116 protein-coding genes and 1 other RNA gene (1 of these 117 cut by a window edge) are annotated in these 115,343 nt (G+C 41.4%); 35 read left to right on the plus strand and 82 right to left on the minus strand.

From position 1 onward, the window contains the following. Positions 1 to 1,093, minus strand: partial view of an FAD-dependent oxidoreductase gene (locus MHB69_RS09340; protein ID WP_342496217.1) — the 5' portion only. It extends 1,157 nt beyond the left edge of the window; 1,093 of the gene's 2,250 nt are visible here — the first part of the coding sequence; it begins with the start codon at positions 1,091 to 1,093; its stop codon lies beyond the left edge, outside the window. A 168-nt stretch (positions 1,094 to 1,261) separates the two neighbouring features. Between MHB69_RS09340 and MHB69_RS09345 the strand changes: the two genes are divergently transcribed. Further along, positions 1,262 to 2,464: a nitrate/nitrite transporter gene (locus tag MHB69_RS09345; RefSeq protein WP_034280687.1), complete on the plus strand. Its 1,203-nt coding sequence runs from the start codon at positions 1,262 to 1,264 to the stop codon at positions 2,462 to 2,464. A gap of 60 nt (positions 2,465 to 2,524) precedes the next feature. Here the strand turns inward: MHB69_RS09345 and gltD are convergent, their stop codons facing one another. Together gltD and gltB are read right to left on the minus strand one after the other, a co-directional pair. Continuing rightward, complete coding sequence (gene gltD / locus MHB69_RS09350) at positions 2,525 to 4,009, minus strand: glutamate synthase small subunit (protein ID WP_024428371.1); 1,485 nt, start codon at positions 4,007 to 4,009, stop codon at positions 2,525 to 2,527. 16 nt (positions 4,010 to 4,025) lie between these two features. After that, entirely contained in the window at positions 4,026 to 8,597 is a 4,572-nt protein-coding gene (gene gltB / locus MHB69_RS09355; protein WP_120208057.1) for a glutamate synthase large subunit, read from the minus strand. Between the two features lie 153 nt (positions 8,598 to 8,750). On the opposite strand from gltB, the gene MHB69_RS09360 reads away from it, so the two are divergent. The 3 genes from MHB69_RS09360 (at position 8,751) to MHB69_RS09370 (ending at position 13,306) form a co-directional block, all read left to right on the plus strand. Then, on the plus strand, positions 8,751 to 9,653 hold the full coding sequence (locus MHB69_RS09360) for a LysR family transcriptional regulator (protein WP_046311400.1): 903 nt from the start codon (positions 8,751 to 8,753) through the stop codon (positions 9,651 to 9,653). A gap of 94 nt (positions 9,654 to 9,747) precedes the next feature. Then, the gene (locus MHB69_RS09365) at positions 9,748 to 11,484 is read left to right on the plus strand and encodes an ABC transporter ATP-binding protein (RefSeq protein ID WP_342474495.1); all 1,737 of its coding nucleotides are present in this window, start codon (positions 9,748 to 9,750) and stop codon (positions 11,482 to 11,484) included. Next, positions 11,477 to 13,306, plus strand: coding sequence for an ABC transporter ATP-binding protein (locus MHB69_RS09370; protein WP_342496218.1), 1,830 nt, complete (start codon positions 11,477 to 11,479; stop codon positions 13,304 to 13,306). The genes MHB69_RS09365 and MHB69_RS09370 overlap by 8 nt, the downstream gene beginning before the upstream one ends. 51 nt (positions 13,307 to 13,357) lie before the next feature. Here the strand turns inward: MHB69_RS09370 and MHB69_RS09375 are convergent, their stop codons facing one another. Next, positions 13,358 to 14,185: a MerR family transcriptional regulator gene (locus tag MHB69_RS09375; protein ID WP_342496219.1), complete on the minus strand. Its 828-nt coding sequence runs from the start codon at positions 14,183 to 14,185 to the stop codon at positions 13,358 to 13,360. A gap of 87 nt (positions 14,186 to 14,272) precedes the next feature. On the opposite strand from MHB69_RS09375, the gene MHB69_RS09380 reads away from it, so the two are divergent. Further along, on the plus strand, positions 14,273 to 14,845 hold the full coding sequence (locus MHB69_RS09380) for a GNAT family N-acetyltransferase (protein ID WP_342496220.1): 573 nt from the start codon (positions 14,273 to 14,275) through the stop codon (positions 14,843 to 14,845). A gap of 66 nt (positions 14,846 to 14,911) precedes the next feature. Here MHB69_RS09380 and MHB69_RS09385 read toward each other — a convergent pair whose 3' ends face one another. The 3 genes from MHB69_RS09385 to proC are packed head-to-tail and all read right to left on the minus strand — an operon-like array spanning position 14,912 to position 18,190. Next, the gene (locus tag MHB69_RS09385) at positions 14,912 to 16,180 is read right to left on the minus strand and encodes a glutamate-5-semialdehyde dehydrogenase (RefSeq protein WP_070326583.1); all 1,269 of its coding nucleotides are present in this window, start codon (positions 16,178 to 16,180) and stop codon (positions 14,912 to 14,914) included. An 18-nt stretch (positions 16,181 to 16,198) separates the two neighbouring features. Then, the gene (gene proB / locus MHB69_RS09390) at positions 16,199 to 17,317 is read right to left on the minus strand and encodes a glutamate 5-kinase (protein ID WP_342496221.1); all 1,119 of its coding nucleotides are present in this window, start codon (positions 17,315 to 17,317) and stop codon (positions 16,199 to 16,201) included. A gap of 27 nt (positions 17,318 to 17,344) precedes the next feature. Continuing rightward, complete coding sequence (gene proC, locus MHB69_RS09395; RefSeq protein WP_342496231.1) at positions 17,345 to 18,190, minus strand: pyrroline-5-carboxylate reductase; 846 nt, start codon at positions 18,188 to 18,190, stop codon at positions 17,345 to 17,347. A gap of 422 nt (positions 18,191 to 18,612) precedes the next feature. Between proC and MHB69_RS09400 the strand changes: the two genes are divergently transcribed. Beyond that, positions 18,613 to 19,809 carry a cytochrome P450 gene (locus tag MHB69_RS09400; protein ID WP_041117670.1) on the plus strand — a complete coding sequence of 399 codons (1,197 nt, stop codon included), beginning with the start codon at positions 18,613 to 18,615 and terminating at the stop codon, positions 19,807 to 19,809. A gap of 131 nt (positions 19,810 to 19,940) precedes the next feature. Continuing rightward, the gene (locus tag MHB69_RS09405) at positions 19,941 to 21,983 is read left to right on the plus strand and encodes a molybdopterin oxidoreductase family protein (protein WP_342496232.1); all 2,043 of its coding nucleotides are present in this window, start codon (positions 19,941 to 19,943) and stop codon (positions 21,981 to 21,983) included. Between the two features lie 41 nt (positions 21,984 to 22,024). On the opposite strand, the gene MHB69_RS09410 is transcribed toward MHB69_RS09405, so the two are convergent. The 3 genes from MHB69_RS09410 to xylA form a co-directional block, all read right to left on the minus strand. Continuing rightward, complete coding sequence (locus tag MHB69_RS09410; RefSeq protein ID WP_024422656.1) at positions 22,025 to 22,708, minus strand: glycoside hydrolase family 11 protein; 684 nt, start codon at positions 22,706 to 22,708, stop codon at positions 22,025 to 22,027. Positions 22,709 to 22,795: 87 nt separating this feature from the next. Beyond that, positions 22,796 to 24,295 (minus strand): xylulokinase, encoded by a 1,500-nt coding sequence (xylB, locus tag MHB69_RS09415; RefSeq protein WP_046311418.1) that lies wholly within the window; start codon positions 24,293 to 24,295, stop codon positions 22,796 to 22,798. Positions 24,296 to 24,330: 35 nt separating this feature from the next. Continuing rightward, positions 24,331 to 25,668, minus strand: coding sequence for a xylose isomerase (gene xylA, locus MHB69_RS09420; protein ID WP_024428359.1), 1,338 nt, complete (start codon positions 25,666 to 25,668; stop codon positions 24,331 to 24,333). Positions 25,669 to 25,879: 211 nt separating this feature from the next. Between xylA and MHB69_RS09425 the strand changes: the two genes are divergently transcribed. Beyond that, positions 25,880 to 27,040 (plus strand): ROK family transcriptional regulator, encoded by a 1,161-nt coding sequence (locus MHB69_RS09425; protein ID WP_342496222.1) that lies wholly within the window; start codon positions 25,880 to 25,882, stop codon positions 27,038 to 27,040. Positions 27,041 to 27,086: 46 nt separating this feature from the next. Here MHB69_RS09425 and MHB69_RS09430 read toward each other — a convergent pair whose 3' ends face one another. From MHB69_RS09430 to MHB69_RS09440, 3 genes are all read right to left on the minus strand, one after another. Continuing rightward, complete coding sequence (locus MHB69_RS09430; RefSeq protein WP_342495509.1) at positions 27,087 to 28,694, minus strand: glycoside hydrolase family 43 protein; 1,608 nt, start codon at positions 28,692 to 28,694, stop codon at positions 27,087 to 27,089. A 24-nt stretch (positions 28,695 to 28,718) separates the two neighbouring features. After that, positions 28,719 to 30,110, minus strand: coding sequence for an MFS transporter (locus tag MHB69_RS09435; RefSeq protein ID WP_034280643.1), 1,392 nt, complete (start codon positions 30,108 to 30,110; stop codon positions 28,719 to 28,721). A gap of 899 nt (positions 30,111 to 31,009) precedes the next feature. Continuing rightward, the gene (locus MHB69_RS09440) at positions 31,010 to 31,180 is read right to left on the minus strand and encodes a hypothetical protein (RefSeq protein WP_342495510.1); all 171 of its coding nucleotides are present in this window, start codon (positions 31,178 to 31,180) and stop codon (positions 31,010 to 31,012) included. A gap of 109 nt (positions 31,181 to 31,289) precedes the next feature. On the opposite strand from MHB69_RS09440, the gene MHB69_RS09445 reads away from it, so the two are divergent. Then, entirely contained in the window at positions 31,290 to 32,852 is a 1,563-nt protein-coding gene (locus tag MHB69_RS09445) for a hypothetical protein (protein WP_342495511.1), read from the plus strand. Between the two features lie 409 nt (positions 32,853 to 33,261). On the opposite strand, the gene csaA is transcribed toward MHB69_RS09445, so the two are convergent. Beyond that, a complete protein-coding gene (csaA, locus tag MHB69_RS09450; RefSeq protein WP_034280640.1) occupies positions 33,262 to 33,594 on the minus strand; it encodes a chaperone CsaA in 333 nt (110 codons plus the stop codon). A gap of 245 nt (positions 33,595 to 33,839) precedes the next feature. On the opposite strand from csaA, the gene MHB69_RS09455 reads away from it, so the two are divergent. After that, the gene (locus MHB69_RS09455; RefSeq protein WP_041109445.1) at positions 33,840 to 34,319 is read left to right on the plus strand and encodes a site-2 protease family protein; all 480 of its coding nucleotides are present in this window, start codon (positions 33,840 to 33,842) and stop codon (positions 34,317 to 34,319) included. Here the strand turns inward: MHB69_RS09455 and MHB69_RS09460 are convergent. The 7 genes from MHB69_RS09460 to MHB69_RS09490 all read right to left on the minus strand — a co-directional run bounded on the left by MHB69_RS09460 (position 34,316) and on the right by MHB69_RS09490 (position 40,327). Next, entirely contained in the window at positions 34,316 to 35,944 is a 1,629-nt protein-coding gene (locus MHB69_RS09460; RefSeq protein WP_342495512.1) for a YndJ family protein, read from the minus strand. The two genes, MHB69_RS09455 and MHB69_RS09460, sit on opposite strands and share 4 nt — an antisense overlap. Then, a complete protein-coding gene (locus tag MHB69_RS09465; protein ID WP_034280637.1) occupies positions 35,934 to 36,542 on the minus strand; it encodes a DUF4166 domain-containing protein in 609 nt (202 codons plus the stop codon). Before MHB69_RS09465 ends, MHB69_RS09460 begins: the two co-directional genes overlap by 11 nt. Next, positions 36,505 to 37,386, minus strand: coding sequence for a hypothetical protein (locus MHB69_RS09470; RefSeq protein WP_342495513.1), 882 nt, complete (start codon positions 37,384 to 37,386; stop codon positions 36,505 to 36,507). The genes MHB69_RS09465 and MHB69_RS09470 overlap by 38 nt, the downstream gene beginning before the upstream one ends. A gap of 148 nt (positions 37,387 to 37,534) precedes the next feature. Continuing rightward, entirely contained in the window at positions 37,535 to 38,107 is a 573-nt protein-coding gene (locus MHB69_RS09475) for a TetR-like C-terminal domain-containing protein (RefSeq protein ID WP_335370962.1), read from the minus strand. A gap of 3 nt (positions 38,108 to 38,110) precedes the next feature. Further along, the gene (locus tag MHB69_RS09480) at positions 38,111 to 38,830 is read right to left on the minus strand and encodes an MBL fold metallo-hydrolase (RefSeq protein WP_061109243.1); all 720 of its coding nucleotides are present in this window, start codon (positions 38,828 to 38,830) and stop codon (positions 38,111 to 38,113) included. A gap of 36 nt (positions 38,831 to 38,866) precedes the next feature. Then, the gene (locus MHB69_RS09485; protein ID WP_342495514.1) at positions 38,867 to 39,340 is read right to left on the minus strand and encodes a GyrI-like domain-containing protein; all 474 of its coding nucleotides are present in this window, start codon (positions 39,338 to 39,340) and stop codon (positions 38,867 to 38,869) included. 54 nt (positions 39,341 to 39,394) lie between these two features. Continuing rightward, positions 39,395 to 40,327 carry a YafY family protein gene (locus MHB69_RS09490; protein WP_342495515.1) on the minus strand — a complete coding sequence of 311 codons (933 nt, stop codon included), beginning with the start codon at positions 40,325 to 40,327 and terminating at the stop codon, positions 39,395 to 39,397. A 118-nt stretch (positions 40,328 to 40,445) separates the two neighbouring features. On the opposite strand from MHB69_RS09490, the gene MHB69_RS09495 reads away from it, so the two are divergent. Then, positions 40,446 to 40,970 (plus strand): hypothetical protein, encoded by a 525-nt coding sequence (locus MHB69_RS09495; protein WP_034280620.1) that lies wholly within the window; start codon positions 40,446 to 40,448, stop codon positions 40,968 to 40,970. A gap of 31 nt (positions 40,971 to 41,001) precedes the next feature. Here the strand turns inward: MHB69_RS09495 and czrA are convergent, their stop codons facing one another. Continuing rightward, a complete protein-coding gene (gene czrA / locus MHB69_RS09500) occupies positions 41,002 to 41,331 on the minus strand; it encodes a Zn(II)-responsive metalloregulatory transcriptional repressor CzrA (protein WP_024422670.1) in 330 nt (109 codons plus the stop codon). A gap of 186 nt (positions 41,332 to 41,517) precedes the next feature. On the opposite strand from czrA, the gene MHB69_RS09505 reads away from it, so the two are divergent. Together MHB69_RS09505 and MHB69_RS09510 are read left to right on the plus strand one after the other, a co-directional pair. Beyond that, the gene (locus MHB69_RS09505) at positions 41,518 to 42,843 is read left to right on the plus strand and encodes an APC family permease (RefSeq protein ID WP_327827551.1); all 1,326 of its coding nucleotides are present in this window, start codon (positions 41,518 to 41,520) and stop codon (positions 42,841 to 42,843) included. Positions 42,844 to 42,940: 97 nt separating this feature from the next. Beyond that, positions 42,941 to 43,603 (plus strand): lysozyme family protein, encoded by a 663-nt coding sequence (locus tag MHB69_RS09510; protein WP_041117684.1) that lies wholly within the window; start codon positions 42,941 to 42,943, stop codon positions 43,601 to 43,603. A gap of 231 nt (positions 43,604 to 43,834) precedes the next feature. On the opposite strand, the gene prpB is transcribed toward MHB69_RS09510, so the two are convergent. The 4 genes from prpB to MHB69_RS09530 all read right to left on the minus strand — a co-directional run bounded on the left by prpB (position 43,835) and on the right by MHB69_RS09530 (position 48,054). Continuing rightward, on the minus strand, positions 43,835 to 44,752 hold the full coding sequence (gene prpB / locus MHB69_RS09515; protein ID WP_268414005.1) for a methylisocitrate lyase: 918 nt from the start codon (positions 44,750 to 44,752) through the stop codon (positions 43,835 to 43,837). A 12-nt stretch (positions 44,753 to 44,764) separates the two neighbouring features. After that, positions 44,765 to 46,201: a bifunctional 2-methylcitrate dehydratase/aconitate hydratase gene (locus tag MHB69_RS09520; RefSeq protein WP_024422674.1), complete on the minus strand. Its 1,437-nt coding sequence runs from the start codon at positions 46,199 to 46,201 to the stop codon at positions 44,765 to 44,767. A gap of 2 nt (positions 46,202 to 46,203) precedes the next feature. Beyond that, entirely contained in the window at positions 46,204 to 47,346 is a 1,143-nt protein-coding gene (mmgD, locus tag MHB69_RS09525) for a citrate synthase (protein ID WP_342495516.1), read from the minus strand. A 168-nt stretch (positions 47,347 to 47,514) separates the two neighbouring features. Beyond that, complete coding sequence (locus tag MHB69_RS09530) at positions 47,515 to 48,054, minus strand: DUF420 domain-containing protein (RefSeq protein WP_024422676.1); 540 nt, start codon at positions 48,052 to 48,054, stop codon at positions 47,515 to 47,517. Between the two features lie 198 nt (positions 48,055 to 48,252). Between MHB69_RS09530 and MHB69_RS09535 the strand changes: the two genes are divergently transcribed. After that, entirely contained in the window at positions 48,253 to 48,765 is a 513-nt protein-coding gene (locus MHB69_RS09535; RefSeq protein WP_342495517.1) for a hypothetical protein, read from the plus strand. Between the two features lie 153 nt (positions 48,766 to 48,918). Here the strand turns inward: MHB69_RS09535 and MHB69_RS09540 are convergent, their stop codons facing one another. The 8 genes from MHB69_RS09540 to MHB69_RS09575 form a co-directional block, all read right to left on the minus strand. Beyond that, positions 48,919 to 49,740, minus strand: coding sequence for a 3D domain-containing protein (locus MHB69_RS09540; protein WP_024422678.1), 822 nt, complete (start codon positions 49,738 to 49,740; stop codon positions 48,919 to 48,921). Between the two features lie 234 nt (positions 49,741 to 49,974). Then, positions 49,975 to 51,777, minus strand: coding sequence for a DNA helicase RecQ (recQ, locus tag MHB69_RS09545; RefSeq protein ID WP_034280606.1), 1,803 nt, complete (start codon positions 51,775 to 51,777; stop codon positions 49,975 to 49,977). Positions 51,778 to 51,910: 133 nt separating this feature from the next. Then, a non-coding RNA gene (gene ssrS / locus MHB69_RS09550) (6S RNA) lies at positions 51,911 to 52,096 on the minus strand. A gap of 132 nt (positions 52,097 to 52,228) precedes the next feature. Next, complete coding sequence (locus MHB69_RS09555; protein WP_342495518.1) at positions 52,229 to 52,729, minus strand: TraR/DksA family transcriptional regulator; 501 nt, start codon at positions 52,727 to 52,729, stop codon at positions 52,229 to 52,231. A gap of 91 nt (positions 52,730 to 52,820) precedes the next feature. Beyond that, positions 52,821 to 53,468, minus strand: coding sequence for an SDR family oxidoreductase (locus tag MHB69_RS09560; protein WP_041117693.1), 648 nt, complete (start codon positions 53,466 to 53,468; stop codon positions 52,821 to 52,823). 175 nt (positions 53,469 to 53,643) lie between these two features. Then, on the minus strand, positions 53,644 to 53,982 hold the full coding sequence (locus MHB69_RS09565; RefSeq protein WP_024422682.1) for a PH domain-containing protein: 339 nt from the start codon (positions 53,980 to 53,982) through the stop codon (positions 53,644 to 53,646). Positions 53,983 to 54,261: 279 nt separating this feature from the next. Continuing rightward, positions 54,262 to 54,399, minus strand: a complete 138-nt coding sequence (locus tag MHB69_RS09570; RefSeq protein ID WP_080701155.1) for a DUF4025 domain-containing protein — start codon at positions 54,397 to 54,399, stop codon at positions 54,262 to 54,264. 49 nt (positions 54,400 to 54,448) lie between these two features. After that, complete coding sequence (locus tag MHB69_RS09575; RefSeq protein WP_024422683.1) at positions 54,449 to 54,661, minus strand: DUF6501 family protein; 213 nt, start codon at positions 54,659 to 54,661, stop codon at positions 54,449 to 54,451. A 212-nt stretch (positions 54,662 to 54,873) separates the two neighbouring features. Between MHB69_RS09575 and MHB69_RS09580 the strand changes: the two genes are divergently transcribed. From MHB69_RS09580 to MHB69_RS09595, 4 genes are all read left to right on the plus strand, one after another. Beyond that, entirely contained in the window at positions 54,874 to 56,358 is a 1,485-nt protein-coding gene (locus MHB69_RS09580) for an aldehyde dehydrogenase family protein (protein ID WP_034280593.1), read from the plus strand. A gap of 102 nt (positions 56,359 to 56,460) precedes the next feature. Next, positions 56,461 to 58,335, plus strand: a complete 1,875-nt coding sequence (locus MHB69_RS09585; protein WP_144496159.1) for a prenyltransferase/squalene oxidase repeat-containing protein — start codon at positions 56,461 to 56,463, stop codon at positions 58,333 to 58,335. Next, the gene (locus MHB69_RS09590; protein WP_034280588.1) at positions 58,328 to 59,149 is read left to right on the plus strand and encodes a superoxide dismutase; all 822 of its coding nucleotides are present in this window, start codon (positions 58,328 to 58,330) and stop codon (positions 59,147 to 59,149) included. The genes MHB69_RS09585 and MHB69_RS09590 overlap by 8 nt, the downstream gene beginning before the upstream one ends. 149 nt (positions 59,150 to 59,298) lie before the next feature. Next, complete coding sequence (locus tag MHB69_RS09595) at positions 59,299 to 60,249, plus strand: bile acid:sodium symporter family protein (protein WP_034280586.1); 951 nt, start codon at positions 59,299 to 59,301, stop codon at positions 60,247 to 60,249. A 35-nt stretch (positions 60,250 to 60,284) separates the two neighbouring features. Here MHB69_RS09595 and odhB read toward each other — a convergent pair whose 3' ends face one another. From odhB to cdaS, 7 genes are all read right to left on the minus strand, one after another. Beyond that, positions 60,285 to 61,541, minus strand: coding sequence for a 2-oxoglutarate dehydrogenase complex dihydrolipoyllysine-residue succinyltransferase (gene odhB, locus MHB69_RS09600; RefSeq protein ID WP_034280584.1), 1,257 nt, complete (start codon positions 61,539 to 61,541; stop codon positions 60,285 to 60,287). Between the two features lie 14 nt (positions 61,542 to 61,555). After that, a complete protein-coding gene (sucA, locus tag MHB69_RS09605) occupies positions 61,556 to 64,390 on the minus strand; it encodes a 2-oxoglutarate dehydrogenase E1 component (RefSeq protein WP_034280582.1) in 2,835 nt (944 codons plus the stop codon). 224 nt (positions 64,391 to 64,614) lie between these two features. Continuing rightward, positions 64,615 to 66,531 (minus strand): VWA domain-containing protein, encoded by a 1,917-nt coding sequence (locus MHB69_RS09610; RefSeq protein ID WP_041109486.1) that lies wholly within the window; start codon positions 66,529 to 66,531, stop codon positions 64,615 to 64,617. A gap of 11 nt (positions 66,532 to 66,542) precedes the next feature. Next, complete coding sequence (locus MHB69_RS09615; RefSeq protein WP_034280579.1) at positions 66,543 to 67,421, minus strand: MoxR family ATPase; 879 nt, start codon at positions 67,419 to 67,421, stop codon at positions 66,543 to 66,545. 89 nt (positions 67,422 to 67,510) lie between these two features. Further along, positions 67,511 to 68,089: a superoxide dismutase family protein gene (locus MHB69_RS09620; RefSeq protein WP_342495519.1), complete on the minus strand. Its 579-nt coding sequence runs from the start codon at positions 68,087 to 68,089 to the stop codon at positions 67,511 to 67,513. Between the two features lie 78 nt (positions 68,090 to 68,167). Further along, positions 68,168 to 69,487 carry a peptidoglycan endopeptidase gene (locus MHB69_RS09625; RefSeq protein WP_041117706.1) on the minus strand — a complete coding sequence of 440 codons (1,320 nt, stop codon included), beginning with the start codon at positions 69,485 to 69,487 and terminating at the stop codon, positions 68,168 to 68,170. A gap of 402 nt (positions 69,488 to 69,889) precedes the next feature. Beyond that, positions 69,890 to 70,516 carry a sporulation-specific diadenylate cyclase CdaS gene (gene cdaS, locus MHB69_RS09630; RefSeq protein WP_061109251.1) on the minus strand — a complete coding sequence of 209 codons (627 nt, stop codon included), beginning with the start codon at positions 70,514 to 70,516 and terminating at the stop codon, positions 69,890 to 69,892. A gap of 82 nt (positions 70,517 to 70,598) precedes the next feature. Here cdaS and MHB69_RS09635 point away from each other — a divergent pair, with 82 nt between their 5' ends. Next, a complete protein-coding gene (locus MHB69_RS09635) occupies positions 70,599 to 70,724 on the plus strand; it encodes a hypothetical protein (RefSeq protein ID WP_008359993.1) in 126 nt (41 codons plus the stop codon). Between the two features lie 59 nt (positions 70,725 to 70,783). Then, positions 70,784 to 72,145, plus strand: a complete 1,362-nt coding sequence (locus tag MHB69_RS09640; protein WP_024428329.1) for an MATE family efflux transporter — start codon at positions 70,784 to 70,786, stop codon at positions 72,143 to 72,145. 45 nt (positions 72,146 to 72,190) lie between these two features. Here MHB69_RS09640 and bshB2 read toward each other — a convergent pair whose 3' ends face one another. The 4 genes from bshB2 to rarD all read right to left on the minus strand — a co-directional run bounded on the left by bshB2 (position 72,191) and on the right by rarD (position 74,493). Beyond that, positions 72,191 to 72,856, minus strand: a complete 666-nt coding sequence (bshB2, locus tag MHB69_RS09645; RefSeq protein ID WP_024422693.1) for a bacillithiol biosynthesis deacetylase BshB2 — start codon at positions 72,854 to 72,856, stop codon at positions 72,191 to 72,193. 18 nt (positions 72,857 to 72,874) lie between these two features. Continuing rightward, the gene (locus MHB69_RS09650; RefSeq protein WP_024428327.1) at positions 72,875 to 73,225 is read right to left on the minus strand and encodes a YojF family protein; all 351 of its coding nucleotides are present in this window, start codon (positions 73,223 to 73,225) and stop codon (positions 72,875 to 72,877) included. Then, positions 73,222 to 73,503 carry a hypothetical protein gene (locus MHB69_RS09655; RefSeq protein ID WP_024428326.1) on the minus strand — a complete coding sequence of 94 codons (282 nt, stop codon included), beginning with the start codon at positions 73,501 to 73,503 and terminating at the stop codon, positions 73,222 to 73,224. The genes MHB69_RS09650 and MHB69_RS09655 overlap by 4 nt, the downstream gene beginning before the upstream one ends. 78 nt (positions 73,504 to 73,581) lie before the next feature. Beyond that, complete coding sequence (rarD, locus tag MHB69_RS09660) at positions 73,582 to 74,493, minus strand: EamA family transporter RarD (protein ID WP_029705997.1); 912 nt, start codon at positions 74,491 to 74,493, stop codon at positions 73,582 to 73,584. A gap of 86 nt (positions 74,494 to 74,579) precedes the next feature. On the opposite strand from rarD, the gene MHB69_RS09665 reads away from it, so the two are divergent. Further along, entirely contained in the window at positions 74,580 to 75,053 is a 474-nt protein-coding gene (locus tag MHB69_RS09665; RefSeq protein WP_034280567.1) for an Hsp20/alpha crystallin family protein, read from the plus strand. Positions 75,054 to 75,094: 41 nt separating this feature from the next. Here the strand turns inward: MHB69_RS09665 and MHB69_RS09670 are convergent, their stop codons facing one another. Together MHB69_RS09670 and MHB69_RS09675 are read right to left on the minus strand one after the other, a co-directional pair. Beyond that, positions 75,095 to 75,313, minus strand: coding sequence for a hypothetical protein (locus MHB69_RS09670; protein WP_024422697.1), 219 nt, complete (start codon positions 75,311 to 75,313; stop codon positions 75,095 to 75,097). A gap of 75 nt (positions 75,314 to 75,388) precedes the next feature. Then, positions 75,389 to 75,721, minus strand: a complete 333-nt coding sequence (locus MHB69_RS09675; protein ID WP_024428324.1) for a winged helix-turn-helix transcriptional regulator — start codon at positions 75,719 to 75,721, stop codon at positions 75,389 to 75,391. A 138-nt stretch (positions 75,722 to 75,859) separates the two neighbouring features. Between MHB69_RS09675 and MHB69_RS09680 the strand changes: the two genes are divergently transcribed. The 3 genes from MHB69_RS09680 (at position 75,860) to MHB69_RS09690 (ending at position 78,412) form a co-directional block, all read left to right on the plus strand. Continuing rightward, positions 75,860 to 76,477 (plus strand): nitroreductase family protein, encoded by a 618-nt coding sequence (locus MHB69_RS09680; RefSeq protein ID WP_024428323.1) that lies wholly within the window; start codon positions 75,860 to 75,862, stop codon positions 76,475 to 76,477. Between the two features lie 238 nt (positions 76,478 to 76,715). After that, positions 76,716 to 76,919, plus strand: coding sequence for a DUF3311 domain-containing protein (locus MHB69_RS09685; RefSeq protein ID WP_024422700.1), 204 nt, complete (start codon positions 76,716 to 76,718; stop codon positions 76,917 to 76,919). Further along, complete coding sequence (locus MHB69_RS09690) at positions 76,919 to 78,412, plus strand: sodium:solute symporter (RefSeq protein WP_342495520.1); 1,494 nt, start codon at positions 76,919 to 76,921, stop codon at positions 78,410 to 78,412. The genes MHB69_RS09685 and MHB69_RS09690 overlap by 1 nt, the downstream gene beginning before the upstream one ends. Positions 78,413 to 78,451: 39 nt before the next feature. Here the strand turns inward: MHB69_RS09690 and MHB69_RS09695 are convergent, their stop codons facing one another. Further along, positions 78,452 to 79,837 carry a S41 family peptidase gene (locus MHB69_RS09695; protein ID WP_041117716.1) on the minus strand — a complete coding sequence of 462 codons (1,386 nt, stop codon included), beginning with the start codon at positions 79,835 to 79,837 and terminating at the stop codon, positions 78,452 to 78,454. 150 nt (positions 79,838 to 79,987) lie between these two features. Between MHB69_RS09695 and MHB69_RS09700 the strand changes: the two genes are divergently transcribed. Together MHB69_RS09700 and MHB69_RS09705 are read left to right on the plus strand one after the other, a co-directional pair. Further along, positions 79,988 to 80,686, plus strand: a complete 699-nt coding sequence (locus MHB69_RS09700) for a class I SAM-dependent methyltransferase (RefSeq protein WP_041117718.1) — start codon at positions 79,988 to 79,990, stop codon at positions 80,684 to 80,686. Positions 80,687 to 80,778: 92 nt separating this feature from the next. Then, the gene (locus MHB69_RS09705; protein WP_024422704.1) at positions 80,779 to 81,030 is read left to right on the plus strand and encodes a hypothetical protein; all 252 of its coding nucleotides are present in this window, start codon (positions 80,779 to 80,781) and stop codon (positions 81,028 to 81,030) included. A 50-nt stretch (positions 81,031 to 81,080) separates the two neighbouring features. Here MHB69_RS09705 and MHB69_RS09710 read toward each other — a convergent pair whose 3' ends face one another. The 12 genes from MHB69_RS09710 to cgeC form a co-directional block, all read right to left on the minus strand. Beyond that, on the minus strand, positions 81,081 to 81,911 hold the full coding sequence (locus MHB69_RS09710; RefSeq protein WP_046311511.1) for a M15 family metallopeptidase: 831 nt from the start codon (positions 81,909 to 81,911) through the stop codon (positions 81,081 to 81,083). Positions 81,912 to 81,979: 68 nt separating this feature from the next. Further along, a complete protein-coding gene (gene deoD, locus MHB69_RS09715) occupies positions 81,980 to 82,675 on the minus strand; it encodes a purine-nucleoside phosphorylase (RefSeq protein WP_012010274.1) in 696 nt (231 codons plus the stop codon). Positions 82,676 to 82,787: 112 nt separating this feature from the next. Beyond that, entirely contained in the window at positions 82,788 to 83,105 is a 318-nt protein-coding gene (locus MHB69_RS09720) for a hypothetical protein (protein WP_034280548.1), read from the minus strand. Between the two features lie 54 nt (positions 83,106 to 83,159). Beyond that, entirely contained in the window at positions 83,160 to 83,768 is a 609-nt protein-coding gene (locus tag MHB69_RS09725) for a phosphatase PAP2 family protein (protein ID WP_046311514.1), read from the minus strand. Positions 83,769 to 83,818: 50 nt separating this feature from the next. After that, the gene (locus MHB69_RS09730) at positions 83,819 to 83,989 is read right to left on the minus strand and encodes a YozD family protein (RefSeq protein ID WP_065214722.1); all 171 of its coding nucleotides are present in this window, start codon (positions 83,987 to 83,989) and stop codon (positions 83,819 to 83,821) included. 250 nt (positions 83,990 to 84,239) lie between these two features. Continuing rightward, positions 84,240 to 84,920, minus strand: a complete 681-nt coding sequence (locus MHB69_RS09735) for a hypothetical protein (protein WP_024422708.1) — start codon at positions 84,918 to 84,920, stop codon at positions 84,240 to 84,242. Positions 84,921 to 85,062: 142 nt separating this feature from the next. Then, entirely contained in the window at positions 85,063 to 85,287 is a 225-nt protein-coding gene (locus MHB69_RS09740; protein ID WP_024422709.1) for a YozE family protein, read from the minus strand. Positions 85,288 to 85,366: 79 nt separating this feature from the next. Beyond that, entirely contained in the window at positions 85,367 to 85,648 is a 282-nt protein-coding gene (locus MHB69_RS09745) for a YokU family protein (RefSeq protein WP_012010281.1), read from the minus strand. Between the two features lie 2 nt (positions 85,649 to 85,650). Continuing rightward, positions 85,651 to 87,051 (minus strand): lysine 2,3-aminomutase, encoded by a 1,401-nt coding sequence (ablA, locus tag MHB69_RS09750; protein WP_034280543.1) that lies wholly within the window; start codon positions 87,049 to 87,051, stop codon positions 85,651 to 85,653. A 118-nt stretch (positions 87,052 to 87,169) separates the two neighbouring features. Then, positions 87,170 to 88,546, minus strand: a complete 1,377-nt coding sequence (locus MHB69_RS09755; RefSeq protein WP_120208104.1) for a sigma 54-interacting transcriptional regulator — start codon at positions 88,544 to 88,546, stop codon at positions 87,170 to 87,172. Between the two features lie 146 nt (positions 88,547 to 88,692). Beyond that, positions 88,693 to 89,988 carry a glycosyltransferase family A protein gene (locus tag MHB69_RS09760; protein ID WP_120208106.1) on the minus strand — a complete coding sequence of 432 codons (1,296 nt, stop codon included), beginning with the start codon at positions 89,986 to 89,988 and terminating at the stop codon, positions 88,693 to 88,695. 17 nt (positions 89,989 to 90,005) lie between these two features. Further along, the gene (gene cgeC, locus MHB69_RS09765; protein ID WP_120208108.1) at positions 90,006 to 90,326 is read right to left on the minus strand and encodes a spore maturation protein CgeC; all 321 of its coding nucleotides are present in this window, start codon (positions 90,324 to 90,326) and stop codon (positions 90,006 to 90,008) included. Positions 90,327 to 90,532: 206 nt separating this feature from the next. On the opposite strand from cgeC, the gene MHB69_RS09770 reads away from it, so the two are divergent. Both MHB69_RS09770 and MHB69_RS09775 read left to right on the plus strand, forming a co-directional pair. Next, complete coding sequence (locus tag MHB69_RS09770) at positions 90,533 to 90,934, plus strand: hypothetical protein (RefSeq protein ID WP_024422714.1); 402 nt, start codon at positions 90,533 to 90,535, stop codon at positions 90,932 to 90,934. Positions 90,935 to 90,949: 15 nt separating this feature from the next. Continuing rightward, complete coding sequence (locus MHB69_RS09775) at positions 90,950 to 91,912, plus strand: DUF3880 domain-containing protein (protein ID WP_034280534.1); 963 nt, start codon at positions 90,950 to 90,952, stop codon at positions 91,910 to 91,912. 29 nt (positions 91,913 to 91,941) lie between these two features. On the opposite strand, the gene MHB69_RS09780 is transcribed toward MHB69_RS09775, so the two are convergent. Further along, entirely contained in the window at positions 91,942 to 92,664 is a 723-nt protein-coding gene (locus MHB69_RS09780) for an acylneuraminate cytidylyltransferase (RefSeq protein WP_144496167.1), read from the minus strand. 246 nt (positions 92,665 to 92,910) lie between these two features. Here MHB69_RS09780 and MHB69_RS09785 point away from each other — a divergent pair, with 246 nt between their 5' ends. Further along, entirely contained in the window at positions 92,911 to 93,939 is a 1,029-nt protein-coding gene (locus MHB69_RS09785) for an SDR family NAD(P)-dependent oxidoreductase (RefSeq protein ID WP_034280530.1), read from the plus strand. 51 nt (positions 93,940 to 93,990) lie between these two features. Here MHB69_RS09785 and msrB read toward each other — a convergent pair whose 3' ends face one another. Together msrB and msrA are read right to left on the minus strand one after the other, a co-directional pair. Beyond that, the gene (gene msrB, locus MHB69_RS09790; RefSeq protein WP_024422719.1) at positions 93,991 to 94,422 is read right to left on the minus strand and encodes a peptide-methionine (R)-S-oxide reductase MsrB; all 432 of its coding nucleotides are present in this window, start codon (positions 94,420 to 94,422) and stop codon (positions 93,991 to 93,993) included. Continuing rightward, positions 94,422 to 94,955 (minus strand): peptide-methionine (S)-S-oxide reductase MsrA, encoded by a 534-nt coding sequence (gene msrA / locus MHB69_RS09795; protein ID WP_024422720.1) that lies wholly within the window; start codon positions 94,953 to 94,955, stop codon positions 94,422 to 94,424. Before msrA ends, msrB begins: the two co-directional genes overlap by 1 nt. 138 nt (positions 94,956 to 95,093) lie before the next feature. Between msrA and MHB69_RS09800 the strand changes: the two genes are divergently transcribed. From MHB69_RS09800 to MHB69_RS09810, 3 genes are all read left to right on the plus strand, one after another. Further along, positions 95,094 to 95,525 carry a MarR family transcriptional regulator gene (locus MHB69_RS09800; RefSeq protein ID WP_342495521.1) on the plus strand — a complete coding sequence of 144 codons (432 nt, stop codon included), beginning with the start codon at positions 95,094 to 95,096 and terminating at the stop codon, positions 95,523 to 95,525. A gap of 54 nt (positions 95,526 to 95,579) precedes the next feature. Beyond that, positions 95,580 to 95,840, plus strand: a complete 261-nt coding sequence (locus MHB69_RS09805; protein WP_024422721.1) for a hypothetical protein — start codon at positions 95,580 to 95,582, stop codon at positions 95,838 to 95,840. A gap of 69 nt (positions 95,841 to 95,909) precedes the next feature. After that, a complete protein-coding gene (locus MHB69_RS09810; RefSeq protein ID WP_342495522.1) occupies positions 95,910 to 96,626 on the plus strand; it encodes a DUF4397 domain-containing protein in 717 nt (238 codons plus the stop codon). 32 nt (positions 96,627 to 96,658) lie between these two features. Here the strand turns inward: MHB69_RS09810 and ypmT are convergent, their stop codons facing one another. The 7 genes from ypmT to ilvA all read right to left on the minus strand — a co-directional run bounded on the left by ypmT (position 96,659) and on the right by ilvA (position 101,489). Beyond that, entirely contained in the window at positions 96,659 to 96,856 is a 198-nt protein-coding gene (gene ypmT / locus MHB69_RS09815; protein ID WP_024422723.1) for a protein YpmT, read from the minus strand. A gap of 24 nt (positions 96,857 to 96,880) precedes the next feature. Beyond that, a complete protein-coding gene (locus MHB69_RS09820) occupies positions 96,881 to 97,447 on the minus strand; it encodes a YpmS family protein (RefSeq protein WP_024422724.1) in 567 nt (188 codons plus the stop codon). A gap of 10 nt (positions 97,448 to 97,457) precedes the next feature. After that, entirely contained in the window at positions 97,458 to 98,219 is a 762-nt protein-coding gene (locus MHB69_RS09825) for an SGNH/GDSL hydrolase family protein (RefSeq protein ID WP_024428150.1), read from the minus strand. Between the two features lie 69 nt (positions 98,220 to 98,288). Beyond that, entirely contained in the window at positions 98,289 to 98,843 is a 555-nt protein-coding gene (locus MHB69_RS09830) for an SCO family protein (RefSeq protein WP_029706009.1), read from the minus strand. 59 nt (positions 98,844 to 98,902) lie between these two features. Then, entirely contained in the window at positions 98,903 to 99,745 is an 843-nt protein-coding gene (locus tag MHB69_RS09835) for a DegV family protein (RefSeq protein WP_342495523.1), read from the minus strand. A 187-nt stretch (positions 99,746 to 99,932) separates the two neighbouring features. Beyond that, the gene (locus MHB69_RS09840) at positions 99,933 to 100,184 is read right to left on the minus strand and encodes a YpmP family protein (protein WP_024428147.1); all 252 of its coding nucleotides are present in this window, start codon (positions 100,182 to 100,184) and stop codon (positions 99,933 to 99,935) included. Positions 100,185 to 100,220: 36 nt separating this feature from the next. Beyond that, positions 100,221 to 101,489 (minus strand): threonine ammonia-lyase IlvA, encoded by a 1,269-nt coding sequence (ilvA, locus tag MHB69_RS09845; RefSeq protein WP_024428146.1) that lies wholly within the window; start codon positions 101,487 to 101,489, stop codon positions 100,221 to 100,223. A 181-nt stretch (positions 101,490 to 101,670) separates the two neighbouring features. Here ilvA and MHB69_RS09850 point away from each other — a divergent pair, with 181 nt between their 5' ends. Beyond that, complete coding sequence (locus tag MHB69_RS09850; protein ID WP_061109262.1) at positions 101,671 to 102,639, plus strand: sigma 54-interacting transcriptional regulator; 969 nt, start codon at positions 101,671 to 101,673, stop codon at positions 102,637 to 102,639. A 14-nt stretch (positions 102,640 to 102,653) separates the two neighbouring features. Further along, positions 102,654 to 103,292, plus strand: a complete 639-nt coding sequence (locus MHB69_RS09855) for a hemolysin III family protein (protein WP_024428144.1) — start codon at positions 102,654 to 102,656, stop codon at positions 103,290 to 103,292. Positions 103,293 to 103,333: 41 nt separating this feature from the next. Here MHB69_RS09855 and MHB69_RS09860 read toward each other — a convergent pair whose 3' ends face one another. The 12 genes from MHB69_RS09860 to MHB69_RS09915 form a co-directional block, all read right to left on the minus strand. After that, positions 103,334 to 103,957 carry a hypothetical protein gene (locus MHB69_RS09860; RefSeq protein WP_024428143.1) on the minus strand — a complete coding sequence of 208 codons (624 nt, stop codon included), beginning with the start codon at positions 103,955 to 103,957 and terminating at the stop codon, positions 103,334 to 103,336. 19 nt (positions 103,958 to 103,976) lie between these two features. After that, positions 103,977 to 104,462: a type 3 dihydrofolate reductase gene (gene folA / locus MHB69_RS09865; protein WP_342495524.1), complete on the minus strand. Its 486-nt coding sequence runs from the start codon at positions 104,460 to 104,462 to the stop codon at positions 103,977 to 103,979. Beyond that, the gene (locus tag MHB69_RS09870) at positions 104,459 to 105,253 is read right to left on the minus strand and encodes a thymidylate synthase (RefSeq protein WP_024428141.1); all 795 of its coding nucleotides are present in this window, start codon (positions 105,251 to 105,253) and stop codon (positions 104,459 to 104,461) included. Before MHB69_RS09870 ends, folA begins: the two co-directional genes overlap by 4 nt. A gap of 103 nt (positions 105,254 to 105,356) precedes the next feature. Further along, entirely contained in the window at positions 105,357 to 105,884 is a 528-nt protein-coding gene (locus tag MHB69_RS09875) for a phosphatidylglycerophosphatase A (RefSeq protein ID WP_024428140.1), read from the minus strand. Between the two features lie 18 nt (positions 105,885 to 105,902). After that, entirely contained in the window at positions 105,903 to 106,520 is a 618-nt protein-coding gene (locus tag MHB69_RS09880) for a YpjP family protein (RefSeq protein WP_024428139.1), read from the minus strand. 298 nt (positions 106,521 to 106,818) lie between these two features. Continuing rightward, on the minus strand, positions 106,819 to 107,607 hold the full coding sequence (locus MHB69_RS09885) for a class I SAM-dependent methyltransferase (protein WP_065214715.1): 789 nt from the start codon (positions 107,605 to 107,607) through the stop codon (positions 106,819 to 106,821). A 66-nt stretch (positions 107,608 to 107,673) separates the two neighbouring features. Next, positions 107,674 to 108,108, minus strand: a complete 435-nt coding sequence (locus MHB69_RS09890) for a BrxA/BrxB family bacilliredoxin (protein WP_024422738.1) — start codon at positions 108,106 to 108,108, stop codon at positions 107,674 to 107,676. An 81-nt stretch (positions 108,109 to 108,189) separates the two neighbouring features. Continuing rightward, on the minus strand, positions 108,190 to 109,866 hold the full coding sequence (gene ilvD / locus MHB69_RS09895; protein ID WP_024422739.1) for a dihydroxy-acid dehydratase: 1,677 nt from the start codon (positions 109,864 to 109,866) through the stop codon (positions 108,190 to 108,192). Positions 109,867 to 110,173: 307 nt separating this feature from the next. Then, positions 110,174 to 111,310, minus strand: coding sequence for a conserved virulence factor C family protein (locus MHB69_RS09900; RefSeq protein WP_342495525.1), 1,137 nt, complete (start codon positions 111,308 to 111,310; stop codon positions 110,174 to 110,176). A gap of 30 nt (positions 111,311 to 111,340) precedes the next feature. Continuing rightward, positions 111,341 to 111,952, minus strand: coding sequence for an HD domain-containing protein (locus tag MHB69_RS09905; protein ID WP_342495526.1), 612 nt, complete (start codon positions 111,950 to 111,952; stop codon positions 111,341 to 111,343). 13 nt (positions 111,953 to 111,965) lie between these two features. Further along, positions 111,966 to 112,448: a glutathione peroxidase gene (locus tag MHB69_RS09910; protein WP_024428135.1), complete on the minus strand. Its 483-nt coding sequence runs from the start codon at positions 112,446 to 112,448 to the stop codon at positions 111,966 to 111,968. 74 nt (positions 112,449 to 112,522) lie between these two features. Further along, entirely contained in the window at positions 112,523 to 114,205 is a 1,683-nt protein-coding gene (locus MHB69_RS09915) for a formate--tetrahydrofolate ligase (RefSeq protein WP_327826308.1), read from the minus strand. A gap of 139 nt (positions 114,206 to 114,344) precedes the next feature. Between MHB69_RS09915 and metA the strand changes: the two genes are divergently transcribed. Then, entirely contained in the window at positions 114,345 to 115,253 is a 909-nt protein-coding gene (metA, locus tag MHB69_RS09920) for a homoserine O-succinyltransferase (RefSeq protein ID WP_024428133.1), read from the plus strand. Positions 115,254 to 115,343 lie beyond the last annotated feature (90 nt).

Below are 115,343 nucleotides of genomic sequence, written 5' to 3' on the forward strand. Positions count from 1 at the left end.
CTGCCAGCGCCTCACGTTCAAAAACGAATTTTTTATATACCTCTTGCTCTTCATCTAAATAAGTCACAGCTGACATAAACGGAGAATGATGTTCAATACATCCAGCAGAATAAATCGGCAAATCAGGTACTTTTAATTTTGTTGAGTAAATGGGCTTGGGTGTATGTGTGATTTTTTCCCCTAAAAGATGCTTAGCGAGCACGCTTGCTTGTTCATAAATGGGCTGAACAAGACCGTGCACCATCCCTTTGTGCTCTGCACATTCTCCAATCGCATAAATATTTGGGATATTTGTCTCCATCACGTCATTGACAACAATGGCTTTTCTCGTGTGTATGCCATAATTCTCTGCAAGCTGTATATTCGGACGGATACCTGTTGTAAAAACAACAAGATCAGCCTCCACGATGTCGCCATTTTTCAATAGAACGCCTTCTACCCTCTCACCGCCTAAGCATGCAATGGTATGGGCATTTGTTTTCACCTGAATCCCTTTTCGTATAAATTGTCGCTGTAATAATCCGGCGGCTGTTTCATCTAATTGTCGCTGCATGAGCCGCTCCGTATGATGAATGATGGTGGTTTCCAGCCCCGCCATCTGTAGACCAGCTGCCACCTCCACACCAAGCACGCCGCCTCCGATCACTGCTGCTTGTTGATAATGCACCGCATCCGCACAAATGGCCTCATAATCATCAATTGTCCGAAAAGCGTATATCCCTTTTTTGGACACACCCTGAATAGGAAGAAAATTCGGCGATGAACCCGTTGCAATGACGAGCTTGTCATAGGGAATTTCCCGGCGCGCATCTGTCATGACACATTTTCGATTTGTATCGATATGTATAACTGATTCTCCTTTGTACAATGTGATGTCATGCGCTGTGTACCATTCTTTATCCTTTAGTTCAATTTGAGCTAATGATTCGCTTTTTTGTAAAATGGGCGAAAGTTTTATTCGATTGTAGGCAGAGTGCTTCTCTTTTCCAATGACTGTTATGGCGTAATGTTCTGGCTGCTTTTGAATGATCTCTTCGATACATTTCATACTCGCCATGCCGTTTCCGATAAACACAAGTTTGCGTTTTGTCATCTGAAATCAACCTTTCTAAGCCTCTGGCTCGAGCACTTTGTATGGATTGATTATGGCACACACTTGTAAAAAAGTGTTTATTCATGTCAATTTTTCTCACATAATACTTTCATTATATAAGTGAACTCGCTATCTTTAAGTCAGAAAATTCAATAGAGGAGGCGTTTTATGAAACTCTCAGAATTAAAATCAAGTGGTCATCCTAAGACATTGTTTGGTTCCTTTTTATATTTTGATGTGAGCTTTATGATCTGGGTTTTGTTAGGGGCGCTGGGTGCTTTTATTGCGCAAGATTTTGCTTTATCAACCGTAGAGAAAGGCATGATTGTGGCCATTCCAATTCTATCTGGTTCTTTTTTTCGGATTGTGCTCGGTTTATTCACCGATCGAATAGGACCTAAAAAGACTGCAGTGATGGGAATGCTTTTAACGACCATTCCGCTCATTTGGGGGTTTATCGCTGGTACAACCCTTTCAGAGCTCGTACTGATTGGGATTTTGCTTGGAGTAGCAGGAGCAAGTTTTGCTGTTGCTTTGCCAATGGCAAGCCGCTGGTATCCTCCTCACTTACAAGGAGTAGCTATGGGGATTGCAGGCGCGGGGAATAGTGGAACACTGATCTCCACATTATTTGGTCCAAGGCTTGCGGAGATTTACGGGTGGCATGCCGTAATGGGGCTCGCTCTGATTCCGTTAAGTCTTGTCTTTTTGTTCTTTATTTTCACTGCAAAAGATGCACCAAATCAGCCCGCTCCTCAGCCGATTCGGTCGTACTTTTCAGTATTTCAAGTGAAATCGACATGGTTTTTCTGTCTGCTTTATGCGATCACATTCGGAGGGTTTGTCGGGCTTTCTAGTTTCCTCAGTATTTTCTTTGTGGATCAATATGGGGTTTCGAAGATTCATGCTGGTGATTTTGTGACCCTTTGTGTGGCGGCAGGCAGCTTCTTTCGTCCTGTAGGCGGTCTCATTGCCGATAAAATAGGTGGAATGAAAGTACTGCTTGGATTATTCGGAATCATCGGCATCTGCTTAGGGGGAGTGAGCAGTCTTCCAGCTTTACCTGTGGTCATTGCGCTTTTATTTGCCGGGATGATGTGTCTTGGGATGGGGAATGGCGCTGTTTTTCAGCTGGTGCCTCAAGTATTTCATAAAGAAATTGGGATTGTGACCGGAATTGTTGGGGCTGCTGGAGGCATTGGCGGATTCTTTTTACCTAATATTCTTGGCAGTTTAAAAGAATTGACTGGCTCATATACGTTTGGCTTTTTGACCATTTCTCTTTTTGTTCTTATTGTCTTCCTCTGTTTAGTCGTATCGCAGCTTAAACGTAAAAAAGTGTTGATCAACCATACCATTTCTGAATCATAAAAAGCCATGACCACACGTTGGTCATGGCTTTTCTTTATATTGTAACACCCTTTGTTTGACCTATTTTGGCAGAACTGAACTCCCCATTAAATAACGGTCTACCTCGTGCGCCACTTGTCTGCCTTCATTAATTGCCCAGACAATCAAGCTTTGCCCGCGTCTTGCATCTCCCGCTGCAAATACGCCTTCTACATTTGTTGTATATTCCCCATACTTTGCGTCAATGCGATTGTTTTTGCTGTCCACGCCAAAGTGTTTCACAAGCGGCTGTTCAGTTCCCTCAAAACCAATTGCAATAAAGACGAGCTGAGCAGGCCATACCTTCTCTGTTCCTGGAATCTCATGAAATTCAAACTTCCCTTGTTCGTTTTTCACCTTTTCCATTTGAATGGTATGAAGCTCTTTTAATTTCCCATTTTTATCTGCCACAATTTTTGTGGTTTGAATTGAATATTGACGCGGATCTTCTCCGAATTTGGCTTGTGCTTCTTCATAAGCATAATCCAGCGAGAAGACATAAGGCTGTTCTGGCCACATGTTATCCCCTACACGTGTATCCGGAAGCTTTGGATGCTTCCCGAATTGAACAACACTTTTTGCTTTTTGGCGAAGTGCAGTTGCAACGCAGTCTGCACCTGTGTCTCCTCCGCCAATCACAATCACGTCTTTTCCTTTTGCATCAATGAAGTTTTTGTCTTTAAATCCTGAATCAAGCATGCTTTTCGTTGCGAGGGTTAAATAATCCATCGCAAGGTGAATTCCTTTTGCTTCCCGGCCTTCAATCAACAGATCACGCTGCTTTTGTGCACCTGTACAAAGGATAACGGCATCAAACTGCTCTTTCAGTTCATCAGCAGTAATATCCACACCGATTTCTGTGTTCGTCACAAAGTCAATGCCTTCTTGTCTTAGAAGTTTGACTCTTCGCTCGACCACTTCTTTATCGAGCTTCATATTCGGAATCCCGTATGTCAGCAGTCCGCCAAGACGGTCAGAACGCTCGAACACTGTTACAGCGTGCCCTGCTTGGTTTAATTGATCAGCACTTGCAAGTCCTGCTGGTCCTGAGCCGACAATGGCAATTTTCTTCCCTGTACGGCTTGAAGGGATTCTTGGTGTGATCCATCCATTTTCAAAGCCTTTATCAATGATCGTACGTTCGATATTTTTAATCGAAACAGCTGGATCATTGATAGCGACTGTACATGACCCTTCACAAGGTGCCGGACATACTCTCCCAGTAAACTCTGGGAAATTATTTGTTTTTTGAAGTCTTTCGAGAGCTTCTTTCCATCTTCCGCGATAGACAAGATCATTCCACTCTGGAATTAAATTGTAGATCGGGCAGCCAGACACGCCGCCCCTGATCTCCATCCCAATTTGACAAAACGGTGTTCCGCAATCCATACATCTAGCGCCCTGCTTTTTCAATACGTCATCTGTATAAGGAGCTGAATATTCTTTCCAGTCATTTTGACGAGTGAGAGGGTCACGTTCATTTGGCTTTTCTCTTTTATAATCCATAAAACCTGTTGCTTTGCCCATTGTCCTCTCCCCTTTCTTAATGAGCGAGGGCTGCTTTTTGCCCGTTTGCCGTTTCTTGATTTTTCGGTTTTGTGTTTGCTTCAAAGGCAAACATCACCGCTTCTTCATGACTGAGGCCCGCTTGTTTTTGTTCTTCGATGCTTTGAAGCATCATTTTGTAATTTCTCGGAATGACTTTGATGAATTGATCCTTTTCTTGCTCCCAGTTTTCAAGAAGTGCTGCTGCTTTTGAGCTGTTTGTATAATCAAGGTGTTCCTTGATCATTTGTTTCACTTCTTGTTCTTCTTCATGATCTGTGAGCTTTTCAAACATGATCATTTCCATATTGCACATTCTTTTGAACTGTTTTGCATCCGATGTATGGATGTAAGCCACACCGCCAGACATACCTGCACCAAAGTTTTTCCCAACGTCTCCTAAAATAACGACACGTCCGCCAGTCATGTATTCACAGCCGTGATCTCCGATTCCTTCAACAACCACATGTACACCTGAATTACGAACAGCAAATCGTTCACCAGCACGCCCGTTAATATAAGCTTTTCCGCTAGTTGCGCCGTAAAATGCGACGTTTCCTACAATGACGTTTTCATGTCCATTTTGTACAAAATGATCAGACGTTTTAACAGCAATTTTGCCTCCTGAGAGTCCTTTGCCGATATAGTCATTTGAATCACCTGTTAAATAGAGAGACATGCCCTTTGGCACAAATGCGCCGAAGCTTTGTCCAGCTGAACCAGTGAATCTTAGTGTGATGGTATCCTCTGGCAAGCCCTCTTCCCCGTAGCGCTTAGACACTTCACTGCCAGTAATAGTTCCGGCCACACGGTTGATATTGCGAATGTTCAATGATAGATCAACCGGTGTTTGATGATTCAGCGCTTCTTGCACATAAGGAAGGATTTCATTCATATCCAGCGATTCATCAATTTTATGATTTTGTGGTGTTCTGAATGTCCGCGCTCCTTCTGGCTGATAAAGCAATGTTTCAAGGTTTAGCTGCCCTGCTTTCCAGTGAGCTTTTGCTCGTTCACTGACCGCTAGGACGTCCGTGCGTCCGATTAATTCATCCATTGATGTAAAGCCGAGTTCCGCTAAGATTTCTCTTACTTCCTCTGCAATAAACATCATGAAGTTCACAATGTGATCGGGGTTACCCATGAATTTTTTGCGGAGCTCTGGATTTTGTGTGGCTACACCGACTGGGCAAGTATCTAAATGACATGCTCTCATCATCACGCAGCCCAGCACGACAAGTGGAGCTGTCGCAAAGCCATACTCTTCTGCTCCTAAAATCGCAGCCATCACAACGTCGCGGCCAGTCATTAACTTTCCGTCTGTTTCAAGAACGACTCTCTCGCGAAGACCATTTAACACAAGGGTTTGATGCGCTTCTGCCAATCCAAGCTCCCAAGGAAGCCCTGTGTGTTTAATACTCGTTTTCGGTGAAGCTCCAGTACCGCCGTCATAACCACTGATGACAATGACGTCCGCAGTTCCTTTTGCTACACCTGCTGCAATCGTGCCAACGCCGGCTTTAGATACAAGCTTGACACTGATGCGTGCATCACGGTTCGCGTTTTTCAAATCATGAATCAGCTGTGCCAAATCTTCAATGGAATAAATATCATGATGCGGCGGTGGTGAAATCAATCCGACACCTGGCGTAGAACCACGTACATCGGCAACCCAAGGATACACTTTATTTCCTGGCAGCTGTCCGCCTTCTCCAGGTTTTGCTCCTTGCGCCATTTTAATTTGCAGTTCATCTGCATTGACTAAGTAATGACTTTTCACACCAAATCGGCCAGAAGCGATTTGTTTAATTGCACTTCTGCGGTCATCACCATGTTCATCTACTGTAAAGCGGGCAGGATCTTCTCCGCCTTCTCCGCTGTTACTTTTACCGCCAATTCGGTTCATCGCAATCGCAAGTGCCTCATGCGCTTCTTTACTTAAAGATCCAAATGACATGGCACCTGTCTTAAAGCGGCGCACGATGGATTCAGCAGATTCAACCTCTTCCAGACGAACCGGCTTTTGTTTTGGCTGAAATGCAAACAAGTTTCTGAGGAAGCCGATTCTTTCTTCATCCGCTGCTTTTGTATATTGTTTAAATAGATCGTAATCTTCATTACGGCATGCCCACTGGAGCGTATGGATCGTTTTTGGGTTAAAAGCATGATGTTCTCCATTTTTTCTCCACTGGAATTCACTGCCTGATTCAAGTGTCTGGTCAGTTGCTGCTTGATACCCTGCTTCATGGCGGAGTTTTGCCTCATGAGCAATGGTGTCAAGATCAATTCCGCCAAGCTGAGAAGCTGTTCCTGTGAAATACACTTGAATGACGTCTTCACTAATCCCAACTGCTTCAAAGATTTGCGCGCCTCTATAGCTTTGCACAGTGGAAATCCCCACTTTGGACATGACTTTGACGACACCTTCTGTCACGCTTTTACCAAACTTTGTAACAGCTTCATCAAAGCTGATCGAAATCGCTTCGTCTGCAATCAGCTGTTTGTACGTTTCATAGACAAGGTAAGGGTGAATCGCATCTGCGCCGTAGCCAATTAGTGCGGCAAAATGATGGACCTCTCTCACCTCTCCAGATTCAACGATCAGACTGACCTTTGTCCGCAGGCCTTGACGCACAAGATGCTGATGAAGTGCACTTAGCGCAAGAAGTGGTGGAATCGGTACTTTTTGTTCTGTCATTTCACGATCTGAAAGGATTAATAAAGAGACACCTTCTCTGATCGCTTTTTCCGCCTCTTCAAACATCGCATCCAGTCCGCGTTTTAAATCATCGGTGAAAAGTGTATGGATTGTTTTGCTTTTAAAGGCATTATGAACAATCGTTTTCAAGCCGTTAAATTGCCCGCTCGTTAAGACCGGTGTATAAAGTTTAATTCTTCGGCATGAATATTCATTCGGATGTAAAATATCGCCTTCGGCACCTAACCAAGTCATGGTTGATGTCACGAGCTGCTCACGAATGGCATCAATCGGCGGGTTCGTGACTTGTGCAAACAGCTGCTTAAAATAATGAAAAAGAGACTGCGCACGATCTGATAACACAGCAAGCGGTGTGTCACTTCCCATTGAACCGATTGGATCCTTGCCTTCTTCTAGTAAAGGAATTAAATACTTTTGAATGTCTTCATACGTATAATGGAACGCACGCTGACGTGTCAATAAATCATCCATTATACTAGAATTTTCTGAATTTTCTTCCGAGCGATTGACGTGGACCATTTCTTCATCGAGCCATTTTTGATAAGGAAGTTCATTCGCAATGGTCGATTTCACTTCTTCGTCAGAAATAATTCGTCCTTCTTCTAGATCAATGAGCAGCATTTTACCAGGCTCAAGTCGATCTTTATACTTAACATCTTCTTCATTTGTGTCGATTACGCCAACCTCAGAAGAGAAAATGATATGATCATCATTCGTGACATAATATCTTGCCGGTCTTAATCCATTTCGGTCTAAGATGGCCCCGATTTGTTTCCCGTCAGTAAAGGAAATCGCTGTTGGTCCATCCCACGGCTCCATGAGAGAACTATGGTATTCATAAAATGCCCGTTTCTCTTTCGACATGTGCGTGTTTTCCGTCCAAGGCTCAGGAATCAGCATCATTGCTGTATGAGCAGGTGTACGGCCTGCAAGCACAAAGAATTCAAAGGCATTGTCTAAAATGGATGAATCACTTCCGTCTGCATTCAGTACTGGCAAAATCTTGTCTAAATCGTCTCCGAAGGCTTCAGATACGAATTGTTGTTCTCTTGCTCTCATCCAATTGATGTTCCCTCTTAATGTGTTGATTTCTCCGTTGTGAATTAAGTAACGGTTTGGATGGGCTCTTTCCCATGTAGGAAATGTATTTGTACTAAATCTTGAATGAACAAGCGAAAATGCAGAAACAAATGTTTCATCCTGTAGATCAAGATAAAAAGCATCGACTTGATCTGATGTTAAAAGCCCCTTGTATACGATGGTTTGACTAGACAGGCTGACAAAGTAAAATTGTTTTTCTTCTCTTGTTCCCCAGTTCTCAGCCTGTTTACGGATGACATATAATTTTCGTTCAAATGACAAACGATCTGTGATCTTGTCGTTTGCTCCGATAAAGACCTGTCTCACAACCGGACAGCTCTTCGCTGCGACAGTACCAATTTTTCCGGCATCGACAGGAACCGTTCTCCAGCCAATTAATGTTTGGCCTTCTTGTTTAATGAACCCGTTGATTTTCTGTTCGATGGCTTGACGCGTTTTTTCGTCATCATCTTTTGAAAAGAAGACCATTCCTACCCCGTAACGGCCTTTTTCAGGAAGTGCAAATTCTTTGCAGTTCTTTCTAAAGAAAGCGTCTGGCAGCTGTACCATTAAACCGGCACCATCACCTGTATACGGATCACTGCCTTGCCCGCCGCGATGATCAAGCTGGCACAGCATTTGTAATCCCTTTTTGACGATGCTATGTGTCGCCTCCCCTTTTAAATGGGCGTACAGTCCGATTCCACATGCATCATGTTCAAATTCAGGACGGTAGAGACCTTGTGGTTGTGGTAGTTGATTATAAGTCATCGTTTCTCTCCCCCGTTTAAAAGATCCGTTTTTTCACAGTAATAAAATCTCACAAACTCTGTAACTTATTTTAAGTTTTCAAATTGATATAAACAATATATAATTTAGATCAAAACAATCTCTTTTTGAGATAGATGGGTGTGAAGTGCAAAAATGGAGCTTCGTCAGTTACGTTATTTTGTAGAAGTCGCAGACCGTGAACACGTGTCAGAAGCGGCTGAAAACTTACATGTTGCCCAATCTGCCATCAGCCGGCAGATTGCGAATTTAGAAGAAGAACTTGGAGTGGCCTTATTCGAACGAGAAGGACGAAATATCAAATTAACGAAGATCGGCAGACAATTTTTAGAGCATGTCAGAACTGCACTCAAAGCCATTGATTATGCGAAAGAGCAAATTGATGAATACTTAGATCCGCACAAAGGAACGGTGAATATTGGCTTTCCTACAAGTCTAGCAAGCCAAGTACTCCCTTCTGTCATCTCCGCCTTTAAGCAGGAATATCCAGAGGTCGATTTTTTACTTCGTCAAGGATCCTATAAATTTCTTATTGAAGCGGTCAAAAATCGAGATATCGATCTCGCCTTTTTAGGACCCGTACCGACAAACGATTCTCAAATAGAAGGAAATATTTTGTTTTCCGAAAGCATTTATGCCCTTTTACCGGTTAGCCACCCCTTTAGTGGACAAAGAAGTATTCATTTAAGTGATTTAAGAAAGGATCATTTCGTGTTATTTCCTGAAGGGTATGTGTTGAGACAAATTGCGGTTGATGCTTGCAAGCAGGCAGGCTATGAGCCTACCATTTCATCTGAAGGAGAAGATTTGGATGCCATTAAAGGTCTCGTATCTGCAGGTATGGGCGTTACCTTATTACCCGAAAGCGCCTTTTATGAAACAACACCGCGATTTACAGTGAAAATTCCGATCGATTTCCCTCAAGTGAGAAGAACGGTTGGAATTATTGCATCTAAAACGCGCGAAATGTCTCCTTCTGCCCATGATTTTTATGTGTTTGTGAAGGATTTCTTTTCTAAAATTGAACAATATAAATAATTCACTAAAACAAGACATTTCATTTGTAGAAATAATCCCACTTTGTATATGATGGGTTACAGAACAAAAGACTATATGGAAGAAAGGTATTTATATGAAATCAATTTTATCGTTTTTAAAGCCGTATCGGCTGTCCGTTGTGTCCATTGTCATTCTCACCTTTTTAAGCAGTATGCTCCAGCTGTATTTACCGACGTTAACAGCAGATATCGTTGATGTCGGTATCGTCCAGGGAGATATTGCTTACATATGGAAGGTTGGCGGCTGGATGGTGGCTTGTTCTTTACTCGCCATTTTGCTCACCATTTGGAAGTCTTACTTGTCATCAAAAACAGCACTTGGCTTCGGGCGTGATATGAGAAGACAGCTGTTTGAACATGTCGAAAAATTTTCATTAGAAGAATTTCAAAAGATCGGCACGTCTTCCTTTATTACAAGATCAACAAATGATGTGAAACAAGTCCAAGATGTGACGATCATGATTTTACAAATGATGACGCGGGCCCCGCTCATGCTTGTGGGCGGAATTATTTTGGCTGTTTCCAGGGATGCTGTCCTGTCTCTTATCTTTTTAGCGGCCCTCCCCCTTCTTGGCGGATTTATCTATTTGGTGTCAAGAAAAGCCATCCCTCTATTTGGCCAGCTTCAGAAAAAAACAGACCGGCTGAATTTAATTATGCGGGAATCTCTTTCAGGCATCCGGGTCATTCGTGCCTTTAACCGTGTGGATGATGAAAAGGAGCGATTCCAAGAAGCCAACACGTCCTATAAGGACACTGGTCTTAAAGTCAACCGATTAATGGCTTACTTGTTTCCATTTATGCTGATCATCATGAACTTCACGAATATCGGTATTGTCTGGCTTGGTGCAAACCGAATTGATGCCGGAGAAATGGAAGTTGGGAATCTTATTGCCTTCATTCAATATGCGATGATGATTTTAATGGCACTTATTATGCTGTCAATGAGCTTTATTATGGTCCCAAGAGCACAAGCGTCAGCTAAACGCATGAATGAAGTGTTAAACATGGAACCAAAGATTAAAGACAAAGAAGAGCCTATGAATGAGCTTCACGAGCCTGCTCAATCCATTCGATTTGAAGATGTGTCATTTTATTACTCAAATGCTGAGAAACCGGCCGTTCAAGGTATCACGTTTGAAGCCAAAACTGGTGAAACGACAGCCATCATCGGAAGTACGGGTTCTGGGAAAACAACGCTTCTCCAGCTGATGACGCGCTTTTATGAAGTGACAGAAGGCCGGATTACACTAGATGGTGTAGACATTAGAGAGCTGCCTCAGGAGAAACTGAGAAACCAAATGGGCTATGTCTCTCAAAAAGCTGTTTTATTCAGCGGAACCATTGCCGAGAATGTACGCTTTGGCAAGCAGGATGCAAGCGATGAAGACGTCTGGCAGGCGCTGCGAACTGCGCAGGCCGAAGAATTTGTTTTGCAAAAAGATGGCGGAATTGATGCAGAAATTGATCAAGGTGGTTCCAATCTATCTGGCGGCCAAAAGCAGCGGCTTTCCATTGCAAGGGCGCTAGTGAGAAAACCATCATTCTATCTGTTTGACGATAGCTTTTCAGCACTTGATTACAAAACAGATGCGAAGCTGCGGGCATCATTAGAAGCAGAAAAAGCTCATGCAGCCCTCATCATAGTGGCTCAACGAATCAGTACAGTGAAGCATAGTGATAAAATCATTGTACTTGATGAAGGGAAAATTGCAGGTATCGGAACACATGAACAATTATTAAAGGACAATCTTGTATACCAAGAGATTGTCGCATCTCAGGAAGGTCAGGAGGTGAGCGAGGATGAGTAAGAAAATGTCTTCCGGCATGGGCCATAAAGGCGGCCACCCTAAAGGGCCAGTCGCAAAACCGAAGGAATTTAAGAAAACACTGCTTCGTTTGACAGGCTATTTAAAACCAAGGAAATTTCAGCTGATCATCGTCCTTATTGCAGCGATTGGTTCAACTGTCTTTAACGTCATTAGTCCAAAGCTGCTTGGGGATGCCACCTCTTCCTTATTTGACAGCTTTACGAATGGAACAGGCGTTCAATTTGATGTCATTTCACGGATTCTTTTGCTGCTTGTCGTGCTGTACGTCGTTGCTTCCCTCTTTTCATTCGTTCAGCAATATGTCATGGCTGGTGTCTCTCAACAGACCATTGCTGAATTACGGCAGGAAGCAAATGACAAGCTCACACGTCTCCCCCTTCGTTATTTTGATAAAACAACCCACGGCGACACACTAAGCCGTGTGATGAATGATATCGATAATATTAATACATCGCTTCAGCAGGCGCTCACCCAAGTGATCACTTCTGTGATTACAGTCATTGGGATTGTCGTCATGATGCTCTTCATCAGTCCGCTGCTTACGTTGCTTGTTTGTTTGACGCTGCCACTCAGCCTGTTTGCGATTCGCGGCATTACGTCATTTTCTCAAAAGCATTTTAAAGCGCAGCAGAAAGAGCTTGGCACGATCAATGGACATATTAATGAGATGTTCACAGGACATCAGACAGTTCGTGCGTATGGCTACGAAAAGAAAGCAATCGATACATTTGATGAATTAAACGAAAAGCTGTATGAAACCTCAAGGAAAGCGCAGTTCATTTCTGGTTTAATGATGCCAATGATGACCTTTATCGGGAACCTTGGCTATGTGGCAGTCAGTGTAGCCGGCGGGATTCTAGTCATTAACGGGAATATTCGTGTCGGGGATGTGCAGGCGTTTATCCAATACACACAGCAAATGTCTCAGCCTCTTGTGCAAGCATCAAGTGTCGCAAACTTAGTTCAATCGGCGATCGCTTCTGCTGAAAGGGTCTTTGAAATTCTCGATGAGGAAGAAGAAAGTACCGAAGAAGATGCGGCAATTGATCTTGCATCACTCTCAGGCGATGTGAGCTTTGAACAAGTTCAATTCGGATATGAAAAAGATCATCCGATTATTAAAGATTTGAATTTAGATGTGCAAGAAGGACAGACTGTGGCTATTGTCGGACCAACAGGCGCGGGAAAAACGACCATCATTAATCTTTTAATGCGTTTTTACGAATTAGATCGAGGCTCCATACGCATTGGCGGTGTCAAAACAACTGACCTCAGCCGTCAGCAAGTACGAGACTTATTTGCGATGGTTCTTCAAGATACGTGGCTCTTTGAAGGAACGATTTACGACAACATTGCCTATGGCAGGCAGCACGTTTCCAAAGAGGATGTCATCAAAGCCGCCAAACATGCCTATGCAGATGATTTCATCCGCACGCTTCCAGATGGATATGACACACTGTTAACAGAAGATGCAGGCAACCTGTCTCAAGGTCAGCGCCAGCTGTTAACCATCGCCCGTGCCATTTTATCTGATCCAAAGATCTTGATATTAGATGAAGCAACAAGCAGTGTGGATACAAGGACAGAGATGCATATTCAAAAAGCAATGAATGAATTGATGAAAGGCAGAACGAGCTTCGTGATTGCACACAGACTTTCAACGATTAAGGATGCAGACCTTATTTTAGTCATGAAGGATGGAAGCATCATTGAAAAAGGATCGCACAGCGAACTTTTAAAACAAAAAGGCTTCTATGCAGACTTATATATGAGTCAATTTGCCGAAAATCAAGTGGGATAACATCAAAAAAGAGGATAGACACACGCATGTCACATGCTGTCTATCCTCTTTTCAATTGTCATCTGTTCGCTTCTTCACTTTTACACTGAGCTTCGTTATATACTCTGCTTCATCTTTAGACATGAGCGAATGAAGTAAATACTCCTCAAATACATCTCCATCCAGCATCATGCCCTCTTTCTCGATTTCATCTAACAAATGCGAATAAGCAGATTCGATCTCCTCAAATGTTCCTTGATTATACATCACCGCATAGAGCCCGCCAGGTTTTTTAACTGCCCCCGGGTCATCCATTCGGCAGAACAGCTGATCTGACTGATGATAGTGCCGCTTACGGAACTGCTCCTTTTTTAAGACAGAACCATTTGCCGCAGCCCCTTTTATGCCAACTCCCTTTAAAAATTCTCCTACAATACGTGATATTTCTTCTACAGGTGTATTGAAGTCGATCGGGTTTGATGCACTTAGTACAACGGGTTCTTCTGGCAGCTCTTGAAACAGGACCTCCCCTATTTTCACAGTTGCTAATTCATGTGTCGTCTCCATCACCCGCATAAGAAAAGCCTGGATGTCTTGAAGTTTTTCAATCTCTTGTTTGACCTTTTCTATTTGGTCAGCCGCTAGGCTTTGCAGTCTCTCACGGGAAGGCTCTGTGAAGTATTGTTTTAACTCTTTGATCGGAAATTGAACAGCCCGCAACGATTGAATCGCAATAAAATGGTCAAATTGCTCAAGTGTATAGTAACGGTATCCATTTTCGTGAACACCAGCCGGCTTAAATAAATCGATTTTATCATAATACAGAAGCGTATCTTTTTTGACATCAAATAGCTTGGCAAATTCTCCAGTGAAAAACGTTTTTTGCACATCATTGATCATGATGAAGGCTCCTTTCTTGACTATGGAGTAACTCCATCCTTTATCATAACATGCAGAAACACCACTACGCAGGGAAAGGATAAGAAAATGAACAAAATAATTCAACATGAAGTGACATTAGCACATGCAAATAAAGAGGATTTCCCTTCTATGAAAAAAGAGCTTCAGAAAGCTTTTACAGCTGGCGTAATCGATGCATTTGGCGATGTGCATGGTGGACCAATTCCTCCAGATGAAGTGATTGATGAATCCTTTCATTCAAATGAACACATTGTTTATCATATTATGCTAAATGGTGAAAAGGCAGGCGGCGTTGTGATCAAAATCAACCAAGAGACACATCACAACTCGGTTGATTTGCTATACATCTCATCATCCTCTCACGGCCGGGGCATTGGTCAGGCAGCATGGAAAGCCATCGAGGCGCAATATCCAGAAACGATTGTATGGGAGGTTGTGACTCCATACTTTGAAAAACGCAACATTCATTTTTATGTCAATAAATGCGGTTTTCAAATAGTTGAATTTTATCACTTACACCATCCAGATCCAAACGCACCTCATGAAGCACATCACGGCAATGAACCTTTAGCACCTGAGGAATTTGAATTTTTTAAATTTGAGAAGGTCATGAAGAAAAATTGTGCAAACGTAGGATAACGTGTATTTCTTTTAAATAAAGTTAAAAACACTACCTCATAAAAAGGTAGTGTTTCTTGAATCTTTCTAGCTTCTAATCTGACCGTCACCACACAGAAGCAGCTTAGTTGTCGTAAGTGCAGGGAGTCCCATTGGCCCTCTTGCGTGCAGTTTTTGAGTAGAGATGCCGATTTCAGCTCCATAGCCAAGTGCGCCGCCGTCTGTAAAGCGAGTCGATGCGTTATGGTAAACGGCTGCCGCATCGACTTCGTTTAGAAACGTGAGTGCATTTTTTTCATCTTCTGTCACGATGGCTTCTGAATGCTTTGTGCCGTACTGATCGATATGGCTGATTGCTTCCTCAATTGAATCGACTACCTTTACTGCAAGATCCAGACTTAAATACTCATCTGTCCAATCCACTTCCAAAGCAGGAACCGCGTTTGAGAAGTAAGACTCTGCTGCCTGGTCGCCATGTACAGTGACACGGTGCTCCTGCAAAGCTTCATTTAATGAGGCTGCATTCTCTTTCAGCCAATCGCGATGAATAATCAGCGTCTCAAGTGCATTACATACGGCCGGACGATTCGTTTTCGCATTGATTACAATCTCAATGGCTTTTTTCACATTCGCGGTTTGATCAACATAGACATGACAGTTTCCTGTCCCTGTTTCAAGCACTGGGATAGTGGATTCTTCTACCACTGTTTTGATTAAAGATGCTCCGCCTCGCGGAATTAAAACATCAATCCATTCTTTTAGTTGAAACATCGCCTGAACCGATGAACGGTCTGTTTGTTCAATTAATTGCACCGCATCACGAGGAATCTTTGTTTGATCCAATGCTTCATGGATCACACTGACGATGGCTTTGTTGGAAGAAATAGCGGAGGAACCGCCTTTTAAAATCACTGAGTTGCCTGCCTTAAGGGCAAGGCCTGCTGCATCGACAGTGACGTTCGGTCTCGCTTCATAGATCATCCCGATCACGCCGAGCGGTACTCTTCGGCTTTTCACGTGTAAGCCGTTATCAAGAGTCCATTCATCCAATATTTCTCCAACAGGATCTGTTAATCTCGTCACAAGCCGCAAACTTTCAGCAAACTCGTGAATTCTTTCTTCATTTAACATTAATCGATCCATGAGTGCCTCTGAGAAGCCCTTTTCTTTCCCAGCATCTAAGTCCTTTTGATTCTCCTGTAAAATAAAGCGGCTGTTTTGCTCTAATGCTTCTGCCATTTTAAGAAGCGCGTCATTCTTTTCCTCTGTTTGAAGTAAACTTAGTTTTTTTGAAACATGCTTTGCTTTTTTCGCTTTTTCTTTGACCGATGTGACAACTTCAGCTGTCAATGTCATGGAATTCCTCCCTTTTGGTTAACAAACTGGAATCGATAAATCTAAATGACAAACAAATGCTTCAAGATCGACGACATGCACGATTTCATCTTGTAACAAGTCACTATTACGTGCGAGTTCATCTGATGCATAATTCACAACGCCAAGCCCTATTTCTCTTCCATCTTGATCTAAAATACGGACCACATCGCCTTTTTTAAATGAACCTTTCACATTGACAATCCCATCAGAATCAAGGCTTCCCTCTCGGTGCATGAGGAATTCCTGTGTTTTCTCTTGAACCACGATCTCACCCTTTGGTCCAGAATGAAAGGCAATCCACTGCTTCTTATAATTGAGCGGCGCTACATTTTCGTCAGCGGTAAAATAAGTGCCGTCCTCTGTCCCATTGATCGCTTTGTCTAAAATGTGAGGCGTATCTGCTTTTCCTAAAAAGCCGTTGATCCCTGCGGCCATTGATATTTTAAAGGCATCGAGCTTTGATTTCATTCCGCCTGTACCTACGCTGCTTCCTGCGTCTCCAGCAGCTGCTTCGATGTCTTCTGTGATGTCTGTCACTTCAAGAATTCTCTTCGCATTTGGATTTGTATGAGGATTATCTTCATACAAGCCATCAATATCAGATAAAATAGCAAGGAAATCCGCATCAATGAGTCCAGCTACTTTTGCAGACAATGTATCGTTGTCTCCAAACTTCAACCGATTGATCGTCACTGTATCATTCTCATTAATAATTGGGATGATGCCTCGATCCAATAACACGTTCATTGTGTTACGCACATTTTGATAGCGCGTTTCATCAGAAAAATCACTTCTTGTGATTAAGAGCTGTGAAGCAATATAACCATGTGATAAAAATAAAGTAGAATATGATTCCATTAATAGCCCTTGCCCAATTGAGGCAGATGCCTGCTTTTCCGGCAGTGTTTTGGGTCTATCGATAAATCCTAGTTTTCGGTAACCAGCTGCAACCGCACCAGATGAAACCAAAATGACTTCGTGTCCTTCATCTTTAAGTTTCACAATTTGATTGACGAGGTTTTCTAGTTTTTTCAAACTAATCTCACCTTGAAAGCTAGTAAGAGAGCTGCTTCCGATTTTCACAACAATTCGTTTTCTCTCTTTATCTGCGTACACCTAATCACTCCTGTACCTGAGCTCTATTTATATAGATACTTTTTGTTTTTGCTGATTGCTTATCTCTTTTGAACGATTAGCCGCATGTTTGACAGCCTGCTTGATCGCTTCTCCCCCGCCAAAATCATCTAATGCATTCAGTCCTGCAGCAGTTGTTCCATTTGGTGACGTAATTTTCTCTCTTAGGACAGAAGGATTTTCCTCTGTTTCTTGCAGCATTTTTGCCGCACCGAGGAGTGTCTGCGCGCCAATTTGGCGAGACAATTCCTTTGATAAACCTGCCTCTTCTCCTGCTTCTTCGATTCTTTCCATTAAGAAATAAAAGTAGGCGGGCCCGCTTCCAGCAATTCCAGTGAAAATATCCATTTGTTCTTCCTGAATGGTATAGACTTCGCCCATTTCAGATAAAAGAGCCTGACTTATGCTCATATGGTCGTTTTTCACGTAACGTCCAGCAGATAAAGCAGTCGCTGACGCCCCGATCATACTTGATGTATTTGGCATGACCCTCATAACAGGCTGGCCTTCATGCAGCATGTCTTCAATATACGATAGCTTAACACCTGCAAGGACAGACATGATGAGCTGATCTGGCTGAATACGAGGTTTTAATGATTCAAGGGCTGCTTCAGCATCCTTTGGCTTCATGGCCAGGATCAATATATCCATTTCTTCAAAAGGAAATGAATCCATTGCGGCTGTTTGGATGCCGTATCGTTTCGTTAGTTCATTCAATCGAAGTTGATTTTGTCTGTTTGTTGCGTAAATTTGGCCTAGCGGCATCTGTCCTGATCGCACAATCCCTGCGATCATTCCTTCCGCCATAGAACCTGCTCCAATGAAAGCAACTTTCTTTTGATCAATGATATTGATCCTCTCCCTTGTTCGCTTTTTGTTCGTGTTTTTCGCACGTTAGTAATCGTAACATGATGAGAAATCGTGTCAAGAAAGAGCCTGCGCTTTTCAAAAGTCCCGAATGCATGGCCGGCAGCTTGCTGCAAGTATGTTAGCCGTGTTTTTTAAATACAGCATTTTAGATCAAAAGAACTATGATCATTTGAATCATAGGACCCTTTCGTTCGACTGAATTCACCATTTTATTTTTGGTTTCGGTGACTTCAATTCTATTTTTTAGAAAGCGCTCTCATTTTAATGACTTTCTATTTTCCTATATGGTGAATGTGCTTGAATCTTTCGATTAGACTATTGACATATTTTAGAAAACATGTCCGTTGAAATGATATTTTACTGGTGATACCGTGAAAGAGAAATCATGTGAAAAAGGAGCGTTCATAATGAAAGTGAAAGAAAACTATGTCAATGTGATTCCAATGAAAGAAATCCGTTCTACTGATGACCTTCTTTTCCCATTCCCTATTTACAATGAGTTGCGTGCAGAGAGTGATATTAGATATGATGAGACAAGAAAATGCTGGGATCTCTTTCGATATGCGGATATCCAGTCTGTTCTAAAGCAGCCTAAAGTGTTCTCTTCACAGCGAGGAAGAAGCACGTCTAAAACAAGTATTTTAACGATGGATCCTCCAAAACATACAAAGATGAGAGCGCTTGTGAATAAAGCATTCACCCCAAAAGCGATCAAGCAATTAGAAGATAAGATCAAAGACCTGACACATGATCTATTAAATCAAGTAAAGGATCAACGTACGTTTGATATTGTGCAAGATTTAGCAGCTCCCCTGCCAGTGATGATCATCGCTGAGCTTCTCGGTGCAGAGGTGCAGGACAGAGAGCTGATTAAAAAACATTCTGATGCCCTCGTGGCAGGTGCTAAGGATGAATCAAAGGAAGCCATTCAGGCTGTTGTAGATATGCAGAAACGCGCTGAAGAGGAGCTGTCCATTTATTTTGCTCATTTGATCAAAAAAAGAAAAGAAACGCCTGCCGATGACTTGATCTCGCTTCTCATTCAAGCAGAAATTGATGGAGAGCGTTTAACCGAGAATGAACTGCTTGGCTTTTGTATTCTATTACTCGTTGCAGGCAATGAGACAACGACCAATTTAATAACCAATGCCGTACGACTGCTGACAGAGCAGCCGCATATTGCTGAATCAGTTCGGCTGGACCCCTCTCTTATTCCTCAATTGACTGAGGAAACGCTGCGGTATTATCCGCCTGTTCAAGCCATTGGCCGAATCGCCGCAGAGGATGTTGAAATTGCAGGCGCGCACATTCAAAAAGGAGATTACCTCATCAGCTGGGTTGCTTCAGCAAATCGGGATGAACAGAAGTTTGAAGATCCAGATACGTTCCGGCTTGACCGAAAATCAAATCCGCATATGAGCTTTGGATTTGGCATTCATTTTTGTCTCGGTGCACCGCTTGCCCGGCTGGAAAGCAACATTGCGCTTGACGTTTTACTCCATACGTTTCAAGACATCACCTGCGTGGCAGAACAGCTAAAACCTATTCAAAGCACGTTTGTTTTCGGGGTAAAAGAATTTCCTGTACATGTCACCCGTTTTTAAAAGTCCCTTTTTCAGGGGCTTTTTTTCATTTTCTTCAATTCATCACCTCTTTCTTACCTTCCACCTCCGAACATGCTAAAATAAAGTCCATACAAAGTGATAACGGAATGAAGAAAGGAAGCCAAAAACTCATGACCGATTATACAGCGATGAAAGACGGAATATTCAAATCAGTTTGTTCGTTAGATTGCCCGGATCAGTGCGGTCTTTTAATACATAAAGAAAATGGAAAGATCGTGAAAGTGCAGGGAGATCCGGACCACCCTGTCACACAAGGAAACATATGCAACAAAGTGCGTAATGTCACAGCCCGTTTATATGATGAAAAAAGGCTGACCACTCCTTTAAAACGTGTTGGCCAAAAAGGCGAAGGTCAGTTTGAACCGATTACGTGGGAAGAAGCCATTGAAACCATTCGGCAAAAATGGACAAAGCTGATCGAAGAAAAAGGACCAGAAAGCATTCTGCCTTACAGCTTCTATGGAAACATGGGCAATCTCAACGCAGAAGGAATGGACCGCCGCTTTTTTTATCGTCTTGGTTCAAGCCAATTAGACCGGACGATCTGTCAGTCAGCAGGAACGACTGGCTATAAATATACAATGGGCGCAAGCATTGGGACAGATCCTGAAGACACCATTCATACGAAACTATTTATCTTTTGGGGCATCAATGCCGTGTCGACCAATATGCACCAAATCACCTTGGCACAAAAAGCGCGAAAGCAAGGAGCTAAGATTGTCGTGATTGATGTTCACAAGAACCAAACCGGCCGGATGGCAGATTGGTTCATTCCGCTTCGTCCTGGTACTGACAGTGCACTTGCCCTTGGCATCATGCATGTCCTTTTTAAAGAGGAACTTACAGATGAAGCCTTTTTAGAGACTTACACGGTCGGCCATAAAGAGCTGCGCGAGCATGTAAAGCAGTATGATCCAGACACGGTTGAGCGCATCACAGGTGTCCCTAAAGGCGATATCATTACACTTGCAAGAATGTACGCTGAGACATCACCCTCTCTTATTCGCATTGGGAATGGTTTGCAGCACCATGATAATGGCGGGATGAGTATTAGAACCATTTCCTGCCTCCCTGCCCTGACTGGTCAATGGCTGCACAAGGGCGGCGGAGCAATGAAATCAAACTCTTCTTTTCTCAGCTATAATGAACCAGCTCTTCAGCGGCCGGATTTATTAAAAGAACGCACGCCTAGATCATTCAATATGAATCAGCTGGGCAGCGTGCTGACAAGCGCAGAGCCTTCCGTTGATTCTCTCTTTATCTACTCGTGCAACCCAGCGGTTGTGACACCTGAAGCGAATAAAGTCAGAGAAGGTTTGATGAGAGAGGACTTATTTACAGTGGTTCATGATTTATTCCTGACAGAAACAGCGGCGTATGCAGACATTGTCCTGCCGGCGACTTCAGCCTTTGAAAACGAGGATTTCTATACATCATACTGGCATCATTATATTCAAATTCAGGAGCCAGTGATAGAACGCTACGGAGAAAGCAAATCCAATACTGAAGTATTCCGCCTGTTAGCCCATGCGATGGGCTTTGAAGATGAAGCCTTCCGCGAGACAGACGCTGAACTGATGGAACAAGCTCTTCATCATCCAGAAAATCCACATTATGAGGACATTTCATACGAAGCATTAAAAGAAAAGAAATGGATCAAAGCGAAACGTGGACCTTTCCAGGAATTAAAGCTTCAAACCCCAAGCGGGAAAATTGAGCTTTATTCTGAACAAATGAAAAAAGACGGGTATCCAGCACTTCCAACCTATGTGCCCCTTTATCAGGAAAGCGATTATCCGCTTACCTTTATACCGGGACCGAACCATAATTTTCTGAATTCCACCTTCTCACTTCATGAAAAGCATCAAAAGCTTGAGAAATTTCCGAAGCTTCACATGAATGAACAGGATGCAAAGGAAAGAAAAATTGAAGATGGTGACATGGTGCGTGTGCTAAACGACCGAGGAGAGTGTGAGCTTGTCGTGTCAGTCGGTCAAAATGTATTATCTGGTGTTGTGGTCAGTCAAGGATTATGGGCAGATCAAAAAGGCAAAAAGCATTTAGTGAATGGATTAACACCTGATCGATTGGCAGACATGGGCGGCGGCGCGACGTTCTTTTCTGGCAGAGTGGAAGTTGAAAAATTATCATAGAAAAAAGCCAGCCGTTTTTTGCTGGCTTTTTTCATATGCTTTTATCGAATCATCAGCTGATTCGTCATGACATTCGCACTTCCGTTGCTTCGGTAGCCTTCTACAGTTAATGCTGTTTCATACATTTTTCCCATTGGCATGCCTAAGCTTTCCCATTTTTTAAAATGCTCACTGACGGAGACAGTTCCGCTTGTGCGTTTTGTTTGACGTACACTCCAATATTGTTTGAAGGTAGCGTCTCCAATGATAGAAGGCTGATTGACACGGAGCGTTTCATATATGTCATATGTGCCTCCATCGGCATAAAATGATCCTTTATACGTTCCTGTTGGACGATATGTGCCCCATGACTCAACAATGTAGTATTCAGCTAATGGAGATTGTGTCCAGCCATAGACACATAAATAGGAATTCCCGCCCGGGTTAAAGGCTGCGTTGTAGTTGATGGAGATGTTGCCAAGTTGATGATGAGTTTTAGTGGAATCAAACTTCTTTCCTTTTCGAAATAAGGCATTTCCAATATTGTTCCAGCTTGCACTAAATGCCCCGCCGTTATTGAGTGTCATCGAGGTATTTCCGTAATCCTTCCATAATTCAAAATCGTATCCGCTGTGTGTCCCTATCCTATTATCATAAATCGTTTCCGCATGAGCTGGCACAGCCGTCAGTGTCAGCACAAATCCAATACACATCACAAACAACAGCCTCAATCTTTTCAAATTCATTTTCCATCCCTCTCCTTTTTTCATCCGTATTGTTCTGTCATCCCTAAGGTGAAAAACCCATCACCTCCTTTCATGCAGCCCTTTCTGCTAGATGGAACGATACTGCTTTAACCCGGCATGGATGTCTTTTGTTTGTGTATAAATCCTTTGATACAAATGAAATAGATCGGCATATACTTCTGCGTGCGGCTGATTTGGCTCATAAACAGCAGCTTGATGGATCAACTGATGTGCACATACTTCAAGTGACGGATACCATTCGCAGCCAACTGCGGCAAGCATCGCTGCACCTAAAGCGGGCCCTTGTTCATTGTCTAACTGGATGACTTCAGCCTGAAAAATGTCTGCTTGCATTTGAAGCCATGTCCGGCTTCTCGCACCGCCGCCAATAGATACAATAGAATCTATGTTTTTTCCTGCCTGCCGGAATAATGCGATAGATTCATTTAGCGAAAAGGTAATTCCCTCTAAAACAGCTCTGACAACATGTGCCCTTTCATGCCTGCTGTCTAATCCAATCAAGCTGCCGCGAATGATCGAATCCGCATGAGGTGTTCTTTCCCCGACTAAATAGGGTGTAAAGAGCAATCCTTTCGCTCCTGGTGCAACATGAGCCGCACCTTCTAAAAGTGACTGAAACGATTCCTCAGGAGCCAGTAAGTGTTTTGCCCAGTTCAGGCTATATCCTGCTGAAAGGGTGACACCCATTGTGTAAAAAGCGTCTTTTTTTGCATGATGAAACAAATGCAAATTCCCTTGAAGCTCCCTTTCATGATCCTCTTCATAGGAAAGAATGACCCCAGATGTGCCGATACTGCATAACGTGCGGTCAGAGGACAAGATGCCAGCACCAATTGCTCCGCAGGCATTATCTGCCCCGCCGGCAAAAACCTTTGCGCCTTCTTTCATCCCAACTTCACGTGCAATGTGCGGCAAAAGTGTACCAACCTCTGCCTCTGATGTGACAAGCGGCGGGCAAATGTGAGGAGAAATATCAAACGCCTGACAAATCTCCTCACTCCACGTCTGTTCACCGATATTTAACAGCAAGGTGCCAGCCGCATCAGAATAATCCATATGGACTGCGCCTGTTAAACGAAATCTGACATAATCTTTTGGGAGTAAAAACATGTCGATTTGCTGATCAATATGTGGTTCATGTTCCTTTACCCATAATAATTTTGGCAGTGTGAATCCTTCTAACGCCTGGTTTTTTGTGATCTTTTGCAGCCGGTCTCCCAGCTTTTTTGTCATGTGCGTACATTGTGCTGTCGTCCGTGTATCATTCCATAAAATTGCAGGGCGGAGTACTTCGCGAGATTCATTTAATAGAACTAATCCATGCATCTGGCCGGAAAAGCTGATGCCTTCAACTCGTCTTGAATGAACAGGCTGCTTTGCCATCAGTTCTTTCATCGCAGCCATTGTCTGCTTTACCCAATCCTCGGGGTGCTGCTCACAATATCCAGGCTTCTCTTGAATGAGGCGGTACGGCTTAGAGGCTTCGCAGCACACCTTCCCGCTCTCATCCACTAATATCGCCTTGACCCCGCTTGTTCCAAGATCAATTCCCATCACATATTTCATGTTTTCACTCCTTCAAAACAGGTCAGCCCCTTCAATTAATCTTCTAACAAGTATTGATTTAAACGGGCTTTCAGCTGTTCCTCTCTTCCCGATTCGTTTCTGATCAAAGGATGTTTCAGCGCATATTCTTCTAATGTATGAAAGTTTGCCTTTCCTTCTGAAATATCACGTCCAATTCCTTCAGAAAAGCTGCGATACCGGTGCTTTATAACATCTTCAAACACACGGTCTTCTATGAGTCTATGAGCGACCCGCAGTCCTTTTGCGAATGCATCCATCCCGGCAATATGGGCATATAAAATATCTTCAAGTTCAAAGGAAGCTCTTCTCACTTTTGCATCAAAATTAAGACCGCCAGACCCTAGACCGCCATTTTGCAGAATTTCATACATGGCAAGAGTTGTGGCATACAGATCGGTTGGAAATTCATCTGTATCCCACCCAAGAAGCGAATTTCCTTGGTTTGCATCAACAGAACCGAGCAGCCCATGAATTCTTGCGACACGTAATTCATGCTCAAACGTATGGCCGGCCAGTGTCGCATGATTGGCCTCGATATTTAATTTGAAATGGGAATCTAATCCGTATTGTTTTAAAAAGGCGATGGATGTCGCTGCATCTGTGTCGTATTGATGAGTGGTTGGTTCCTTTGGTTTTGGTTCGATTAAAAATTGGCCAGTGTACCCAATTTCTTTTGCATAATCAACAGCCATATGCAAGAATGCCGCCATGTGATCAAGCTCTCTTTTCATATCTGTATTGAGCAGCGTATCGTACCCTTCTCGTCCACCCCAGAAAACATAATTTTCTGCACCGAGTTCTTTGGCGGTTTCAATGCCTTTTTTGACCTGTGCGGCCGCATAGGCAAAGACATCTGCATGACAAGATGTCGCAGCACCGTGTACAAATCTAGGATGCTTGAACATATTGGCCGTGTTCCACAGCAGCTTTACTCCGCTTTGCTTCATGTATTCTTTCATTCTTTCTAAAATGATGTCTAATTGTTGATTGGTCTCTTGAAGCGTCTCCCCCTCTGGCGCGATGTCACGATCATGGAATGAAAAATACGGAACATCCAATAGGTCAAAAAGCTGAAAGGCGACTTCCAATCTAGCTTTTGCTAAATCCATTCCGCTATAAGAGTCCCACGCTCTTTGCATCGTGCCAGTTCCAAACATGTCTGTTCCATCAGCAGTTAATGTATGCCAATAAGCGACTGAAAAACGCAGGTGGTCTTTCATTGTTTTTCCGCCAATCACTTCGCTTGGATTATAGTATTGAAAGGCGAGTGGATTTTTTGATTGTTTTCCTTCATATTGAATTTTGCCGATTCCTTCTAAGCTGTATAACGTTTTCATATTTGATTTGGTCATTCTTCATTCCTCCTGAGTACACTTTGTAAGTTGATTAAACAAACTAATGATCAATCTATGGAAAAAATCACTTTGAATTTTCCATATTTTTTAGTTTTTTAAAAATATTTTCGTTATAATAAAGTTAAAATCATTTATCTTACTAAATACATGCTGAAAAAAGCAGCTCTTCTCAACTTAATCTAAAGACGAAACAAATGGAGTGGATAACGTGGATATCGCTGATCAGAACTTTGTAAAAAAAATAAATCAAAAACTATTATTAAAAGAAATTCTCCAGCATGCGCCCATTTCGAGAGCAAAATTATCTGAACGCACTGGATTAAATAAATCGACTGTTTCCTCTCAAGTAAGTACGTTAATGAAAGAACATCTTGTCTATGAAATCGGTCAAGGTGAGTCTAGCGGCGGGAGAAGACCGGTTTTACTGATGTTTAATAAACGTGCTGGCTGTTCCATCGGAATCGATGTCGGCGTTGATTACGTCAATGGCATATTAACTGACCTTGAAGGGTCTATTCTTTACGAAGAGCAGATCAAGCTCCCACCCAGCTCTCCTGAGGTGACGATACGTAAATTAATTGAATTAATACAGCAGCTCATCACACAAATGCCCTCTTCCCCATACGGGCTCATTGGCATTGGCCTATGCATACATGGTTTAGTGGATGCAGGTGAACAAATCGTGTTTACGCCTCATTCAAAATGGAAAAATGTTGATCTGAAAACCACGCTCCAAGACACATTCCAAGTACCGATCTTCATTGAAAATGAAGCAAATGCCGGTGCATATGGTGAAAAAATCTTTGGTGCCGCTAAACATTATGACCATTTGATCTATGCAAGCATCGGCACTGGCATCGGGATCGGAATCATCATCAATCATCATTTATACAGAGGAGCGTACGGCTTTTCTGGTGAAATGGGACATATGACAATCGATTTTAACGGACCAACATGCAGCTGCGGGAACCGCGGGTGCTGGGAATTGTATGCTTCTGAGAAGGCCTTGTTTCAGTCTCTTCAAACAGATGATCAGCACATCTCCCATCAAGACCTGGATCAGCTTGCCAATTTAAATGATATGAAAACGCTCAATGCCCTGCGCAACTTTGGCTTTTACCTTGGTGTCGGTCTCACAAACGTCCTGCATACCTTTAACCCGCAAGCCATTATTTTAAGAAACAAAGTGATCGAATCACATCAGGCGGTTCTACATGTAATTGAGGAGGAGGTATCCTCGCGAATGGATACGCAATTCAGCTCACATGTAGAGCTGCTCCCTTCATCATTAGGACACAATGCACCAGTATTGGGGATGACATCTCTTGTCATAGAAGCTTTTCTGCAAGATGCCACCCTCACAACATGACCTATTTGTTTTTCAAAAAGAGACAGCTCGTAGCGAGTTGTCTTTCTTATTCGTCTGTTTCCTCATAGCGAAAATAGTGAAAATCAGCAGGAAGACGCTCGCCGCTCGTATCTTGGCACTGCATACCGACAAATGCCCCTGTAAAAAACCCCCCGCCTCGAATAAAATCATCGGATAAATGGATGGATTCAAGCGGTACATCAATTTCCTTCCACTCTTTCTGATCAAATGAATAAGAATATTTATATGTCTCTTTCCGAACGGTCACTTTTAAATAGACATAAGTGACCTCGTCAGGAATGATGATTTTATGTGCCAATGGCTGAGAAAAGGCAAGGTTTTGACAGACAGATAGTTCAAGCGTGCGGCCAAGTTCCTCATCATATGTCACCTGGAGTGCTGTCCAGTTTTCCGTATTATAATAATTCACAAGACCAGCTGATTGCTGAAAGTTTTGTGGGAAGAACGAAACAGCTGTCTCTGCTTCAAAATAAAAGCTTTGCCAGCGTCTCGCAACAAATGCTTGGGTAAACTTAGACGTTAAAGATTCGCGGCCGAATAACCTTAAATGCTGAGGTTTCTCCGTTAACGAACCAATCTGATCGGTAAACGGAATTCTTAATGTTTGGAAGTGTCTATTTAGTGTTGATTCTCTAAATTCATCGACTGTATGATAGGTTGGTGCAAAAACCTTTTCTTCGATCTTTGGCGCTTCAACCTCAAGCGTCCCCTCCTTTCCGCCTACAACATAAGGCCAGCCATCCTTCCATTCAAGCTTTTGTATCGCTGTTTCTCTTCCTAAAGGACACCAACCTCTCTGTTGAAAAATAGATTCCTTGTTTGATTGAATCGGACGGCCAGTGAGATGAGCGAGATACCATTCATTTGTATGCGTTTGAACGATTGAAGCATGCCCGCATTTTTGAAGCGGATGTTCAGGCGCGTGGAAGGCACTTAAGATCGGGTTATCAGGATGAACCTCATAAGGCCCTTCAATATGTGAGGAACGGGCGATCGTTGCTGCATGCTCATACCTGGTACCTCCTTCTGCCGTTAATAAATAGTAGTAGTCACCGATATGATACAGATGCGGCGCTTCTGTCAGTTTAATCGGTGTGCCTTTAAAAATGACCTTCCTTTGACCGATGAGCTTCTTTTCAGCCACACTATATTCCTGCAAGGCAATACCTGCAAAGGAATGATGCTTTTCTCTATGATCCCACAGCATATTTAAGACGTATTTCTTCCCGCTTTGATCATGGAATAAAGATGGATCAAAGCCGGAGCTGTTGAGCCGGATCGGTTCACTCCAATCGCCGTCCACTTCGCTTGCCGTGACCAAATAATTATGACCGTCTTTAAATGGACCATACACTACTTTGATATCTGAATAAATAAGCCAAAACTGTCCATCGGCATAGCTTAAGCACGGCGCCCATACTCCGCCAGAATCAGGATTTCCTTTCATATCCAGCTGCGACGTTTTTTGCAAAGGACGCGCAGCAAGGCGCCAATGGACGAGATCCTTCGAATGATAAATTTGAACCCCTGGAAACCATTCAAATGTAGAGACGGCCATATAATAATCTTCTCCAACACGGCAAATACTTGGATCGGGGTTAAATCCTTTGAGCACTGGATTGGTAATCTTCATTGAACTTCCTCCTCTTTCAGAGACCTACATTTTAAAATCGTCCATATGATCGAGATACACTTTGTCTCTATTCTCAAGCTCCCGTACGACTTTTTTATGTTTTTCTTCATCTAGGTTATAAAAATTAATATCCACCATCGCTAAAATCAGTAAGCATACAGGAATCACCGTTGTCGTGATTAAAATGCCCAGTAAAGCTTCTGGTGTTTGCATTTGGTTGGCAACATAGCCAAAGCGATCGAGTACAAGCCCTGGCACAATCCCGCCTAATGCCATCCCAAATTTAAAGAAAAATCCGATGATGGCATAGATGAGCCCGCCCATCCTTTTCCCTGTTTTATATTCGCCATATTCAACGGTTTCAGGAATGAGCGCCCACATGTAAGCACCGGCTGTAATACTTCCTGCAGCTGCAACGAGCCTAAAAATCAGTATTAAAGTGATTTGACTCGGCGGTATCACAAGTAACGCAAGAAGACCTACAATATTCAGCAATAATGAATAATTCAGCAGCTTTTTCTTTCCTAACAGCTTGTGCAGTTTTGGAATAAACGGCAGCACCATTAATGCTGGAAGACTGCCAATGAGTCCGTACCATTTCACTAAATCTTCTCTGCCGAGGTTATACGTCACATAATAGATCCCAACTGAATTACTGATCGAATTCACGCCAAAAATAATAATAAAGAAAATGCTTAATACAACAAGCGGACGATTGACACGTAACTGCACAAAGATATCACTGAACTTAATTTTTTCCTCCGGCTTTTGAAGCGTGACACGTTCATTCGTGCTTTTAAAACAGAAAATAAGTAATGCACCGCCAAGAACGCCGAGAAAAGCCATCGTCATCTGCCAGCCGAGGGCTGTATTTCCTGTTTTATCACTCAAAAAAGTCGCAAGAAAAGGAACAAAAAAAGCAACAACTAGACCTCCGAGATTAGCAAAAAGCATACGAACAGACGTAATACTGACAACCTCTTGGTTATTTCTTGTCATTGCTGATGTTAAAGCACCATAAGGAACATTGATGAATGTGTATGTAAGCGATAAACCAACATACGTGATGTAGGCATAAACGAGTTTACCCATTTCAGAAAGATCAGGTGTTGTAAAGCAAAGGATAGCAAGTACTACAAAAGGAAACGCACCGAATAACAAGTAAGGTCTGAACCTGCCAAAACGGCTGTTCGTTCGATCCACCAATGCACCAATAAACGGATCTGCAAGCGCATCAATGGCGCGGACAACTAAAAACATCGTCCCTGCTGCCGCCGCTGATAAACCATACACATCTGTATAAAAAAATAATAGATACGTAGAGACAGTTGCATAAATTAAGTTACATGCGAAATCTCCTGAAGCATATCCCACTTTTTCAGACATACGAATCTTTTTTAAATTCTCACTTACCATGAGCTTTCTCCCTTCTTCTCTTAGCCTCTTCTAACGAACAGATGATGGAGGGCAGCAGCAGTCAATGCGAAGAATATAAAGCGCTTTCAATTTGTTGTAAAAATGAAGCTGAACATCTGATCTTTCAGCTTAGCCCACACACGCAGCAAATGATTTGAATGACGGAATCATCCCCTTTAATAGTCGGATCATCACTTGGAATTCATCTTAGTTTATCGACTAAACAAACTAAGATGAATTCATTTTATAAAATCTGATCTGACTTTTCAATATTTTTTGAAAAAATAATCTAAATAATTGATTTCTTATTATTTTTTTACAGCATGTCAAAAGACAAAAACGAGATATAAAGTTTCCTAGTAAATTTTTCAAATAGCAGAAGCAAGAAGTAAGACATTTGCCTCTGGGACAACAAAACTACTAGCTGGAGTCATGAAAACAATACGATTATACAAAGTGATAATTCAAAAATTATGGAAGTATGGACTGGGAAAGGTGTTAGAACTTATCAGAACAATTGGAGTAAGAGATTTAAGAGCAAAAAGAAACAATTCTCTTACTATTTTTGGACTTTCACCAATACTAAATAGATACGTAGCAAGTGAGTCTTAATACAGGTTTAATCTTTAATAACCCTAGCTGTTTACGTAATGAGTGGAATCCCCTTATCCAATTATGGCAACCACTTCAGTTCCTTTCTTGTCCTTCTCAACTACTCTTTTATGCTTCTGCAAGCGATCAAATAGTGACTCAGGTATTTAGCATTTATGTATGAATTAACTTCTGACTCTAAACCAGAGTTACCTTTATCACCTTTCCTACATTGTGTTTAGCGTATTGAGATGTACGCTTTTTCCCAATTAATACTCTTGGATTCTAACCCCAGAGGCTCCCTCATCTTAAGATATGTCATGAGCAATATAGTAGTTGTCATGATGCACGTCTAAGTTTGAAATGGTCCAATCAATTTTCTTCTTCGTGATGCCTTTTTGAATATGCTTCTGGTTGCCTCTACCGCTCTTCTTACTGTGCGAACGGAGGAAAATTGTTAGGAATACTTTCCCTGTCATGAATATCCTCAAAATTGTTTATAATCCCATTTAGTTTTTATAAGTAAGAATAGAATTCAACAAAATCACTAACACTCTATAGTAAAACTAAAATAAAAGGTGATGTATTATGCCAGCAGAATGTAATGAGTTATTAAAACATGGAATATTCGACCAAATTATTACAGATAACCAACGAAATTTTGAAGAACTACTTTTTGAATGGCTAAAAGTTTGTACCTATGAAGAATTTCAACAGAAAAAAAAAGATGGTTTATCATTCGGTGTTGAATTTGTATTTGAAGAACTTCCAATCGGATTTGATTTAGACGGAAATATGTCAAGAGACGAATTCAAAAGATTTCAGAATTATCTTAACGAAGGAAAAATCAAGAAAATCAGCAAGAAAGAATCTTTGAAAATTCTATCTACAACATTAAATAAGGATGCTCTGGAAGCCTGGTTAACATGTATGAAAATTGAATTACCCCTAATCAATCCATCTCAAAAAGATCCAAGTAAAGATCCAATTAAAGATCCAAATGAAGATCCAAAACCAGTTGAATATAGCCCTGGGTTAAAACACACTTTAACTAAGTTGAATCAAACAGGTTCCAAATGGAAATTAACCTTATGGTATCAAGCTACTGGTCAAGGGGATGAATACCCCATTGTAAACCAGTTTAAGATTCACGGCGGTACTAGTGATACAGTATTAAAAGAAGGCGATGTTATTAGGTTTCCAATAGTTCTTATAATAACAAGAAACACTGACGAAGCTCTTGATATCAATATAATCACTAATAAAGGAAGTATAATGGATACAGTTGATGCAACTGCACCTCCACAACTTAATATTCAGCAATTTTGGTTTAAACGTAATACTGAAAATCTTACAGATGATATTTCTTGTGAAGTTCCAAAAGGTTATAAAATTATTGGTGGTGGTTGGTCACATTACAAACCTTTAGGGCCTGCGCCATTTGTTTATCCCGAGTCAATCACAAAATTAAAAGCTGATACAAAAACATATGATCCACTGTTTAGATATATTTGGTTTTATGTCGTAGCTATATTTGATCCTGCTGATGATTGGGATGTAAAGCTTTTTATGCATTCAACTAATAATTCTGAAGTTGCTCGTGTTACTATACCTAATGATTATTATCTCACTAGTGGTTGGGCTTCGTTCAATATTTTTGATAATAATGGTACTTCAATAAATGGTAGTGATCAAAATACATTTAATATTGATACGAGCATTTTGTCTTCTTCCCCTGTAGATTCAAATACCTGGGAAGTTGAATTAAATAAAATAACATCCCCCCCTATTCAATCATACGAGGTCACAGCACTAGCAATAGGTATTCGTCCAAGGATAAATAACAGCATAAATATTGAGATCAAAAAATCCCAAAGTCTTGATTATTGGATTAAATGGGATGGCGATATATTAACTGGTGGTGGATTAAAAATGACACCGCCTGACAAGAGTTCGAGTAGGTGGGTTTACCATTTATCTTGTATAGAACCAGAAAGCAACTCAATCCCAAAAAGGTGGAAGTTTTCATTTTCTCTAGCAGGTGCTGAAATTGAAAAAGTTAATATTATTAAGTATGCTTTAGGGATAAAAAAATCAGATGAAAATTCAGTTAACATTATTCATTATCCACCAAGAGTTGAGGAAATATGATAATAATCCCTGTACGTTTCATCTGATTTCAACGATCTTTCTTAGATGATTTAACCTCGTTTATTCAAATTCACAAAACTGTGTTTCGGGTAACTGTTAAGTCTCTATTCTAAGTTTGAATGATAAAACACAAATTCATTCCTAAATATTAACAATATTATGATTGGAATTGTTTGTTTTCACTTACTTTCGACAATATCAAACGAAATAAGATGAGTTTTTGTAACTATTTCACTCACAATAACAAAATAAGCCTTGCAATTCAGCTCATCCCATGCTATATTTATCAAGCGATGAGCTGAATTGTGTAAGTCGGGTAACATGTCTCCTTGAGACACACACGAATGTGGCGTGTGGTTATTCCGCCTCAATACGCAAAAGACATCTTCTCAGGAAGATGTCTTTTTTCTTATCCTATTTTTGTTCCATTTTCAACAGGCTCATCTGTGGCTAGTAAAACCACGTCTTCTTTTGACGGCATGCCCCCTAAGACAAGCACTTCTGATTTGAACCCTGCAATTCTTCTTGGCGGAAAATTGACGACTGCTACGATTTGTCTGCCAGTGAGATTCTCAGCCGTATAACGTTTTGTCAGCTGAGCACTGGATTGCTTTAAACCAATCTCTTCACCAAAATCAATCTTGAGTTTCAATGCAGGAACTCTTGCCTCTGCAAAGAATTCTGCTTCAATGATCGTTCCAACACGAATATCTAACGCCAAAAACTGTTCAATATCTGCCATCTGTTTCTCTCCTCTTCTTTCAAGAGTAAGTTCATTTACTAGAGTCATCTATTGTTTTTTTCATTGTAGCACATTCATTTCGTAAAAAAGTGAGTCAAAAAGCCGATTCACGGCAAAAACCCCCCTTTAGTTTACATAATGTTTTTATCGTCGTGTATTAAATGTTTGCATCCTGAAAATGAATTCAGTAAAATGGCAAATAATCCTACTGCTTCCTCCCAAATATATTGGGGAGGGGTTAACACTTGTTTACATTATCAGATATGTGGACATTTTGCTGGTCGTTTTTCGTCATTCTTCCTATCGTTGCCATCTTGCATCAGCTTGGCCATATTATGGTCGCATGGATGTTTGGCGCAAAGGTTTCTTTTGCTCTTGGCAGAGGCAAAAAAGTATTGAAAGTAGGCGTTGTTGAAATTAGACGAATCTATTTTCTAGATGCATTTTGCCACTATGAAGAAATGAGGAAAAATAACCGGTTCTCGCACATTCTTGTCTACCTAGGCGGATCATTATGCAACCTGCTCAGTGTTCTCATACTGAATACAATGATCGCCAATGATATCCTGCCAGAACATCAATTTTTCTATCAGTTTGCTTACTTCTCAGTCTACTATGTATTTTTTGCACTGTTGCCAGTCCAGTATGCAGATCATCATCCGAGTGATGGGCAAGCGATTGTGAACATCATTCGGCACGGTGAACCATGTGACATCATTGACTAACAGGATGGCTTCCCGCTGTCAATTTGATAATGAATTGTTAAAAAGGGAATACCGAATAGCTTCATTTGATGAACCGCTGTGAGACTTTTATCTGTCTCCGGCTTCATATGAAAGCTTTCTTCCATTGGCAGTTTCATGGTGATAAAAGGTGTATGCAAATACAACCCTTCGTCACCGGTACTGCCTTTTGGACATGCACTTTTTAATAGAAAGTCTTCCTTTTCATTAAAAGGTTTTAAAATGGCGGTCAGCTGAGAATATGGAAGCGGCAGCGCAATATTCATATAGCCCGCAGCTGCATCGTGATGATGAGCATAAAGTGCAAAAAAGACCTGCTCCCCCTTTTCGTTATAACGAATCCACGCCCTGACATCCTTTCGCTCTTCTTTAGGATGTTGAAATGCAGTCAGACGTCCCTTCATTTCATACGGCTTACGAGATGTTCCCAAATAGAGCTGGCCTATTTTCTTAAACATGGGCTGAAGTAAAAAAACAAACGGCCTCACCCACCAATGAAAACAGACTGTTGCTTTTAACGTAAACGCCATCGTATTCTCATAAAACCTTCGAATCACAGGTGACACCCTTTCAGCTGAAAATGTCGTTCCATTTAAATCATCAAGTGAATTGACTAAACCTAGGTTCTCTCGATCACCCATTCTTTCCTTTTGAAAAGAGATTAAATGAAAACGGCCATGCACTTTTGATATCGGAAAGTCCTTCTGCTTCAATTGATCCTTTGGCCCTTCGATCAGCCATCCAATCAAACCTGGTAAAATCACAAAAAAGGCATTAATACTGCCATGAAACCAAATCATCTGATCAATGCTGATGTAGGTCACGCGCATGAGCATGCCAGCGGAATAAAGAAGAGATAGCACGATTGTTCCCATTAAGACGCAGCTAGAAAACACAATCAGCACTTTTGCCACAGTCGATCGAAACCTTGTTTTCATACAAAGAATACCGTACAAGTAGAGTGCAATGACATATAGCGTGACGCTGAACGTATCAAATAGACGGGAGAAGCTAATCCCAACAGCGATCATCACAGGCGACAGCAAAATCACCCATCCTGCCGCTTTGTATAAAGCTGTCTCTTTTTCTCGATTTCTCCCTAATAATCCATAGAAAAGCGGGATAAAAAAAGCCGAGTAATGAAAATGAATAGCGGTCAAAAGCACGATGATTGGTGAAAAGGTCATTACCTGTATATCTGCCGTGTACAGCCAAAACCAAAGCCCTCCTAAAGCGAGATACATCCATGCACCACCCGTCATCAATTCATGAAGTGGAAAGATTCCCCTTTTCAGCAAACGAGTACAGCCATATAACGCCAAAAGAATCGTATACAAAAACCATCCCGATGCAAACAAGGCAGAATGATAGATGAATGCAGCCGTTGCACAAAGAGCAGCTAATGGAAAGGCTTTCATTAAAAAGCCGAGCAGTATCCACGGCTTACTCTCCCTCTCTTCCTTCACAAAAAAGGCTAAAACTGCAGGAAGGAAAAACAGAATCGCTATCAGTACAAACAACTCTGCTAACGGACCTGTCATTAAACGGGTGGCGATAAACCAGCACATAAAGAGGAAGCTTGATATCAAATGCCATTTATTCATCATGAGACATCACCCTTTCAGTAAACCGGCCTTTATATGTAAAAAGGGTCCCAAACAGTCGATTTTTCACATGCACATCAATGGTATACTCACCCGCGTGCTCGTCGTAGCCTTCTGTGACATCTGACACACCGTAAAGCCATGAAGGCAGCGGCCACTCACGTCCTAACATCAACAGCTTCTGCCGGCCGGATTGAATGTGAAGGAACCCATGCTTTGTTACTGTAAAATGAAGCTCTGACATAAGAAGTCTAGGCTTTCCAAAATAGTCTAGTACTTTATGACTCTTCTGATCAATGATCATATCTGCATCAAAGTGACGTTCCTTCTTTGGGAAATAAAACGTACGGAACCAGTGCATGCCTTCCTCTCCCTTATTTGTCATAAAGGGTTTATTGACAATTCGGAAGGGAATGTTTTTTCCTCTCTCAGGGAAAAAACAGCGAAAGAGTGGACCAATTTTGAAGAAAAATCGAATGAGCCTCGTTCCGCCGCCTATTTCCTCCATAGTGCCTTCAGCGGTAAACGCACGGTTGTATCTCTCTTTTAATTTTGGATGAAGCTTATCGTAATCCTTTACTTGATGACGATGAACGACCATGTCTACCTCCCCTTTTTCGTTTGATCGAGAATACGTCTATACAATCTTTTAAATTAATCATTCCTGCAATGGATAGGATCAAAAATGCACTCATCACAAGCGGCTCATGGAGTGTCGTTTTGGGGGATAGGATCCCGATACAAAGCATCAGCAGCAGAAACACACTTTGAAGAATGAACAAATATTTCTTTGATAGCTTAGGTATCAGCCATGATACGCCTATAAGGGCATAAAACAACCGAAATCCGGTGCTATGATCAAAAGCAGAATGTGAAAAAGGGATAACCGCTTGGCATAGCCAGACGATGGCAAACAGCAAACAAATTCCATAATGGGCAAGTGTTCTCTCCAGTAACAACCGAGGGTGCGTACCCTTTTCAAGCCACGTCTTTAGTGCGCCAAAACTAAAGGCCGTCATAAGCCCCATCATCGGGCGAAAAAGTAATCGATCTGCCCACGCCCATCCTTTTCCTTCTTTCGGTTCATAATCAAATTGCGTTTGAAACACAATATGATCATTCGTTTTCACATATTTCCAATAGCCGCCGCCTTCTTTGATAAAAGACAACGGGTGTGACGATTTGAATTTAAGTGAGGATGACCTTTCATTTCGTTCATCCATCATTCTAGTTCGATATGCTCCTGTCCCTGTGACACTTACACCAAATCCAAGATGCTTTTCATACAAAAAGGTTTGGGGCTGTTCATCTTGAGGTCCATTTAATGAAATGGTTGAAAAACGCAAATCCCACTGTTCATGAAGCTTTGGATTTTGCGTATATTCCCATACTTTCTCTAAAGGTGCATGAATGGTTGTTTCCACATAAACAGGCTTTCTTTTCATCTGCCTCTACTCCTCTATGTGAATTATTTCACATAATAAGCATACCATGTTTCACAAAACTGTCAAATCTTTATTCGTTTTCTCTCAAAAAAATGGTTCCAGAAGGATGCTTCTCTATGATATCGGTTCACTGTAAAAAAAAGACCTGTCAAATAGACAGATCTTCTTTTTGCAATACACCTGTGATATAGAGCCGAACTGCATAACTCACACTTTCTTCAAGCTGTTCTTTTCGTTGGAATCCCTTTTTATTAGAAATATCACCGAAGCCGTGCAGTAAGCTTCTCAGTCCTCTGACGACATGTGTCATTTCCTCTTCCTTTACACCAAAGCGTGACATGATGGTTTGGACAAACTGAACAAGGCGCTCTGCTGCAATACGTACTTCTTTTTCGTTCATATGTGAAAAGGCAGCTTCATAAAGACCTGGGTGTTCTCGGACAAAGTGCACATATTGTCTGGCAAAGGCTAAAACAGCTTCTCCTTTTTCCAGCCCCTCTGTGACTTGCATCCCTTCCTCACAAAGCATGGAGAGCCCTTTTACTGCGAGTGCTGCCTGAATCTCATGAAGGCCGGATACATGATTATAAAGAGAAGGCGGCCTGATATTCAGTCTTTTAGACAATGTAGCAATAGTCAAAGCGGAGAAGCCCTCTTCATCAACAAATGCAGCCGCTGTATCCATAATTTTTTTTTGTGTAATTCCCATTCTTGGAGACACGGTTTACTGCCCTCCTTTTTTTAGCTGGTGCTGTCTTTTTTTAACGGCAGCTTGAAGCTTTTCATGAGGCTCTATGATAAGGTCACCATGTCCTGCAGCAAGACAGGATATGCGCAATGTCAGTAACTTTTCAGCGCTTTTTAGTGCGGTTTCTGCATCCCATGTGGCAAAAGCCGGGAACGGGAAGCTCCACCGAAACTCACCCGTTACTGATAAGCCGCCTTTTGTCACAAGTGCATCCCCTGCAATGACAACTCCTGACCTTTCATCGTATAAAGAAATGCTGCCAGGTGTATGCCCTGGTGTTGCAATCACTTTGAGCGGCCCAATCTCATCTCCTTCTTCAACAAGCACATCTGGTTTTGTGTGAATATTTTTCATAAAACTGCCTTTAATTTTTTGCTGAGGTTCATCAGGGAGCAAGGAAAAGTCACCTTCAAAAAGGCGTGCATCACGTTTTGATAAATAGACAACTGCCTCTGGAAAAGCCTTCTTCACCTCATCTAATGCGCCGATATGATCCATATGGCTATGAGTGAGAATAATCTTATGAATTGGTTTGTTCTTTTTACGGGCAAATTCGATGATCGAGTTCGCCGCCATTTTTAAAGCAGCATCAATTAAGATGAGTCCTTCCTCTTCCTCAAAGACATAGCAATTTACCGGAAATAATCGCGGCATCAATGTAAGCTGGTGCAGACGGTCAAAAGTTGTTAATCTCATGATTGCCCTCCTAAAACTAATATCGTTAGTTTTATATTAACTAATAGCATTAGTTTTAGCAATCATTTTTTCATCAACCGCAATGTAAATATCAATTTGCGCTTCTTTTGGATCAATAGATCTTTCATCATACCATTCAAAATCACCTGTATAAGTGCGGTATTGACGCTGATCCCACGTCCAAATCTTGTGCCATGTTTCAAGCACGACCTCTTCAATCGGTCCTTTTCTCGTTTGAAATCTTGCGTAGGTGGACGCAGGAATCTCTTTTACATGTTCGATCTGCTGATCCGCGAACTCTCCAGCTGTAAATAAATAAGAACCATGTTCATCTTTTTCATAATCTGAATACAGCCCTATGACTGGAGCTTGTCCCCCATGTAGCTGCTGCGCAAAAAATTCCTGCCAGAGCGGTGCAATCTTACGCTCTTTTGTCTTCTCTATTTCGTTTGTTGTTCGAACAGACAACCCTTTGATCCATTGTTTCTCTAATGTGACGATATCGTACATACATTCTCATCTCCTTTTCTCCCATCATATAAAAAGAAACCTGACAACAGTGTGTCAAGTTTCTATTCGCTTCATAAATTGTTTTAATTGGAGATCAAATGCTTCCTTGATGTGCTGAGGTGAAAGAATGTCGGCGTCCGGTCCTAAATGGAATAGGAAACTGTGCAGCCAATCATCTTGCGGCACGGTCAATGCTGCCAGATAGGTTCCGTCTGAACATATGATCAATTCGTTCTCATCCACCCATTCCTTCACTTTGCCAACTGATGTTTCCGTTAACCTAAGCGTGAGCGTTGTGACTGAAGGTTCTTCATGCCAAGAGTCATTCCAAGGCTTCTCTTCGTTTTTGATTCTTTTCGGCCTGAAATAAGCTGAAATGGTGATGAGGTCTGTCATTCTGGTCAGCTTGAATAGACGAAAATCATTTTTCACACAACAAAACGCATACAAGTACCAATGCCTTCCTTTTAAGACAAGCGTATAAGGCTCCACTTTACGTGGAAGTGTTTCACCTTTTGCGTTGCGATAAGTGAATTGAATGAATTGATGCGCGGAAGCAGCTGTATGGATCAGCTGGAGCTTCTTCTCTGCCTGGCTGTCTTTCCCCCAGGAGCTTAAATCAATAAAGACATGGTGCTGTTTCTCGCTTTCATCGGTATGTGGGGGAATGAGAGATTTGATTTTTTTCAGTACATGTTCACTTTCTTTAAAGGAGTATGCACTCGTCATGCTTTCAAGGGCTGTTAAAATCAGCTCAATGTCATCATCGGTAAATAATTTTTTCTCTAAACGATAGTCGTCAACGAGTGAAATGCCCCCGCCAGCTCCTTGTGTTGTCACAATAGGAATCCCGGCTTGATTGATGGTCTCAATATCGCGATAAATCGTCCTCACACTCACTTCGTGAAGTTCAGCGAGGTCCTTCGCTTGTACTTGCTTTTTGCTAATGAGCAGCATCACAATAGACAAAATACGATCGATTTTCATGCCTTTTCCTCTTTTTCATAAATGTAGGTTTTGATTTGATAAAAAAAGAAAGAATGGTAAAGATAAGGAACAGCCAGCATTCGTTTACATCCCTGCACATGCAGGAGGAGGTTGCATCATGACACATCACGTGTGGCAGTTATTCATCATTGGGAGCATTATGCTGATCTGCATCATCTTTCGAATGAATCGAATGAGACGCTATCAGCTTGTGCGCCCGATCAGTCTTTTGATGAGAATGTATGTATTTGGACTCACTGCCCTTATTCTCTTATTAGAAGGCTGGCAAAATCACAGCATTTTCATCTATGCCGCTATTGGTATGCTCTTTGGAAGCAGTCTGGCCGTTCATGCCTATGAGACGATCCGCATGAAAGAAGAAAATGGCCGTCTTTACGTGAAAACGAGTAAATGGATTGAAAGCTTCATTTTATGCTTATTTTTATCTCGACTTAGTTTTAAGCTGGGTGAACTGACGAACCATTCGCTCACAAAGATTGGTGTCGTTGAACTGTATCAGCATATTGTGAGTGATGATGCCATGACCATGCTCAGCTTTTTTCTGTTAGCTGCTTACTATGTTGTTTTTTCTTATCAAATGATGAAAGCAGGTAAACGAGTAGCACATACGCATCATGCGTAAAAACCTTCCTATTTGAGTAGGAAGGTTTTTATTAGTCATGCTGTGCATGATGAATCATTTGTTCAAGCACTTCCATCACATGCTGATCTTCAGGGCTGTAAAAAATCGATGTCCCTGCTCGTCTAGATTTCACGAGACGAAGGTTTTTTAAAAAACGCAGCTGATGAGAAACAGTTGATTGCATGAGATTCAGTGTTTCTGCGATATCATTTACCGAGTATTCACCTTGAGACAGCAGGTGCAGAATACGAATACGTGTCGGATCAGATAAGGCTTTAAACGTTTGGGAGACAAGAAATAAACTTTCTTCATCCAGCTCCATCCGTTCCTGTTCTTGATTTGTATTCAGTTCTTCCTTCATTTCGCTTCACCTTTCTTGTTAGTCAAATCACGACTTATTCTATGTATCATCATATACTAAAACGTCCGGCGTGCAAAGCGGGCACACTTTAGAAAAAAGATTTATTCAAATAGCATTGACACTTGGTAGCATTCTTTTTAAAATGAGCATTATTTATTCATTTTTTTAGAGGAGCTGATAGGCAAATTGACTGAAGAGCCAAGACTAAAACGCAGCCTGACTGTCTTTCCACTTGTTGTGATCGGGCTTGCTTATATGGATCCACTTGTCGTATTTGATTCATACGGCATTGTTGCTCAGCTGACGAAAGGACACGTCGCTGCAGCTTATATATTTACGTTACTTGCATTACTATTGACAGCGCTTAGCTATGGGAATATGGTGAAGGCTTTTCCAAAAGCAGGATCTGCTTATACATATGCGCAAAAAAGTATTCATCCTCATGTCGGCTTCCTTGTGGGCTGGACACTTTTACTGGATTATTTATTTCTGCCTATGGTGAATTTTGCGATCGGTAGTGCTTATTTAACCGCAGCCTTTCCTGATGTACCTCATTACATTTGGATCATCATACTTGCTATCGCCATAACGACTGTCAATGTCATCGGTATACGGCTTACAGCCAACATTACGGCGCTATTTGTGACGTTTCAGGTCATTGTCGCCGTCACCTTTGTTGGGTTTGTTATTTATGGGCTCACACAAAACACTGGCAGTGGAGAGTTATTGTCAGCCCGGCCTTTTTATTCAGCGAGCTTAGATCCAGCGCTTATTTTTTCAGGAGCGACCATTTTATGTTTCTCCTTTCTAGGATTTGATGCCATTTCGACGATGTCTGAGGAAACCATTAAACCAAAAAAGACGATTCCGCTTGCCATTTTCTTAACAGTTGCGATTGGAGGCGTACTGTTTACTTTGACGTCTTATTTTTTGCAGCAGGTGTTTCCAAATTTTCAGCAGTTCAAGCATCCTGATGCAGCCTCACTTGAAATTGCAGAATTTGTGGGCGGCGCATTTCTCCACTCGTTCTTTTTAGCAGGCACAATGGTCGCTGTCATTTCTTCCTCCTTATCGTCACATGCGAGTGCAGCAAGGCTTTTATATGCAATGGGAAGAGATCAATCGTTACCGAAGCGTTTCTTCGGGTATATTCACCCGAGATTAAAAACCCCTGTTTTTAATATTCTATTAATCGGAGCTTTCTCCTTAACCGCAGTCGTTGGCGAACTTGAAGTCATTTATTCCTTTATCAGCTTCGGCGCGTTAATTGGATTTACCTTTGTGAATTTGTCTGTTTTTGCATACTTTTTCGTCAGACAAAAACAAAGAGGTGTACTGAATACATTGAGATATGCCGTGATCCCTCTATGCGGGACGGCGTTTTGCATTTGGCTGTTAACGAGCATCAGTACAAATGCATTAATCATTGGCATGATGTGGCTGATTATCGGTTTTGTTTATTTCTGCTTCAGGCTGAAAACACGACCTGAATTTACGTTTGGATATGATTGATTATAAGGTTTTCACTTGGTATCCTGCACAGGATATGGCATAATAAAAAGGCTGTACTTCCCTTTTAAAAGCGGGGCAAAACAGGGGTGAACTGACCTTGAAAAAGAAAAAAACAGGATGTTTTGCCATTTCAGGCTGTTTCACGATTTTTCTCTTTGTTTTCGTATTAGCAGCCATTGCCATCTCCTTTAATCAAAAGGAGTTAAAAAAGCTGCCGATTGATACGGAATCAATTGTTTTGTCGAGATTGGATGATTACAAACCGCTTGTAGAAACAGAGTTAAGAGATCAAGATTTAGATCAGTATACCGGGTTAATCCTCGGTATGATGTATCAAGAATCAAAAGGCAGAGGCGGAGATCCAATGCAGGCCTCTGAATCTCTTGGTTTGAAACGAAATGAAATCAATGACCCTCAGAAAAGCATTAAACAAGGAGTCCATCATTTTTCGACTATGTACAAGCATGGGAAGAAAAAAGGCGTTGATTTGGAAACCATTATTCAAAGCTATAACATGGGAATCGGCTATATTGATTTTGTTGCAAAAAACGGGGGAAAACATTCCGAGAAACTGGCAAAGCAATACTCCAAAAAGCAAGTGAAACGAAATCCCAAGGTCTATACGTGCGGCGGCAACAAAGATAACTTCCGCTATCCGTATTGCTACGGTGACTTCACTTACGCTGAAAAAGTAAAAGAAAAAACGAAAACAGTTGAAGAAAAGATGAAATTGGCTTCTTCATCCACACCATCATCGTAAAAAAGCACTTCCGTCAAGGAAGTGTTTCAGATTGTTGTCAAAGTGCTAAAATAATCTTTATTTTAGCACTTTGTCTTTTTTCAGCGTGATAGAAAACCTTTGCAGTCTAGGAAGGACGAGCACTGGCGCGGAGCGAATTGACATTCGTGAGCACCAGCGCGCAGGACTGACAACGAATGCGAGGGTTTGTCTACACGCTGAAGCACTTCCGTAAAGGAAGTGCTTTTCATTTTATCGCTGCTCTTTCCCAATTTCCGGCAGGATTGTTTTCGCTAAATGCTGGTCCATTTCCTCATATTCATCATAATGAATCGTTTCATACAGCTCTTTCCTCGTTTGCATATCCCCAAGTATCCCCTGCTGCGTTCCCTTTTCCATGATTTCTGTAAATAAACGCTCATATGCTTTTGCAGCAACTCTGAGTGATGATACAGGGTAAATGACCATTTGAAAGCCAAACATAGAAAATTCGTCTGCATGATAATAAGGCGTCTTGCCAAACTCCGTCATGTTTGCAAGGAGCGGACCTTTAATATGGTTTGAGGCATGCGTGAATTCCTCTGCTGTGATGAGTGCCTCAGGAAAAATAGCATCAGCTCCTGCTTCTACGTAAAGATTGGCCCGGCGGATGACATCCTCCATTCCATTTACGGACTTTGCATCGGTTCTCGCAATCACCAAAAGCGTTGGTGCCGCTTGTTTGATGGCTTTGATTTTTGAGACCATTTCTTCTACTGGAACGAGTGATTTCCCGTTTAAATGCCCGCATTTTTTCGGCATTTGCTGATCTTCAATTTGAACAGCTGCCACTTTGCTCTCAACCATTTCTTTTGCCGCTCTTGCTGCATTTAAAACACCGCCATAACCTGTGTCCATATCGACCAAAAGCGGCAGCTGGGAAGCTCGAATCATCTCCTTCGCTTTTTCTGCCATTTCTGTTGAATGGATCATGCCGAGATCAGGCAGTCCTTTGCTGGCACAAAAAGCGGCACCTGATAAATAGAGCCCTTGAAAGCCCATTTTTTTCGCATAGAGCGCAGACATTCCATCGTGAACGCCTGGAATTTGAAATAAAGCTGATTTGTTCATTTGTTCTTTAAAGGCTGCGGCTAAATCAGCCTGACTTCTTTCTTCATTCACGATCCACACGCTAGCTCCCCCTTATATGACGAATAAGTCCATAAATGCTGGTACTGTTGTTGTTTTTAATTGATTTGGATTTTGGCAGAGTGACACAATTTGATCCACTTGCTTTTGTGGAAATCTTGTCTTTAAATGATAGACCCATTTCTTTTCAAGCAGCGGAATGCCTTCCTGTCTTCTTCTGCGATGACCAAGCGGGTATTCAATTTCAATTCGGTCTGTCATCGTCCCGTCTTTAAAGAAAATTTGTACACAGTTTGCAATCGATCTCTTTTTCGGATCTAAATAATCCTCTGTGTAACGTTTATCCTCTTTCACAATCATTCGATCACGAAGACGATCAATGGCTGGATTTTGCGCCGTTTCTTCTTCATAATGGTCAGCTGTCAGTTCACCATAGATCAGTCCAATGGCTGTAATATACTGCAAGCAATGATCACGGTCTGCCGGATTATAAAGCGGCCCTTTCTTATCAATAATCCGAATTGCTGACTCATGTGTCGTAATCTCTACCCGGTCAATTTCATCTAAACGATCTTTTACAGCGTCATGCAGCATCACAGCCGCCTCTGCAGCTGTCTGTGCATGAAACTCAGCAGGATAAGCAATTTTGAAAAGAACATTTTCTATGACGTATGATCCAAGGGGCTGGGCGAGCGTAAGTGGTTTTCCTTTCATAAGAACATCTTCAAAGCCCCACTTCTCTGCACTGAGAGGCGTTTGATAACCCATTTCCCCTTTACGTGTCATCATGGCCAGCCTCACTCCGCGGCTTGTTGCATCCCCCGCTGCCCATGATTTCCTCGATCCTGTGTTTGGGGCGTGGCGATACGTCCTAAGGGGGGAATTATCAACAAACGCTTGTGATAAAACATGCTGGACCTCTTCCTTTGTTCCGCCAAGCATTGCACACACAACTGCACTTGTTGCCACTTTGACAAATAACACATGGTCCAATCCATTTCGATTTAGACAATTTTCTAAAGCAAGGACACCTTGAATTTCATGTGCCTTGACGATTGCATGGAGTACGTCATTCATCGTTAGCGGCTCTTCTCCGTTTGCAAGGCGTGTTCTGCTGATATAATCACTTACAGCTAATATTCCGCCTAAGTTATCTGACGGATGACCCCACTCCTGTGCAAGCCACGTATCGTTATAATCTAACCAGCGGATCATACAGCCAATATCAAAAGCCGCTTGAACAGGATCTAGCACAAACGAAGTGCCGGGAACTCTTGCTCCGTTAGGCACAACAGTTCCAGGTACGATAGGTCCAAGGTGCTTCGTACATTCTGGAAAATTGAGCGCCAGCATTCCGCACCCGAGCGTGTCTATGAGCACATACCGCGCGGTTTCAATGGCCTCTTTGCTTGTAATTTCTCCGTCTACTGCATAGGCAGCGATTTCTTCTAATAGCTGATCTGTTTGATTGGCGACTGCTGTTTTGTTCATGTTCATTCCCCCGTTTTTCCATCATCATTTGAAACCTTTAATCCTCTTGGCCCTAAATACCGGACTCTCGGTCTAAAAATGCGATTATGCAAATGCTGTTCAATCACATGTGCGGCTAATCCGCTAGCTCTTGCAGCAAAGAAAATGGGTGTATAAAGTGAAATAGGAATTCCGAGCACGTAATAAATCGGTGCAGCATAATAATCAAGATTTGGATAAAGGTTTTTCTGCTCTTTCATGTATGCCTCTCCTGCTACACACATGTCATATAGCGTGGTATCTCCCTTTGATTCGGTAAGCGTTTTCAATGAACGTTTTAAAAGAGCGGCTCGCGGGTCCATTTTTCTCATGTATACTCTGTGGCCAAAGCCCATCATTTTTTCTTTTGCGGCTAATTTTCGTTCAATGAGCGCAAGAAATCCTTCTGTTGTTTTTCCTTCAAGAAGCATGTGCATGACAGCTTCATTTGCTCCTCCGTGGAGGTCACCTTTTAATGAAGAGATCGCTCCAGTAAAAGCACCATACATGTCAGAATGCGTGGATGCAATCACTCTAGCCGCAAACGTTGAATTCGGCAGCTCATGTTCGCTATATAATGTGAGTGTTTGGTCAAAAGCGGTAATTTCGTCTTGTGCCGGGGTGCGTCCTGTTAACATGGATAAAAAGTTTTCAGTGTAGGATTTGGTCTGATCTGGAGAAATAGCGGCGTCTTTTGTGAGAATATAATAGCTTCCAGCAACAATGGCCGGCAGCTGGCCTAATAATCGAACTGCACGCCTTACTTGGCACGCTTCAGATCGATCATGTAATGCGTCATCATACCCTGCAAGAGCAGATAAGCACGTTCTCATCGCATCCATAGGGTGAGTGGTTTTTGGCAGATTCGTTAATATGGTTTGAATGGTTGGATGTAAGCTCGTTTGTGAGGATATATCTTGCTGAAATTGGTAATCTTCCATCTGATCTGGTAATCTTCCATAAATAAGCAGATAGGCTGTTTCTAAATATGTCTTGTTTTGTGTCAGCTCAATGAGGTCGTACCCGCGAATCACAATTTCCTCTTGCTCCACATCTAAGTATGATATGGATGTTTCGCTTGCCACAATGTCTTCAAGCCCCGGTTTATACTGCAATTGTTCAGTCATCATATAACCCCCGTTTCGTCCAATTGTTGATCTCCAAACGAGCAAACGGCCAGAAATGATGTGAATCTATAGATGGGAAGATACCGTGCTAGTCGGATATCCAATTTCCATTCTATCCAAAGCACTTCATCTTGTAAATAAAAGAACGTATGTCCAGTTGGACATACGTTAGCTGTAATATGGAGAAATCATGATATAGACAATGACGCCAGTGAGACTAACATAGAGCCAAAGCGGCATCGTCCAGCGGGCAATCTTACGGTGACGCTCGACCTGCATCTGTGCGCCTCTAAATAGTGTAATCAGTGCAAGCGGTACAATAATAGCTGAGAGTACAATATGTGTAATCAAAATAAAGAAGTAAATCGGACGGATGATCCCTTCTCCTCCGAAGTGTGTATCAGCTGCCATTGAATGATATGTCACATAGGAAATTAAAAAGACAAGTGTTGTTGAAAATGCAGCAAAGATAAATCGTCTATGTGCTTTAATGTTCTTTTGTTTAATCATAATGAGTGCTGAAAGTAAGAAGATAAACGTAAAGCTGTTCATCACGGCATTCAGTAACGGCAGAAATGTAATATCCAGATGACTAAATTTATCTGTTTTTGGCATTAAAAATAATAAAGCGATTAATCCGTTTATGGCAATTGTTAAAATGACAACAATGCCGGTGAAATTTTTCGGTTTTTGATTCTGTTCGTTCATGTTTGAAAACCTCTCTTTATTAGTTCCGACTAAGAGTATGTTATTTAACTTTCTCTATAAAGTCAATGAATTCGCTGTCTTCGTCGAATTTTAGACAAACTTGCCGATTACTGGCGTTTTAACGGGTTGAAAGATTCATCCACTTCCTTTAAAATTGGAATTTATGTGATTTTTATCATTTCTTATATGAAAGGAGTAATGGACTTGTCAATCTTACAGGAAACACCCAAAGATGTGAAGGCGTTAGAGCAAGAATTACAGCAATTGCAGTTCCAAATGTATCGAATGCAAGAAAATATGAAAGATATTTCGAAAAAGGCAAAGATCATTGGCATCGATCAGGCGAAAGAAGATGAATGGATGATTGTCTCTGCCATTGAAAATGCTGATACATGTAAAATCATGCTGACCGATTGTGAAAAAGCTTTTCGCGGACAATCTGATTTTTCCTTAATTGCGGAATATCCTGAAGAAGGAAAGATTCATATTGCTGATATAAAAGGCCCTCCCGATAATGGGTACGGCTCAATCTGTATGAAGCATTTAAAAGAAATCGCAAGAGAGCAGAACATCCCAGTCATCACAGGTGACCTCGTCAAAAGAGATTGGAATCATGTGGACCGCTTGATTCATTTTTATGAAAAGCATCAATTTGATGTCCAAATCAATTGGAAAGAACAAAGCGGAGAAATTTATTGGGTGGACAACTAACGACAAAAAACCAGCGTGGATGATGGAATATACGCTGGTTTTTGTCGAAAATGCAAATTTTTCTGAAAAATGTGTGTTTTTTTGACCAAAAAAAGGGTACAATAAAAGCATCAGGCCGCCACCTGATGCTTTCTTCCAAAAAACAATAAGTTACTAGTTAAGTACTTTCACTTTGACTGATTTTACGCCCCAATTTTTTGCTTGGGATTTGCTTGGTACATGAACATCAATTTTGTTACCTTTAATTGCGCCGCCAGTATCTGCTGCGATGGCTTCACCGTAGCCTTCAACATAAACCTTACTTCCTAATGGAATGACATTAGGATCTACTGCAATCACTTTCGCATTTGGGTTTTTGTTTAAGTTTACCCCTGTTGCAGTGATACCTGAGATGCCACCATCATTTGCTGTATAAGCCGTAGCCGTTACAGTCATTTCTTTTTGTACACTTTGACTAGCAGAAGATGATTCTGCTTTAGCTGTTTCCTGTTTAGGAGCAGCTTTTTTCGGTGCTTCCTGTTTAGGAGCAGCTTTTTGTGTTGTTTGCTCTTTTTGGACAGGCTCCTGTTTTTGTACAGGCTCTGAGCTTACCGGAGCTGAGCTTTGACCAGCAACACTTAGTGTTGAACCAATCATAATTATATCTGAGTTTAAGTTATTCCAAGACTTAATATCGCTAATTGACACATTGAATTTTTGAGCGATTTTCCAGAGGCTGTCCCCCTTCTGGACTTTATACTGCTCCTGAGTTTTCTCTTTTGAAGAGATTGTCAATTTATCACCTACATAAATCATGTCTGTAGATAAATTGTTCCAACCCTTTAGGTCCTTTAGAGACACATCATTTTTTTGAGAGATTCCCCAAAGTGTATCACCTTTCTTCACAGTGATTTCCTTTGCAGAAGCTTGCTGTGCTCCAAATGCTGTTGTAGAGATTGCTGCAACAGCAACCAAGGACATAATAGTCTTCTTCATAAAGTAAATCCTCCCTTGTTAGCTTTTTATGGCGGCTAACGAGTGCTATCGTAACATATGTAAATGTCAATTCAATAACAAAACGATATGTTTTAGATTACAGTTCCTTTACATGAAACATCTCTCTCCATTGGTAAATCAGACCACAAAACAGCTCGATTACCCGCCATATCAAGGTTTTGAAAGGATCAGAAACCTCCTGTTGAAAACGTGTCCAAACGCAGCGAAAAAAATTTATTTTTCTTCTTCAACCTCTTTATTTTTTTCTTTTTCTATAAATAAACGGATTTCTTCTAAAAAAACATCCCCGTATTTCTCTCTTTTTTGAGCGCCTATTCCCTTAATATGGAGAAGTTCTTCTTCTGTTTTAGGCTGAACGGCTGACATTTCCTTCAAGGTTTGATCAGAAAATACAACAAATGGCGGAACACCCTGCTCTCTCGCCAGCTTCATTCTCACCGCTCTCAGCTGCTCAAATAATGCATCGTTTTCTTGAATCGCCTCTCTTTTCACTGCCTGTTTTTTATACACAGCCTCTTGCCCGACTAACACTTTCTTTCCTTTATGTGTCACTTTTAATGTTGGATAAGCTCCTTCAGACATGTGCAAATACTCTTCTGTAATTAAAAATTCGATGAAATCACTGATTTGCTGGGCTGATTGCTGCTTCATTAAAGCGTATGTAGGAAGACGGTCGAAACCGAGGTCAAGCACTTTTTTATTTTTAGAGCCTGCCAGTACTTGAGCAATCATCATTTTTCCAAACCGCTCGTTCATTCTAACCGTACACGATAAAACCATTTGCGCTTCTCGAGTGACCTCTTCACGCTCTCTTTCATCAAGGCAATTGCTGCATTTTTGGCAAGGGGTACTTGCTGATTGATCAAAGTAGTTCATCACAAATTGCTGCAGACATTGCTCAGTGTGACAGTAATCGACCATTTGTCTTAGTTTAAGCAGTTCATGCTGATAGCGCACTTCATCTTCTGTTGACTGTTCAATGAGGAATCGCTGCATTCGTACGCCCTGCGGCGAGAACAGTAAAATGCATTCACTTTTGAGCCCGTCTCTGCCGGCGCGTCCAGCTTCTTGATAGTAGCTTTCAATATCCCTTGGAATTTGGTGATGAATCACAAAACGGACATTTGATTTATTAATTCCCATGCCAAATGCAGATGTAGCGACCATAACCTGGATGTCATCATTTAAAAACAGGTTTTGCTGCTCTTCTCTTACATTGTCATCTAACCCGCCATGATAAATGCCAGCTTTGATCTTTTGTTTCTTTAGCCGATTGTAAATGTTTTCGGCTTCTTTTCTTGTAGCAGTATAGATAATGCCGGACTCAAGTTTATTTTTCTTCATATAATGTGTGATAAAGCGGTCACTATTTTCTCCTTTGACCACCTGAAAAGATAAATTTTCTCTAGCAAACCCAGTAAAAATGGTTTCTTCTTCGTTCATGCCAAGCTGTTCACATATATCTCGGTGGACCTTTTTCGTGGCTGTAGCAGTTAATGCGACAATCACTGGTCTTTTTGTCAGCTGATTTAAGCATTCTTGAATAAAGCGGTAGCTTGGCCTAAAATCATGCCCCCACTCAGATATACAGTGCGCTTCATCAATTGCAATTAAAGGGATCGTTAACCGATCAAGCAGCTGAAAAAAACGCTCATTTTGTAAACGTTCAGGTGTGATATAAAGCAGCTGATATTCCCCATCTTCACATTTTTTCAGCCTTTTATTCATTTCAGCTGCGGAAAGTGTGCTGTTTAAAAAGGATGATCGTATGCCCATCTCATTTAGCGCATCGACTTGATCTTTCATTAAAGAAATTAGCGGGGATACAACGATCGTTGTTCCTTCCATCATCAGGGCAGGAATCTGGTAGCAAACCGATTTCCCTCCGCCTGTCGGCATAATACAGACGGTATCCTTCTGTTTGTTTACAATCGATTCAATGGCTTGTTTCTGTCCCTGCCTAAATGCGTCAAAGCCAAAGTATTGTTTCAGGAGTGCTTCTGCTTGTTCTAACATCCAATTCCCTCTCCGTCTTTTGTTTTGTCTATTTTAACATACATTCATGCCTCTTCCGGCCGACTGTGCAATTTCGTTTTTTCACAAAATAAAAAGCCATTTTCCGCAATGGAAAATGGCTTGAATCATCCTAGGAAAAGCTGCGGATGCCGTAATCTAAGTAAGAAAGTTTTAAACCACCACTCCTCAAAGTGGGTGTTTGCAGAAACGTTCCTGTCTTCCTCGCTAAGGAGGCATGACATTCCGGCTTCAATATAAAACTCCCTATTACAGCTTAAAGGTTAAAACTTAATTAACATTACGCGCATCGCAGCCTTTAAACTATATTACACGAAAGTTTATTAAATTTCAAGAGATCTTTTTTCTATGAAATACTCATGTATACAAGTTATTTGTTCATGTGTACATAAGAAAAAATTATTCTGAAAAAATTTAACCTTCGCTTATGATCCTATTTTTCCTCATCTACATCAACATCCTGCTCTTCCTCTAATCTTTCATACGTATCTGAATGCATCTGATCCATTGTTTCTCTATTTGTTAAATCGCGCATTTGATCGGAGAATGAACGGTCAAATTCGTTTGGATCTTGAGTGGATTCTTCATTTTTCTTTGCATCGATTGAATAACGTGTATATGGAACTGCTTTTAAACGCTCGTATGGAATCTCTTTCCCCGTTTTCTCACATATCCCATATGTTCCGTCTTCCATTCGTTTCAGTGCTGCATCGATTTCACCTTCAAGCTGATCATCGACTTGATCCAGCGTTTGTTCTGTCATGCGGTCTAAATAGATGCTCCCATGATCAGCGATATGATTTCCAACACCATTTGAAATCTCACTCGATTCAACGAGCATCGATTCTTCTTTCTTTTTTGATCCCTTCACATCTTCTTTTAATTGAATCAATCTTTCGTATAAATCAGCTTGTTGTTCTTTCGTTAAGCCCACGGTCAATCACTCCTTTCTCATTACCTTCCCGCTGAAAGGGAAAAGAAAACATCAAAAAAGCCGCCGCCTCTTTGGCAGCAGCTTTCTTTTCTTACAGATGGCGAAGTGCTTCTTCTACTGATTTTTCGCCTTTCATCAAGTCGAAGGACTTATTTTTCACATTGGATTCTGTTAAGCTCTCCACAAGAACAATGGCTACGTCCTCTCTTGAAATCTCGATGTTTTGATCATCTGGAATATGTTCGGCAGCTTCAATCTTTCCTGTCTTCTCCTCATGCAGTAAGGCACCTGGGCGGACAATCGTATAGGAAAGACCAGACTGTCTTAAGTGCTCATCGGCTTTTCTTTTTGCTTCATAATAAGTTTCCATACTTCCTTGCCCTTTTCCTTGGTTCGGATCATCTGCATTATAGGCACTAAGCATAACAAAATGCTGGATGTTTTCTTTTTTCGCTGTATCAACGAGGCGTTTTGCACCTTCTTGATCGACCGCAATGGTCTTATCTGCCCCTGTTTTTGAGCCTGAACCAGCTGCAAAGATGACAGCGTCTGCTTGTTTTACAGCATCTGTCACATCTTTTTCAAGATCACCGATGACAGGTGCTGCACCAAGTTCCTTTAGTGCATCAGCTTGTTTTTCATCTCGAATGAGAGCAAGCGGCTCATGTCCTTTTTCTTTTAAATAACGAACGACAAGTCTGCCTGTATGTCCATTTGCTCCTGCAACTAACACTTTCATTGTTCATTCTCCTTTCTGTATCTGTTTCATCTTTATCCTTTTTTGCTATCATTCAAACACTTAAGCAGAAAAAAGCCCTTCCCATCAGATGGGAAGGACTTAGCAATGTGCGATCTATAAAAATAAGAACGAAGAATGAGAAAAGTGCATATGATCTATGTAATCGCAAGATTGATCAGCAAAGATGTTTTGTCAAAATGGCTTGCACATCACTCAAATCCGTCTCTTTGGAAAAGTCGAGTTCAAATACTTTTGAGCTTGTGACAAGCAGCATACCTGTGTCCTGATCAAACACGCCAGCTTCTTGTATGGCAAAACTTTCAATTGATCGATACGGCAAGGAGACCCTGACTTTCTTCTTAGAAAATACGCGGTTATCGCCAAAGATCAGTCGTTTATTGGTAAAGCAAATTTGGTCGTGACGCAATCTGTAAACAGCCTCAATTCTTTCCCCTTCAATCAATAAGGATTCGAATTTCTTATCATTTTGTTTACTGACAGAAAAAATACCCACGTAAACCCCCTCTTCCTGCATCAAATTCCTTTATGACAAAACGGCCACACGGCTCTGTGGGTACGTTTTATTCTCACTTATAGAATACGCTATAAATGGTCGTTATTCCATTACGAATAGATTAAATTTCATTTAACTTTTTCTTTTTGATCCGATGCTCTTTCCTCTACTTATTTAGACTGTTAAAGCAGGAAAAAAGTTTCAGTTCTTTTCGAGAAAAAATGCTGCTTCATTCCAATAAAAAAAACAGTGATTATGCAAATCACTGTTTTTAAATGACTATTCATCTTTTGGTGTATCAATGGTTCCCTCGGCATACACATCGGAAATCTGTTCAAGCGTAATCGCCATATCAGCGTCCTCATGTTCATGCCAAGCATGTTGACTTTTCTGCTCGTCATTTTGCTGCTTTTTCATCATCATCACCCTTTACTGTTTTTCTTAGTATGAGTGATGGTCCTCAAAATCATTCAGCTGAAATATCTTCGAAATACTCCTTGTAATACCCGCCTACTTTACCCGTGTTGTCAACGACAAACAGAAATTCTTCTGTTTCATTTTTCACTTCATATGTGCTTCCAACCGTTAATGCCCGATCGACCATATATTTTTTCGCATTTGTATGTACACATTTTACTTGTTTTAACGTTTGAGCCGTTTGCCAGTTTTGATGGATCATGATTTAAAAACTCCTTTTTTCATCTATACATTTATTGTAGCCAAATTTTCGCGAAATGCAATGAGTGTTATGGATTGCTTTCAAACATGTCGTGTAATATGATTATTGTATACGTTTACATCTTTGTGCGTATAAAGTTTCGTTGCATGTCCGCTTTTCCCACCTAGAACTCGCAGAAAACAATCCATATCTTTAAGGAGGTTTGTTTATTTATGAGCTCTACAACACTTCAAATTAGTTCAAAACTCGAATCTTTTCTCCAAGGGACGAAAAAACTCTACATTAATGGTCAGTTTGTCACAAGTCACGATAACAAAACCTTTGCTACTCCTAACCCAGCCACAGGCGAAACCCTTATTGATGTTTATGAAGCAGGTGCAAAAGATATTGATGAGGCAGTAAAAGCTGCAAAAAAAGCCTTTCATGGTCCTTGGCGCTCCATGTCTGCCGCTGAACGCGCCCGCCTCATGTTCAAGCTTGCTGATTTAATGGAAGAAAATCAGGAAGAGCTTGCACAGCTAGAAACTTTAGATAACGGAAAACCAATTAATGAAACAACAAATGCAGATATCCCCCTCGCCATTGAGCACATGCGTTATTATGCGGGCTGGACGACAAAAATGAATGGACAAACCCTTCCTGTCAGTCAAGGATATTTTAATTATACCCGCCATGAGCCGGTTGGTGTTGTAGGACAAATCATCCCATGGAACTTCCCTCTGCTCATGGCTATGTGGAAAATGGGCGCCGCACTTGCAACAGGGTGCACCATCGTTTTAAAGCCAGCCGAACAAACTCCACTCTCTGCTCTTTACTTAGCAGAATTAGTGGACAAAGCCGGCTTCCCAGAAGGCGTGATTAACATCGTTCCTGGATTTGGCGAAACAGCCGGAGAAGCCTTAACTGATCATCCTGACGTGAACAAGCTGGCCTTCACAGGGTCAACAAGTGTTGGGAAATTAATTATGGAGAAAGCGGCTAAAACCATTAAGAGGGTCACATTAGAGCTTGGCGGAAAATCACCGAATATTATTTTACCTGATGCCGATTTAAAGAAAGCCATTCCAGGTGCTTTAAATGGCGTCATGTTTAACCAAGGCCAAGTATGCTGCGCGGGTTCCAGAGTCTTTGTTCATCGGAGCCAATATGATGAAGTGGTCGATCAAATGGCCAAATACGCAGGATCCCTCAAGCAAGGCGCTGGTCTTCATCAAGATACGCAAATTGGACCTCTTGTAAGTAAAGAACAGCACGAACGCGTGTTAGGCTATATTGAAAAAGGTAAATCCGAAGGGGCAACAGCCGTTGTCGGGGGCGATTGCCCTTATGAGGCTGGCTATTTCGTCTCCCCTACTATTTTTAAAGATGTAGAAGATGAAATGACCATTGCTAAAGAGGAAATCTTTGGACCTGTCTTATCTGCCATTCCTTACGATTCCATTGATGAAGTGGTCGAACGTGCCAACCAGTCTGAATATGGATTAGCAGCAGGACTTTGGACAGAAAACTTAAAGCATGCCCATGATATTGCTGCACGTCTTGAAGCAGGAACGATTTGGGTCAACTGCTATAATGTCTTTGATGCCGCCTCTCCGTTTGGAGGATATAAGCAATCAGGTCTTGGCAGAGAAATGGGATCATATGCCCTTAACAACTATACAGAAGTCAAAAGTGTATGGATTAATCTCCAAGACTAATGACGTCAAAAAAGCCGGTGACCGTGTCATCGGCTTTTTTGTGTTTGCATGTGACAGGCCGGCTCCTGAATATAGTATGAAAGGAAAGGAGCATGGCCGCATATGCAAGATTTTAAATTAAAAGTAAACGAATTTATCGAAGAATTGCACATAGAGATGCAGCGAAGACAACGAGAAGATGGCGCCTTTGTTTTCTGCTTTGAAGGTCCAATGATGACAAATGCTTTTTTGATTATGCTGTTAAAGGCTGTCGGCGATACGGATCAGGCTTTCGTTGATCAATTAGCAGAAGCGATACGCGAAAAGCAAAATGAGGATGGGTCTTTTTCTTTGTATCATGATCAAACGGGACATGTAACAGCCACTGTGCAGGGCTATTGCGGAATGCTCGTTTCAGGCAGGTTTCAACAAGATGAGCCTCATATGGAAAAAGCAGCGCAATATATTCGATCAAATGGCGGATTAAAGAACGTTCACTTTATGACAAAGTGGATGCTCGCCGTCAACGGCATGCACCCTTGGCCGTACTTCTATGCACCACTTTCCTTTTTACTCATCCCTACATACTTTCCACTTCACTTCTATCATCTTAGTGCATATGCAAGAATTCACTTTGTGCCAATGATGATTGCACTCAACAAACGATATACTTCTCATGAGAAATTTCCAAGCCTAGCACACCTTGATGCAAATATGTCTAAGAATCCATTTGACTGGTTTATGGCAAGAGAAGAACGTTCCACTCATCACTTTCTGACTTACATGCGATCGTATACAGCACTCGACAGCCGGCTGGACTTTTTCGGATATGAAGCAGCAAAGCGATATATGTTTGACCGCCTCGAAAAAGATGGCACACTGTACAGCTATTTAAGTGCAAGTATTTTTATGGTCTACGCACTTATGAGTCTTGGGTACTCCCCAGGACATCATCTCATTTTAAAAGCAGTCAAAGGCATGAAAAAGCTAGTCACTGACTGTCAGGGCAGAATGTATGCAGAAAATTCCACATCCACAGTTTGGGATACAGCGCTTGTCAGTTATGCTTCTCAAAAAGCTGGCAAAAAACAAGAAGACCCAGTCATCACAAAATCTTTCTCATACTTACTGAACCGGCAGCAAATGAAGAAAGCAGATTGGGCGATTCATAACCGGCATGCTGCTCCGGGAGGCTTTGGTTTTTCAGATATCAATACGAATAACCCTGATTGTGATGATACGCAAATTGTCTTAAAAGCCATTCCTCGAACGTACGCACCAGTTCAGTGGAATCGAGGATTCAATTGGCTTCTTTCCATGCAAAACCGTGATGGCGGGTTTTCTGCTTTTGAAAAAAATCAAGATCACTTCCTGCTTCGACATCTGCCGCTTGAATCTGCGGAGGATGCAGCAATTGATCCATCGACTCCCGATATTACAGGCCGCGTGCTTCATCTCATTGGTCTTGAAGAGAAAAACATGTCACCGCCTATTCACAGGCAAAAAGACCAATGTGTCAAGTGGCTCCTAGATCATCAAGAGAAAAATGGATCATGGTTTGGCAGATGGGGTGTTTGCTATATTTATGGAACGTGGGCAGCATTAACAGGTCTAAAAGCTGCCGGCATCCCCTCCACCCATCCTGCTGTCCAAAAAGCATGCCGATTTTTAAAGCAGATTCAACGAGAAGATGGCAGCTTCGGAGAATCATGTAAAAGTGCAGAGGTAAAAACGTATGTCCCCCTCCCGTTTGGCACAGTGGTTCAGACGGCTTGGGCAGCAGAGGCACTTTTACAATATGAGAAGCCCGATGACAAAACGATTTTAAAAGCCATCTCATTTTTGATCCATCATCAGCACACGAATGAAGCCTTGCACTATCCAGTAGGCATTGGCCTGCCAAAGCAATTTTACATCACTTATCATAGCTACCCATTTGTCTTTCCGATGATGGCTTGTTCCACATTTTTAGAAGAAATGAGGCGTAAGAATGAATAAGGAAGAGTACCGTTTGCAGCTCAAAGAGTGGCTTAGCTCCATTCAACCCGCGATTCAAGATGACAACATCCGTCAGAAAGTAGACCATTTATGGTTCTCAATGGATGATGAACATTCCAGTGAACAAGAGTGGTACGAACTGGCAGAACGTATTGCTGAGGACATGAACCCACAAGAAGACATGCGGGAGGTAGCAGCTGGAAGTCACAAGTTACCTCCTCTCCCTTACCGGTATGATGCACTAGAACCGTTTATTTCAAAAGAAATTATGTATTTGCATCACCAGAAGCATCATCAATCATATGTAGATGGTTTGAACCAAGCTGAGCTTGCATTAAAAAATGCAAGAAGAACCAATGATTTTAAAATGATTAAGCATTGGGAACGGGAGCTTGCCTTCAATGGTGCGGGGCACTATTTACATTGTATTTTTTGGTTTTCCATGAGTCCTTCAGGAAAACGAAAGCCCACTGGACAAATGCTTCGTCTCATTGAACAATCGTTTGACAGCTATGATGCATTTAAATCTCAATTTTCAGCAGCAGCCAAACAAGTAGAGGGTGTTGGCTGGGCCATTCTCGTATGGGCGCCCAGATCTCAGCGATTAGAGATTTTACAAGCAGAACGCCATCAATTTTTGTCACAATGGGACGTGATCCCCCTTCTAGCCCTTGATGTATGGGAGCACGCCTACTACCTTCAATATCTGAATGAAAAAGCGAAATACGTAGATCGTTGGTGGAGTGTAGTCGACTGGCGTGAGCCAGAAGCTAGGCTTAAGCAGGCACAACAAGTGAGATGGACCCCTTTTTAAAACGATGCTCCATATAGGCTAATGCTTATATGGGGTATTTTTAGTTTACATAATTTTATTATTAACACCTTTATAAAGAATGGGTTGTTTTTTCAGAAAATTCGTTTAAAATAGGAAAGATATGTGAGGAAAGTGAGATGAAGCAATGAATGAACATTCTTTTAACCATTAGTCAATTTGCAGGAAGAACCTTTGCAATCTGGGTCATTATCTTTGCATGTCTTGGATTTACTTTTCCTGACGTATTTTCTCAGATTGGACCGTATATCCCTTTTTTATTAGGTGTCATTATGTTTGGGATGGGGCTTACGTTATCTGGTGAAGATTTTAAGGAGCTTTTTCGTAAACCTCTCTATGTGTTAATCGGGGTTTTGGCGCAGTACACACTCATGCCGCTGATCGCCTTTCTATTAGCTTACGGATTACGGCTGCCATCTGAAATTGCTGTAGGCGTTATTCTTGTGGGCTGCTGCCCGGGCGGTACAGCATCCAATGTCATGACCTTCTTGGCAAAAGGCAATATGGCATTATCCGTAGCGGTCACAACTATATCGACCCTTCTTGCTCCCTTTTTAACGCCTCTCTTTATCTATATTTTTGCAAGATCATGGTTACCTGTATCACCGGAGGCATTATTTTTGTCGATTGTCCAAGTTGTGCTAATTCCTATTATCCTAGGTGTTATCGTTAAGGTATTTTTCAAAAAACAAGTAAACTATGCAGTTCAAGCATTGCCGCTTGTATCTGTTGCTGGAATTGTGTTGATCATTGCAGCGGTTGTCAGTGCAAATAAAGAGCAGATTCTTCAATCTGGATTACTGATATTTGCCGTTGTTATATTACATAATGGACTTGGTCTCTTATTTGGTTACCTGATCGCAAAGTGGTGCAGAATGGATATCCCTTCTCGTAGAGCGATCTCGATCGAAGTAGGCATGCAAAACTCCGGGCTCGGTGCAGCGCTAGCAACAGCACACTTCTCACCGCTCGCAGCCGTACCAAGTGCGATTTTTAGTGTGTGGCATAATTTATCTGGTTCCTGGCTTGCGACGTATTGGTCAAAACGAGGACAACATGACAGTGAAAAGAAAAAAAGCTAGCACCTTAACAGGTGCTAGCTTTTTATAATTGAAGATTATCCTTCAAGTAATAGCTGTTCAGGATCTTCAAGCAGATTTTTAATCGTAACGAGGAATCCAACTGCTTCTTTACCATCGACAATACGGTGGTCATAAGAAAGAGCTAAATACATCATCGGACGGTTCTCAAAACGTTCTTCATCAATCGCCACCGGACGAAGCTGAATTTTATGCATCCCTAAAATTCCAACTTGCGGGCTGTTTAAAATCGGAGTTGATAGCAGAGAACCAAATGTTCCGCCGTTTGTGATCGTGAATGATCCACCCTGTAACTCATTAAGAGACAATTTGTTATCTCTTGCTTTTTTCGCAAGATGACCAATTTCTTTTTCAATCCCCGCAAATGACAATCTGTCTGCATCACGGACAACCGGTACGACAAGTCCTTCGTTTGCAGCAACAGCGATGCCGATGTCATAGAATTTCTTCAAGACAAGCTCATCACCTTGAATTTCTGCGTTAAGCAACGGATATTTCTTCAGTGCTGCTACAACTGCTTTTGTAAAGAAGGACATGAAGCCAAGCTTGACATCATTTTGTTCTAGGAAGGCATCTTTACGACGCTTTCTTAAATCCATCACAGCTGTCATATCGACTTCATTAAATGTCGTCAGCATCGCAGCCGTTTGTTGAACTTCAACTAAACGTTTTGCAATTGTTTGTCTGCGGCGTGACATTCTTTCACGTTCAACTGGCTTTCCTGGTTGTTCAGTTTGCACCGCAGCATTTGCTTTTGGCGCGGCTTTTGGTGCACTTGCAGGTGCTTCATTCTTTTGATAAGAAGCGACATCCTGCTTTCGTACCCTGCCCAGCGGATCTACGGTTGGAATCTCAGATAAGTCTAACCCCTTCTCTCTCGCTAATTTTCTAGCTGCAGGAGAAGCGATAGTTCTGCCATTACCAGCTTTCGGCTCTTCTTTCACTGCTTCTTCTTTTTGAGCAGCTGCCGGTTCTTCTTTCGAAGCTGGTGCAGAAGCTTGCTCAGGTGCTGGAGCTGCGGACTCGCTTCCGCCGGCTTCACCTGCTGCAATCGTTCCGATGACCTCTCCAACTTGTACAGTGTCACCAGAATCTTTCAGTACTTCTTTTAATACACCAGATTCTTCAGCAGTCAGTTCGACATTGACTTTATCTGTTTCAAGTTCCAGCAGGTACTCCCCCTGCTCCACATAATCGCCCGGCTGCTTTAGCCATTGAGCAATCGTTCCTTCCGAGATTGATTCCGCTAATTCAGGTACTTTAATTTCCGCCATTTTTCATTTCCCCCTTAGTTTTTGCGAGTCAAGCTATCAGATACAATTCGTTCTTGTTCTTTTTTATGCACAGTTGGATCACCCTCAGCCGTACTTGAACGTCTTCTTCGGCCGATGTAACGTACTTTTACTTTTTCAGGTGCAATTTCACGTAAATATGGCTCAATGTATCCCCAAGCTCCCATATTTTGCGGTTCTTCTTGCACCCATACGATTTCTTCTAAGTTTGTCAGCTTTGTTAAAATTCCTTTAATATCTTTGGCTGGGAACGGATATAGCTGTTCCACTCTTGCAACGTGAAGCCAATCTTTCGGCTCTTCCATTTGAGTAAAACGATCACTAATATCAATGGATACCTTCCCGCTAGATAGCACAAGACGCGATACTTTTTCGTGATCATGTACAAGACCTGGCTGTTCAAGAACTGGACGGAACTGTCCATCTGTTAATTCTTGGACTTCAGACAATGTGTTCGGGTTACGAAGCAGACTCTTCGGTGTCATAATGACAAGCGGACGAATCTCTTCACGAAGCAGCATTTTCGCCTGTCTTCTAAGAATATGGAAATATTGCGCTGCACTTGTGAGGTTCGCAACTGTCCAGTTATTCTCAGCAGCTGATTGCAGGAAGCGCTCTGTTCTTCCACTTGAATGCTCAGGACCTTGTCCTTCATATCCATGCGGCAGCAGCATGACTAAACCTGATTTTTGTCCCCATTTTGCACGGCCAGCTGAGATAAATTGATCGAAATACACTTGAGCCGCATTTGCGAAGTCTCCGAATTGAGCTTCCCAAATCACTAACGTTTCAGGAGAATAGACATTATAACCATATTCAAACCCGATGACTGAGCCTTCTGACAGTGGACTGTTATGAACTGTAAACGATGCATTCGCATCACTTAGTTCATGAAGAGCAATAAACTCATCTCCCGTTTGACTGTCGTGAAGAACAAGGTTTCTTTGAGCAAAAGTACCACGCTCTGAATCCTGTCCGGTCATTCGAATTGGCGTACCGTCTTTTAATATAGATGCAAATGCGAGTGCTTCCCCAAGTGACCATTCTACTTTACGGTCATCTGTAAACACTTTTGCACGTTTTTCAAGGATCCGCTTCAGCTTACCAAATACTTGGAAATCATTCGGCCAGCTGATCAATTCTTCATTCAGCTTTCTGAGTACATCAAATTCTACTGATGTATCCACTGCTGGGAAGCCGTTTGATACAGGCTCTGGCAGCTCGATTTCTTGAATCGTATGCTCTTTCTTTGAAGGCACCTTTTTATAAGCTTCTTCTATTTTTGCCGTCACAGCCTGCTCGATTTCTTCACGCTGCTCTTTTGTCAAAAGACCTTCTGAGACAAGTTTATCTGCAAAGATATTCTTGACCGTTTTGTGCTTTCTAACCGCATCGTACAGCATTGGCTGAGTTGTAGAAGGCTCATCCATTTCGTTATGACCGTATCTGCGGTAACCAATCAAGTCAATAAGGAAATCCTTCTTGAAGCGTTTGCGGTATTCTACTGCTAGCTGAACAGCCGCTAAACACGCTTCTGGATCATCTGCATTGACATGAACAATAGGAATCTCAAATCCTTTTGCAAGGTCACTTGCATATTTCGTCGAGCGGGATTCATTGCTTTCTGTTGTAAACCCGATCATATTGTTGGCAATAATATGGATGGTTCCGCCTACTTGATAGCCTACAAGTTGGCTTAAATTTAATGTTTCTGCCACAATTCCTTCTCCAGGGAATGCTGCATCCCCATGAATTAAGATGGCTAACGCTTTTTCAACGTCTTGAACTGGATAGCCTTTTTGAGTACGTGATTCCTGAGCGGCACGCGTGCTTCCTTCAATGATTGGATCAATGAACTCCAAGTGACTTGGGTTATTAGCAAGCGTAACTCTCGCACTCTTTGTATCTTCGTCTTTGATTTGACGGTCAGCTCCAAGATGGTACTTAACATCCCCTGTCCATCCGTAGCTGATGCCAATAGAGCCTTCTGATGGAACGAGCTCTTTATTTGGCGCATGCTGGAATTCTGAGAAAATGATCTCATATGGCTTTCCTAACACATGTGCTAATACATTTAAACGGCCTCTGTGTGCCATTCCAATGTTAATATTTGAAGTCCCTTGTGTAACAGACTCTGAAATAATTTCATCAAGTACTGGGACAAGTGCGTCTAAACCTTCTATAGAGAAGCGCTTTTGCCCAACAAATGTTTTATGAAGAAACTGCTCGAACTGCTCAACTTCTGTTAATCTCTTGAAAACAGAAACTAATTTATCTGCTGGTTTTTTCTTAAATAGTTCACCAGATTCAATTGATTTTGAGAGCCAGTTTCGCTCTTCGAAGTCATGCACGTGATCAAACTCAAATGAAATGGTACGTTTATACGTATTTCTCAAATGGTTAATGGCTTCTATGCCGTTTGAAATGTGTTTTGGTGCATCCGGACTAATAATAGATATCGGAATATTCTTGACATCTTCTTCTGTTAAACCGTACTCCTTTAAAGGAAACAGCTCTTGTAATTCCTTTTCTTTGCGAAGAGGATTGACGGAAGCATTTAAATGGCCATACGTTCTGATGTCTTCTGCCAGTTTAACGACTGATGCTATCTTTTGGATTTGTTCAGAAGTAACTACGCTATTTTCTTTTTTCCCAATTTCCTCCTTCATTTCACTCGGTGGTGCACCAAGTTCATCAAATATGCCTCTTAGATCTTCATCAACACTAGTAGGATCCTGGACATACTGATCGTAGAGCTCGAGCACATAGCCGAGGTTCGGACCATGAAATTCTTCCCAACTCAACGGTTGTTTCACATCATTTTGAAACATTTTGAACACTACCCCCAACTTTGATCATCAAGTGATTGAACACTATCTCGATATAACTTCCAGAACACAATGACCAAATTTATGTAATAAAACGCTTCCAATAATATTCTACCACTGTTTTGGATTACTTTCTACATTCTTTGTTCAATTAAAGATAAAAAATTCACAGAAAAACAAAAAATTTAAATCATTCCGAAAAATAATTTGAAGAAAGGGGCAAAACCTTATGCCCCAATGCTTTTATGCAGCAGTTTCTTCAGTAATGGATATAAAACATCTGGCAATGTATCGACATCTGGTACAAAAATGCTGAACTTGCCATACATATCTTGAATGGTTTTCATCTGTGCTTCTTCTATCGGCGAATTGGATAAAAACACATTGATCACCTCAATGCCCTTTTTCCTCGCTTCAAGAACTGCTTCATGTGTATCGACAATCCCATTTTGTTCGTAGCTGAACGCAGCTGGCTCTCCGTCTGAAAAGACAATCAGAAACTTTTGCTCTTCTCTTCGCTTTAAAATCATCTTTGTCATTTGGCGGATCGCATAGCCATCCCGGTTATCCTCTTCTGGCTCAAGAGACATAATAGAAGGCCCTGCGTCAAATAGAGAATCTTTGAACGACACAACTGTGTTGAAGTAGTTTGGCTGACTTGTTTCTGTTGCGTCGTTTGTATCTTCCCAAAACCCAACAATTTGATGTGGGACTTGCACGGATTTTAACGCTTCATGAAAGAGAACAATGCCTTTTTTCGTCTCATCCATCTTGTCAAACATGCTCGCTGAACAGTCTACTAATAAGGTGAAAACAGCATCAATCTGAGAAGACGGTGCCTGTTTTTTATAGAAAAGACGCGGGTTAGACTCTGTAAAGTAGCGAATCAGCTTTTTGCTGAGACGTCCTGCATGAAGGTCTGTTTTAGGCCATGATTTTTTATGTTCAAGTGTTTTTTGGATCATTTGCTTTAAGCGTTTCTGATAAGGCTCAATTTCCTTCGCATGCTGCTTATATGCATCGATTTGTTCTGGCTTAGGAGGATCTGGTGAAATCATGACTGGAAACGCATATTTGTTTTCTTTTCCATTCTCATGACCATCTGCTCCGCTTTCTTCACCTTCAGCCTCTTCCAGCGCTTCAAGCTTTGAATAATCTTTTCGGTGTGTTTGCTTTGCAGAGCCTTGGACAGTTCCGAGTGCCTGATCTCCGTCATCACCTTCTCTTGCCGCATCCTTACCAAGATCACTTTTACCGCCGTGCTCTAAATCAAATTGAAGGAAGCTTTTGGATGGCGCTTCGGTTTCTCGATGCCACACTTCCATATACTCTTGGTGAATGTCTTCATCGCCTTCTTTTTCTCGGTCGACTTTGATGTCCTCACTTAATGTAGGTTTTCTTTTTAAGTCATGGAACAGCGGTTCTTTTGCCGCTTGTTCATAGTCCAATTCAGGGAAGAAAAAGTACGTATTCAGCATATCCTTTTCAAGCAGTTCATCGAACCCTTCCATCAATTCTTTGACAATAGCTGCGATGTCTGCTGTTGAACCCGCATCATATACACGTTCAAGACTTGACTCAATAAACGGAATCATCGGGTTGATCTGCTCATGAAGAGGCGGAATCTCTTCGAGCGGAGAATCAGCTGTCAGCTTCACATAAATCGCACAAAAGAGTGCATCTGTTAAAATACTTCGTTCTTGGTTAATCGTTAATTGTGTCTTAAAGTGACGCCGGTACAGCTCTCTTCTTCGTTTAAATACCTTTTTTGTTCCAGGGCGGTCATGCTTAATCCGCTCTTCAATCCGGATATCTTCAAACAGCATAAACAATTGTTTACATACATCAGGAATGGATAATGTATGAGCAAAGCGAATGATCTCCTGAAATACCGTAAGATCACTATAAACCGTGCCTACTGCACGAAGGAACACATCACTTTTCAGCCCTGCTAGCATATCTTCTTGTTTACGATCATCCCAAAAATGACTGATGAAAATTTTCTTTTCAAACGGTTCATAGTAGGACTGCACACCGTATTCAAGCTCGACATCATCACTTTTTGCTAACGTTTTGGCTAAATCCGTTAATTCCATAAATAAAAATGAATCGATTCTGCTGTCATTAAATTTGATGAATTTCAAAAGTTAGAACCTCACTCGAATAATGTTTGGGCGATATTTCTTACCGCTGCTTTTTCCCGGTCATCTTCCAGCTTTTCAACAATGCCTCGTTCAACGGCACGAAGCGGCGGGATGTATTGCGCAAGATCACAAGTATCTAGAAGCGCGCGGATGGATGCTGCTTCTTCACTCACCTGTCCGTTATGAGCTTGTGTAATAAGGTCTGATGAGAGCTGAACGAATTGATCAATTAACCGCTCATCCTTTAAAACAGATTGAGATTGCAGTACATCTTTCAGGATACCGCCGCCGATATATGGAACGTCAATGACCACAAAACGGTTTTTTAACGCTTCATTTAGAGGCACTGTGCCGACATATCCTTCATTGATTGCCGCAATGACCCCAAAGCCTTCTTCTGCTTTAACAACCTCACCTGTAAATGGGTTTGTCATCATTTTTCTGTAATCGAGTACACCATTTAAAATAGGCAGTGTTTCTGGCTTCGCCATGTTGATTTCATCAATATATAAAAGATGGCCTTTTTTCATTGCTTTTGTCACAGGTCCTTCAATGAATTCAATCGAAGCCACCTGACCATCATTGTGGATGGTTTTATAGCCAATCAAGCTTTCAGCATCAAGATCAACCGAGCAGTTCACACTGTGCATCGGCTGCTGAAAGAAAGCGGATAATGTTTCTGCTAGTTTGGTTTTACCTGAGCCGGTCGGTCCCTTTAAAAGAACGTTTTTTCCTAGTGCTAATGCAATCATGGCATCTTGAATGATAGAAGTATCCTGTGATTCATAGCCGCCTGTTCCAATAAGTGGACGAAATTCTTCTTCCAGCACTTTTGCTTTTGCTTTAATCATTGCTTGAATTTCTTCTGGGAGTGATTGTTCGTTAAACATGTATGATTAATTCCTCTCTTCGATCATTTTCCTCACCAAGTATACTAAAAAAACCTTTATGCACTCAATACATAAAGGTTAGACTTCTGTTATTTTGCCATTTCTTTTGTTATCGCTCCGCAAGCGATACGTTTCCCTGAGTTACCAGAAGGGTTACTTAAGTAATCATCTGCTTCTGCATGAATGATAAAGCTTCGCCCATTTTGACCGATTAATTGATTCGGGCCTCCCTTTAACGTCACATCTGGTACGTTCACAACCACATCAATTTGTCCATCTGCTCCTACCTCTAAATTAGGCATATCTCCAGCATGGTGCCCCTTTGGATTGTCAAAACCATGCTCTCTATGGGTTGGATTAAAGTGAGCTCCTGCTGTTTCAAAATCTGGCGTTTCACATATTCCTGTTTCATGAATATGAAAACCGTGAGGACCTGGCAGCAGCCCTTTCGCTTTCACATGCAGATCCAGCCCATTTTCTGAGGACTCTCTTATTTCAATGCTTCCTATTTTTTGCCCGCTTTCGTTTATGAGTGGCGTCGTGACTGGTGCTTGTTTAGGTGCTGAAACTTCGCTTGTTTCTTCTGTCGTTTCTTTTTTCGGCGGTGCATGACATGCTGATGCGGTAAAGATCAAACATATCATGATCATCCACACTGACTTTTTCATTTATGACTGCCCCCTTTTGTTATCAGTATGGACAATCACAGCAGCTGGCAAACAAAAAAAGCCGAAAATCGGCTTTTTTTAGAAGAAGCGTTTTGCACCTAAGTAGGCTTTTTTCCAATATGGGTTGCTTAAGTTCGAGATTCCTACTCCATTGTCACTTGCATGAAGGAAATCTCCTCCGCCAAGGTATAGTCCCATATGAGAAGGGCCTGCTTTGTACGTTGTAAAATAAACAAAATCTCCAACTTGTGGTGTGCTTACAGGAGTCATCATATTCCAGTAGCCAGCTGTGCTTAATCTGGATACAGATGAAACTTTGTTAATGAGATAGTAAACAAAGCCGCTGCAGTCAAATCCTGCTGGTGTATTACCGCCCCATCTGTAAGGAACGCCTGTCAGCTTTTTCCCCTCTTGAATCATTGTCGTGATCTTTGCATTCATTGGTACATCATTTTTGTTATTGTCGACTGGCTTTGTTGAACCGTTAGACGTAGAACCATTCGATCCAGTTGAACCGGAAGCTGCACCATTGATTTTTAATACTTGTCCAATTCTAAGCACATCACTTTTTAAGTTGTTGGCTGTGCGGATTGATTGAACCTGTACTTTGAATTGATTCGCAATTTTCCATAACGAATCACCTGATTTTACAGTATAAGATGTTGTTTTCCCGCTAGAAGACTGGTTACTGTTTGAATTGCTTGGTTTAGTAGGTTTCGGCTGACTTGGTTTTGATGCAGCCGTCCCTTTTACTTTCAATACTTGATTCGGATAAATCATATCAGATTTTAATCCGTTCAATGTTTTGATTTCACCAATCGACATATTTAGCGAATTCGCAATTTTCCAAAGTGAATCCCCTAATTTAACCTTGTATGTACTTGATGATGAACTATTTGAATTCGTTGTCTTATTGCTTGAGCTGGAATTTGAAGATGAGTTTGAATTTGATGACTGGTTTCCGCTCGTCTTCGTGCTGCCAGATACCTTTAGCTTTTGACCAGGACGAATCAGGTCGCTGTTTAAGCTGTTTAGGCTTTTTAAGCTCGCAACTGACATTTTATGATTTTTTGCAATCAGCCATAAAGAATCGCCAAGCTTTACAGTATAGCTGGAAGTCTTTGAAGCACTTGATTTCGTTGCTTTTGACCCTGTTGATGAACTGGATTTCTTGCTTTTTTCGCCAGGAATTTTCAAGCTTTGTCCTGCAAAAATCATTGTCGTTTTTAATTGATTAAGAGATTGAAGCTCCGAAATACTTGTATTGTACTGTTCGGCAATCTTCCAAAGTGAGTCACCGCTTTTCACCTTGATCGTCTGTGCTTCTGCCGGTGCAGCAAACACAGCTGAGCCAGCGATCGCTGAAACTGTGAGGCCGGTTACTACTTTTTTCTTCATAGAGGAATCTCCGCCTTTCATGATTTTGTTCAATAAGACTTATGTACTAGTTTTGAGTTTAGCATTTAATGGTTCTGCTTCTCTTGCACTATTTTATCTTTATTTCTATTATATTACTCGACATGAAGACGTTGGGCAATAACAAATAGGCTAAAGCAGCCAACTCAAAATGCTAAAACAAAGCCATATCGTTTCTATCGGCTGTTTGTTGTATTTATAAACATTTTTTAAGGAATTTTTAAGTTGACGTTTAGAAATTTGTCAAAACAAGCACGCTGCTAGTTTCATAGTTCTATTCTACATGACAAATTTTTCTGTATCAAATGACTTTTTACTTAATTGGCTGATTTTTCTCCGCAAATAAAAAAGCATCCTTCCGAATGAAGAATGCAGCGTTCGTTATTATTTTCTTATTTCCGGATCTTTTACGGTAAGCGGATAAAGCACGCCTTCTTTCGCAAACGACATTTTTCCCGTTTCTTCTGACACGACAAGAACAAGTGCATCGGTCATACCAGAGAGTCCGATCGCTGCCCTGTGCCTTGTGCCAAGCGAAGGACTCACTTTTTTCGATGTAAGCGGCAGCACATTTGCAGCAGAGACAAGTGTATTTTCTTTGACTAAAAGAGCACCGTCATGCAGTGGATTTCCCGGATAGAAAATGCTTTCTATTAAGGAAGCACTAATTTTCGCATGAAGGTTTGTCCCTTTTTGAATAAAATCCTCAACCTCATCGCGTCTTTGAATCACAATGAGTGCTCCATGCTTTTGTTTTGATAAATTCTCAATGGCTAAAGAAAATTGAGCAAATCCTGGTGTGAATTCTTTCATATACGCTTGTAAATAAAACGACGAAGCCTCTGCATGCATTTCATTAAACTGATCATGCAATGCTTCGAGATCACAAAGTAAACACTGCTCTGTTTCATCAAGAGAATCAATGATGTCACTTGCATCCTTCATAATGTTCATCAAATGTGTTCTCATCCCGGCTTTAAATATCACTTCTTCGTTCGTCCGATGGATCATCTGATCTTTTCCCTCCTTCTTTCGCTTGTTGTTATAAAATAGCAAATTTTGCACATTCTATTTGTATGGAGGTGAGCTTAATATGACCATTCAGAAAATCATTCAATATGCTTGCAGCATTTTAGGTGTTGTCAGTCTTTCTTTTATTTATGCCCAAATGTTTAAAAAAACGAAGCCATCTAAGAAAAATAATCCGACGGAGAATTGATTTTTTTACATAGCATGATATAATTCCTCTCGTTATTTCTGTTCAGAGAGGAACTTATAATGAGAGAAACGAATAGCATTCGAGCAAAGCTGACACTATTTTTAACCATTTTGATTCCGATTTTAATTACCCAAGCAGGTCTTTCGCTTATTACCTTTTTAGATACGGTGATGTCTGGAAAAGTGAGTGCAGAAGACCTTGCGGGTGTTGCGATCGGTTCTAGTATTTGGACACCTGTTTATACGGGACTTGCCGGGATTTTGATGGCCGTTACTCCGATTGTGGCTCAGCTGATGGGCGCTGGGCATAAAGAAGATGTTCCCCGGGCTGTCTTTCAGGCGATCTATTTGTCCTTTCTTTTAAGTATCGCTGTGATTGTGATTGGTACGATCAGCGTTCCTTACATACTAGGAGGACTTGGACTCGAGCACTCTGTAGAGGATATTGCCCGGCATTTTCTCAGCTTTCTTGCTTTTGGCATCCTCCCGCTGTTTGGTTATTCGGTGCTACGGTCATTTATTGATGCATTAGGGAAAACACGTGTGACAATGTTCATCACGCTCACAGCACTTCCTATTAACTTTGTTTTAAATTACGTATTTATTTTTGGGAATTTGGGCTTTCCAAAGCTTGGCGGTGCGGGTGCCGGTCTTGCATCTGCAATGACGTATTGGGCGATTTTCATCATGAGTATTTGTATTGTCATTAAAGCAGAACCATTTGCCTCATTTCGTTTGTTTCAAAAACTGCCTCGAATGAATATCTCCCGTATAGGGCAAATACTGAAAATTGGCCTTCCTATCGGGTTTGCGATCTTTTTTGAAACGAGTATCTTTGCAGCAGTGACGCTATTAATGGGTCACTTTGATACCATTACAATCGCCAGTCACCAAGCAGCGATGAACTTTGCTTCTATTCTTTATATTTTACCGCTTAGCATCTCAATGGCGTTAACGATCGTTGTTGGGTTTGAAGCGGGGGCTAAGAGGTATAAAGACGCGCAAAGCTACAGCTATATCGGCATTGGAACGGCGGTTTTATTCTCATTATGTACGGCCGCCCTCATCTTGTTATTCAGACCAGAGATCGCTGGTTTATATACAGCTGAATCAGCTGTTTTACAAATGACACAGCACTTTTTGATTTACGCGATCTTTTTCCAGCTGTCAGATGCGATTGCTGCACCCATTCAAGGGGCTCTGCGCGGCTATAAAGATGTGAATTATACGCTCATTGCTGCTTTTGTCTCTTACTGGGTCATCGGTCTTCCTGCCGGTTATCTCATTGGCACATATACCTCATTTGGGGCGTTTGGTTATTGGATCGGACTGATTGCCGGACTTGCCGCAGGTGCCATCGTCCTCTTTATCCGTCTTAAGTTGATTCAAAAACGTCAACTCAGGCATGTATCGAATCACTAAATACAACACAAAAAAGCAGCTGACATAGATCAGCTGCTTTTTTGTTTAATCATTCCATTGATACGTCCAGAAAATTTCTTCATCAAACCATTTTTGGACGACTGGTTCTTTATTTTTCAGCTTTTGTTCAAGCTCTCTCAGCATGCCCTCTGTTTGCGTTCTATGCGCTCTCAGTGCATTTAATTTGATATCTGCCACATCTGTAATATCAATCACAATATCCGCATGTCCAAGTACTTCTTCTCTATTTTTCGTAATGGCCATGCAGTATGTGACAGGACGGTCTTCTTTTTTCTTGCGGTATAGAGCACGAATCACAGCTTCACCTGTCGCATCATGATCAGGGTGTACACCGTGTCCTGGATAAAACGTCACAATGAGTGTCGGTTTGACTTCATCAATGATGGTTTCCATCACATCTGCCAAATACTCGTCGTCTTCAAATTCCAATGTTTTATCACGCAGTCCAAGCATACGTAAGTCAGTGATATCCATTTCTTTGCAGGCATTGATTAATTCCTGTTTTCTTAATTCAGGAAGTGTTTCACGGTTAGCATATGTTGGGCTTCCCATATTTCTGCCCATTTCCCCAAGTGTCCCGCATGCATATGTGACGGGAATTCCCCGTTTTCTGCTTTGTGCAATGAGACCAGCAACCCCAAAGGATTCATCATCGGGGTGAGGCAGCATCACTAGTACATGTTCGTTCATGACTTGTCACCCTTTCTTCTACACCTGAAATGGTGTTTCACTAATTTGTAATGAGATCGCTAGTTTGCCGTCTGGCAAGTGTCCAGCTAATAGCAGGCGGCCTTGGTCATCAAACACATAATCGGTTAATCCTTCTGCGTAAATCCAGCCATCTTCTGTTTTCATTCCAACACGGTATGGACCTTGTCCTTTTATTTTCGCCTGTGAATAGACGACTTTCGCGTTGCGGATATACGCCACAACCGTCATATTTTGTTCATTTACATGAGCTGAATAAGAACCAGTTGTCGTTTCAAGATGAACGAAGACTGGACGATTTAAAAACGATTCAAGATGTGTTGTGACATCTTCCGTTTGAATTGGTTTCATGAGTGGTTCCTTCCTTCATTTTGAATTAATTCTCGCAGCTTTTTCGTATGTAAGCTGATCAGCTGCAGCTGATGATCATGCTTAAGCTCACTTTCTAAAATTCTCTCCACAGCAAGCACATACTTTTGGTGTAAGGATTTCCTCGCCCGCGGATGTGTTCGTGCATCAAGTAAATCATCACATATGGCCTCGTGTAAAGAAGACATATCATCAACATCAAGCTGACGATTTTTCCATAAAGATTGATAGGCGGCTGCAAGCTCATGAGCTGACGACATATGATCACCTCTACAGTTTTGTTAACAACTTATTATGACATGATCCGCCTGCAAAAAAAAGCAAACTGCTCGTTTGGCTTAATGAGAATTCGCTGTTTTTTTCATGCGTAATTGAGAGGTGGTAAACAGTAAAATCGCCACCCAAATACAAAGGAACGTCACAATTTTAGCTGCGGATAAGTGTTCGTGATAGACAAACAGCCCTAAAAACAGCGTAATTGTCGGTGCAATGTATTGCAAAATGCCCACTTGATAAAGTGGAATTCTTTTTGCGCCTTCTGAGAATAAAAGAAGCGGCACGGCTGTAAAAACGCCTGCAAAAAATAAGAGACCGAGCGACCCGAAGCTGTTAGGATTCATAGTCACCACAGGTTCTTTTAAGAAAAATAATAAGTACACAAGTGCAGCCGGTGCGAGAAGCAGCGTTTCAATCGTCAAACCAATCGCGCTCGTGAAGCTCATCCTTTTTTTGATCAAACCATAAAAGCCGAAGCTAAGGGCTAATAAGAAAGCAACGACAGGAAATGACCCGTATTGAACTGTTGAAAGGATCACCCCAAATGCGGCAATAAGAATGGCAATGGTTTGCCATTTATTTAGTCGTTCTTTTAAGAAAATAATCCCTAATAGAACGGATACAAGCGGATTAATATAATACCCTAAACTTGCTTCTAGCATAAGACCATGATTGACTGCCCAAATGTAGACATACCAGTTGACTGAAATTAAAATAGCAGATAAAAGTAATGAAAAAAATGCTTTACCATCCAGTATGAGACCCTTTACTGTCTGCATCGCTGGGCGGACTTGTTTTAAATACAAAAGAATACCGCACATAAACACAAATGACCATAAAATTCTGTGTGCTAAAATTTCGCCTGACGAAATATGTTCCATCAGCTTCCAATATAACGGGAATAAACCCCAGAGTGTAAAAGATGCTGCCGTGTAGAGAACACCTTTTGATTGCTGTTCGTTCAATGTAACCATCCCTTTCTAAATCTAACGTATATTATAGCACGCACGCAGGCGAATGGGCATATACTAATTCAGGGCATTTAGAAAGGATGATTCGCATGTTCGACTGGAACCGATTATTCCCTTTTCAAAAGCAGTTCTCAAAAGAAGCCTTAAAGAATTCAGATCCTAAAGACGTTGAGCAGTATGTCAATCAAGTCATGGAAAGTGTATTCGGCTCCAATTATCCTGCTCAGTTCCCATTTCAGGACCCCCTTTCTCAAAATCAAAAAACGAGAGAAACTGATGTCGAAAAAGAAAAAGAGCCAGAAGTCGAAGTGTTCGAGACGACTGATCATGTGTTTGTCAAAATTGAAATTGCTCGTCCGAACACAGAAAAAGTCAAAATCAAACATACAGCCAATCTGCTGTTTATTGATCATTTTCCTGAAGAAGGGACGCAGAAGAAAGTCGTCCTCCCTGCTGCTGTGAAACGAAAAGGAACGAAGGCGTCGTATCAAGATGGTATATTGGAAATTATGTTTTTAAAGCATGATGATCCAGGAATTTCTGAAATTGATATTCCATTATAAAAAGCCTGCTTTAAGAACGGAAGCAGGCTTACTCTTTTTTCTTAATAATATGGTGGATATCCGCCGCCATAAGGTGGTGGAGCAGGCGGTGGTGGCGGCGGGTAATATGGACGGGGATAATTAAAAATCGCACTTCCTAGAAATCCGCCAAGCAGTCCGCCGACTAAAGGAGCGCCAAAACCAAAAAACAAAGGGACTCTGGATTCATATGGCGGAATGCCAGGGGCGCCGCCTCGAAAATACGGAGTATGAGGGTACATGCATTTCTCCTCCTTTGTCATGTGCCTAACATCAGCATATTCATCAGGAGTCAAAATGTTTGGGCAAACCTGAAACTAGGCTTGCTCCTTTTTCCCGTGAGAGTCTGTATACTCCCCTGCCCACCGAGATACCTCATGAAACACATCATGTAACGCATTCCCTTTTTCAGTTAAACTGTAAATGACTTTGACAGGCGTCTCAGGCAGGACGGTCCGCTCTATAATCCCTTCTTGCTCGAGCTCTTTTAAACGCTCTGCGAGCATTTTTTGACTGATCGACGGGATCGTGTCTGTGAGGTCTTTAAAACGCTTTGGTCCATCAAGCAATACATGTATAATGAGACCGTTCCACCTTTTGCCTAGGAGTAAAAAAGCTTGCTGAATGTGTGGACATAATTGAAATTCCATAAATTTCAGCCTTTCTTTTCATGATTGTTTGACAAACTAACGGTGTACAATTTAAACTATCTCTAGTTACAATAAGTAAGTTTCTCACTTTTTAGTTATTGTATCATATTATTTGCAAAAACGGGAGGAAATATCCATATGGCGACCGATCAAAAAACAATTGATATCTTAAAACAAAGAGCTTCAGTAAAAGAGTATGATACTTCTCATGAAATGACAAAAGAAGAGTTAACAGAGCTTCTTGAAATCACAACAAAAGCACCATCTGCTTGGAACCTTCAGCATTGGCATTTCACTGTTTTCCATAGTGCTGAAGCAAAAGCAAAATTACTTCCAATCGCTTACAACCAAAAGCAAGTATCACAGGCATCAGCTGTTATTGCAGTTCTAGGTGACCTTGAAGCTAACCAAAATGGCGAAAAAATCTACAGTGAACTGGCAGAACAAGGCTTCATTACTGAAGACATTAAAGAAACATTGATGACTCAAATCAATGGCGCATACCAAAGCGAGCAATATGCACGCGAAGCAGCGTATTCAAATGCTTCATTAGCTGCTATGCAATTAATGATTGCGGCAAAAGCAATGGGCTATGATACATGTGCAATGGGTGGTTTCAGTAAAGACGCGTACATCAAAGAATTCAATGTAAGCGGCCGCTACGAGCCGGTTATGCTGATTTCAGTTGGTAAAGCAGCGAAAGAAGCTCATAAAAGCAATCGTTTCGACATCGAAGAAGTATCTGATTTCCTTTAAAAATTGGAAAAGCCTCAGCCTTTATGCTGGGGCTTTTTTATTTGCTTTAAATATTATTTCTACATACTTTCTTTCACCTTCCCCCTCTTTACATCTTCACTCTTTCTCCTTTGACAAGAATGAAAGCGTTATATTAGTATGATATTCACCAAAATGATTGTTTTTTCTGAAAATGGTCTTGTGATCTAATCTGACAACTGCTATTATTATGAAATTACAAAATATTCAGGAGGAAATCATGAACAAAAAATTGATGCTGGCACTACTTATCGCGATTCCATTCATCGGACAGCTCGCATTGCTGCCTTTTGCAAATCGCATTCATCCATTTGTCATCGGCCTGCCCTTTTTCCACTTCTGGCTCTTGCTATGGATTGTACTCACACCAATTTGCACATTTATCATTTATAAGATGCAACATTCAAATGGAGGAACTGACTAATGCAAGGAAATTTAACAGCTTTATTGATTACTGCAAGTATTATTCTCATCGTCGTGGTCATCGGATTTGCCGCTGGTCGTGACAAATCATCAAGACAGTCAGTAGAAGAATGGTCTGTCGGCGGAAGAAAATTTGGCGGACTGCTCGTCTGGTTCCTCGTTGGCGCAGACTTATATACAGCTTATACCTTTTTAGGGCTTACAAGTACAGCTTATACAGCTGGAAGCGTCGCTTTTTTCGCTATTCCTTATTCCGTCCTAGCTTATTTTATTGCTTATTTCTTTTTACCGAAACTATGGACTGTTGCGAAAAATCACAACCTTACAACACTTGCCGATTATGCACGTGAGCGGTTTGACAGCAAGCTGTTATCCAGTTTGATTGCGATTGTTGGAGTACTTATGCTGATTCCTTATATTTGTCTTCAGCTGAGCGGGATTCAAGATACGTTAACTGTCGCTGGAACTAGTTATATTAATGTGAATGCAATTGTTATTATTTCATTTATTTTAGTCGCACTTTATACATTTTTCAGTGGTATTAAAGGTCCTACATATACAGCCATTATTAAAGATATTCTCGTTTGGGTGATCATGCTGTTTATGGTCGTTTCACTGCCGATCATTCATTTTAACGGCTGGACACCGATGATGAATACGTTAGCCAAAGAAGCACCTCAGCTTCTAACGATTCCTGAAGGCGGTCCTAAAGGCATTTTATGGTTTATTACTGCTTCAGGCGTTTCTGCTCTTGCTTTGTTTATGTGGGCACACGCAGCAACTGGGGTTTTTACAGCCAAAAGCGCAGATGCCATCCGTAAAAACAGCATGTTTTTGCCTCTTTATAATATTGTATTGATTTTGGTCATCTTCCTTGGATTTATTGCTTTTTTAGTCTTACCAGAAGATACAAATCCGAGATTTGCTCTTCTTCATTTAATTCAAACATCATATGGCGGCGTGATGCAGGGACTCGCCTATTCTACGATTGCACTGGCTTCCCTCATTCCATGCTCCATCATGGCCATTGGCGCATCGAATTTATTTGCCAATAATTTATACCGTGACTTAATTCATCCGAATGTGTCACCTAAAAGATTGACCATCATTACACGTTCGATGGTGTTTATCGTCATCGGACTCGCTCTTTTATTCGGGATGCTGTTCCCAACTGCACTTGTCACGCTTCAGCTCATTGGTGTTTCAGGAATGGTTCAAATCTTCCCAGCTATTGCCATCAGCTTATTCTGGAAAAAACAATCGAGAGAAGCAACGATTGCCGGGTTACTCATTGGAATCATCGTTACCTTTACAGCGAATATCTCACAAGTCACGTTCGGCCTTTATGAAGGTTTTCTTGGTTTACTAGCAAACGTCATCGTCATCTTGATTTTGAATCCATTCTTCCAAAACAAGGTCACATCCAATTCTGTCATGAATGATCTATTTGAAAAGGATCATGAAAAAACAGAAGCGCTCACAAACGAAGTGTAAGGATAAGAAAAAGCAGTCCCCTGATGAGGACTGCTTTTTTTATTTCATTTCTTTTTTCAAGACTTCAATGGCTTTTTTCATTTGTGTATCGTTGTTCTTTAGCTTATCTTGGATCTTTGTCATCAGAACGGTCGTTGTATCTCCTGTCAGAATACCGTCTGATTTAAGATCGTTGTCTGTTTGGAAGCTTTTGACGATAGACTGGAATGCTTGATCATACTCACCGTTTGCTTTTGCTTTGTAGCCAAGCGCTTGGAACATTTTTTGAGCTGCTTTGACTTCATCTCCATTGTCATTTAGCTCATATGATTTTTTCGGGCTTAAGTAAGGCAGCTTTGCATAACTCGGAAGAGCTGCTTTGACCTGTGGTTCGATACCTTTTTTGTGGATCCAAGAACCGTCTGGTGTCAGCCATTTTGCAATGGTTAACTTGACACTAGAACCATCATTATAGTTTTGCGCATTTTGAACAGTTCCTTTGCCAAACGTCTTTTCACCCACAATTTGAATGCCTGAAGATTGGTGCAGAGCCGCCGCCATGATTTCAGCAGCGCTGGCTGATCCTCCATTTACAAGGACAACTGCCGGCTGATGGACTTTGCGTTCTTTTTCAGCCTTGTACACTTGTTTCTTCCCTTTTTCTTCAACCTGCATGATGACTTTTCCTTTATCAATAAAGTCATTGCTCATTTCAATGGCTTCTGTCATGATGCCGCCTGGATTATCTCTCAGGTCAATGACAAAACCTTTTGCCCCTTTTTTCTCGAGGTCATCAATTGCTTTATCCAGCTCTTTCGATGTGGTTTCAGCAAAGGACGTAATTTGGATTTCTCCTATTTTGTCTTTTGTGAGTTTTGCATACACCGTTTCAAGCGGAATCGTGTCTCTTGTGATGGTCACATCTACATTACCGACTCCTTGACGATTGAGATGCAGCTTAACATCCGTTCCTTTTTTCCCTCTAATGAGAGAGACTGCTTTATTGACCGACATTCCTTTGGTGCTTTTTCCATCCACTTTTAAAATATGATCATGAGGTTTCAAACCAGCTTTTTCAGCAGGAGAGCCTTTAATCGGCGCGACAATTAAAATTTGTCCATCCTTCTCTTCTACTTGTGCACCAATTCCTTCAAATGAAGAAGAAATGGTATTGTTAAATCCTTCGGCTTCCTCCTGATCCATATATGTAGAGTATGGATCATCAAGTGATGCAATCATTCCTTGGATCGCACCATCTACTAGTTTTTGATCATCCGTTTTTTCGTAATACTCATCCTTTACCTTCGTATACGCAGCCATGAGTTTACTAAACTTCTCGTCTCCTGAGACGCTGACAGCACCTTGTTTTGTGATCACAAATGTAATCGCTGAGGACAGTGCAGCAGTCACCAGAATGGCTACCACGAACTTCATTTGTTTTTTCAAAAAAACACCACCTTTATCTCCTTTCATTATTATCAAGGACGATGCTTCATCCGTCAACCAAAGGATCAACTTCTATTTGAAAAGATAAGCCATTTGCCCCTCTATTGCATAATCTTTAGAGAGGAACAGGATAAGGAAAGAAGGGATTATATGAGTGATTATGTAGAAATGCTTGCTTATTTTGGCGTATCAGGTGCCCATCCTGGCGGAATTGAGTTAACAAAAACGATGATTGAGCATATAAAACTGCCGCCTCATGCACGAATACTTGACGCTGGATGCGGTACAGGACAGACCGCCGCCTATTTAGGAAATATAGGTTATCAGGTGGAGGCCATTGATACGCATCCATTGATGATTGAAAAGGCGAACCTGCGATTCAAACGGGAGGAACTGCCGATCCGTGCTTTAGAGGCATCCATTGAGCAGCTGCCCTTTCCAGATCAAGCGTTCTCTCTACTCATCAGTGAATCTGTTTTAAGCTTTACCAAGCTGCGTGATGCACTAGCTGAGATCAAACGTGTGCTTGCTCCTGGCAGCCAATTGATTGCAAATGAAGCTGTGTTAAAAGCCCCTCTTACGCCTGAAGAGCTTGCAGCGGTTCGGAATTTTTACGGCTTCCACTCGCTCTTGTCGCTTGAAGAATGGAAGGAGCAGTTAACCGAAGCGGGCTTCCGTGACATTCAGATTCTCTCATTCGATGAACATATGGGGCAGGAGGAGCCGACAGAGATGGAATTATCTGAACACATACCCCCTTCTCTTTACGAAACGCTGCAAACACACTACGATCTCATTCAAGCACACCGAAAGCAGCTAAGTCACATTCTATTTGAATGTACCGTATAAAATGAGCGAATCTCCTATATGTTTTGTCCAAACTCTATGAAGTCTCTCGCATAGGATAAGAGTGAAAAGAGTTTGTCATAAGGAGGAAAAACATGGAGCGCTACTACAAGCTTTGTCAGCAGCACATGGGGAAAGTCGCTAGAATCACTGACCGTAATGGCAGAGTACACGTCGGACGCATTGAGCGTGTGACAAACCGTAAAGTTTATATTCGTCCAGTCGGCGGGTCTCGCGGAGGCTTTGGCTTTGGCTATTGGGGCGGATATTATGGCTGGGGTGCAGCGTATGGCATCGGCCTCGGTTTCATTACCGGCTTCGCATTAGCAGGATTGTTCTTTTTTTAAAAGAAGAATAAGAGAAGGCCTCCCGAATAGCTGGGAGGCCTTTAACTTGTTTAGATTTTCTTTACTTTGTTCATGTATTCTTCAAATGTTAAATCATGATCATGCATCGCTTTTGCGGCTTCTTTTCCCACATAGCGCAGATGCCACGGCTCATATTCGTATTTCGTAATGTCTTCTTTTCCTTTTGGATAACGGATGATAAAGCCATATTTATAGGCGTTTTTAGCCACCCATTTGCCATCTGGTGTTTCACCAAACTTTTCAGAGATCTCAAAACCGGCACTTTTTGAGGAAATGTCCATGGCTAAACCTGTTTGATGTTCACTTTCGCCTGGTAAAGCGACTGCTTCTTGTGCTTTTTCTTTGCCTTTTAATTTGACCTCACTATCAAAAATGACTTTTTGACGGTCATAGGAGCGATAGCCAGATACTGCAGCAAGCTCGAAGTTTTCCTTTTTTGCACCTTTGAATAACTTCTCAAGCGCTTCCGCTGCTTCTTTGCGGATATATCGCTTTTCAATATCTTCCGAAAAAGAGAATTCTACTTTTGGTACAACGAGATCAGAAGGTTTATAGGTTCCTGGTAATGCATATTCTTTGTTGACAAGTGCTAGCACATTTTCAGGATTTTGAATGGTTTTCAGACCGCTCACAACCTTGATGTCATTGAAATATTCACTCTTTAACGTCAGCTCTTGATTCGATGAATCTGCCTTATCGTTTGAGTTGTGCTGGGGAGATGAACTTGCTGCGTTTTTTTGTTCGTTTGTTTTGTTTGAGTCAGATGTACCGCTTTTTTGATCCAGCAACTGGCAGCCTGATAGCGCGGCTGTCAAACCAAGAATCGATGCGATTGAGAGTATTTTGTAGCTTTTCTTCATGACATACCTTCCTTTTGCTCTTCTAAAAAAATAAAGATGCGCTACATTGTAGCACACCCTTTATACTATTATAAAACGGAGTCTAGCGCAATTAAGATCATTTCATCAAACGTTGTTTGACGCTCTTCAGCTGTTGTTTCTTCTCCTGTTAGAACGTGATCACTCACAGTCAAAATTGATAACGCTTTTCGATCAAATTTTGCTGCAAGAGAATAAAGAGCGGTTGTCTCCATTTCGATCGCTAGGATACCATATTGAGCCATGAGCTCAAGTGGTTTTTCATTGTAAAATTGGTCTGCTGTAAATACATTTCCGACACGTACAGCGACATTTTTTGCTTCTGCCGTGTCGTAGGCTTTCTTGAGCAGGCCAAAATCAGCGCATGGCGCATAATCAATCGGTCCAAATGCCACACGATTCATTTGTGAATCTGTTGATGATGTCTGGGCTAAAATGACGTCACGTACATTGACATCTCTTTTGATGGCTCCGCAAGATCCAACGCGAATTAAGTTTTGAACATCATAGCTTTGAATGAGTTCATTCACATAAATCGAAATAGACGGTACGCCCATCCCAGTGCCCTGTACAGAAACACGTTTTCCTTTATAGGTTCCAGTATAACCATACATTCCGCGCACTTCGTTATAGCACTCAACATCTTCTAAATATGTATCTGCAATATATTTCGCACGCAGCGGATCGCCTGGCAGCAATACCGTTTCTGCAATTTGTCCTTTTTCTGCTCCAATATGTACACTCATTTTTTAGCCTCCACTTACGTTTACTATGTATTTTATCCTATTTATTATAAACGATTGAGCTAAAAAAAGAAAATACCAGCTGAATCTCAAGCTGGCATCATCAATCATCTATTTAACTTATCGTCATCATTCGTTCACTGCGTTTCCACCCTGCCGGAGAGAGCTGATAATAGCACTTCCCCTTTTTCTTATCATCAATCACAACAATATCACCTGTTGTGATAAACCGCGCATTGTAATCATTAGGGACTGTATCATGTACATTAAATGTCGAGAATGCTTTTTCCAGTACATCAAGGTGTGTTCTGCCGCCAATCTTTGTCCGGTACACAGGCAGATGCCCGCTTGCAGCGCCATATTCAGGTGTCTGATAAATGGTTAAGTGAAATGCTGAAGGTTTCTTTTGAAAAAATCTCAACGTCAATTGCATTCAAATCCCTCCCCTTTTATATAAAATTGGCTGGGATCTGTCAATTTCCTTCTTCTATTTTTGTCGAATGACAGGCAATCTTTCGTCAATCTTTTTACAAATGAGAAATAAAGCGAGTCCTATCGCAAAGCCTCCTGCAACATCTGTCAAATAATGCACCCCGATATACATCCGGCTGATGCCAATGGCCAGAATGCAAAGCCCTGTGATCAAATAGACGATTTTTTGTCTTTCTTTCAGCCATGGGATCATTTCAACTAATAGATAAGCCATAAAAGGGTATATGGTGGCTGCATTCATCGAATGTCCGCTCGGAAAGCTGTAATACGTTTCACCTACAAGGTGATCAAAGGCCGGACGCTCTCTAGCAAACAGCCCCTTTAATTCATGATTGATTGTTTTTTCTGTGAGATATAGTAGAAAAAGCATCATGATAGAGTAGTAGCGCTTATACATAAACAAGACCACACTAAAAATGAGCATGATTGGAACGAGCAGCGCGCTGATGCCTAAGTCCGTCAAAGCCAGCATGACATCATTTAAAAAAGGGAGTCTGATGCTTTCAAACCATAAGATGATCTGGTTGTCCAAATCTTGAAAAGCCCCAGATACCATGAGCGCAGCAATGGCGCCAAATAAAATGAAAAGATATAGGATGTACACGCGAAAGATTCCCCTCCCTCTCTCTTCAGAATCTCTTCAAAGTATAGTACCTACCACGCCTCTTCTTCAACTATCATTGCTTTTTTCAGCATATATTCAAATGTAATGTCGGCCAGCTCAAATGTTTCAAGCTCAGCAGGTATGTACCCTCTTTTGATCAGCTCCACGTAGAAGAACTCCGCAATTTCCTCTGTATCAATCACCAAATCTGCTTCTTTCATTGCATTCCGCCTCCTTTTTTATGATGTATGAACGCCGGCTGTTTTTTATTACAGTTTGTCATAATGGCTCATTCCATACATATAAATGCAGTAAACAAAAAGAAATGGGGCTTGAGGCAATGAAATGGTTAAGCATATTAGATGGAGAAACTTTTGATCAGGTGATGGGCCGTATCTTGAGGGGATGGTTTTATGTGATTGCATTTTTCTGTGTGCCTTATTTTTTATTCGTGTTAGGACAAGTCTTTCTTTAACCAAAATGTTCGTGTAAACTTTCCAAAATAAAATCCATCATATCCTTATATTCTGGATCTTTGAAAAATTCATAGAGAATTTTATAATCGTTATAAATATCAAGAAGCTCATCCACTATAGATACAGCCAGAAATTCAAGTGAAGATTCGCTTTCTTGTTTCTCTTCCAGCTGCAATAGAGCCGTTTGGACCATATCTTCTTCTAACTCTTTTGAGGTTTCTCCGACGTAATGCACAAAAAGAAGCTGATGAACAAACTGGTCCATCTCATATTTTCTTAGGACAAGCGTTAAATCTTCCTCTTCTGTTTCCAGCCACTCTCCGTCTTTCAGCCTCGTGAGTTCGTAAATGACATCTTCCCAGCCATCTTCAAGGTAGCGCCAAATTTCAGTCCGATGACCGATGATTTTAAACAGCTCTTTTCCGTAATCTTTTACATATACAACATCGCCAATGAGGAACTCATATTCAATGTCCAGCTTTTCTGTATCGACAATCACTCCGCTATACTCATCGTAAAGCTGAAGTGATGTTTCAAAATAAAGCACCTCATTATGATTGACCTCATATAAATAGTGCTGGTCAATTTGATGGACTTTTGTAATCGTTCCGACTGTGCCGTACATGACAACGACGACAATATCCCCTACTTGATATTTTGGTGCTTTCGCCTTCATTCTGTCTCCCCCTTGCCCGACTTTTGGTCTTAACGTATCGTATGCCGGCGCAAGGAATTCTGCATGGGCAACCACACCATGCAAAACGCCATTTTATTTCTCATGAAAAAACCGCTTCTCCATCCGGATAAGCGGTTGTGTGTTATTTTTTTTTGACTTCTACTTCGTATTGCTCAAACGCTTCGTCAAATGTTGTCATTGAGCTTAAATAATCACCATTTAATTCTAAATAAGCGCACAGCTCATGATAATCTGTGGAAGCTTTAGGAAAGCTGTGATCCTCGTACGCAGCATTTGCGAAATGGCTGATTTCATCTTTCGGTTTTGGATGTCTGAACTTCATTAAATAATGGTAAAACGACTTCACCTGTTTTTCCCTCCGCGACACACTATTTTGTTGTTATATTATACAGCAATTTGATGACTTGTATAGGCGGAGGTACAACTTATGATGAAAAGTCAAAGTAATTTCGCTTTAATAACCGCTCCATGCTCATTAATTCTTCATAGGAGATTTTTTCTGGAAGTTTTGTCTGATCCACTAAAATTAATTGATCTTCAATCTCTTTGACCGTCTCATCCTTTTGATAGGTCATCCCGCAGTGCGTGCAGGAAATGGACGGCGTTTCGATGATTTCAATTGATTGTGTGCCCGTGATCAGTTCCCAATAGACTGTTGTCTGCTCCGCATTTGCTTTATTTTCCTCACACCAATCACATGTCAGCAAGGCTATTTCTCCTCCTTTACGGTTTGTTCTTTTTTGAGCTGCGCTTGATATTTCTTCTCTTTTAATTCATCTCGTTTTTCACGTTTGTTTTTAAGTGTGTCGTGCTCAGGATTTGTCTCATATGCTTCTCTACGTTTCATTCGGCTTAAATTCTCAGGCGTAAACGATCTCGCTTCATCCTCTAATAGTGCGGTAATACCAATTGCCGGTTCTTGTTTCTCTTCATAAATTTCATTAAAATACGCATCTGCCTGGCCTGCGACGTAATGCTCTGGTTCTGGATAAGAGGTGATGACACCTTCAAAGTTACGAAGGACGACTTTGTCAGGGCTTTGCGATAATAAATAATTTGGCTGTAAAGCAATTTTCCCTCCGCCTCCTGGCGCATCTACTACAAAGCTTGGTACTGCATAACCACTCGTATGTCCTCTTAAACCCTCAATGATTTCAAGCCCTTTTGATACCGGCGTTCTAAAGTGGCCAATGCCCTCAGATAAATCACATTGATAAATATAATATGGTCTGACCCGAATCTTCACAAGATCGTGCATCAGCTTCTTCATAATCGGCACACTGTCATTAATACCTGCAAGGATGACGGCCTGATTCCCTACAGGAACACCGGCATTCACAAGACGTTCGCACGCTTCTTTTGCTTCTTTTGTGATTTCAATACTTGTATTGAAATGGGTGTTCAGCCAAACTGGGTGATATTTTTTCAAAATCTCGCACAGCTCATCTGTAATACGCTGCGGAAAGACAACCGGCGCGCGGGTTCCAATCCGAATGATTTCAACGTGCGGAATATCCCGTAAGTTTTTCAAAATGTATTCAAGCACTTGATCATTGATTAACAGCCCATCTCCGCCAGAAATTAACACGTCCCGCACCTCAGGTGTTTCTCTAATATATCCAATTGCAGCATCTAACTGCTTTTTCGGCACACCCATACCAATCTGGCCGGAAAAACGTCTTCTCGTACAATAACGGCAGTACATGGAGCACTGATTTGTCACAAGAAACAGTACACGATCTGGATATCGGTGCGTGAGCCCCGGGACAGGTGAGTCCTCATCTTCATGCAGCGGGTCTTCCAGATCATATTTTGTTTTATGAAGCTCTTCTGCAATTGGCACAGATTGCATACGTATTGGACATCTTGGATCGTCTGGATTCATCAGTGAGGCATAGTAGGGTGTAATGTTGAGTGGAATGGTTTTAGTGGAAATCTTCACCCCTTCTCGTTCCTCTTCTGTTAAGTTTACGATTTTTTCTAAATCCTCAAGCGTTTTCACGGTATGCGTCAGCTGCCAAATCCAGTCGTTCCACTTTTCCTCAGGTACATCCTTCCAAAGCTCAATGTCCTTCCAGTGACGTGCCGGTTCATACAATTTCTGATTCATATCCATTCCCCCTATCAGCATTCACTTTATACTATGCAAGTTATGTGCCAACATGGGAAAATGCCCCTATTCTTTACAAAAGGAGCTTTTACCCGTCATATTCAATTGGATGTTGTGCCTATATTTCGGCATCTGCATATTTCTTTAATTTATATTGCAGCGTTTGTCGAGGGATTTTTAAAGCAGCGGCGGTTTTTTTAATATTTCCATTATGCTGATGTAAAGCTTCTTGGATCAATGTTTGTTCAAATGAAGACACTTGATTTTTTAAGGAGGATTCAGATGTTTCTTTTTCCAGCTTTTGCTCACGTAAATGAGCCGGAAGGTATAGAGGGATGATCTCTTCCGCTTCCTTTGGCATCATCAACACGGCATGCTCTATCGTATGTTTTAATTCTCTGACATTCCCAGGCCAGTGGTGCGCCATAAACAATCGTTCCGTTTCTTCAGAAAGGCGTGTAACGTTTTTTGAAAACTGCTGATGATAGGTTTGAATGAAGTGGCGGGATAGCAGCGTGATATCTTGCTTTCTTTCACGAAGCGGCGGGATATAAAAAGATGATACATGCAATCTATAAAATAAATCTTCTCTTAAAATTTGCTTTTTCACTGCTTCGAATGGGTCCATATTGAGCGCAGTAATGAGCCGAACATCCACTTGAATGGATTTTGCGTCACCGATGCGGCGGACAACGCCATCCTCTAACACACGTAATAATTTCGTCTGCAGCGTGAGCGGCATCGCTTGCAGCTCATCAAGAAAAAGTGTGCCCCCATCAGCTAATTCGAAAAGTCCCTTGCGATCAAGTGCGCCCGTATAGCTCCCTTTGACAGATCCGAACAATAAACTTTCAAGTAATGATTCTGGGAGTGCTGCGCAGTTTTGCGGAATGAACACTTGATTTTTCCGGTCAGATTCATGGACAATGGCTTGAACGAGCACTTCTTTTCCTGTCCCTGTTTCCCCGTAGACAACAACTGATGATGGATAAGCAGCTGCTTTTTTTGCCCTTTCAAGCATTTCTTTTAAAAGAGGATCATTTGTTAAAAATGAAGCAAAATCATGCATTTGTACGGCCTCAGCCGCGTCTTGTGTCCGCTTTTTTTGCCCTAACCGATTGGAAAGAGCCGACAGCTTTGATACATCTTTTGCGACTTCGACCGCGCCTATTAACTCGTTATCTTCGATAATAGGCAATGTCGTGTTCACTGTTTCAATCCTTTCTCCATTTTTATTCAAATAGGTTTGCAGCGAATGATAAATGGGCTTTCCTGTTCGCAACACATGCATGAGCGTACTTGTCTTTTCAGTTAAAGAGGGATACACATCAAGGATGTACTTGCCAATCACCTCTTCTTTTTGTAAAGAGTCAAACTTAGCGGCATTATGATTGTAAAAAATCGTCATCCCTCGATCATCTACAACGTGAATGGCTTCATCAATAGCTTCTAAAATCAATTCAAACCAATCTGCTCTTTCGACAACCTTCCCCATTCTTTCCCCCTCACTTTCAGTGCCAAAAAACCGGCATCAATTGCCAAGTTTTCAGCGGCTTGATCAATTCTTAAAGGTTCCTGTCCTTTTCATGTTTCGCTTTTTCCTTTCTACTTCCTGCAATCATTGCGAAAAAAGCACCCCTCTTATGAGGAGTGCTTTCGTCCGGATGTTTGATAAAGAGACATATCGAATTCTTGCAGCGATTCCCTATACAGCGGCACAATCGGCTTTCCTTCCTGAAAAAACGCAAATTGGGATGGGTACAGCTTAATCGGCTGATGATAAAAAGCGAATCGCTTCACGACCTCAGGATCAATACGGCAAAAGGCATAATGCACAAGTAAATAAACATCTTGTTTCCATTTAAACAGGCGCCTGTTTGGCGGACTGAAAACTGGAGAAGCCTGAATTATGCCGCCATCCTCAAATGCCTGAAGCTGATCATTTGAAATCGTATAGATCTCCTTAGGGTGAAACTGAAAATATTGCACGTCACGTTTTGAAGCAAACCGTCTTTTTTTCTGATCTTCAATATAAAAGAACGTTTTCCCATTATCTGCGGTAACGACTGTATAATTGGGTACTGCCAGCTTCTCTTTCATTTCATATTTCATCTCACATAACAGCGGAACACGGATCGCACGCCTGTTCTTTTCATTGATCCAGCGTTTTTCAATTCCATGAAGTTTCCCGTCTGCGATTTGATAATAATCTTCTTCTTTTTCAATGACCGTTCCGTCAATTAAATCATACGGCATACTCGAAAACAGATGATGAAAGGAATGGGGCGTTTTATACGTTGTATCCAGTACATCTTTTAATGGAAAAAACGCAGCGAAGTGATTCAGCCTCATCCAAAATACAGAATCTGCATGATGCCAGTGCTTTGGCTCATCGTCCCAATATTGTCCGTATTTTTCATAGATCAGTGGAAGCAAGCAGCTTCTGTGCATGACCGAACAATGGTCCACTTGAAAGGACGCATGCTCTAAGATTTGATCTGCTTCTCGAATAAAACTCATCGTTTCCACTAAATGCTGATCAACATGCACGACCCGCTGCGAGGAATACACAATATCTATGTGAGGCTTCGACCGAAAAACATCCACCATTTTAAGCAAACGATCTTGATGGTAGATGGTATCATCGGTTAAATAACAAATGAGCTCACCTGTTATACGGGTTAATGCTTCATTAATAAGCGTCGCATATCGTGCGGTTAACAGCCGTTTTGCTGGATGAACTGTGTGCGAATACAGCTGAATGCGTTCATCACTTAAATAGGGCTGGATCTTTTGAATGGTGCCCTCTTCTGAGCCATCATCCATAATCAAAAGCTCCCAATGCGGATACGTTTGATCTACCATACTCTTTAGCACACGATCAATGAAATCTGGTTTATTGTAGCTTGTTAAAATCACCGATACTTTCATGATCATTATCCTTTTTGATTAGATTAAAAAGCCCCCCAGCTGACAATGTTCACATAAGGAACACTCACTCTTAGCTGATTTGTCGCGTTTTTAAAGACTGCAACCGTATCAAACAATTGCACGACAACCACGTTTTGAAGTACATCTCCATTGACCAAATGAACACGCGGCAACGGAATGCCAAGCTCAAGCCATGGACGAAGTAATTCTTTGATGTCTGACACATTCTCTTCCCCACTTTCTTCTAAAAGACGAAGAAGAAGTAAAATCAAGATGATTTCAAGCACTCCTTCCGACTCTACTAATTCTTCGTTCCAACCATCTAATAATTGTTCAAATTCCATTCATAATCCCTCTCTCTTCACATTTAATCTTTACTAGAGTATGAGCGTCACTTCATTTAGCCTCAGCATTTGAAAACATTTTTAAAAATGTGTGAAGTGATTAAATGAAAAAAAGATCAGGAATCAGCGTTCTGCTTATGCCAAAAAAAAAGAACGGCATATACATAGGGGTGAGTTTGAATTGATGAAGAAAGGATGGGGAAAAAATGAGCGAAAAGCGTGCTGAATTAAAAAAGGAACTATTGAAAGTGTTTTTCAAACCAATTACTCATGCATTAACAGCTAATCTCGAAGAAGGAGGAGTTCAAATGGAAGAAAAATTGAACGATTTATTAAGTGAAGTGGCAGCTGAGGCATCACCTTCAGATTCTGCTACAACACTCGATGTATCTCAGCCAGCAAGATGGATCTTTGCAAGACTTGCACCAGGAACAGTCATTAGCATTGTCACTGACTCAGGAGATTTAATTGGGCCAGTTCAATTTGTATCATTCGATGCTTCAACAGGCGTTGTATTTGTTACACAAGAAAGCTCTGTCACACCTACAGGCTCAGCAACGACTCTATTAGATGTAGATAAAGTTGAAAGTGTTACATTCACATCTTAATGTGAGAGGATCATCATGAAGCTTCTTTATATCAGTTCTGGCTACGGCGGAATCTATCACATGTTTGATCAATGGGTAGAAGAAAGCTTCATTGATTCCCCCTTTTCATGTGTAAAGATTGATAGAGAATCTCTACCCACGAACATGCACAAAATCCGGACATTTTCTCCGGATTTTGTTTTGATAATGATCGGTGATCATGTTCCGAAAGATGTGCTTCATCAATTCAAACAAGAAAAAATCCCGATTGTTCTTTGGATGACAGAAGATCCCTTTTATACAGATGTGTCAGCTGCTTGCGCACATGAAGCTCAGCTTATATTAACGATTGATGAAGGGGTTTTGCCATTTTATAAACAATTAGGCGCTGATCATACGCACTACTTTCCCATTCCGGCAAATACACGTGTCTTTCAGAAAAATGAATCGCCAGAAGAGATGTGCACGTATGACATTGCACTCATTGGCTACCCTTATCCCAACCGCATCAAAGCCATCGATACACTCTTGCAGCAAAACAAATGGCGTATTCTCGTTGCAGGTAAGGAATGGCACCGTCACTTAAACAAATCACGGAGACATTATCGTGATTTCACACTGATAACGAATTGGCTGAGTCCTCAGCAAATGGCGGACATCTATCAGCAGACAGCAATTGTCCTGAATCCGCATAGGCCGGCTCAATTTGCGTATAACAAAAACAAAGCCATGATTCAAAATATGAGCCTCAATAACAGAGCATTTGACATTGCTGCAACTGGGAGTTTTCAATTGACGGATCTACCTCCGCCGCCTGCTTTTTCAAGCTTTGCTTTTTACAAAGATGAGGACGATTTGATAGAACAGGTTGAATACTATGGATCAAATGCAGGTGAAAGAAAGGCGGCCGCACTGAACAACTACGAGCAAACCGTTCGCTGGAATACATTTGATACGATGCCACAAAGGCTTTATGACATTGTAAAAAGCGCCCTATAACTGGGCGCTTTTTCTCATTGAATGCCAGCTTATGCATGATCTTCCGCATCTCGGTGAGCTAATAAGATTTTCTCTGCCTCTTTCCGGTCTGCCTCCTGTTTCACCACAAGCGACCGCGTGCGATCCATCATATATGCTCCGACAGATCCTTCTAAAAAGGAATGAATGCATTCTTTTGCATAATGAGCATGAAAAGCATATACCGCACCATTTAGCCGGCCATACGTATATGGCTGCTCATGCTTTGGCATGAAAAAGTAATGATTGTCCTTATATAAAGTAGCTTCATTGTTTTCATGCAGTGTCCAAGTTTCATTTGGGTTTTCTAACGCCTCTGTAAAAGATGCGGTGCAGTCATATCCCCCTTCCACTAAAAGCTGCAAGCACTTCTCGATATCTGTCGGCTGTCTTAGAGGAGACGATGGATGCAGATACAGCACAATATCAAAGGTTTTTCCCTCCCGCTCTAAATAAGCAAGCGCATGCTTCACAGCTAACAGTGACGGCGTTTGTTCTGTCACATGTGTGCTTGGCAGTTCAATCACATTTGCTCCGTAGTGAGATGAAATGATTTGCGTATTGACATCCTCTGAGGAGACGATGACTTCATCTAATTCAATCATTTGCAGTAACGGCTGAATGGTCCAATAGATAAGCGGCCTCTCTGCCAATATGCGTATGTGTTCATCATGCTGGCCGTCGTGACTTCTAAATGCAGGTATCATAGCTAAAATACGATTTCCCCTATACATGTCTTCTCTTCTCCCCTCGCGCACAGCTCCCTTACCATTTTCTTCCCGAGCTGACCGCAGTACTGAAGTATTCAGGTCTCTCGTTTTTCTAGTTGATCTCTTATCTCTCCATATTCTATTAAGACGACTAGCAGATGGTTATAATTTGTTCACCTAATTTATGCATGAAGTGGTTCTTTTCCTCAAACGAATGCCGCTCTTTCACATATGATGCAAAGTAGAGAAATGAGAGTTGGGGGATTAGATATGTCCAAACAGATAGAAACGACTTTGAAGACCTTTTTTCGTGACAAAACGATATTGGTTACAGGCGGTACGGGGTCAATCGGCCGGCAAATCGTGAATAAATTAACAAGTTGCTCTCCAAAGAAGATAATCGTCTTCAGTAAAGATGACAGCAAACAATACATGATGAAAAATGAGTACGCAGAACATCCAGAAGTCGTATTCGCTTTAGGAGATGTCCGGGATGCAAGCCGCGTGAGACAGCTCGTCAAGGGTGTGGATATCATTTTCCATGCAGCGGCCTTAAAACAAGTACCCACTTGTGAAGATAATCCGTTCGAAGCCGTTCAAACGAATATCATCGGCGGACAGCACGTCATTGAAGCCGCCCTCGAACATGAAGTGAGTCATGTCGTCAACATTTCAACTGACAAAGCGGTTTCTCCGACGAATGCCATGGGTGCAACAAAATTGATTTCAGAAAAACTATTTTTCCAAGCAAACGAAAGTATTCCGAATCAAAAAACCAGGTTTTGCTCTGTACGCTTTGGCAATGTGCTTGGATCTAGAGGTTCCGTTATTCCAATCATGCTCCAGCAGCTATTAAATGAAAAACCTTTGACCGTGACTGATCCTCATATGACACGTTTTTTTATGTCTATTGAAGAGGCTGTTTCCCTCACACTTCAAGCAGCAATTATGATGAAAGGCGGCGAAACCTTCATTCTCAAGATGGAGTCCTTACAGCTTGCCGATCTTTTAAAAGCGTTTCACGAATATGCCGCTCAAATCAATGCTCAATCTCCAGATGTTCTTGTAGTCGGAAAAAGACCTGGCGAAAAGCTTCACGAGGAGCTCACATTCCCGCACGAAGCAGATGCACTGTTTGAACATGAACAATTTTATGCCATTTTACCAAGACCACATTTGCACCCTGCCTTTCAAAAAGTCGACTTAACGAATTACACCTCAAAAGAAGCACCGCTCATTACAAAAGAAAAGCTGTTCCACATCATCGAACAATTACATCATACACATCATAAAAAATAAAAAATCGTCACACGGAAGCAGCTGCTTTCCATGTGACGATTTTTAAATGGATCAATCAAATAGATGTTTCAAATCCCCGTAGCCTTCTTTTTCAAGATCATCCTTTGGGATAAACTTTAAAGCGGCTGAGTTAATACAATACCGAAGACCGTTTGGCCCTGGGCCATCAGGGAAAACATGACCTAGATGAGAATCAGCTGTTTTACTGCGAACCTCTGTCCGCACCATTCCATGACTCGTATCAACCTTCTCTGCTACTTCTTCCTCTTCAAGCGGTTTTGTAAAACTTGGCCATCCGCAGTGGGCATCAAACTTATCTAAAGAAGAAAAAAGCGGCTTTCCTGAAATGATATCCACATAGATACCTTCTTCTTTATGATCCCAAAATTCATTTTGAAATGGCGGCTCCGTGCCATTATTTTGCGTGACTTCGTACTGCATGCGGTTTAATTCTTTTATACGCTTTTCTTTTTCATTTGCCATTATTTATCACTCCAATGGGACTCAATAAAACCGGCTCTGCCCGAACCGACATGATATCGTTCGTAGTGCATTTTGTTTTTCTTATAATAATGCTGATGATATTCCTCTGCTGGATAAAAAGGACCTGCGTCTAAAATTTCTGTAACGATTGGCTTTTTGAAAATCCCGCTTTGGCTCAGCTGCTCTTTCGATGCTTCTGCTAGCTTTCGCTGCTCGTCATGATGAACATAAATACCTGTACGGTAAGATTCCCCTCTATCGCCAAATTGCCCGCCATCGTCTGTTGGGTCTATTTGCTGCCAATACAGCTCTAGCAGCTTCTCATACGGGAACACGTCAGGATCAAACGTGATTTGAACCGCTTCTCTATGCCCCGTTGTATTTGTACATACTTCCTCATAGGTCGGATTCACTGTATGTCCGCCAGTATACCCTGATTCAACTTTGATAATGCCCGGCTGTTCATCAAAAGGTTTAACCATACACCAGAAGCAGCCTCCTGCAAATGTGGCTAATTCTTGTTTTTCAGACATATTAGTGCCCCCTTCATTTAAAAAATGGTATCATCATATTATAACATGATAAAAAATAATGAAAATGATACGACTTGTATACCTAAAATAAAAGAAAGCATTCTGTCGTATCTTTAAAATATAATGGGGGTTTAATGATTGGAACAAAGAAAACAAATGATGTACGAAATGGACACTTTACTGAGAACCGTATTTAAGCAGATCCGTTATGAAATTAACAGCCTGCTCGAAAACGAATTATCTCGGAATGAATTTCTTATTTTAAATCTGCTCCGTGAGCAAGGTGCAAAAAAAGTAACGGAATTCGCTTCCATTCTTGGAGTGTCAGCAAGTCATATTACCGCTGTGACTGACACACTCGTAGAAAAAGGCTGGATCACCCGTATCCGCTCAAAAGAGGACCGCCGCATCATCAAAATCCACTTAACCGATAAGGGTAAGAAAATTACTGAGCATTTTGAGAAAAAGAAAACCGAATACTTTATGGAGCGATTTGAATCATTTGATGACGAAGAACTAAAAACCATGATCAAATTATTTAAAAAGCTGGATAAAAGTCAAAAGGATTAAGCATAGATTTTAGCGCTCAGGACATGCTACGGATAAAAAGAGGTGGAACAAACCATGACAAGCCCTTATCTTTGTCCAAACTGTAAAACAAACAGAACGCGCTTTAATCTCATTGAGCAGCTTTCAGAACCTGTAAAGCTTGATCCAGCAACAGGAGCAGTTGTTGAAAGATACGAAGGAGAACAGCTGTCTCCTTTTCACTTGAGCTATCAAGGTCCTCAAATGAAAGTCCAGTGCGGTGTTTGTGGTTTAATTGAGGATGAAAAAACGTTCATTAAACTAGCTGAATATCATCAATATTCTTCTCCTTCTTAACATGCCGGCCTGACGGAAAACGTCAGGCTTTTTTCTATGCTTCTTTTGCCTATACAGATCGTCTTTTTCATGCATACGCTACAAAAAACACCATTGCATGAGAAAGAAGGGATTGATGACATGCAGCAGCTCTTTTATCATGACTTTCCATATCGGCCATTCGCTGACACCTACGAGCATCTTCAAAGCAGCCCTTCATCAAAAGCCTTTATTCGATTATTTCACGCTGCACCAGATCTCAGTGAGCTCGCTGTTTATGTGAACCGGAAGCAGATAATGAAACCAATGCCTTACAGCCATTTGACCGCTTATATGGAGTGGGATGAGGGAATGTATGAAATAGAAGTGTTCAAACTGGCTACAAATGAGAGAATTCTTCATTCCCGCATTCGATTTAAGAGCGGCAAGGTCTACACATTATGTATCACAGGTGCCCGTGCAGGCTTTGCACTCTTGACTGAGCAGCAGGCTACTTTGATCAAACAAGAAGACCTGTCAGCACTTACATTTGTACAGCTGTCTCCGGACCTTCCTTCTATAGATATATACGAACGAGACCATGGGGTTATATCGAAGGAGCTTGATTATGTAAACAGCACCCACATTCATCATTTCTCCCCGAACAAATATCATTTTGAATTGAAAGCCGCCGGCACTCAAAGTGTACTGCTTGATATCCCAAAAGTTCATCTGCAAACAAAGCGTGCATACCTGATTCTGCTTCATGGTTTTGCTAACGGAGATCCTGAACTTATGGCAAAGGTGGTCTTGTCTCGGCAATTATAAAAAAGAGCCTTTCCTAAAGTGGAAAAGGCTCCTTACGAGACATCTTCAGCTTTTTCTTGCTTTTGAAAATCAAAAGCAAGAATCATCGTGCCTAGAAATAATGCACAGTAGGCAATATTTAAGTAAAACTGATCGATATTTTCTGCTTTTAAAGCATTGGCAGCTGTTATGCCAAAGTACGCAGCAAATAAAAACGACAGTAAACTAAAATATTGATAGACTCGCTTCATGATTTCACTCCTGACTCACACGTTCTATTGCTTTGGATGATAATATGAGAATTCAATTTCATCGTTCTGCAGATCAATTTTATTTGCTTTCACATACATATCATTCGTCAGCGGCATTTCTGAAAGACGCACTTCAACCGTTTTTTGATCCGGTTTTACATGAACGAACTCTGGCAGCTCATAGAACTGACCCATGTAGCTTAAAACAAAACTAATCGGAATGCTCAATTGTCCAATTGAAAAGTCATCCACTTTCAAAAGCACATCACCATTATCTTCAACAGTTGGCGTAAATGAGACGTTTGCATCAATCGTTGAAGAGAAAGCTTTAATTGCGCCTGTTACTTTCACATCTTGATCGATTGCTACATGAAAGTCTGGCATATCATTTGATCCTTGATTTTTCAAATAATCATTCACAAAGCTGGTGAGTGATTCCTTTGAGCTGGATATATTAAAAGCATATTCGCTTTTCACTTCTTTGGTTGAAGCGGATTGACCGCCTGGCAGCAGCATCAAAATACCGCAGCCAATCACAATCAATAGATTGATTGCAAGTAAAATAAAAAATAAGCTTTTCCATTTTTTCATCTGTTTCACCCTATTCCTTCGGCAGTCCTTCTTTTTTCACTTCGGAGAATAAACGATTTGCCATAAGAGAGTACCCCTTTTGGTTTGGGTGGAAATCATCTTCTGCCAGTAATTTTTCATCAGAACCTTCTTCAAATAAATCTGCTACATTGATCATATCCGCATTGCCGTCTTTTTTGAGTTCCTTTTTGGCAGCGGCATTCCAGTCTTGAACGACTTCATCAATATCTCGCAGCTCAGACAAACTGAATTTAAAAGGATTGTACATGCTGACATACATGATTTTCGCATGGTCATTCTGTTCTCTCAGTTGAGCAAGAATGGTTTTAAAGCGCTCTTCAAAAGGACCCTGCTCTTTTTGAAAAGGAGCAAACGTCAAATTAAGCACATTTTGACGGACAACATGCATGAGATCATTCCCGCCGATCGTAAAGAAAATATAGTCAGCGTCTTTCAGTCCGTCCTGCACCTTTTTTTCTTTTAATCTTTTTAATAAATCTACTGTTCTACTGCCTTTAATGGCATAGTTTTTTAATGTGACAGACTGCACGCCGTCCACTGCTTCTATCTTGTCACGGGTTATGCCTGCATAGCCTTTTTTATCTTGATCTCCGATTCCTTCTGTTAAGGAATCTCCAACCGCTGCGATGGTAATATGTTCTTTTACTTTTGGTGTGTCTTCTAGTTTATCCTTTATGCCAGCCTCTTGCGCGGAACATGCAGAAAGAACAAAAGCTAGAGACATCACAATCAAAATCAAACGAGCCTTCAAACGATGATGTCCCTCCTTTTTCTGATTAAAAAAGTGTATCATGTTTTCGCCCATTTGAACATCCTTATGCTAGCTTCGGTTCAGCGTTTTGATGTCCTTGATGATATCATCATAAGGTGTGTTTTGCACGCCATCATAATTTTTCATCACTTTCCCATCTTGATTGACAAGAAAAAACAGAGACTGATGAATCACTTGGTCTTCATCTTCAGGTTTTTTTACAATGGTTTTAAAGCTTTTCATTGCGAATTTTTCAATTTCTGACTGTGAATACCCAGTGAGAAAATCCCAATTTTTAAAGGACAATGGATAGGCTTTTGCAAATTCCTTTAGCTTTTTCGGTGAATCGACCTCTGGGTCCACGCTAAAGGAAATGATATGCGCATCCAATTTTTCTTCTTTTAACCGTTTTTGCAGCTCTGTCATATGAGCAGTCATCGGCGGACAAATCGTTTCACAGCTTGTGAAAATAAAATCTGCTACCCATACTTTCCCCTTCAAATCATCCAATGACACCTTTTGGCCATCTTGGTTTTCAAACTCAAACGGCTCTATTTGATAATTTAAAGCATCCTTGATTTGTCCATTTGAACATGAGACTAAAAGAAGCACGCTTACCATCATAAGCGCACCAAGTAAGGCTCCCCTTTTTCTATACATGATATGTCCATCCCCTTTTTCTATCAATCGGTATAAAAAGTAAAGCCTATTGCGCCCTTTCCGGTATGACAAGAAATAATCGGTGTTGTGTAGGCGATGTCAATCAGTGCTTCAGGTGTGTGATCAAGCAGCGCTTTTTTTAGCTTTTCAGCGAGTTCTAATGCATCTGCATGTGCGATCCCAATGGCTTGAACTGTTTTTCCCTTCACCGCCTGTACATACTGTTTTGTCAGATGGCGGACAAGCGCAGAGTAGCTTCTCACATTCGCTTCTGGCGTATATACCCCGTCTGTCAAGCTGGCAATTGGTTTGATGTGAAGAAGTGAGCCGATCAGCGCCTTTCCTCTTCCGATTCTGCCGCCTTTGACGAGATTTTCTAATGTATCGATCGTGACATATAGCTTTGTTTGAAGACGGATTTTATCTAATTCTGTGATAATATCTTCACGGCTTGCACCCTTTTTGGCTAGTTCTGCTGCTTTGATGACTTGAAATCCTAATCCATAGGAAATAAAATTCGAATCAATCACCGTGATATTTCCATCTACCATTTCCGAAGCGCTTTCAGCAGTTTGAACAGTACCGCTCATACCACCAGTTAAATGGATACTGATCACTTCGCTTCCATCTGCCGTCAGCTTTTCATATAATTCGACGAATTGACCGATCGCAGGTTGAGACGTTTTCGGCAGTTCCTCAGCGGCCTCCATTTTCTCAATAAATTCATCTGGCTGTATATTCACCCGGTCAATATAATCAACTCCAGAAATGGAGATATTGAGCGGAATCACGTGAATGGAAAGATCATTGATTTTTTCTTGCGGAAGGTCCACAGTTGAATCTGTTACAATTTTAATTTGTTTCACTATCGTCTCATCCTTGCTGTCTTAGTCTTTACTTATGATATTACCTTATTTCCTGCACACTTGAAAACAACTGACCTAACGTTTTTGAAATTGTCACATTTTCTTCTTGTCAAGAAAAAAATCCTTGCCAAACTGAGCAGCAGCCACTTCAAAATGGCTGCTTACCCCTTTTGACAAAGATTCCTGCTTACGCATTGTGTTTCAGTGTAGGCTCCTGATAGATCTGTTCATATGTGCTCCACTTGACGTTACGTTTCACATCCTCTCTGAAAGAGTACACAGTTCTCTTTCCTTTAGATACATAGACTTTTTTCAAGAAAGCTTCAAGTCTAAAGGTGAGCATGAAACGATACGTCTCATCTCCCTTTAGAACAGGGACTTCTGTTACCTTGATCTGAGCTCCATCCATCCGTCTAAAACATATTGTTTTGAGCAGCACAAACGATCAATCCTCTTTTCCAATTATCTGTTAAGCCTAAATAAATAGGTGGAATAAATCTTGATCTTTATTCACTTCAACATAGTGAAAGCCTTTTCTATCCATCCGCTCAATCAGCGCTGCATAGTCATCTCTTTCTTTCAATTCGATGCCGACTAGCGCAGGACCTTTGCTTCGGTTATTCTTTTTCGTATATTCAAAGCGTGAGATATCGTCATTTGGCCCTAACACTTCATCTAAAAATTCACGAAGCGCTCCTGCTCTTTGCGGAAAATTGACAATAAAGTAATGTTGAAGCCCTTCATAGATCATCGAGCGTTCTTTGATTTCCTGCATTCTGCCGATGTCATTATTTCCTCCACTGACAATACAGACAACATTTTTCCCTTTGATCTCCTCGCGATGAGCATCTAATGCTGCGATTGGCAATGCGCCTGCCGGTTCTGCTACAATCGCACATTGATTATACAGCTCTAAAATCGTTGTACACACTTTCCCTTCGGGTACAAGACTGATTTTATCGACAACAGACTGAAGCGATGTAAACGTCTTTTCGCCAATCCGCTGAACCGCTGCTCCGTCTACAAACTTATCAATCGAATCAAGTGTCACAACCTCGCCCTTCTCATGCGAGGCATGCAGTGAAGCTGCGCCAAGCGGTTCGACTGCAATGATTTCGGTTTCTGGTGAGATATTTTTGATATATGTACCAACACCAGATAACAGACCTCCACCTCCGACACTTGCAAATAAAAAGTGAGGCTCCACTTCGATATCATTTAAGATTTCGACAGCAGTCGTTCCTTGTCCTGCCATCACATCCAGATCATCAAACGGATGGATAAATTCGCGCTTCTCTTCATCTCCGCATTTTACGGCTTCATGATACGAATCATCAAACGTATCTCCGGTTAAGATAATTTCAACATATTCTTTTCCGAACAGCTCCACTTGTGATACTTTTTGCCTTGGCGTCGTAGCAGGCATAAAGATTTTCCCGTGGATACCTAAATATTTACAAGAATAGGCAACACCCTGTGCGTGATTTCCTGCACTTGCACAGACAATGCCATTTTCTAGTTTATCTTTTGGAAGCTGGCTCATTTTATTAAAAGCGCCTCTTAATTTAAAGGAACGAACTACTTGAAGATCCTCTCTTTTTAAGTAGACATTACATTCATATCGTTCAGAAAGTCGCTCATTTTTTTGAAGTGGTGTATGAATGACTACATCCTTCAAATTTTGATGGGCTTTTAAGATGTCTTTCACTTGAATTAGCGTATTTTCTTTGAGCAACGGTTTCATGTACAAGATCCTTTCTCTTTAACCTTATTTAATTTGTCATTATAACATGAATATTCAAAAAATAAACCAATAGATCATGGATCCATCATAAATTTTATAAACTTTTTCGTTTTCCTGTACATTTGTTTTAATTGGGTGTTACAATTGAACCAATTAGAACCACAAAGAAAGGAATCACCCAATGGCCACTCAATCATTCGCATCTATCTATGGTGATCATCAAGATATCAAGCATGCAATTCATCTGGCAAAACAATTTTCGAAAAACGAACAGCCGGTCTTGATAACAGGAGACATCGGCACAGGCAAAACGCTATTCGCCCAAGAAATGGCGAACGTATCTGTTCCACACGCATCACTGACACACATGTATTGCCCTATCTTGAATGAAGAAACCTTACAGAAAGCCTTCACAGAAAAAAACAATCAAATTCTTTATTTAGATGAAATCGGTGCATTAAGTATTTCTATGCAGCACCAGGTCATTCACTTTCTAGAAACGTCACCTGCAACAAAAGTAATCGCTTCTTCGTCTTTATCAATAGAGGCACTCAGGGTTTCTTCTACCTTTTTACCCGAGCTGTTTTATCGTCTGAATGTTCTTCATTTGGCCCTTCCAGCTTTAGCCGAACGAAAAACAGATATTCCTGTGTTAACAAATGCTTTCTTTCAAAAGCTGAACATGGCACCTGATATTGATCCAAGTGTTTGGGAAGCCTTGCAGCAGTATCCATTTGAAGGAAATGTCAAAGAACTCAAAAATATTGTTCATTACGCTGCGTCCATACTCGAAGGCCACACGGTATTTTTACATCATTTACCGCCCTTTGTGTTAGCACCTCTTCCCTCAGCCGTGAAAGGTAAAAAGGAAGAACACCAGCTCACACTAATGGAAAAACAAGAGTTTGTTTTCTTGCTGGAAGCCATTAAATCTCTTAATGAAAAAGGAGAAGCAGCCAGCAGGCGCATCTTATCTGAATTAAGCAAACAAGGAGATATCCCGCTGACCCCTCAGCAGGTGCGAAACCGCTTAGATGATCTTGAGAAAAAAGCATACGTGACGAAAGGAAAAGGCAGGGCCGGAACGAAGATTACACTTGAAGGTCTTTCATTCCTGAAGTCGCTTGATGGTTATATACCGGTTCAATAAAAGGAGGACATCCATTGTTTACTGTAAAAGAAGAAATTGCAAACGCCATTACACATGGCATAGGTGTTATTTTATCCATCCCAGCCATTGTGTTTCTCGTCTTATTCGCTGTTCAATACGGCACTGTCACAGACATTATCAGCTTTTCGATATTTGGTGCATCCATGCTGCTGCTTTATTTAAGCTCAACCCTGCTTCATAGCATTCGGCACAAAAAAACAAAAGATATTTTTGAAATCCTCGACCACTCGGCTATTTATGTATTGATTGCTGGTACATATACACCCTTTTTACTTGGACCACTAAAAGGTGCACTCGGCTATACGCTCCTTGCCATTGTATGGGCGCTTGCTGCTGGTGGGATTGTCTTTAAAATCTTTTTCGTCAAACGCTTTATTATCGTATCTACCCTTGTCTATTTATTAATGGGCTGGATGATCATCATCGCCATCAAACCGCTTTATATCCAATTAACAGGTGCAGGATTTGGCCTCTTACTGTTAGGCGGCATATTATATTCAGTCGGAACCATCTTTTATATTTGGCGGAAAATTCCCTATCATCATGCGATTTGGCACAGCTTTGTTCTTGGCGGCAGCGCATCGATGTTCTTCTGTATTTTATTCTATTGCGTAAACATTCCTGCTGCATAGAATGAAAAAACCAGCATCCACTATTCGGATGCTGGTTTTTTCTATGCACGTTTTTGTGCGTAATCACTGATCATGACAGGAGCTTTAATATGAATATCGACATTAACAGGACGCAGTCTTTTCACGATCTTCCCAGTTAAAAGACGATCCGTTCCGCTAGTTTCAATTGGTACAAGCGGACAATCGTATTCTTCAGCAAGCGCCTCTGCAATATGACGATACGCTTCTGAAAGCAATAGACTCTGCCCAGACACGATTCTTTCCTTTGCTTCTTCTAATAAGACCTCATCCGTTTGATTCTGATGGATAACCGCCATTTTTTTGAGCCATTGTTTTAAAATCGGATACCGAAAGAGCTTCGGCTTTGCCATGAAAGCAAATGGCTTCTCAAGGTGGCCGATCAATAATGTCGTCGTGACTGGATTCAGCTCTTTTGTGACATAAATAACCGGGCCATCTGGCAGCTTCTTTTGCTGATGAATGGTCATGACTGATCCTGATTGATCAATACATCCCCGGGAAAACCTTTTTACATGCTCATGAATGAGATGCATTCGTTTCGTATAGGAAATGCGTGGATCCGTTAATTCATGATCGTACAAATGCCTCATACTTTTTAAAAAGGATACAACAACATAAATCGTTAAAAACCAATAACGAAACAACCGTACTCCTCCTACTCACTTATCCTTTTTTGTCATATACGACAAATTCATAATTGTAGGGGTTCTTTTCGTCACGATGGCCTTTTTCGCGTGATACAATCGTCCATTCATCTTCATTGTAATACGGGAAATAGCGGTCTCCTTCAAACGCATGGTGAATGTGCGTGATATAGAGACGATCAGCATATTGCATCATTTCTTCATACAGCTTAGACCCGCCAATGATAAATAGCTCTGTCTCGCTTTCCCCAATTGCCAAAATATCAGCAATTGAATGAACAACCTCGCATCCTTCTGCTTTAAAAGAAGAACTTGTGGTCAGCACAATATTTCGGCGGTTAGGCAGCGCTCGTCCAATGGATTCAAAGGTTTTTCTGCCCATGACAATCGTGTGACCGCCTGTGACTTTTTTAAAATACGCTAAATCTGCTGGTAAATGCCAAGGCATTTGATTATCTAGACCAATGACTCTGTCTTCTCCTGTCGCCGCAATCATGGAAATCATACACTGACTTCTCCTTTTATATGCGGATGCGGATCATAGTTCTCAAGCACAAAATCATCAAACGTAAAATCAAAAATGCTCTTTACATCTCTTGTAATACGAAGCGTAGGAAGCGTGCGTTCCTCGCGCTCTAGCTGCATTTTCACCTGTGGAAGATGATTTTGATAAATATGAGCATCTCCGAGTGTGTGAATAAACTCTCCTGGCTCAAGATTTGTGACTTTGGCAATCATCATCGTTAGAAGGGCATATGAAGCAATATTAAATGGCACGCCTAAAAAGATATCTGCCGATCTTTGATATAGCTGGCAGGAAAGCTTCCCGTTTGATACGTAAAATTGAAATAGACAATGACAAGGAGGCAGCGCCATTTGATCAATTTCCCCCGGGTTCCAAGCGCTGACGATCAGTCGTCTTGAATTCGGGTTGTGCTCAATATCATGAATCAGCTTTGTGATCTGATCCACTGTCTCGCCGTCTCCGCTCGCCCATGATCTCCACTGTGCACCGTATACACGGCCCAGCTCTCCATTTTCATCTGCCCATTCGTTCCAAATGCGGACACCATTTTCTTGAAGATATTTGACATTTGTATCACCTTTTAAAAACCAAAGCAACTCATGAATGATCGATTTCAGGTGTAATTTCTTTGTGGTTAAAAGAGGAAATCCTTCCTGTAAATCAAATCTCATCTGGTAACCGAACGTGCTGATTGTACCTGTACCCGTTCTGTCACCTTTTTCATCCCCGTGCTGTAATACATGACGGCATAACTCTTTGTATTGTTTCATTTTTTTCATCCTTTATTTATGTTCTTGTTGTAGTTTACCTTATTTCGGCTTTTCTTGAAACCAAAAAAACATGCCTGCATGATGAGCAGACATGTTTTTCTTTTTATGCTTGATTCACTCGTTCCTGCTCTTCATCCTTAATATCTTGGTGTGAGTGAGCAATGCGGCTTGCAGCTGCGGCGGCAAGTGCAGCGACTAGGTCATCAAGGAAAGTATGCACTTCACCTGGACGGCCTTCATCTAATTCACGAATAATACCAAATTTCTCTTTATCTAAATAACCGAAGTTGGTCAAACCGATTGATCCATATACATTGACAATGGAAAGCGGAATAATCTCATCAATTCCATATAGCGGCTCATCTGTTTCAACTAAGTGCTGTAAAGGTTCTGGCAAGAGCTTTTTTTCTGCCAGCTGATCAAGGGCAAGTCCTGTTAAAACTGCATGGACAATTTCTCTTTTATTCAGCACTTTTTCAACATTTTCAATACAGACACTAAGTGGAAGGTTTGGATGATATTTTTCTTGGAGCTTCAGCACAATGTGTGCGATATCTTCAATTTTCACTCCGCGATCGTTTAACATTTGTTTTGTAATTTGCACCATTTCGTTCATTGTATATTTTTTCAATTGGCATGACATCTCCTTCTAGTGGCTCATCCAGCTCGGCGGGGTGTTTTTGTCCCAGTAAATATTACCGAGTTCGTGATGCGTCTGGAATCCATCTTCTGCTGTATGGTAATGAAAGTTAAACCAATATCCGCTGTGAGGCGGCTGATCTCTTCTGACATGAAAACGGAGCAAATCTTCTCCGGTCTTGCGGTTGTAAATGTGGAAGATTTTTTCGCCATTTCCGCTTGAAGGCTGATCAGTTAAAACAACATCTTGAAATTTTTCGTCATCTTTGAAATTTGTTAAATAGTCAGTTAACACTTGTTCAATCTTCGGCTGAATCTCTTCTCTGTACTCGTCCTCAATGACAGGTGTGATTTTACGGCCAAATTTGAGAAAGGATTGATTTTCTGCACTTGACAGCACCTCTTGCTTATATTGCTCAAAGGGATCTAACTGTTCTTTGCTTTCCTCTTGCGTTAGTTCCCAGCTGCGCATTTCATCTGATGTATCATAAACAGCTGTATAAGGCGTTTTATCAGATGAAGAAAGTTCAGAGGGCTTGTCTGTCATCAAAGCCGACGGAGGAGAGACTAAACCAAAAGTTGCAATCGTAAAGAGCGCAACAAGCGTTTTTCTCATCCACATCTTCATGATATCTAATTCCTTCCATAAGTTATCATACTGCTATTCTAGCATATAATGAATTTTCAGTCATTCAATTTGGTCACCGATTTGAGACTTTCTTTTTCATAATAAAACGTTTACAATGGCAGTAATGACGACTAAAATTTGGGAGGAATGGGTATGCTTGAAGGTTTTTTTATTACGGCTTCCTTGCTGACATTATTTTATTTTGTCTATATGGAGATTACAGATTAAAAGCCCTGAATAAGGGCTTTTTTAGATGATTGACAAGGAATTAAAAAGAATTGTCTGCACACCTGAACCTTTAGCGAGGGCTTTTTTCTTTCTCAATATATCCATAATGAAATTGGGCTGTTTTTCGTTTTAAAACGTGAAATTGATAGGAGTCTGCTAGAAATCGGGTGCTTTTCCAATGATCTTTTAAAACCACTCTTTTTCTCGCCACTCTCAGCGCTTCTTGGACGGCTGTTTCGTGGTCAAAGTGGTGCTCTGCCGCATGACGGAGCGGTGCGATACTTGCAGACTCTTGAATCGTCTCCTCAAACATCGGATCAAAATAGACGACATCAAATGATTCATCAGAGAGCTTTTTTAGCTGCTCGATACTGTCTCCACTTACAACAGATATCCGGTTCATCGCTTCATCTGCCTCTCTTACTCCTGTCTCCCATGTGTTTAATCCTTCTCGCACTAGCAATGCTGTCATCGGATTCTTTTCGATACCGACGACCCTTCCATTCGCACCTACTCGCAGGCTTGCTGTAATGGCATCTGATCCTAGGCCAAGCGTACAATCTAAAAAGGAATCGCCCGGCTGAAGCTGCGTGGCTTCGATTAAAGGATCCTTTTCCCCGCGCATGAGCCGCTTCACCCTGAACATCGCTGAGCTTGGATGGAAGAAGAACTTTTCACCATTTGGCTGATACCATTCAAATCTTTCTTTCCCCACAACAAGGACATCTCCTCGTTTCATCGCAAGCTGCTTGACGGATTGTTTGCGCCTTTCTACATACTCACCATGTAAATCCTCTGCAAGGGCTTTTGCTGTTTCAATTGTTTGTTCATTTGCTCTAAAGCTTGTTGTGATAAGCATGCGGTTCCTCCATCATGATCAAGAAAAAATGCCCTGACTTGATCACAGGACATTTCAACATGTGTATTAGCAATGTTTTTCAAATGCAGATAAGACGTTGTTCATGATGTCTTCCATTTCATGACCTTCAATCTCGTCACGCGGAATAAAATGAACGAGTTCATTTCCTTTTAAAAGTGCCATAGATGGAGACGATGGCTCTTCGCCTGTGAAGTATTCTCTCATTTTTGCCGTTGCTTCCCTGTCCTGACCAGCAAAAACTGTGACAATTCGATCTGGAGTTTTTTCTGCCTTCATCACAGCTTGAGTAGCAGCTGGGCGTGCTAAGCCGGCAGCGCACCCGCATACAGAATTAACAACTACAAATGTCGTTCCTTCTGCTTCTTGCATCGTTTGTTCTACTTCTTCTTCCGTTGTTAGTTCTTGAAATCCTGCACTTGTCAGCTCTTGACGCATCGGTACAACGAGCTGGCGCATGTATTCTTCATATGCCATTGACATAAAAAAGCCCCCTCTATAATCCTTATGTTGTGAATAAAGGATACTATAGAGAGAGCCAATTTTCAAATGTTCGATATCAGATTAAATTTTCATGATTCCGCCTGTATTGGCTGATGTCACAAGTTTTGAATATCTAGCAAGATAACCCGTTTTCACTTTTGGCTCAAAGCCTTTCCAGTTTGCTTTTCTTCTTTCCCATTCTTCCTCTGGAACATCTACGCTTAAAATGCGCTGTTCGATATCGACAACGACATGGTCACCATTTTCAACAAATGCAAGCGGGCCGCCCTCAGCTGCCTCTGGAGAGACGTGCCCAATAGACAATCCGCGAGAAGCGCCGGAAAAACGTCCGTCTGTAATTAAAGCAACCTTTGGTCCAAGTCCCATGCCGACGATTTGTGAAGTAGGTGCAAGCATTTCAGGCATGCCAGGTCCGCCTTTAGGTCCTTCGTAGCGAATGATGACAACATGTCCTGCTTCTACTTTTCTATTAATGATACCTTCAAGGGCTTCTTCCTGGGATTCAAATACGATCGCAGGCCCCTCGTGGCGTGTGATCCCGTCTTGTACCCCGCCCGTTTTAATGATGGCTCCATCTGGCGCAAGGTTTCCAAATAAAACGGCTAAGCCGCCTTTTTCAGTAAATGGCTTGTCGATTGGATAAATGACGTTATAATCTTTTACCTCATGCCCCGCAATGTTCTCGCCAAGCGTTTTCGCAGTGACAGTCATTGTATCTAAATGAAGAGCTCCTTCTTTTTTAGACAATTCATTTAGTGCCGCTGTAACACCGCCTGCTTCATGTAAATCCTCAATATAAACGTCTGAAGCTGGAGCAAGTTTTGATAAATGAGGCACACGTTCTGCTACTTCATTGATACGTTCAAGTGAATATTCAACACCTGCTTCATTCGCAATTGCCAATGTGTGAAGAACGGTATTGGTTGAACCACCAAGTGCCATATCTAATGCAAATGCATTATCAATTGCTTTTTCAGTGACAATATCCCGTGGTTTAATATCTTTTTTGATGAGCTCCATGAGTTGTTTTGCAGACTTCTTCGCAAATTCTCTTCGTTCTGGTGATGTCGCCAAAATCGTTCCATTTCCAGGAAGAGCGATCCCGAGTGCTTCCGCTAAACAGTTCATTGAGTTAGCTGTAAACATACCTGAACAAGATCCGCAGGTTGGACAGCCAAACTGCTCTAATTCATTTAACTCCTCTTCATTGATTTTACCTGACTGGTATGCACCAACGCCTTCAAATACAGAAGAAAGAGAAATTTTTCTGCCGTCACTTGTTCTACCCGCTTCCATCGGTCCCCCGCTCACAAAGACAGTCGGGATATTCACGCGCATCGCTGCCATCATCATTCCTGGTGTGATTTTATCGCAGTTAGGAATACAAACCATTCCATCAAACCAATGAGCAGATACAACGGTTTCTACAGAGTCCGCAATGATTTCACGGCTTGGCAATGAATATCTCATCCCGATATGACCCATGGCAATTCCATCATCGACGCCAATCGTATTGAATTCAAATGGCACTCCGCCAGCTTCACGAATGGCTTCCTTCACAATCTTCCCGAATTCCTGAAGATGGACATGTCCTGGGACAATATCAATATAGGAATTACATACGGCAATAAATGGCTTGCCGAAATCCTCATCCTTTACCCCCGCCGCTCTTAGTAAGCTTCGGTGAGGTGCTCTGTCGATTCCTTGTTTAATCATGTTACTGCGTAGTTCTGCCATCTGTTTAAAAAGCCTCCTATACTACAAGTCTTGTTGACTGCATGATTTTGAGTTGATTTTATTTTACAAATTTTCTGTTTATTTAGCCACCTATGAATGACCGATGACTAACATGGCTGCTGAAGCAAGCGCTCAGCAAGGTTCGTGTCATAAAATCTGACCTCCAATATTCTATATTGGTACTACTATATAGAGTTTTTTCGCATATTTCAACAATATTCAAAATAATTTTTCTAAAAAAATTTTTCTGTCTATCATTTTTAGAAAAACAAGCTGCTTTTCATTGGCAGCTTGTTCATCTTTCTCATCATTCTGATGAATTCTTTCTACTTTCTGTCATTTGCTTCCATACAGAGCCTTTTGCTTCTTCTCCATGCTCAATGCGCTCAATCGCCATTTTCACTTGAAGACTGACTTCAAACTCAGGGTCTTGCTCTGCTTCTTTTAATGCTTCAAGTGCCGTTTCGTCCCCTTCTTCATAAAGAAACATAGCTGCACGCCAGCGGACGAGCTTACTCGGGTCCTTTAATGCTGCGATCATGGCTTTGATAGCACTCGGGTCACCAAGGTCAGAAATACAGTCACCAGCCGTTCTGCGGACCGTCACTGTTTTGTCTTTGAGCCCTTTATATAAAATAGGCAGAATGGCAGGATCTTCAATCATGCCAGCATTCACAACGGCTTGTCTGCGAATAGACGTTTTAGGATCCTCCATTGCTTTCATTAAAACAGGTATATCCTTTAGCTCTGGCTGCATTTGCTCTAAATGGGCAAAACGTTTTTTCCAATCTTCCTCTTGCAGCATGTCTTCTGTTACATCATATGCCTTTCGGTTCACCTGTCTATCTACAGCTTCCTGCCCTTCTTTCACTGCCTCTGTTAAGCGGGCTAAACGCTCATCATCATAGGCTGCTTGCAGCTCCTCTGTGACTTCCTCACCGATATCAGCAAATTCTCCAAAACGAACGCCGTGTTCTTTCCACACACGTTCAAACACGACATTGTCTGAGCTGCTTCTAAGCTTTAAAATGGCTGCTTGAAAACGTTCAGGCATGCCAAACCGCTCTTCTCTTTCACCGTCTGACAGTTTGACCTGCATTGGAATCCCATTAAACATTTGGACAAACACTTTCACTTCACCAAATGTGTCATCGCCTGACTGCGATCCTTCTTGAAGACCTTCTGTTTCTTGTCCAAAGGCTTCTCTAACCTGTTGTAAAATACCCTGCCAGTCAAACTTTGCATTTCGCTCAACCGCTAAGAAATCTGCAACATGATAAACCCCTTTTACACCTTCTATGCTTAAAATACGCTTGATCATTTCTGGCGCTTCGTCTTTTTGATCCTTTTTGTAGTTGTTGCTTTTACCGCCAGCAAGTGCTTCTGTCAAAATTACCTTCATGGTATTCGGACTTGGCGTTGGTTCTATAGCTGTTATTTTCATTGATATATCCTCCTTACACACATAAAGACCCTACTCATCTGTAAGGCCGCATTCTTCTTTCCACTTCTTGATAAATAAACTCATCAATTCATGCCGCTCATCAGCAAGCTGCTTTCCTGCATGAGTGTTCATCAAGTCTTTTAATTTGAGCAGTTTTTCTTCCATATGCTTTAGCACAGAGCCCTGCTGCATGTCCTCTGTATAATGGGGCTCACCTGTTGCGCCAGCATACGTAAACACTCTAGCGATACCGCTTGCTCCTATCGCATCCAGCCTATCGGCATCTTGAACAATGGCCCCCTCTAACGTCATTGGCCTAAACTGCTTATGCCGATGACGAAAAGACATCGTTGTAATGATGTCCATGATATAGCTGACATCCCGCGTGTCCAATTCCCACAAAAGGAGCTGGTTCTCAAGCTGCTTTTCAGTGACCTTCCATTCACTTGACAGCTTTTCATCAATGACATCATGTACAATCGCTGCCATCTCGATGATAAATAGAGAGCCGCCTTCCTGATTTGCAATACGGACGGCAAGCTGGCGCACACGAGCAACATGAGCCGCATCGTGTCCAGTCGGTTCATCCTTCAGCCTGTCTGAAACAAAGGAGGCAGCTGCCTCCAATTGTTTTCGCTGCATGACTGTCAGCATCTTATTTGTTGAGCAGAGCGATGATTGAGCTTTCTAATTCTTTTGGTGGTGTTTTCGGCGAGAATCGTTCAATAACTTCTCCGTCTTGGTCCACGATAAATTTTGTGAAATTCCATTTCACTGTTTTTGTCCCAAGCACACCTTTCGCTTGACTTGTTAAATGCTTGAACAGCGGGTGCGCCTCTTCGCCATTGACATCTACTTTCGCAAACATAGGGAAGGTCACTCCATAATTCAAAGAACAGAATTCTTGAATGGCTTCTTCTCCTTCTGGCTCTTGGTTCATAAATTGGTTACACGGAAATCCTAAAATTTCAAGGCCTTTTTCATGATATTGATCATATAGCTCTTGTAATTGTTTAAATTGAGGAGTCAGCCCACATTTGCTTGCTGTATTTACAATAATGAGCACTTTTCCTTTATAATCTGCCATCGATTGTTCCTGACCGTTAATGGTCTTGACCTGAATATCATAAATTGACATCTCATAGCCTCCTAGGATTCACTTTTTCCTATCGTAACATGCTTCTTTTAGAAAATCGCTTTTTATGCTCCCGTTTAAAAGAGTCCTGTCACACTGCCGTCTTCTAATATATCCATTTCGAGAGCCGCAGGTTTTTTAGGTAAGCCAGGCATTGTTAAAATGCTTCCGGTTAAGGCTACAATAAACCCTGCTCCTACAGATGGCTTTAACTCTCGAATCGTAATGGTAAAGCCTTTAGGTCTGCCGATTAAAGCTGGATCATCTGAAAGAGAATATTGTGTTTTTGCCATACAAACCGGTAAATGAGCCCAGCCGTTTTCTTCAATGGCAGCCAGCTGCTTTCTTGCTTTAGTTGTGAGCGTGACCCCATCTGCACCGTAAACCACTTTGGCCACTTTAGATAACTTTTCTTCGATGGAATCGTTCTCTTCATACAAATAGGTAAAGTTGTTCTTTTTCTTTTCAATGAGTGCTGCTAGTTCCTCGGCAAGAGCTGTTCCGCCTTCGCCTCCTTCTTCCCATACATTCACGGCTTTGACTGGATGGCCATGTTTGCCGCACCAATCTTCTATCGCTTGAATCTCTTCTTTTGTATCCGTTATAAACCGGTTTACCGCCACAATATATGGAAGACCAAAAGCTTGCACGGTTTCAATATGCTTTTCTAAATTATGTATACCTTCTAATACGGCGTGTGCATTCTCTTCTTTGAGTTCGGTTTTCTTCATTCCGCCATGCATCTTTAATGCTCTCACTGTTGCGACAATGACAACTGCACTAGGTTTGAATTCACCAGCTCTTGTTTTAATGTGCAGGAACTTTTCTGCTCCAAGGTCTGCTCCGAATCCTGCTTCTGTTACGACATAATCAGCTAATTTTGCTGCCATTTTGGTTGCAATTAAACTATTGCATCCATGTGCAATATTAGCAAAAGGACCGCCATGGACAAGGGCTGGGGTTCCTTCAATCGTTTGAACAAGGTTCGGTTTGAGTGCGTCTTTTAAAAGTAGCGTCAGAACACCTTCATATCCAAGTGCTCCCACTGTGACTGGCTCGCCTTCTTGATTATAGGCAACAACAATAGAAGAAAGACGTTTTTTTAAGTCGTTTAAGTCTTCTGCTAAACAGAGGATCGCCATCATTTCGGAAGCCACTGTAATATCAAATCCGTCTTCTCTAGGATACCCATTTAACTGACCGCCAAGTCCGACAACGACCTGTCTTAATGCACGATCGTTTAAATCAAGCACCCGCTTCCACACAATGCGCCGCGTGTCGATACCGAGTTCATTTCCGTGATGGATATGGTTATCAATAAATGCAGATAAGGCGTTATGTGCAGATGTAATGGCATGAAAATCCCCTGTGAAATGAAGATTGATTTCTTCCATTGGCAGCACCTGTGAATATCCTCCGCCCGCTGCACCGCCTTTAATTCCCATTGTAGGACCTAATGATGGCTCACGCATCGCAATGATCGCTTTTTTGCCAATTTTTTCGAAGGCTTGACCAAGGCCGACTGTTACCGTGGATTTCCCCTCACCTGCTGGCGTAGGGTTAATTGAAGTGACAAGAATCACGTGTCCTTCTTTTTGTTTCTTTAAACGGTCAAAAATAGTCAAAGATATTTTCGCTTTTGTGAAACCATAGCATTCTAATTCTTCGTCATGTATTTGCAGCTTTGCTGCGATGTCTTGAATCGGTCTCAGCTTAGCCTTTTGGGCAATGTCAATATCAGATAAATGCTTTGTGATCATAACAAAATGGCCTCCTTTTTTTACAAAAACAGCATTCTTTTTTGCTCTATTTTTCATTGTAACATAATTGAAACATTGAAATATCGCCAGAAAGTTCCTATAATGAAGTGAAATTAGCTTTGGTTCAGGGGGTGGCGAGTTGCCTATTAACATACCAGTTCATCTGCCGGCAAAACAAATACTAGAGAGCGAAAATATTTTCGTCATGGATGAGACAAGGGCATTCAAGCAAGATATCCGTCCTTTGAATATCGTGATCTTAAATTTAATGCCCAAAAAAATACAAACTGAAACGCAACTGCTGAGAATGCTCGGAAATTCTCCTTTACAAGTGTACTTCACGTTTTTGATTCCAAGTACACATACACCGAAGAATACGTCGAGAGAGCATCTAGATGAATTTTATACGACCTTTGAATCGATCCGCCATAAAAAATTTGATGGAATGATCATCACTGGCGCACCAATTGAGCACTTACCTTTTGAAGAAGTTTCTTATTGGAAAGAGCTGCAGGACATTTTGGACTGGAGTAAAACCAATGTAACGTCTACCCTTCATATTTGCTGGGGTGCACAGGCAGGTTTATATCACCATTACGGGATTGAAAAAATCAAGCTTCCCGAGAAAAAATTTGGTGTATTTGAGCATATTGTGAAAGAGAAAAAAGAAAGATTAGTCAGAGGTTTTGATGAAGTATACTATGTCCCACATTCTAGGCATACAGATATTAATACAGAACAATTAAAAAACACGCCGAATTTGAAAGTCTTGAGTATGTCTGAAGAAGCGGGTGTTTGTTTAATTGTTTCAGATGATGATAAACAAGTATTTTTAACTGGACATCCTGAATATGATACAGATACATTGATGCAGGAATATGAAAGAGATTTGTTGAAACATGATACAGTCCAAAAACCTGTCCACTATTTTATAGAAGATGGTGACACATTAATCCCAGTAAATCGCTGGAAAGCCCATGCAACCTTATTGTTTATGAATTGGCTAAATTATTATGTTTATCAAGAAACACCATACGTTTGGGAATAAAATAGACTGTGGTCTGATGATAAATCGTCAAAATGTGTTAAAATACAAATGGCTCTGTCTTCCATTATCAATTGAATCTGTTTGTTTTTT

It is taken from the genome of Bacillus sp. FSL K6-0994, assembly GCF_038630815.1.
GTDB lineage: Bacteria > Bacillota > Bacilli > Bacillales > Bacillaceae > Bacillus > Bacillus safensis.

Bases quoted from the DNA above. Each gene is read 5' to 3' on its own strand.
- MHB69_RS09345 (WP_034280687.1), top strand. From the start codon at position 1,262: ATGAAACTCTCAGAATTAAAATCAAGTGGTCATCCTAAGACATTGTTT.
- gltD (WP_024428371.1), bottom strand. From the start codon at position 4,009: ATGGGCAAAGCAACAGGTTTTATGGATTATAAAAGAGAAAAGCCAAAT.
- gltB (WP_120208057.1), bottom strand. From the start codon at position 8,597: ATGACTTATAATCAACTACCACAACCACAAGGTCTCTACCGTCCTGAA.
- MHB69_RS09360 (WP_046311400.1), top strand. From the start codon at position 8,751: ATGGAGCTTCGTCAGTTACGTTATTTTGTAGAAGTCGCAGACCGTGAA.
- MHB69_RS09365 (WP_342474495.1), top strand. From the start codon at position 9,748: ATGAAATCAATTTTATCGTTTTTAAAGCCGTATCGGCTGTCCGTTGTG.
- MHB69_RS09370 (WP_342496218.1), top strand. From the start codon at position 11,477: ATGAGTAAGAAAATGTCTTCCGGCATGGGCCATAAAGGCGGCCACCCT.
- MHB69_RS09375 (WP_342496219.1), bottom strand. From the start codon at position 14,185: ATGATCAATGATGTGCAAAAAACGTTTTTCACTGGAGAATTTGCCAAG.
- MHB69_RS09380 (WP_342496220.1), top strand. From the start codon at position 14,273: ATGAACAAAATAATTCAACATGAAGTGACATTAGCACATGCAAATAAA.
- MHB69_RS09385 (WP_070326583.1), bottom strand. From the start codon at position 16,180: ATGACATTGACAGCTGAAGTTGTCACATCGGTCAAAGAAAAAGCGAAA.
- MHB69_RS09400 (WP_041117670.1), top strand. From the start codon at position 18,613: ATGAAAGTGAAAGAAAACTATGTCAATGTGATTCCAATGAAAGAAATC.
- MHB69_RS09405 (WP_342496232.1), top strand. From the start codon at position 19,941: ATGACCGATTATACAGCGATGAAAGACGGAATATTCAAATCAGTTTGT.
- MHB69_RS09410 (WP_024422656.1), bottom strand. From the start codon at position 22,708: ATGAATTTGAAAAGATTGAGGCTGTTGTTTGTGATGTGTATTGGATTT.
- xylB (WP_046311418.1), bottom strand. From the start codon at position 24,295: ATGAAATATGTGATGGGAATTGATCTTGGAACAAGCGGGGTCAAGGCG.
- xylA (WP_024428359.1), bottom strand. From the start codon at position 25,668: ATGACCAAATCAAATATGAAAACGTTATACAGCTTAGAAGGAATCGGC.
- MHB69_RS09430 (WP_342495509.1), bottom strand. From the start codon at position 28,694: ATGAAGATTACCAATCCAGTGCTCAAAGGATTTAACCCCGATCCAAGT.
- MHB69_RS09435 (WP_034280643.1), bottom strand. From the start codon at position 30,110: ATGGTAAGTGAGAATTTAAAAAAGATTCGTATGTCTGAAAAAGTGGGA.
- MHB69_RS09440 (WP_342495510.1), bottom strand. From the start codon at position 31,180: ATGACAGGGAAAGTATTCCTAACAATTTTCCTCCGTTCGCACAGTAAG.
- MHB69_RS09445 (WP_342495511.1), top strand. From the start codon at position 31,290: ATGCCAGCAGAATGTAATGAGTTATTAAAACATGGAATATTCGACCAA.
- csaA (WP_034280640.1), bottom strand. From the start codon at position 33,594: ATGGCAGATATTGAACAGTTTTTGGCGTTAGATATTCGTGTTGGAACG.
- MHB69_RS09460 (WP_342495512.1), bottom strand. From the start codon at position 35,944: ATGATGAATAAATGGCATTTGATATCAAGCTTCCTCTTTATGTGCTGG.
- MHB69_RS09465 (WP_034280637.1), bottom strand. From the start codon at position 36,542: ATGGTCGTTCATCGTCATCAAGTAAAGGATTACGATAAGCTTCATCCA.
- MHB69_RS09470 (WP_342495513.1), bottom strand. From the start codon at position 37,386: ATGAAAAGAAAGCCTGTTTATGTGGAAACAACCATTCATGCACCTTTA.
- MHB69_RS09480 (WP_061109243.1), bottom strand. From the start codon at position 38,830: ATGAGATTAACAACTTTTGACCGTCTGCACCAGCTTACATTGATGCCG.
- MHB69_RS09485 (WP_342495514.1), bottom strand. From the start codon at position 39,340: ATGTACGATATCGTCACATTAGAGAAACAATGGATCAAAGGGTTGTCT.
- MHB69_RS09490 (WP_342495515.1), bottom strand. From the start codon at position 40,327: ATGAAAATCGATCGTATTTTGTCTATTGTGATGCTGCTCATTAGCAAA.
- MHB69_RS09495 (WP_034280620.1), top strand. From the start codon at position 40,446: ATGACACATCACGTGTGGCAGTTATTCATCATTGGGAGCATTATGCTG.
- czrA (WP_024422670.1), bottom strand. From the start codon at position 41,331: ATGAAGGAAGAACTGAATACAAATCAAGAACAGGAACGGATGGAGCTG.
- MHB69_RS09520 (WP_024422674.1), bottom strand. From the start codon at position 46,201: ATGAACAAAACAGCAGTCGCCAATCAAACAGATCAGCTATTAGAAGAA.
- mmgD (WP_342495516.1), bottom strand. From the start codon at position 47,346: ATGACTGAACAATTGCAGTATAAACCGGGGCTTGAAGACATTGTGGCA.
- MHB69_RS09530 (WP_024422676.1), bottom strand. From the start codon at position 48,054: ATGAACGAACAGAATCAAAAACCGAAAAATTTCACCGGCATTGTTGTC.
- MHB69_RS09535 (WP_342495517.1), top strand. From the start codon at position 48,253: ATGGACTTGTCAATCTTACAGGAAACACCCAAAGATGTGAAGGCGTTA.
- MHB69_RS09540 (WP_024422678.1), bottom strand. From the start codon at position 49,740: ATGAAGAAGACTATTATGTCCTTGGTTGCTGTTGCAGCAATCTCTACA.
- recQ (WP_034280606.1), bottom strand. From the start codon at position 51,777: ATGTTAGAACAAGCAGAAGCACTCCTGAAACAATACTTTGGCTTTGAC.
- MHB69_RS09560 (WP_041117693.1), bottom strand. From the start codon at position 53,468: ATGAAAGTGTTAGTTGCAGGAGCAAATGGACATACAGGCAGACTTGTC.
- MHB69_RS09570 (WP_080701155.1), bottom strand. From the start codon at position 54,399: ATGAAAAAGCAGCAAAATGACGAGCAGAAAAGTCAACATGCTTGGCAT.
- MHB69_RS09575 (WP_024422683.1), bottom strand. From the start codon at position 54,661: ATGATCCATCAAAACTGGCAAACGGCTCAAACGTTAAAACAAGTAAAA.
- MHB69_RS09580 (WP_034280593.1), top strand. From the start codon at position 54,874: ATGAGCTCTACAACACTTCAAATTAGTTCAAAACTCGAATCTTTTCTC.
- MHB69_RS09585 (WP_144496159.1), top strand. From the start codon at position 56,461: ATGCAAGATTTTAAATTAAAAGTAAACGAATTTATCGAAGAATTGCAC.
- MHB69_RS09590 (WP_034280588.1), top strand. From the start codon at position 58,328: ATGAATAAGGAAGAGTACCGTTTGCAGCTCAAAGAGTGGCTTAGCTCC.
- MHB69_RS09595 (WP_034280586.1), top strand. From the start codon at position 59,299: ATGAACATTCTTTTAACCATTAGTCAATTTGCAGGAAGAACCTTTGCA.
- odhB (WP_034280584.1), bottom strand. From the start codon at position 61,541: ATGGCGGAAATTAAAGTACCTGAATTAGCGGAATCAATCTCGGAAGGA.
- sucA (WP_034280582.1), bottom strand. From the start codon at position 64,390: ATGTTTCAAAATGATGTGAAACAACCGTTGAGTTGGGAAGAATTTCAT.
- MHB69_RS09615 (WP_034280579.1), bottom strand. From the start codon at position 67,421: ATGTTTAACGAACAATCACTCCCAGAAGAAATTCAAGCAATGATTAAA.
- MHB69_RS09620 (WP_342495519.1), bottom strand. From the start codon at position 68,089: ATGAAAAAGTCAGTGTGGATGATCATGATATGTTTGATCTTTACCGCA.
- MHB69_RS09625 (WP_041117706.1), bottom strand. From the start codon at position 69,487: ATGAAGAAAAAAGTAGTAACCGGCCTCACAGTTTCAGCGATCGCTGGC.
- cdaS (WP_061109251.1), bottom strand. From the start codon at position 70,516: ATGATCCATCGGACGAACGAAGAAGTGATATTTAAAGCCGGGATGAGA.
- MHB69_RS09635 (WP_008359993.1), top strand. From the start codon at position 70,599: ATGACCATTCAGAAAATCATTCAATATGCTTGCAGCATTTTAGGTGTT.
- MHB69_RS09640 (WP_024428329.1), top strand. From the start codon at position 70,784: ATGAGAGAAACGAATAGCATTCGAGCAAAGCTGACACTATTTTTAACC.
- bshB2 (WP_024422693.1), bottom strand. From the start codon at position 72,856: ATGAACGAACATGTACTAGTGATGCTGCCTCACCCCGATGATGAATCC.
- MHB69_RS09650 (WP_024428327.1), bottom strand. From the start codon at position 73,225: ATGAAACCAATTCAAACGGAAGATGTCACAACACATCTTGAATCGTTT.
- MHB69_RS09655 (WP_024428326.1), bottom strand. From the start codon at position 73,503: ATGTCGTCAGCTCATGAGCTTGCAGCCGCCTATCAATCTTTATGGAAA.
- rarD (WP_029705997.1), bottom strand. From the start codon at position 74,493: ATGGTTACATTGAACGAACAGCAATCAAAAGGTGTTCTCTACACGGCA.
- MHB69_RS09665 (WP_034280567.1), top strand. From the start codon at position 74,580: ATGTTCGACTGGAACCGATTATTCCCTTTTCAAAAGCAGTTCTCAAAA.
- MHB69_RS09670 (WP_024422697.1), bottom strand. From the start codon at position 75,313: ATGTACCCTCATACTCCGTATTTTCGAGGCGGCGCCCCTGGCATTCCG.
- MHB69_RS09675 (WP_024428324.1), bottom strand. From the start codon at position 75,721: ATGGAATTTCAATTATGTCCACACATTCAGCAAGCTTTTTTACTCCTA.
- MHB69_RS09680 (WP_024428323.1), top strand. From the start codon at position 75,860: ATGGCGACCGATCAAAAAACAATTGATATCTTAAAACAAAGAGCTTCA.
- MHB69_RS09685 (WP_024422700.1), top strand. From the start codon at position 76,716: ATGAACAAAAAATTGATGCTGGCACTACTTATCGCGATTCCATTCATC.
- MHB69_RS09690 (WP_342495520.1), top strand. From the start codon at position 76,919: ATGCAAGGAAATTTAACAGCTTTATTGATTACTGCAAGTATTATTCTC.
- MHB69_RS09700 (WP_041117718.1), top strand. From the start codon at position 79,988: ATGAGTGATTATGTAGAAATGCTTGCTTATTTTGGCGTATCAGGTGCC.
- MHB69_RS09705 (WP_024422704.1), top strand. From the start codon at position 80,779: ATGGAGCGCTACTACAAGCTTTGTCAGCAGCACATGGGGAAAGTCGCT.
- MHB69_RS09710 (WP_046311511.1), bottom strand. From the start codon at position 81,911: ATGAAGAAAAGCTACAAAATACTCTCAATCGCATCGATTCTTGGTTTG.
- deoD (WP_012010274.1), bottom strand. From the start codon at position 82,675: ATGAGTGTACATATTGGAGCAGAAAAAGGACAAATTGCAGAAACGGTA.
- MHB69_RS09720 (WP_034280548.1), bottom strand. From the start codon at position 83,105: ATGCAATTGACGTTGAGATTTTTTCAAAAGAAACCTTCAGCATTTCAC.
- MHB69_RS09730 (WP_065214722.1), bottom strand. From the start codon at position 83,989: ATGAAAGAAGCAGATTTGGTGATTGATACAGAGGAAATTGCGGAGTTC.
- MHB69_RS09735 (WP_024422708.1), bottom strand. From the start codon at position 84,920: ATGAAGGCGAAAGCACCAAAATATCAAGTAGGGGATATTGTCGTCGTT.
- ablA (WP_034280543.1), bottom strand. From the start codon at position 87,051: ATGAATCAGAAATTGTATGAACCGGCACGTCACTGGAAGGACATTGAG.
- MHB69_RS09755 (WP_120208104.1), bottom strand. From the start codon at position 88,546: ATGGGGAAGGTTGTCGAAAGAGCAGATTGGTTTGAATTGATTTTAGAA.
- MHB69_RS09760 (WP_120208106.1), bottom strand. From the start codon at position 89,988: ATGATCATGAAAGTATCGGTGATTTTAACAAGCTACAATAAACCAGAT.
- cgeC (WP_120208108.1), bottom strand. From the start codon at position 90,326: ATGGAATTTGAACAATTATTAGATGGTTGGAACGAAGAATTAGTAGAG.
- MHB69_RS09770 (WP_024422714.1), top strand. From the start codon at position 90,533: ATGAGCGAAAAGCGTGCTGAATTAAAAAAGGAACTATTGAAAGTGTTT.
- MHB69_RS09775 (WP_034280534.1), top strand. From the start codon at position 90,950: ATGAAGCTTCTTTATATCAGTTCTGGCTACGGCGGAATCTATCACATG.
- MHB69_RS09780 (WP_144496167.1), bottom strand. From the start codon at position 92,664: ATGTATAGGGGAAATCGTATTTTAGCTATGATACCTGCATTTAGAAGT.
- MHB69_RS09785 (WP_034280530.1), top strand. From the start codon at position 92,911: ATGTCCAAACAGATAGAAACGACTTTGAAGACCTTTTTTCGTGACAAA.
- msrB (WP_024422719.1), bottom strand. From the start codon at position 94,422: ATGGCAAATGAAAAAGAAAAGCGTATAAAAGAATTAAACCGCATGCAG.
- msrA (WP_024422720.1), bottom strand. From the start codon at position 94,955: ATGTCTGAAAAACAAGAATTAGCCACATTTGCAGGAGGCTGCTTCTGG.
- MHB69_RS09805 (WP_024422721.1), top strand. From the start codon at position 95,580: ATGACAAGCCCTTATCTTTGTCCAAACTGTAAAACAAACAGAACGCGC.
- MHB69_RS09810 (WP_342495522.1), top strand. From the start codon at position 95,910: ATGCATACGCTACAAAAAACACCATTGCATGAGAAAGAAGGGATTGAT.
- ypmT (WP_024422723.1), bottom strand. From the start codon at position 96,856: ATGAAGCGAGTCTATCAATATTTTAGTTTACTGTCGTTTTTATTTGCT.
- MHB69_RS09820 (WP_024422724.1), bottom strand. From the start codon at position 97,447: ATGAAAAAATGGAAAAGCTTATTTTTTATTTTACTTGCAATCAATCTA.
- MHB69_RS09830 (WP_029706009.1), bottom strand. From the start codon at position 98,843: ATGATGGTAAGCGTGCTTCTTTTAGTCTCATGTTCAAATGGACAAATC.
- ilvA (WP_024428146.1), bottom strand. From the start codon at position 101,489: ATGAAACCGTTGCTCAAAGAAAATACGCTAATTCAAGTGAAAGACATC.
- MHB69_RS09850 (WP_061109262.1), top strand. From the start codon at position 101,671: ATGGCCACTCAATCATTCGCATCTATCTATGGTGATCATCAAGATATC.
- folA (WP_342495524.1), bottom strand. From the start codon at position 104,462: ATGATTTCCATGATTGCGGCGACAGGAGAAGACAGAGTCATTGGTCTA.
- MHB69_RS09870 (WP_024428141.1), bottom strand. From the start codon at position 105,253: ATGAAACAATACAAAGAGTTATGCCGTCATGTATTACAGCACGGGGAT.
- MHB69_RS09880 (WP_024428139.1), bottom strand. From the start codon at position 106,520: ATGAAGATGTGGATGAGAAAAACGCTTGTTGCGCTCTTTACGATTGCA.
- MHB69_RS09885 (WP_065214715.1), bottom strand. From the start codon at position 107,607: ATGCTTATCACAACAAGCTTTAGAGCAAATGAACAAACAATTGAAACA.
- MHB69_RS09890 (WP_024422738.1), bottom strand. From the start codon at position 108,108: ATGTCAATGGCATATGAAGAATACATGCGCCAGCTCGTTGTACCGATG.
- ilvD (WP_024422739.1), bottom strand. From the start codon at position 109,866: ATGGCAGAACTACGCAGTAACATGATTAAACAAGGAATCGACAGAGCA.
- MHB69_RS09900 (WP_342495525.1), bottom strand. From the start codon at position 111,310: ATGAAAATAACAGCTATAGAACCAACGCCAAGTCCGAATACCATGAAG.
- MHB69_RS09905 (WP_342495526.1), bottom strand. From the start codon at position 111,952: ATGCAGCGAAAACAATTGGAGGCAGCTGCCTCCTTTGTTTCAGACAGG.
- MHB69_RS09910 (WP_024428135.1), bottom strand. From the start codon at position 112,448: ATGTCAATTTATGATATTCAGGTCAAGACCATTAACGGTCAGGAACAA.
- MHB69_RS09915 (WP_327826308.1), bottom strand. From the start codon at position 114,205: ATGATCACAAAGCATTTATCTGATATTGACATTGCCCAAAAGGCTAAG.